Source organism: Mesorhizobium sp. CA14, from assembly GCF_020165195.1.
Taxonomy (GTDB): domain Bacteria; phylum Pseudomonadota; class Alphaproteobacteria; order Rhizobiales; family Rhizobiaceae; genus Mesorhizobium.
Map to the genome: position 1 here is coordinate 111,375 of NZ_JAIUHR010000007.1, position 94,726 is coordinate 206,100.

The following is a 94,726-nucleotide window of genomic DNA, read 5'->3' on the forward strand; positions in this document are numbered from 1 at the left end:
TGTATGCCGAAATTGTCGACCCACTTCAGCGAGCCCTGAAAACCTCCCGCCATCGATCCCGTCACCAGCGCAAGCACCAGCACGACGACGATCGGATAGAGCGCCAGCGCGCTGATGCCCAATGCCGAGAAGTGGGCGTGGATGAAGGCCCGGAAATAATACATTACCCAGGCGACGGCATAGATGATCGCGAGCGCCCGCACGAAGCGCGCGTACCCGGCAAGGTCGGGTCCGAGCAGCCCGTCAAGCGAGCCGGCCAGCACGAACAGCAAGGCTGCGATAACGACCGCGGCTATGAAAAAAGGCATCCTGAAGAAGCGTGCCGCCATGGTCTCGGGCAGCAGGCCTGTGTCGATGTCGGCGACCTTCAGACTCGCCAGGAAGGGCTGGCCATAGGCGACATACAGGAAGCGGCCGACGGCGGTGGCAATGACCACCAGGGCGAGCAAGCCCCAGCGCTGCACCAGGATCAGTTCGTTGCTGATGTTCTGGTCGGTCCTGAGACCGATGAACAGCACGAACAGGCCAAGCGAAATGGCACCGGCGTAAAGCGCCTCGCGGAAAGCACGTTGGAGGGGAGTAGCGACGGTGTCGCGCTCCGAAGACACGGTAGCGGCCATGAGGATCAGACCTTTTCGACTTCAGGCCGGCCGAGGATGCCGGAGGGCAGGAAGATCAGCACGATCGCCAGGATCGAGAAAGCGGCGACGTCCTTGTAGTCGATCGAGAAATAGGCCGACCACATGCTCTCGATGAAGCCGATGAGCAATCCTCCGAGCACCGCGCCAGGCAGCGAGCCGATGCCGCCAAGCACGGCTGCCGTGAAGGCCTTCACGCCCGGCACGAAGCCGTCCGAAAACACCACGACGCCGTAATACATCAGGAACAGGGTGCCCGCGACGGCGGCAAGGGCCGCGCCCATGATGAAGGTGATGGAGATGGTGCGGTCGACGTCGATGCCGAGCAGCGCCGCCATCTTGCGGTCCTGTTCGCAGGCGCGCTGCGCCCGGCCGAGCGCGGTCCGGTTGACGAGATACCAGAAGATCGCCAGCAGTATGATGGTGACGATCACGATGATGATCTGCTTCAGCGAGACGCTGATGCCGTCGATCGTGTAGACCTGGCTGACCAGCGGCGGGATCGGCTTGTTGCGCGGCCCTTGCGTGACCTGGACGAAGTTGGACAGCGCGATCGACATGCCGATGGCGGTGATCAGCGGCGCCAGGCGGAACGAGCCGCGCAGCGGCCGGTAGGCCACCTTCTCGATCGTCCAATTGTAGAGGCTGGTGAGAAGCATCGCCACGATCATCATGATCAGGAGCGCCACCACGACCGGCACCGAATAGAACAGCGCGCCAAGGATCAGGAAGACGATGAGGGCGGTGAAGGCGCCGACCATGAAGATGTCGCCATGGGCGAAATTGATCATGCCGATGATGCCGTAGACCATCGTGTAGCCGATCGCGATCAGGCCATAGATAGATCCCAGCGTCAGCCCATTGATAAGCTGCTGGACGAAATACTGCATATTTACGCGGCTCCCCTGGAATGTCGCCTTTCAGGACGCATTCCTTTTCGTATTTCCCCTAGTCGTAAAGTTTCGAGCCCGGATTGCAACGTGATTTTTCAATCGCTCCGCGTGGTTTGGAAGCACGCCGTCCGATTGCCCGTTTTTTCGCACCCGACCCCTGGACTATCGCGGACCCTATCATTGGCACAACGCAATGTCTTTGGCGATTCAACCCCATGATGAGCCTCCTGTCGAAGGAATCGGCGTCAAAATAAGTTGATGAGAAGAATCCTTGCATGAACCGAAGCGCTGGGTTTCGCGCCGCGGCACATTCCGTTGGGTCAAGATGGCCCTGTATGACGGCCGCGTGACGGCGCCGCGCCTTCGGCCGAGAGCTCGGCGCCACAATAGAAAAGCCTTGAAGCGAAGGCTCAGTAAGCAGAGCCTCCTTCTCCATTGAGACTATGCTTTTCGGTGCCTTCGAGCGGCGGATTGAAGACACTCACCAGCACCATGTCGCCGGCACTGTCGGCGCGCAGGAAATGGTCGTCATGGGCATCGAGCACGTAGACCGTGCCCGGCTCGACGCGATGGACGGTGCCAGTCATGTCCTCGACCTCGCCGCTGCCGGAGATGCAGTAGCAGGCCTCCAGGTGCCGCCGGTACTGCAGCCGCGATTCGCTGCCGGCGCGCACAACCGTGTGGCATATGGTGAAGCCCATGCCGTCTTGGCTTGTCAGCAGCCGATGGCTGGTGCCGTTGCCCCAATCGACGAAGAAGTCAGTTTTTTCTACATCAGCCAATTGTCTAGTGAACATGGTTGTCCTTCCTGAATCGGATTTGAGAAGCGCCGGCGCGCCTCGAATTCGGCGGCAGGCATCGACTTCTTGCTCTCGCCTGGTTAGATTTTTGCGCTGCCGGCCCAGGTCAATGACTCAGGTCGAATCAGGCTTCAAATGATGGATTTTGGTTTTTTCTGTTAGAGAATTTTACAGATGGACTATCTGCCGCTGAACGCGATCCGGGCCTTTGAAGCAACCGCTCGCCATCTCAGTTTCTCGGCTGCCGGTGAGGAGCTCCACGTCACCCACCCTGCCATCAGCCACCAGATAAGGCGCTTGGAGGAATGGCTCGGCGTCGCATTGTTTCATCGCGACGCCCGCAAAGTGCGCCTGACCGAGGCCGGGCTGATCCTGCAGGCATCGGCGAGCGCGGCGCTCGCAGAGCTCGGAGCCACCTGCCGCCGTATTCGCAGAAGCGCCGGCGGGCAATCGCTGTCGGTCGGCTGCATTCCTTCCATCGCCAGCCGCTGGTTGGTGCCGCGCCTGTCGGACTTTACGGTCCGTCATCCCGAGATCGCGATCCGCGTCGCCTATGCGAAGGCCGAGGACCGGCTGGACGACGACAACGACATCCTCATCACGCTGGGCGCCGATCCTTCGCCCCATGTCACCAGCCTCAAGCTGTTTTCCCGCATAAGCCGGCCTGCCTGCAGCCCGCACTATCTTGCGCGCAAGGGGCGGCTGGAAACGGCGGCGGCGATCGCGGCGGCAGACCTGTTGCATGACGAAACGCGCCAGGGCTGGCAGGAATGGTTTTCCAAGGCCGGGGTCAAAGGGCGCGATGTCGGAAGCGGCCCGGTTTTTGCCGATTTCAACATACTGGCGACGGCGGTCATTGCCGGGCACGGCGTGGCATTGTGCCCGGTCGAGGTTTTTCGCGAGGAGCTCAGGCGCGGCGACCTCGTCGTCCTCTCCGATGTTTCGACCGACGACGACAAGGGTTATTTCCTGACCATGTCGGCGCAGCCCTCGTCTGCCGAGGCCAAGTTCGCCGAATGGTTCCGCGATCAGGTTCGGTCAAAGCCGGGGCCTGACCGCAAGCCGGTTGGATATTCCGGCTGACGGTCACGTCACGATGAACCCGTGCGCGAACGGATCGCGGTCGTCGATGAAGATGGTGTTCAACCCGGTCATCCGTGCCCAGCCGCCGATCGAGGGGATGATCGCCGGTTTGCCGGCCACGCTGACCTCCTTTTCGACCCTGCCCTTGAACAGCGAGCCGATGATCGATTCATGGACAAAACTGTCGCCGGGCTTGAGCTTGCCCTTGGCATGGAGCTGCGCCATGCGGGCTGAGGTGCCCGTGCCGCAGGGCGAACGGTCGATCGCCTTGTCGCCATAGAAGACGGCGTTGCGCGCATCGGCCTCGGCATGTTTCGGCTTGCCCGTCCACAGCATATGCGACAGCCGGTCAATGCCGGGATTCTCCGGATGCACGAAGGAGTATTTCTCGTTGAGGCGCTGCCGCACAACCGGGCTCCAGGCGATGAGGTCGCCGGCCGAGTGATCGGCCATGTCCCGGTAATTCTTCTGCGGCTCGACGATGGCGTAGAAATTGCCGCCATAGGCGACGTCGACGCTGATCTCCCCGAGCACCGGGCAGTCGACGGTCAAGCCTTCGGCATAGAGGAAGGACGGCACGTTGGTAATGCGCACCTCCTCGACATCTTCGCCGACCTGTTTGTATTCGGCGATGACAAGGCCGGCTGGCGTGTCGAGCCTCAAGACGCCCGGCGTCTTCGGCTTCACCAGCCCATGCTCGATGGCCATCGTGACGGTGCCGATCGTGCCATGGCCGCACATCGGCAGGCAGCCCGAGGTCTCGATGAAAAGGATGGCGATGTCGCAGTCATCGCGCGTCGGCGGGTAGAGGATCGAGCCCGACATCACGTCATGGCCGCGCGGCTCGAACATCAGCCCGGTGCGGATCCAGTCATATTCGGCGAGGAAATGCGCCCGCCGCTCCATCATCGTGGAGCCTTGGAGCAGCGGACCGCCGCCGGTGACAAGGCGCACCGGATTGCCGCAGGTGTGGCCATCGATGCAGAAGAAGGATTTCTTGGCCATGGATTCTCCTGTCTGTCAGAACCGTTGCGGACGGAAAGGGGTGAGATCGAGCGGTGGAGTCTGCCCGAGAACGAGATCGCGGATCAAGCGGCCGGTCGCCGCCGACTGGGTGAGGCCAAGATGGCCGTGACCGAAGGCATAATAGACGTTCGGCGCGCGCGCCGTGCCGATGACCGGCAATGAATCCGGCAGCGACGGACGATAGCCCATCCACTCGCGGCCGCCCGACGGGTCGAGCCCGGGCAGGAAACGCTTCGCTTTCTCCAGCATCGCCTTGGAACGGGCGAAATTGGGTGGCCGCTCGATGCCGCCGAGTTCGACGGCGCCGCCGACGCGAAGGCCCGTTTGCAGCGGCGTGATAACGAAGCCATGCCCGGAAAAGATCAGCTGCCGCCTCACGTCGAAAGCCGACACAGGCAGCGTCGTGTTGTAGCCGCGCTCGGTTTCGAGCGGGATACGGTCGCCGAGATTCCTTGCCAGGAGATGCGACCAGGCGCCCGCGGCGATCAGGAGCTTCTTCGCCGTGCGCCTGCTGCCGTCGGCCAAAATGATCGTGGCGCCGTTTGCGTCGGCCTCTATGCGCTCCACCCGCGTATGCTCGAAACGGGCGCCGAGCCTTTCCGCATAGGCCCAGATCGCCTTGCCGAGCAGTTTCGGATCGGCGACCGTCTTCCAGCCCGGCACGAAGGTGGCCTTGACGAAGCGCGGCGAAAGACCCGGCTGCAGCGCGGCCATCTCTTCGCCCTCGACATGGCGGAAGCCGATGCCGAAACGCTGGCGCTCGGCCCAGCCGGGCAGCGAGGCGCGGAACTCCGCCTCGCTCTCATAGAACTCGAGCGAGCCATCCTCGCGCAGCATCGGCCGCGTGCCGGAGCGGTCGAGCAGCCCCATCCATTCGGCTTCGGCCAACCTCATCATGCCGGCCTGCGCGGCGAGGCTCGCCTCGTAGTGCTTCGGCGCACCGGCCCGCCAGAAGCGGATCAGCCAAGGCAGGAGTTTCGGCAGGTAGGCCGGCGGAATGGTCAAAGGCCCGAGCGGGTCGGCGAGCCATTTCGGCAATTGCCGGATCATCCCCTTATGCGCCAGCGGCAGCACGTCGGAGAAGGCGAAGGCGGCGGCATTGCCGGAGCTTGTCTCCTCACAGATGCCGGTGCGGTCGAAGACGGTGACGCTGCGCCCCGCTTCGGAGAGCAGGGTCGCAGCGCAGATGCCGATGATGCCGCCGCCGATGATGGCGATGTCTTCCCTCCCTTCTCCCCGTTGACGGGGAGAAGGTGCCCGAAGGGCGGATGAGGGGCGGCGCCCGTCCTCGGAATTTTCCTGCACGTCGCTGTCCCTTATTCGGCCGCCGCCAGACCGTCCGTCGACCGGGGCGACATCTGCAGCGGCAGCAGCTTCGGCCGCACCGCAAGCGCATCCCGGACGATCTTTTCGACCGCCTTGCGGCGTTCACCAGACAGCGGCTGGCGCGGCATGCGCACGCGGTCATTGGTACCGATCGCCAGCACTTCGGCAAGCTTGATGTTTTGGACCAGATAGGTCGAGACATCGAGGTCGAGCAAGGGCCGGAACCAGCGATAGATCGCCAGCGCCTCGTCGCGGCGGCCCTGCCGCATCAGCTGATAGATCGCGACCGTCTCGCGCGGGAAGGCGGTGACCAGGCCGGCGACCCAGCCGATGGCGCCGACCGACAGCGCCTCGAAGGCAAGGTTGTCGACGCCGGTGAAGAGGTCGTAGCGGTCGCCGAACCGATTGATGATCTCGGTCGAGCGGCGGATGTCGTCGGACGATTCCTTGATGGCGACGAAGCGTCTGTCCGACGCCAGCTCCTCCATCAGGTCGATGGTCACGTCGACACGGTATGCGAGCCGGTTGGAGTAGATCATCACCGGCAGGTCGCCGGCTTCGGCCACAGCGCGCAGGGCGGCGACCGTCTCTTGCGGATTGGTGTGGTAGATCGGGCTCGGCACCACCATCAGCCCGTCGGCGCCTTCCTTGGCGGCACGCCTGGCGATAACAGTCGCCTCACGCGTGCCGGGCTCGTTGACGGTCAAGAGCACCGGCTTCTTGCCGGCAGCCTTCTGCGCCGTCTTCAGCACCTCGATCTTTTCGTCAGGCGACAGCATCGGCCCCTCGCCAAGCGAGCCGCAGACGATGATGCCGTCGCAACCGTCCTCCATCTGCAGGGAATAGCAGCGCTCCATCTCGGCATGATCCAAGCGGTCGTCGGCGGTGAATTTGGTCGTGACGGCAGGGAAAACTCCGGTCCACATGGCTGCCTCTCCAATTGATATATCAGTCGTATATCTACCAAGAGCTGGCTCGTCAATGCTGAATCCGTTATTATATATGAAAAATATATCAGGAGCTGGCCTTTGATCTCCCCACTGATATCCGCTGAATCGAACGCGACCTTCGAACCGGCGGCGACCAAGGCCTATCGCGCGCTGGAGCACATGATCGTTACGCTCGAGCTGGCGCCGTCGAGCTTCGTCACCGAAGGCGCGCTGATCGAGCGGCTGGGCCTCGGACGCACCCCGGTGCGCGAGGCTATCCAGCGGCTGGCCTGGGAAGGGCTTCTCGACATCAGACCCCGCGCAGGCATCGCGGTCGCGCCGCTTCACGCCGGCGACTGGCTGCGGGTGCTGGATGCTAGGCGCGGCATCGAGATCGTGCTCGCCCGCTCGGCCGCCCGCTTCGTCACGCGCGAGGCCGCCGACCTGTTCCATGAGGCGGCCTTGGCGATGCAGAAGGCGGTGATCTCGGGCAACGTGCTTGCCTTCATCCAGGCCGACAAGGCGCTCGACGAGGCGCTGGCCATCGCCGCCGACAACCCCTTCGCGGCGCGCGTCGCCGCCCCCTTGCAGACCCACAGCCGCCGCTTCTGGTACCGCTATAAGGCCGACACCGGCCTCGCCGAATCGGCCGAGCACCATGTCGCGCTGATCCGTTCCATCCTCGACGGCGACGAGGAAGCCGCCGCCAAGGACGCCAAGAAGCTGATAGCGCTGCTGCGCAGTCATGCCGAAGTGGCTGCCACGCGCTGAGCAGGATCAGCGCCTGCTTGAGGCGTTTCAGCCGCCCGGCTGCCCGACCGCAGTGGCCAGCGTATCTTCCCACCCCTCGCCGGCGGCCAGGATGCAGCTCTGGCCTTTGACGTCGGTCATCAGGATGGTCCAGGTTCCGCCGGCCGAGACGAACACCTCGAAGATGGCGACGTGTCCGGCCACGCCATAGCCCAGCCGCTTCTCCTCGAATGCCTCCGCCAGCCTCGCGACCAGATAGTCATGGCCGCCGCAGATGACTTGCGCACGCGCCGGAACTGCCGGTAGCGCCATCATGGCGCCAACGGCCGCAAGCTTGACCCATCGAAACGAAAATTCGCGTGCCATGGGGGCACCTCCTTTGCCTTCGCATTCCGGCAAGGGAGGCACATTCGGCCGCCTCAGTGTGCCGGAAGGCTCCAGGCCGGATTGGACGTCTTCATCGCGTCACTCCTTCTGGCTTCCGGTCTGTCGTCGGGAGATCATGACTCCCTGGATTCGATATGGTGAAGCTCCGCTCCGTAAACAAGCGGCGCCGCGGAAAGCGCCTTTCGTGGCGCGACTTGAGCTCGACCGCAGGAGCCGTTGTGGCGCTCACCCCGGCTCCCTGGCGTTTTCAGGCGCCCGGCATCGCCGCGGTGATCGTCGGGCTATCCCAGCCCTCGCCGACGGAAAGCACGCAGCTCTGGCCCTTGGTGTCGGAGGCGAGCACTGTCCAGCTTCCCTGATCCGAGACGAATATCTCGAGCACGACATTCGGATTGATCAGTCCGCGCCCGGCCTCGGTTTCGTGGAACTTGTCGCCAAGCGCCTTGATGATGTCGGCGCGCGCCGCGCATTGCGCCGCCGCGCTCGCCGGCGCGGCTCCAACGGTCATTGCGGTCGCCGCCAATATTGCCGCCACAACAAATCGTGTCATCTGACACCTCCTCGCGCCAGACGAGAACCCCGGCTTGAACCGGCGCTGCTTGGTTGCCTGCACGCATGGCAGGAATACAGCCTAAGGCAGATGGTGGTCTGTTGGTTCCATCACACGGCGATTGAATTATTAGAATATGCGGATGCTCTCGACGTGCCGCGCGTCGAATCATGCGCCTGGAATTGTGCCGCCATGACACGGCGCCGAAAAGCGGGAGGTCGACGCGGCACAAAAAGAAAGCGCGGCTTGCACCGCGCTTCCTGAGGTCTGCTTGGACGACCGTCCGCTTAGTTCATCGTCGGGATGACGAATTCCGCGCCGTCCTTGATGCCTCGCCGCGCGCCCGCAGCCACGAAGTGGCGAGGACGCGCAAACGAGGAAACCGTCGGCTAGTTCATCGTCGGGATGACGAACTCGGCGCCGTCTTTGATGCCCGACGGCCAGCGCGAGGTGACCGTCTTGGTCTTGGTGTAGAAGCGGAACGCGTCCGGGCCGTGCTGGTTGAGGTCGCCGAAGGACGATGCCTTCCAGCCGCCGAAGGTGTAGTAGGCGATCGGAACCGGGATCGGCACGTTGATGCCGACCATGCCGACCTGGACTCTGGATGCGAAGTCACGCGCAGCGTCGCCGTCGCGGGTGAAGATGGCGACGCCATTGCCCATTTCGTGGTCGTTGGCGAGCTTGATGGCGTCCTCGTAGCGCGGCGCGCGCACCACCGAGAGCACCGGCCCGAAGATCTCTTCCTTGTAGATGCGCATGTCGGCGGTCACGTTGTCGAACAGGCAGCCGCCCATATAGTAGCCGTTCTCATAGCCTTGCATCTTGAAGCCGCGGCCGTCGACGACGAGCTTGGCGCCTTCCTTGACGCCGATATCGACATAGCCCTTCACGCGCTCCAGCGCCTGTGCCGTCACCAGCGGGCCGAAATCGGCGGAAGAGTCGGTCGACGGACCGACCTTCAGGCTTTCGACGCGCGGCACCAGCTTTTCCATCAGCCGGTTGGCGGTGTCGTTGCCGACCGGGACGGCCACCGAGATCGCCATGCAGCGCTCGCCGGCCGAGCCGTAGCCGGCGCCTATAAGCGCGTCGACCGTCTGGTCCATGTCGGCGTCGGGCATGATGATCATGTGGTTCTTGGCGCCGCCGAAGCACTGCACGCGCTTGCCCGAGGCGGTGCCGCGCGAATAGATGTAGTGGGCAATCGGCGTCGAGCCGACGAAGCCGATCGCCTTGATGTCCGGATCGTCGAGGATGGCGTCGACCACTTCCTTGTCGCCATTGACGACGTTGAGAATACCGGCGGGAAGACCGGCCTCGATGAAGAGTTCGGCGATGCGGATCGGCACTCCCGGGTCGCGTTCGGACGGCTTCAGGATGAAGGCGTTGCCGCAGGCGATGGCTGGCGCGATCTTCCACAGCGGGATCATCGCCGGGAAGTTGAACGGGGTGATGCCGGCGACGACGCCGAGCGGCTGGCGCATCGAATAAACGTCGATGCCTGGGCCGGCGCCGTCGGTGAACTCGCCCTTCATCATATGCGGCGCGCCGATGCAGACCTCGACCACTTCGAGGCCGCGCTGGATGTCGCCGCGCGCATCGGCGATGGTCTTGCCGTGCTCGCGCGCCAGGATATCGGCCAGCTCGTCATAGTCGCGCTGGACCAGCTCGAGAAACTTCATCAGCACGCGCACGCGGCGCTGCGGGTTGGTGGCCGCCCATTTCGGCTGTGCCGCCTTGGCGTTCTCGACCGCTGCACGCAGTTCCGCCTGCGAGGCTAAAGCCACCGTGCCGCGCACGGAGCCGTCCATCGGCTGCATCACATCCTGCTTGCGCCCGCTGGTGCCGGCGACACGCTCGCCGCCGATGAAATGACCGTATTCGATCATGCCTTCTCTCCCTTGTTTGGTGATGGTGCATTGTCCGCCTTTGCGGCGACGATGGCAACGCGAGCCAAAACGCAACCGTTGTGCGAAAAATAGACAACGATCCCGAGGCGTGCATTAATTGCCGCAATGCCCCCGCGAGGTTTCTCAGGTTGAGTTTTGTCACGCCCCCCTCTGTCCTGCCGGACATCTCCCCCTCTAGGGGGGAGATTGGCAGCTTCGCCGACAGCGCCTTCTCCTGTATCGGCGATTGGCGAAAACCGGCGCGACATCTGATCTCCCCCCCAGAGGGGGAGATGGCCGGCAGGCCAGAGGGGGACGCGAAGGAACGCAGCGTTGACAATCATCGTGCGGACCACTCCCATGAATTGGGATGACGTCCGCATCTTCCTCGCTGTGGCGCGCGCCGGCCAGATCCTCGGTGCGGCCAAGCGCCTGGGGCTCAACCACGCCACCGTCTCGCGCCGCATCGCCGCGCTCGAGGAGGCGCTTCGCACAAAACTCTTCCGCCGCCTGACCACCGGCAGCGAACTGACGCCGGCCGGCGAGCGCTTCCTCGACATTGCCGAGCGCATGGAAGGCGACATGATCGCCGCGCGCTCGGCCATTGCCGGCGAGGGCGACGACGTTTCGGGCACGGTGCGCATCGGCGCGCCTGACGGCTTTGGCGTCGCCTTCCTGGCAAAACGACTGGGCGAGCTGACTGCGCTGCACCGCGAGCTCACCATCCAACTGGTGCCCGTTCCGCGCTCATTCTCCCTGTCCAGGCGCGAGGCCGATATCGCGATTACCGTCGAGCGGCCGACCGAAGGGCGGCTGGTGGCGGGCAAGCTGGTCGACTACACGCTCGGCCTCTTCGCCTCCCGCATTTATGCCGAAGCCAACGGCCTGCCGAAAGCGCCGGCCGAGCTCGGCCGGCACACGCTGATCGGCTATGTGCCGGACCTCATAGTCAGCCCCTCGCTCGACTATGCCGCCGAGTTCAGCCCCGAATGGCGCACCAGCTTTGCCATCTCCTCGGCCCTCGGCCAGGCCGAAGCGGTGCGCTCCGGCGCCGGCATCGGCATCCTGCACACTTTCGTCGCCCGTTCGATGCCGGAACTGGTTTCGGTCGACATCGTCGCGCCCATTCGCCGCGCCTACTGGCTGGTCTATCATGAATCGGTCAGGCCACTGCGCCGCGTCCAGCTCGTCGCCAACTTCATCACCAAGGCGGTGGAGCGGGAGCGGGGCCTGTTCAGCTGATTCACAATCCTGCAAACGCAATCGTGCTTCAAGGCGAGTCAAGAATGAACGAATTCACCACTCGCTCAGCCTTGTCCGCCATCGGCGCCCACATCCGCGCGACTTGCTCGGCGCTCTCGCCCATCACGCTGCAGTTCACATAACCGTAGCGTGCTCCTCGGACGGAGAACGCGAACCTGGAATGGCCATAAAAGGTGGCATTCTCGCTCCGAACCGTGAAGTCCAAGTCGGCCAGGCGGACGGGGTAGCCGTCGGGAAACCTTGACAGCCTGTCATTGCTGAAATCGGCCGTACTGAACGAGGCGCCTATTGTTTTTTTCCAATTATTTATCGACCAGCCCTCCATGAATTTGCCCGTATCGGACGGCGAGCCAGGTACCGATTGATCGTAAGATGAAGCCGATACCATGCAGGTGAGATCGGCGGATTTCACGCTCAACAGTATCTGTTTGTCGGAGGGCGCCTCATTAAGCCATTCCTCTGGGAAGCTCAGCGAGAAACCGTTCTTCTGATCGTGGACGGTCGTGTCTGCGGCATTCGCCGCGGAGGCGCACAAGAACAGAAGTCCTAAAGTGGTGGTTAGAAAACAGAAACGCATCACGATCGTTAAAAACCTTTCCTGGAATTGCTCTAATCCGCGTCGAGCATGAACGAACCAACCACTTTTCCGGCCTCATCCGCAAGCGGCGCCCATTTCCGCTCTACCTCTTCGGAGTTGTCGCCCACGACCCCGCAATTGACGAAGCCGTAATGCGAGCTGCGCAGCGTCAGCGCGATGCGGGAATGGCCGTAGAAACTGACATTTTCGTCGGCATAGTGGAAATCCATCTCGGCTATGCGCACCGGATAGCCGTCCGGAAAATGCGCCAACCTGTCTTGGCGGAAGGCGGCCGACTGATAGGCGACACCGACAATGGTCTGCCAGTTGCTCACCTTCCAGTCTTCCTCCATGAACGCCCTGACATCGGGCGGATTGTCGGGAGCGGTCGGATCGTAGGGATTTTCCGACACGCGGCAGGTGAGCCCTCCTTCGCCGGATTTGATCTTGAGCCGAATGGTGTTGTCAAAGGCGGTTTCGCTCGCCCATTGCTCGGGATAGGTCAGCGAAAAGCCGTGCTCCTTGTCGTGAACGGTTTTGTCCGCGGCAAGCGCCGCCGAGACGCAGGTCAGATAGGCGGCCGCCGCAAAAAGAAAAAGACGCATCCAAAGTCCCCTCGCTGCGGCGATCCTATCACAGGCAGTTGGTCGTTGCCGCCTTGCCTGCGCCACAAATTCGGCGACTGTGGCACCAGCGCGCTTCACCATGCCATGATGGAGCGCTGGAGCAATTCCAAGAAAAGTGTGAGCGGTTAGGCTCGGCGCCTTTGCCGTAGCCTTCCGTCTGGAATTGCGCCAAAACAAAGAGATAGAGCGGTTTGCCGTTTCCATGAAACGGTGAAACGCTCTGGGGGACAATCTTCGGAACGCCGGCGGAGAAATGCGAGCCGTTCTTGCCATTCTGCCGCTGCTTTTCCTGTCGGGCTGCGCCAATCCCTGGGCGAAGGTTCCGGAAGCGGAGCTGCCGAAGCCGATCCGCTATGCCATGTCGCGCCCCTCGCCTTTCGTCATCGGCAATTATTGCGGCCCGGGCACACGCACCGGCGATCTGTCGGCAAAGCCGGTCGACCGTCTCGATGCCGCCTGCCGGGTCCACGACGCCTGCTACATTGCAAGGCGCAATCATTGCGACTGCGACGGCGCGCTCGTCGCCTCCGCCAGAAAGATACGCGACGACAGGACGGCGCCGCGCAAGATGCGCAGCGAGGCCGGATTGCTGATCGCCTCTTTCGCCTTTCCCCTCTGCAGGATCTTTCCACAAGGCTTCCTGCCGCCACGCGATCCTGCCGAGCTCAAGGCCATGAACGGGGCGGCCGGATGAGCCTCAGGTCGGCTGTCGCCAAGGCGTTGCTTGGATTGGCGCTGGCAGCATTTGCCGGTTGCGCTGGCATGCCCGGACATTCGGCCTGCGCCTTCTTTCCGGGCGACGACGCCTGCGGCCGCCTGCCTGTCTCCGCGGACAGCGGCGGCGAGGAGATAGCCGCGGCGCATTATTTCGCGAGCGACGGCAACAGCGCCTACGAGAAACAATTCCAGGCGCTGCTCGCCCAAAGCCGCCTCGATGCGCTCGACCGCGCCAACGGCACAGGCCGCTTCGGCCGCGACTGGCGCGATGTCCAGAACGGCGGCTTCCATGCGACCTATCCGGCGCTGCAGCGGTTGGCCAAATCGCTCGACGACACTGAGATTGCGCCGACGCAAGGCAAGCCGGGCGAAGGCCGGTTCACCGGCCGCTGGCGCATGTCGCGGCAGACGCTCTATCTCGATGCCGCCGCGCGGCCCTTGGCGCCCAAGACCTTTAGCTTCTCGGGCCTCGAGGCGCGTTCGGTCGAGATCGTGCTGCGCCAGGCAGGCCAACCGGCCATCGACATCGGCGGCACCTGCAACGGCCCGCTCGCGATCCGCGCATCGGGCCGATCCACCACGGTCGCCAAGGCCGCGCCATTCCATCTCAGCCTGCCGGCCGACGAAACCTCGGTCAGCCTGTTTCCGGACCAGGCGGTGACCCGCTGCGATCTTCGCGTCACCTCGACCCTGGCGCCGGCCGGCGCGCCGCTGACCCTGCTGCGGGAGGAGAGCGCCGATCCCTGGATCGCAGCGCTCGACAGCCGCTACGACCGCTGTCCGGTGCCGGATCCGGCAGGTATGGAGGAGCTCGACCGCGCCTTCTATGCCGGTCGCTGGCTCTCGCAGACCTGCGCGCTGCCATTGGGGTCGCCGACCCTGCTGCGCAAATCGCGCCACGGCTTCAACGCCAAGGTCGAAGCCCTGCTCGGCAAGACGCTGCCGGACAGCGCCTTCGACAAGGCGGACCCCGAACTGCCGCTCGATTTCTCCAACGCGCCGAAGCTCAGGCTGATCTATCTGTCGTCGCTGGAGTTCAAGGCGGACTTCTCCGGCCGTATGATGGAGCGGCTGATCCGCCATCACGCAGCACTTGGCACCAAGGTGCGCATCCTAGTCACCGATGTGCTGGAGCGGGAGAAGGACGACGCCATGCTGCACCGGCTGGCATCCGAGTTCCCCAATGTCGAGCTGCAGGAATATCGCTGGCAAGCCGATCACGGCGCGCCGTTCGACGAGCAGTTCTCCCAGCTGCACAAGACCCACCACATCAAGATGCTGGCGACGCTGGCCGAGCAGCCCGGACGCTCGCGCGTCATCATCGGCGGCCGCAACATCCATGACGGTTTTCTGTTCCACAAGCCCGTCGACCTGACCCGCTATCCGGAGCTGGAACAATACGGCAAGACCGACGGCTTCTCGCTGAACTACTATTCCAACTGGAGCGACTTCGACATCGAGATCGCCGACCCGGCGACCGTCGAGACGCTGGCAGCGCATCTGTCGACCGTCTGGCTGCGCGATGCCGACACCAATTTGTCGCGGCCGTTCTCCATTCCGGTCCGTTCCGGCGCGGCCCCGGGCGGCGTGGCGCGGCATTTCATTTCCGTGCCCTATGAGGACGGGCACGCGCTGGAGGCCTATTTCGTCGAACTGATCGACACCGCCGAGCATCGCATCGAGATTGTCAATCCCTACCTCAACCTGACGCCCGCTATCGCCCGTGCCTTCGACCGGGCGCTGGCCAGGGGCGTGAAGATCGATGTGGTCGGCCGCATCGACCTCAAGGGCGATATCGGCGGCCGGTTCCTCACCGCGCTCAACAAGCTGTTCGTCGAGAAATATGGCGACCGCATCAACATCCGCGAATTCAAGGCGCCGGATGTCGTCTTGCATTCCAAGATCATGATGATCGACGAGAGGCTGGTCGCCATCTCCTCGGTCAATCTCAACAACCGCAGCTTCTTCCATGACTCGGAGAACGGCATGGTCGTGCTCGATCCGGCCTTCTACCGCCGCATGAAACCGGTCTATGAGGATTACCTCGCCCATTCGCGCCCGGTCGCCAGCAATGTCACGATCGGCTGGGCCTACCGGCTGCTGTTCAGCGACAGCTGGGTCAGGGAGGCGTTTTGAGGCCTTGAAGCGCGCCGCCTCACCCCGATGCGACTCGGTTAGATAGGTTTCAGATACCGTTCCGGACTGAGGTCGCGCGCGTTGATCTCCGGAACCCGGTTGGACATGATGTCGGCCAGCACCTTGGCCGAGCCGCAGGCCATGGTCCAGCCGAGCGTGCCGTGGCCGGTGTTGAGGTAGAGATTGGCAACCTCGCTCAGTCCGACCAAGGGCGGTCCGTCCGGCGTCATCGGCCGCAAGCCGCACCAGAAGCTCGCCGCCTTGAGGTCGCCGCCGCCGGGAAAGAGGTCGCCGACCGAATGTTCCAGCGTGCGGCGGCGCGATTCATGCAGGCGAAGATCATAACCTGAAATCTCCGCCGTGCCGCCGACGCGGATGCGGTCGCCGAGCCGCGTGATCGCCACCTTGTAGGTCTCGTCCATGACGGTCGACACAGGCGCGGCGTCGGCATTGGTGATCGGCACGGTGATCGAATAGCCCTTCACCGGATAGACCGGAATCGGCCGCCCCAGCGAGCGCATGAATTGCGCCGAATAGCTGCCCATCGCCATCACGAAGGCGTCCGCCGTTCTCCATCCGCCGTCCGTAAGGACATTGGTGAGGCGGTTGCGGTTCCGGACGATGCGCCGGACGGTCGAGCCGTATTCGAAGGTTACGCCGCGCGCCACGCAGAGCTCGGCGAGCTTGTCGGTGAACATCTTGCAGTCGCCGGTCTCGTCGCCCGGAAGCCTGAGGCCGCCGACGAATTTGTCGCGCACCGCCGCAAGCGCCGGCTCGGCGGCGACACAGCCGTCGCGGTCGAGGATCTCGTACGGCACGCCATATTTCTTCAGCACCTCGACGTCGCCGCCGGTGCCGTCGAGCTGCTTCTGCTTGCGGAAGAGCTGCAGCGTGCCTTTGGTTCGTTCGTCGTAAGTGATGCCGGTCGCCTCGCGCAACGCCTTCAGCGTGTCGCGGCTGTATTCGGCAAGCGGCACCATGCGCGACTTGTTGAGCGCGTAGCGCTCGGCCGTGCAGTTGCGCAGCATCTTGAGGAGCCAGCTCCACATATTCGGGTCGAAGGCCGGCCGCACGACCAGCGGGCCGTACTTCATCAACAGCCATTTGACGGCCTTGACCGGGATACCGGGCCCGGCCCAGGGCGAGGCATAGCCCGGCGACACTTCGCCCGCATTGGCGAAGCTGGTTTCGAGCGCCGGCCCCGGCTGGCGATCATAGACGGTCACTTCGTGACCGGCCTCGGCGAGGAAGTAGGCGGTGGTGACCCCGATCACGCCGCCGCCCAGCACGATGACTTTCATTCTATGCTCCCTCAAAGCCCGATCATGCCGCCGAAGGGCCCGGATCGTCCCCGCCTGTCTGCCGGATTCTGCCGCGCCCGCCAAGGGCCAGCCAGCGGCGTGCGCGCTGTGGACCAGCTTGCAAAGGCGGCTGTCTCAGCCGCCGATATAATGACGGTGAAAGCGCGCGCCCAGGCTGGTCAATATCTCGTAGCCGATCGTGCCAGCATGGCCGGCCGCGCCGTCGACGCTTTGCGACGGGCCGATGAGCTCGACGAGGTCGCCTTCGCCGAGCCGGCCGGCGGGAAGCGCCGAGACGTCGAGAATGATCGAGTCCATCGACACGCGCCCGACGAAGGGCAACCGCATGCCCTCGAACCAGGCAGCCGAAGCGGCGCGCCGGGGCCAGCCGTCGCCATAGCCCAGCGAAATGGTCGCTAGCGTGAGCGGCCCGTCCGCATGATGGGTATGGCCATAGCCGATGCCGGCGCCGGCGCCCACCTGCCGCGTCTGCGCCACCTTGGCTTGCAGCCGTATGACCGGCAGCATCGGGTTGGGTGCGTTGGGCGTCGGGTTGACGCCGTAGAGCGCTGCCCCCGGGCGGGCAAGGTCGTAGTGATAGGCTGGCCCAAGAAAGATGCCGGACGAGTTGGCCAGGGAGGCGGGCGCCGCAGGCAGCATCTTGCGCAGCCGTTCGAATTCGCGCCGCTGCCTCTCGTTCGCCGCCTGTTGCGGCTCATCGGCGCGGGCGAGATGGCTCATCACATAGCGGAGGTCGATGCCGTCGAATGCGCCCGCTTCCCCCGAGACCGCCTCGACTTCCGCCGGCGCCATGCCAAGCCTGGCCATGCCGCTGTCGACCTGGACGGCGGCAGGCAGGCTTTGGCCCATGCCCCGCGCGGTCTCGCGCCAGGCCTTCAGTTGCATGGCGCTGTTGATGACCGGGCAAAGCCCAGCCGCCACGGCTTCCGGTTCCGAGCCGGGCGGCAGCCCGTTCAGCACGAAAATGTCCGGCCCTGGCCCGATCGCCTTGCGCAGCGCGATGCCCTCGCCGAGCAGCGCGACGAAGAAGATGTCGCAGCCCTCTTTCGCCAGCGCCGACGCCACTTGGGCGGCGCCAAGCCCATAGCCGTCGGCCTTGAGCACGCCGGCACAGCGGACGCCGCTCAGCCGCGCCGTCAGCCGGCGGTAGTTCTCGCGAATGGCCCCGAGGTCGATCGTCAGGATCGCGCCGGCCGCCGCCGCGCTGACCGTCGAACCGCTACTTGCATCACATGCCGGAAACCCACGTCCGGTGTCGTCGCTCATGGCGACCCCCGCTCATTGCATCGGCAATCAATACGGCGATGGCGCGGCCGCGACAACCTGGGCGGAAGGCCGCTCAGGGGACGAGATGCTGGAATGCCGCCACCACCTGCTCGTAGACCTTGCGCTTGAACGGCACGATGAGGTCGGGCAGCTCCCGCATCGGCCGCCAGGCCCATTCATCGAACTCGGCCGTGTGGCCACCGGGCGGCGGGTTGATCGCGATCTCGCTTTCACCGCCCTCGAAGCGGTAGGCGAACCATTTCTGCGTCTGGCCGCGATAGCGGCCCTTGAAGGCGACGCCGACCAGATGCTCCGGCAGGTCGTAATTGATCCAGTGCGGCGCCTCGGCCAGCAACGACACGCTGCGCATGCCGGTTTCCTCATAGAGCTCGCGCCCGGCGGCCTCGATCGGCTCTTCGCCCTTGTCGATGCCGCCCTGCGGCATCTGCCAAAGCTGCGTCGTGCCGGCGAACTCGCTGTCCGGTTCGGCGATGCGGTGCCCGACCCAGACCAGACCGGCCTTGTTGAGGATCATCAGCCCGACGCACGGACGGTAAGGCAGCGTTTCGGGATCGATCTTCTTGACCATCGGTCGGATTTTCCTGCTTCGCTTGAGGTCCGGCGCTTCGCGGCGCGAGGTCGGAATGGTGAATGGTGAATGGAAGTGACCGCCGGAAGCCGCGCACCACACTGAAACCTCGTACTATTCACCATTCACTCCCTCTCAGCGTCATGCCTGGGCGACGGCCCAACGACTAGCCTTTTTGCGGATCGATGGCCACCGCCGAGATCGGCACGATCTCGATGCCTCGCTTCTTCGCTTCGGCAATCCAGGACGTCACCGTGTCGACGGTGATGTCGAAGGCCGAACCGATGCCGACCGCGCTGCCCTTGGCCCGCGCCGTGGCTTCGAGGCTGTCCAGCTTCTTTAGGATTTCGCCGCGATCCTGCACGGCATCGATCGCCATGTCGCCGGCGACGAACGGCACGCCATCCTTCAACGCCAGGTCAGGCGCCACACTTCGCGAGGATGAGCCGTCATCGATATAGGCAAGCCCCCGCTTGCCGAGTTCGGCCATAAACGGTTCCATCGCCGCATCGTCGGCCGAGAAACGCGCGCCCATATAGTTCATGACCCCGGTATAGTTCGTGGTCCTGGATAGCGCCCAGTGCAGGCTCTTCAGGTTCTCGTCAGGGCTCGCCGACACCGTCAGCGTGTTGCGTCCCGGATTGACGTTGGGATAATCGAACGGCTCGAGCGGCACCTGCATGACGATCTCATGCCCGCTCTGCCTTGCCGCCTGCATCCAGCGGCCAATGCTGTTGCCTTGCGGCGCGAAGGCCAGCGTCACTTCGGCCGGCAGCTTGGCGATCGCGGCTTGCGTCCCGGTCTGCGAGACTGCGAGCCCTCCGATGACGATCGCCACGCGCGCGCCTCGCGCGCCGGACCATGGCCGCGCATAGACGTCGAACGGCCGCCGGCCGTCGGCGGAGCGCATCGGCAGCGGACCGGTGTCGCTGGCCTCGATCAGCGCCCTGTCCGGGATATGGGCGACCTTGAGTTTCTGGCCGAGCGTCGAGGGATCGCGGATGACGATCGCCGCCTTCGGCGGGCCGTCGCCCTCTTCCGTCTGGACGTGGATGATCTGCGGGCCGCCGCTCTTCATCGGCGTGCTGGCCTGTGTCGCAGCCGAAACCGGAGCCGGCGCAGGCACCGGCGTCGCTGCCGCCGCAGGAGCAGGCTCAGCCGTGACCTTCGGCGTCGACACGGCCACTTCTTCCGGCTTGCGGAACGGCCTTTCACGCAGCGCAATAGCGCCGGAAACACCGATCACGCCAAGTAGGGCCAGCACAGCGGCGAGCGAGCCTGAGCCGATGCCACGCGAAGCCTTGCGCTCAGGCCGGAGCGTTTGTCCGAGCGGGCGTTCGATTTCCTTGCCGATCTCAGCCAAGTCGTGTTTCCCCGGAAGCACGCCAGGGTCACTTTTTCGTGACATCTCGCGTAAGCTTCACAATCGCTGGCGCGATACCCCACGCGCGTGGCGCCCCACCGCAGTCCCCGAATCAAACTGCCGGAACCTCGCGGCCCCGGCAGCATTGCATTGCTTCGCGCAGCCGGCCAGAGCCGGACCGCATTACTGGTTCAGCACAGCCTTGTCCGGGTTCGGCGGGAACGACGGATCGGTCTTTTCGCCGCGCAGGAGCTGCTCGGCATAGATCAGCTGCAGGTCGTTCTTCGGATCCGGCGGCACATAGGCAGCCGAGCCCGAGCCGGTGGAACTCTCGTCGGCGCCCTTGATGTGACCCTTGAGGTCGGATTCGCCACGGGTCAGGTCGCGGCCCTGGAGATCCGGCGGCAGCGGCTGATCGACCTTGATGTTGGGCGTGATGCCCTTGCCCTGGATCGACTTGCCCGACGGCGTGTAATAGAGCGCCGTCGTCAGCCTGAGCGCGCCATTCTCGCCGAGCGGAATGATGGTCTGCACCGAGCCTTTGCCGAAGGACTGCGTGCCGACCACGGTGGCGCGGCGCAGATCCTGCAGCGCGCCGGCGACGATTTCCGAGGCGCTTGCCGAACCGCCATTGACCAGCACGATCAGCGGCTTGCCGTTGATGTCGTCGTTCTGCTTCGGCTTGGCGTCGAAGCGCGTGACGTCCTTCGGATCTCGGCCGCGAGTCGAGACGATCTCGCCGCGCTTGAGGAAGGCGTCCGACACGCTGACCGCCTGGTCGAGCAGGCCGCCCGGATTGAGGCGCAGGTCGAGCACATAGCCCTTCAGCTTGTCGTTCGGCACCTGCTTCTTGATGTTCTCGATGGCATTCTCGAGATCGTCATAGGTCTTCTCGGTGAAGGAGGTGATCTTCATGTAGCCGATGTCGTTCTCGACCCGGTACTTCACCGCCTTGACCTTGATGATGTCGCGCACCACCGTCAGCTCGATCGGCTTGTCGGCGCCCTGGCGCAGGATGGTGAGCTTGATCGGCGTGTTGACCGGCCCGCGCATCTTCTCGACCGCGTCGTTGAGGGTCAGGCCGCGCACCTCTTCGCCGTCGATCTTGGCGATGTAGTCGCCCGACAGCACACCCGCCTTGGCGGCCGGCGTGTCGTCGATCGGCGTGATTACCTTGACAAGGTCGTTCTCCATGGTGACCTCGATGCCGAGGCCGCCGAACTCGCCCTTGGTCTGCACGCGCATATCCTGCGCCTGCTCGGCGTTCATATAGGAGGAGTGCGGGTCGAGCGAGGACAGCATGCCGTTGATGGCATTCTCGACGAGCGACTTGTCGTCCGGCGGCGTTACATAATTGGCGCGCACGCGCTCGAAGATGTCGCCGAAGATCGCCAGCTGCTTGTAGGTTTCCGAACCCGCAGCGTTCGCCGCCGAACCCGGTGCGCCGTAGACCAGGCTCATTGCCGATGCGCCCATCAGCGCGCCGGCAAACAGAAGCGACAGTTTCCGCATCATTTCACGTCCTTCCAGAGAATCGGTCCGCCCACCATGGGGCCGGATCGACGGGTTTTCCATCCTTGCGGAACTCTACATAGAGTTCCGGTGTCGCATTTCCATTCCGCGAGGCCGAGGTGCTTGCCACCCGGGCCTCTCCCATCGCGCCGATCGGCTCTCCTGCGAGCACCGACTGTCCGGTCGCGACGCTGATTCTGCTCATCCCCGCCAGAACGACATGATACCCGTCGCCTGCATTGAGGATCAAGAGTTGACCATAGGAGCGAAACGGCCCCGCATAAAGCACGTTTCCATCCGCCGGCGCGGTGACGATGGCTCCCGATTGTGTCGCAACCATGTCGCCCTGCATCGCCGCGCCATTGCCGTCATCGGCGCCGAAACGCAGTTTGATCTTGCCGATGACCGGCAGCGCGATCTGGCCTTGCAATGCCGAAAACGGCGCCGATCCCGTGAGGCGGTTCGCCTCCGGCACCGGCAGGGCGGCGAGCTCGGTGGTCGAGGCCGTGGTGTCGGCGTCCGTCGATTTGCGCTCGCCCGCCTTGGCCTGGTCCTGCGCCTTGCGCGCCTTGTCGGCTTCCAGCGAGGCGATCAAGTCCTTGAGGCTGCTCGCCTTCGCCGCCAGCTGCTGCGAATGCTGCTGCTCTGCCGCCATCGCGGCCTGGGTGTCGGCCTGCAGCTTCTTCTTGGCCTCGAGCAGCATGGTGAGCCGCTTCTTCTCCGCCGTCTGGTCGGTGACGGCGGTGGTGAGCCTGGCCCGCTCGGCCTCGATCGAGGCCGTCACACGCGTCTGCTCCTTGAGATCGGCCATCAGCCGGTCGGTCTGCTGGCGCAATTCCGGCACCACCGCGCCGAGCAGGATGGCGCTGCGCACCGACGACAGCGCATCCTCGGGCTTGACCAGAATCGCCGGCGGCGGATTGAGCCCCATGCGCTGCAAGGCGCCGAGCACTTCGGCCAGCACGTCGCGCCGCGCCATGAGCGAGGCGCGCAGCTTCTTTTCCTCGTCCTTCAGCCCTTCGAGCTTAGCACCGATATCCTCGATATCCTGCCCGAGCTTTTGCTCCGTCATCGCCGACTGGATGAGCGCAGCGGTGATCGAAGCATAGTCCTTCCGCACCGAGGCGATGTCGGCGGCGAGCTTGCTCAGCCGTTCCGACGAGAGCGTGATCTCCTTGGAAACCTGCTCGTATTCGGCTCGGCTCTGATCCGGATCGGGCGCGAGGTCGAGCGCGTTCTCGGCCGCCCGGACCGGTCCGAGTGCGACCATGGCGGCGACAAGGGTCAAGCCGCAGCGGCTGCGCCAGGCGCGCGTAATCGGAGTCCAGCCTTCAGACATCAGGCCTCTAACCTATCCGCCGCTTCGTTAAGGAACCATCAACCATGTTGGAAGCGCCGCTCAGAGCAATTCCAGGAAAAGTGTGTAACGGTTTTCCGTCCGGAATTGCGTAAAACAGAATACCCCGTTGCCGCGCGATTGAGGCAGAAATCCTGGCGCGGGCCGGCAATCCCCAGCTTCTTGGCCGTCGAGCCATTCACGAACGATGATACGGGTGCCCCGCCAGGATCGTCGCGACCCGGTAGAGCTGCTCGCCCAGCATGACGCGTACCAGCTGGTGCGGCCATGTCAGCGCGCCGAAGGATAGCGTAAGATCAGCCTGCTCTCGCAAGGATTTGTCGTGGCCGTCGGCGCCGCCGATGGCGACGACGAGCGCCTTGCGGCCGCCGTCGCGCAACTGGCCGATCCGGGCGGCCAGGTCTTCCGACGAAAGCGACTTGCCGCGTTCGTCGAGCAGGATGAGAACGGTACCGGCCTGCAACTGCGCCTGCAGCTTCTGGGCTTCCTCGCGGCGGCGCTCGTCGGCGTTCTGTCCGCGGCTCTCGGGAACCTCGACAATGCCGGCAAATTCCAACCCGACCGCGGGCCCGCTCTTTGCGAAGCGCTCAAAATAGCGGTCGGCGAGTTCTCTCTCGGGGCCGGTCTTCATCCGGCCCACGGCATGAACGGTGATCTTCATCCTCGCCCCGGCGAGCTTGTCCTAATGCGTACCGTGACGGTTCACGGCAGGCGGATCAAGGCTCAGTGCAAGGTCTCTTCCTCCAGGTCCGGCGCCTGCCACATCTTTTCGAGATTGTAGAATTCGCGGACTTCGGGGCGGAAGACATGGACGATGATGTCGCCCGAATCGATCAGGACCCAGTCGGCGCTGGCCAGCCCCTCGACGCGCGCGTTGCCGAGGCCGGCATCCTTCAGCGCCTTGAGGAGATGATCGGCGACAGCCGAGACATGACGGTGCGATCGACCCGAGGCGATGACCATATAGTCGCCGAGGCTCGATTTTCCCTGGATATCGATTGAGACGATATTTTCGGCCTTGGAGTCTTCCAGACTGGCAAGGACTGTGTCGATGGCGAGGGACGCGGCATCGTTTCCGCTGATCCCGGCCGGCGAAGGCATGATGTCAGCCTTCTTCCGCAGTGCTGTTCTCAGTGTGTTTCCTTTCCCAACAAGAACAACCAAATCACCCATGCAAATCAGGTGATACCACTTAGATAGGCAGAGTTCCGTTGCAGTTTCAAGACGACCGCCCCGAAGCGTGATCTCCACGCGATGGTCCAGGAGGCCTTTCGCAACGCTGCAAAAGGCGGAACCGATCCCGAGCGCATGGGTTATCGGCGCACCGACCAATGGGATCCCCGCCATGCCAACCGACCCGCAAAGCGCATTGCTGACCATCCAGGCCGGCCTTGCGCAGCTCAGCACCTTGATCGTCTCCTATTCCTTCTCGGCCGTCGGCGCCGTCATCCTTCTGATCGTCGGCTATCTCGTCGCCGGGCTTGCCGAGCGCTCGATCTATGCCGGCCTCGGCCACATCCACGGCTTCGATGAGACGTTGCGGCATTTCTTCTCACAGGTCGTGCGCTACGCCATCCTGATCCTCGTCGTCATCATGGTGCTCGGCCAGTTCGGCGTGCAGACGGCCTCCATCATCGCCGCCATCGGCGCTGCCGGCCTGGCCATCGGGCTGGCGCTGCAGGGCACGCTGCAGAACATCGCCGCCGGCATCATGCTGCTGGCGCTAAGACCCTTTCGCATCGGCGAAAATGTCGAGGTCGGCTCGATTGCCGGCAAGGTCGAGGAGATCGGCCTGTTCGCCACCAAGCTGCGCACCGTCGAAGGCGTCTACATACTGGCGCCCAATTCGACGCTGTGGAACCAGCCGGTACGCAATTTCACCCGCAACGGGGTGCGCCGCACCGACGTGAGCTTGAGCATCGGCTCCTGGAACGACATCGACCGCGCGCAAAAGACGCTGCTTGCCATCGCCGGCGCCGAAAAACGCATCCGCCGCGAACCGGCGCCGATCGCCTTCGTGGCCAGTCTCGGCGACGCGACCGTTTCGCTTACCTTGCGCTACTGGACATCGGCGGCCGACTACTTCTCGACCCAGATCGACATGACCAAGCGCGCCAAGCAGGCTTTCGACAGCGAAGGCATCTCGATCCCGCTGCCGCCGCCGGCGGTGCCGGCGCCGGAAGCACGCAAGCAGTAGCCCGGCCAGCGCTTCCCCGATCAGCGCTTGGTTGACGTCTCGTCCGGCGCGAAGGCAAGCTCCACCGGCAAGGGCGTCTGCGCCGACATCGGCGCGAAAGTGCCGCTTGCGGGCGCGGGCGCCGGCCGGCCCGCCATCACGCGCCACAGCACGAACAGGCAGAAGACCGATGCGATGACGATGCCGACATAGATGAAGGTCGCGGTGCCGAAGACGGCGGAAAGCGCGGTCACGAGACCCGGCACGATGAAGCCCGCAAGCGACCACGCAAACAGCATCGAGCTCGACAGCGCCAGAAGCTCGTCCTTGGCGGCGCGGTCGGCGGCATGCGCGCTGGAGAGTGCATAGATCGATTCCGCCGCCCCGTCCCAGAGGAGATAAATCACCACCAGCACCGTCAGCGCGCCGCCGTCGAAGACAATGGCAAGCATGCTGGCGACGACCGCAAGCGCCGCCGCGCCCGCCAGCACGTGGCGCCTGTCGGTGCGGTCGGAAATCCAGCCGAGGGGGATCTGCAGGATCAGAGTGCCGACCGGCATCGCCGACAACAGCAGCGCCACATCGGCCTGGCTGTAGCCCTTGGCCGTGGCGTGGATCGGCGCGAAGCCGGAAACGATCATCGACAGGCCGCCGACGGCGAGCATGCCGGCGACGCCGACCGGCGAGATGCGCCAGGCGCGACGCAGCGCCACCGATGCGGCCTGCGGCGCCGGCGGCTGAGCGAGCCGCGTCATGCCGACCGGCAGGATGGAAAGCGCGGTGAAGGTGATGCCGATCAGCGCTGCCGCGGCTGTATGGATGTCGACCGCGGCGAGCGTCGCGTAACCCACGCCCAGCCCGGCGATATAGGCGACGTAGAACACCGCCATGACCCGGCCGCGGATCGAATTCGGCAAGGCGTCATTCAGCCAGCTCTGCGCGACAATGAACAGCCCGCAAATGGCGAAGCCGTAGAGCGCCCGCGCGGCGATCCACAGCAGCGGGATCGGCCCGGCGCCGATCGCGGCGTTGGAAAGCGCAATCAGCGCCGACAGCACCATGAAGGCGCGGGCGTGGCCGACGCGCCTGACCAGCGGCCCGGTCAGGATACAGCCAGCCAGCCCGCCGGCCGAAAGCCCGGTGACGATCAGCCCGGCCCAAGTCGGGTCGAACCCGTCGGCGCCGAGACGCACTGGGATATAGGCGAACATCAGTCCATTGCCGATCGCGATCAGCGCCATCGACACGATGACGCTGGCAATGGCGATCAGCGGCGCCGATTGCGCGGTGTGTGTCCGATCGGTTGTGGCTTGGTCCTGCTGCAGCATGCGCCAGCATCTCCTGCCGGCGGGCGAAAAGCCGCCCTAAAAGCGACATGGCGAGCCTTCTCCTTCTCCCCTTGTGGGAGAAGGTGGGCACCTACCCCTCCGCTGCCTTGCGGATCGCGGTGGAGGAGAGCGACGAACGCGGACCGTGGATGAAGGTCCAGGCCGGCGCCTGCATGCGGGCAAGCAGCGGCGCGTCGCCCTCGTCGATGCGGGCATAGTCGAATGTCTTGGCGACGACCGACGACAGGAAGGAGAGCGTCGCGCCCGGGCGATCGATGACCGCAATCGGGAAGGTCAGCACGATCTCGCGCCAGCGCTGCCAGTGGTGGAAGTCGCGCAAACTGTCCGCGCCCATGATCCAGACGAAATCGACGCCCGGATTGCGCGCCTTGACCAGAGCGAGCGTGTCGGCGGTGTAGCGCACATGCTGCGCCGCCTCGAAGGCGGTGACCTTGATCTTCGGATTCCTGGCGATCTTTTCGGACAGCTCGATACGCTCGGCGAGCGGCTTCAGTTCCCGCGCGTTTTTCAGCGGATTGCCGGGCGTCACCATCCACCACAGCTGGTCGAGCGCGAGCCTTCTCAGCGCGATCTCAGCAACCAGCGCATGGCCGGCATGCGGCGGATTGAACGAGCCCCCGAACAGCCCGACGGTCAGGCCCCTGGCTGCATGCGGCATGCGAATGTAGCGGGCCGGGACAGGCTGTTCAGGTTGGGAAAGCATTCGCCTTGGCCTCCCTCAGGCCTTCTGGGCGAAAAAGGTCAAGGCCTCACCTGTCCAGTCCCGCGCACGCGGTATTTGAACGAGGTGAGCTGCTCGACGCCGACCGGCCCGCGCGCATGCATCTTGCCGGTGGCGATGCCGATCTCGGCGCCCATGCCGAACTCGCCGCCATCAGCGAACTGCGTCGAGGCGTTGTGCAGCAGGATCGCCGAGTCGATATCGTTGAAGAATTTTTCGACCGCCTGCGCGTCCTCGGCGATGATCGCCTCGGTGTGGTGAGAGGAGAAGGTCTCGATATGCTCGATCGCACCGGCGACGCCGTCGACCAGCTTCACCGCGATGATGGCGTCGAGATATTCCGTCACCCAGTCGGCATCGGTGGCCAGGCTGGCGTCGGCGAAGGCTTTCATCACCTCGGCATCGGCGTGGATCTCGCAGCCGGCGGCGCGCAGCGCCTCCAGGATCGGCACCAGATGCGTGGGGGCCACCGCGCGGTCGACCAGCAAGGTCTCGGCGGCGCCGCAAACGCCTGTACGCCGCATCTTGGCGTTGACCGCGATCTTGATCGCCATGTCGAGATCGGCCGAGCGGTCGATATAGAGATGGCAGATGCCTTCCAGATGCGCGAAGACCGGCACCCGCGCCTCGGTCTGCACGCGCCCGACCAGGCTTTTGCCGCCGCGCGGGACGATGACGTCGAGATTGCCGCCGAGACCTTTCAGCATCTCGCCGACGGCGGCGCGGTCGGTGGTCGGCACCAGCTGGATGGCGTCTTGCGGCAGGCCGGCGGCCTTCAGTCCTTCGACCATGCAGGCATGGATCGCTGACGACGAGTTGATCGAATCCGAGCCGCCCCGCAGGATCACCGGATTGCCCGCCTTGAGGCAAAGCGCGCCGGCGTCCGCCGTCACATTCGGCCGGCTTTCATAAATGACGCCTATGACGCCGAGCGGCGTGCGCACGCGCTCGATATGGAGCCCGTTCGGTCGGTCCCATGCAGCAATGACGTCGCCGACCGGATCCTTGAGGGCGGCGATCTCGCGGATGCCGTCGGCCATCGCCTTGATGCGCGGGGCGTCAAGCTTCAGCCGGTCCATGAAGGAGCCGGACAAACCGGCCTCCTTGCCATTCGACATGTCGATGGCATTGGCCTCCAGGATCGCCCGCTCGTTGTGCAGGATAGCGTCCGCCATAGCGGCAAGTGCGGCATTCTTGGCTTCGGTGGAAGCGACGGCCAACGGTCGGGCGGCCGCGCGGGCGCGGCGACCGATATCGGCCATCAGCGCCACGGTGCCTTCGCCGGATTTTTCATGCAGCTTCAGCATGGATCATCCCTCCGCCCCAGCTCTCTATTCCCACGCAATCCCGGGCCGAAAACCGCTTCGCACTTTTCCCGGAATTGCTCTAGTCGTCGGCCAATACTTGGTCACCGGCAAGGCTTACCACAAGGTCGTCGCGATGGATCATCGCCGAACGCGCCTCGTAGCCGAGCACGTTTTCGATCTCGGCCGTCTTCAGACCCGCGATCCTTACGGCATCGGCCGCATCATAGGCAACCAGCCCGCGCGCGATCTCGCGGCCCTCCGGCGACAGGATCGCCACCGTGTCGCCGCGCGAGAAATTGCCGCTGACCAGCTTGACGCCGGCAGCCAGCAGCGACTTTCCGGACTTCAACGCCCCGACGGCGCCGGCATCCACCGTGAGCCGTCCGGCCGGCTCGAGCTGCCCGGCGATCCAGGTCTTGTAGCCCTTCACGGGGTTGGCGCTGGGCTTGAAGAAGGTCGCGCGCTCGCCGCGCTCGATCGCCATCAGCGGCGAAAGCCTGGTGCCCGACGTGATGATCATGGCGGTGCCGGCGGCATTGGCGATCTTGCCGGCATCGAGCTTCGTGCGCATGCCGCCGCGCGACAGCTCCGAAGCCGCCGCGCCCGCCATCGCCTCGATATCCGGCGTGATGCGGTCGACGACCGGGACGAACTTCGCCTGCGGATCCTTGGCCGGCGGCGCCGTATAAAGCCCGTCGATGTCGGAAAGCAGCACCAGCAGGTCGGCGCCCATCATCGTCGCAACGCGGGCCGCCAGCCGGTCATTGTCGCCGTAGCGGATTTCCGAGGTCGCCACCGTGTCGTTCTCGTTGATGACCGGCACCGCCTTCATCTTGAGCAGCGTCGAGATCGTCGCGCGCGCATTGAGGTAGCGCCGGCGCTCCTCCGTGTCGCCAAGAGTGAGAAGAATCTGGCCCGATTTCAGCCCGTCCTTGCCGAGCGCGTCCGACCACGCGCCGGCAAGCGCGATCTGGCCGACGGCGGCGGCGGCCTGGCTCTCCTCGAGCTTCAGCGCGCGCTTGCCGAGGCCGAGAATGGTGCGGCCGAGCGCGATCGCGCCCGAGGAGACGACGAGCACTTCCGCGCCGGCCTCAGCCAGCACCGCGATGTCGTCTGCAAGCGAGGTCAGCCAGTCGCGCTTCAGGCCTGTCGCGCGGTCGACAAGCAGCGCAGAGCCGATCTTCACGGTGATGCGCCGGTATGATTTCAGAGATTTCATGGGTTTACTGCCAGCGCGTGTCGACAGGAGCCGGAACGGCGTCGCGCGATTCGGCGACCACCGCCATCAGCGCGCGCAACACCTGCTCGACGCCTTCGCCGGTGACGGCCGACAAAAGTATCGGCGCGCGGCCGGCGGCGCGCTTCAGCGACGCGGCCTTCTTCTTGCGGGCGTCCGCGTCGAGGATATCGACCTGGCTGAGCGCCACGATCTCGACCTTGTCGGTCAGCCCATGGCCATAGGCTTCGAGCTCGGCGCGCACCGTCTTGTAGGCCTTGCCGGGATTTTCCTCCTGCGCGGAGACCAGATGAAGCAGCACGCGCGTGCGCTCGACATGGCCAAGGAAACGGTCGCCGATGCCCACCCCCTCATGCGCGCCCTCGATCAGGCCCGGAATGTCGGCCAGCACGAATTCGCGGCCGTCGATGCGGGCGACGCCGAGCCCGGGGTGAAGCGTCGTGAACGGATAGTCGGCGATCTTCGGCTTGGCCGCGGTGACGGCCGCAAGGAAGGTCGACTTGCCGGCATTGGGCATGCCGACCAGGCCGGCGTCGGCGATCAGCTTGAGCCGGAGCCAGATGCTCAATTCCTCGCCAGGCTGGCCGGGATTGGCGCGTCGCGGCGCCTGGTTGGTCGAGGTCTTGAAATGCTGGTTGCCGAAGCCGCCATTGCCGCCCTTGGCGAGCAGGAAGCGCTGGCCGACCACGGTCAGGTCGCAGATCAGCGTCTCATTGTCCTCGGCAAAGACCTGCGTGCCCGCCGGCACCTTCAGCGTCACGTCGGCGCCCTTGGCGCCCGTCATGTTGCGGCCCATGCCGTGCATGCCGGTCTTGGCCTTGAAATGCTGCTGGTAGCGATAGTCGATCAGCGTGTTCAGCCCGTCGACCACTTCCACCCAGACATCGCCGCCGCGGCCGCCGTCGCCGCCATCCGGGCCGCCGAACTCGATGAATTTTTCGCGCCTGAACGACACCGAACCGGCGCCGCCGTCGCCGGAACGGATGTAAACCTTGGCTTGATCGAGGAATTTCATTGGAGTTTCAAGTTTCTGCTGATCGTCATGAGCGATTGCTCTAAGGCATGTTGAGATTCAGGTCAGGCCGAGCCGAAAATGGCGGGTTCCGAGAACCGGAGCGGAGCGTACTAAAGTACGTGAGCACCGGAAGCGCAGGAAGCCGGCATTTGCAGGCCGGCATCACCTGAATCTCGACATGCCTTAAACCAAGGCAGGGCTGAGGGCGAGGCCGATTTGCGACTAAAGCGCCGGATGCCCTTTTGCCGGGGACGCGGTAGCACCGGTGCGGCATGACTGAAGGGGCGCGGGAATGAAGATCGTCACCTACAACATCCAGTACGGCATCGGCCTCGACGGCAAATACGACGTCGGCCGCATCGCCGATGCGGTGCGCGGCGCCGACATCATCGCGCTGCAAGAAGTGACCCGCAACAACCCGCGCAACGGCGACCGCGACATGGTGGCCGAGATCAGCGAGGCGCTGCCCGATTATTTTGCCGCCTATGGCAGCAATTTCGAGGTCAATATCGGCTCGCGCCTGGAGAACGGCCGCGCCATCTCGACCTCCTTCCAGCTCGGCAACATGGTGCTGTCGAAGACGCCCATTCATCTGTCGCGCAATCTCCTTCTGCCGCGCAGCCGCAGCCTCGAGACCATGAACTTCCAGCGCGGCGCGCTCGAAGCGCTGATCGAAACGCCGCTCGGCTTCATCCGCTTCTATTCCACCCATCTCGACCACCGCAGCCCGGTCGAACGCCAGAGCCAAATCCGTTTCCTGCGCCAGCGCCTCTTGAATTATGCGCTGGAAGGCGGCGGCCTGTCGGGCATTCCCGAGATCGGCCTGCCGGACCTGCCCTATCCGGAAGCCTTCATCGTCATGGGCGACTTCAACATGCTGCCGGGCTCGCCCGAATATGTCGAACTCGCCGGCCGCCCTGACCATGAGTTCGGCATGCCGCTGACGGCCGATCTCGCCGTCGACGTCGCCCAGCGTCTTGCCGTCGCCGACCTCGTCACCTGGGTCGACCTCGACCGCCCCGGCGACAAAAGCCGGTACAAATGCATCGACTACATCTTCACCAGCGCCTCGCTCGCCAGATCGCTGCAGCGCCTGTGGTCCGACCGAGACGCCGTCGGCTCCGACCACCTGCCGCTCTGGGCCGAGCTGGGCTGAGCTCTGGCCTCCCCCTCATCCGGCCGCTACGCGGCCACCTTCTCCCCGAGGGGAGAAGAGATTGGCGCCGGCGCTTACCTGCTCCTCTCCCCTTGGGGAGAGGTCGGATTGCCCCGAATTGCCCTTCGCAATTCGGTTGGCAATCCGGGTGAGGGGCGCTTGCTCAGCCCCGTGAAGCAACCATCAAAAGTGCACCCAATTCCTGAGACTGGTCCACGTCTTCCTGTCCAGCCGGTAACGCTCGACCGGCACCTGGCCGGCGACGATCGAGTTCAGCATGCCCTGGCCGGCATACTGGAAGCCGCATTTGTGGATGACCCGGCGCGAGGCCGGATTGATCACCCGGGTCGAGGCATGCAGCACCTGGATCGAGGTCCGCTGGAAGGCGAGATCGACCAGGGCGTGCGCGGCCTCGGTGGCATAGCCGCGCTTCCAATAGGGCTCGCCGATCCAGTAGCCCAGTTCCAGGCCGCGGTCGGTGGTGTTGAGCCCCGCGCAGCCGACGAAGGTGCCGGTATCCTTGAGCGTCAGGACATAGACGATGCCGGCGCGCCGCGAAGCCGCGATGGCAAGGAAGGTGCGGCCCTCGGCTTCGCCATAGGGATGCGGCATGCGGGCCAGCATTTCGGCGACATGCCGGTTGTCGGCAAGCGTTACGAGTTGTTCGAGATCGCTCTCGCACGGAGCGCGCATGACCAGCCGCTCGGTGGCAAGCGCCGGGCAATCGATCGCGTAACTTTCGTCTTCGGTGCCTTCCGCTTCGGCAACCATTTTAGTCCTCCAGGGCAAGAAAAATGAAAAAGGAGAGAGGGCAAGCCCATCTCTCCTGATCCTTTTCCTGGCCTGGCCAGACACCGGTTCCCGAGATGGGCGCCGGTGTTATGGTGCGGAACCGGCTACTCCGCTGCTTTGGTGATCGGGTTCACCGATACGTAGGTTCGGCCGTTGGCTTTCTTGTTGAAGGTGACTGCGCCGGCTTCGAGCGCAAAAAGGGTGTGGTCCGTGCCCATGCCAACATTGGTGCCCGGATGCCATTGCGTGCCGCGCTGACGAATGATGATGTTGCCGGCGATGACGGCTTCGCCGCCGAACTTCTTCACGCCCAGACGCTTGGAGTGCGAATCGCGACCATTGCGCGACGAACCGCCAGCTTTCTTGTGTGCCATTTGACTAACTCCGATGCGCCCAAAGGCGCTTGAATGGTCTTATGAACGCGTTCGCGTTCCGTTTCAAGTCCGTACCGGCGACGATCGTCGCCGGAAAATTACTTCTTCGCCAGTTCCTTGGCCTGCTCGCGCCAGTCCTTGATCTGGTCGGCGCTGAAGGGCATGTGCTCGTCGATCTTGGCGACGTCCTTGTCGGAGAGCTTGGCGAGCTGCGCGAAGGTGACGATGCCCTGCTCGGCGAGGTCCTTCGCCGCGACCGGGCCGATGCCCTTGATCACGGTCAGGTCATCCGGCTCGCCCTTCGGCGCCTTGAACAGCGGCGCGGCCTTTGCCTCGGCCTCTTCCTTCGGAGCGGCCTTGGGCTCCTTCTTGGCCTTGGCCTCTTTCGGAGCGGTCTCGGCCTTCGCCTCGGCGGCGACTTCCGCCTTGGCTTCGGGTGCCTTGGCCTCGGCCTTGGCGGCCTTCTTCGACGGTTTGGCGCCGCCCAGCAGGATCTCGGCGATCCGGACGGTAGTCAGAAGCTGGCGGTGGCCGATCTTGCGGCGCGAATTCTGGCGGCGGCGCTTCTTGAAAGCGATGACGGTGCGGTTCTTGCCCTGCTCGACGACTTCCGCCGTGACCATGGCGCCATCGACGAACGGCGCGCCGAAGGTGACATTCTCGCCCTCGCCATGCGCGAGCACATTGCCGATCTCGACGATGTCGCCGACCTTGGCTTCGAGTTTCTCGATCTTCAGGAGATCGTTGGCGGCGACGCGATACTGCTTGCCGCCCGTTTTGATGACTGCGAACATTTTTTGCCTTTCGCTGTTCGGTCGGCCTCGATGAACCGCGTCAGGCGGTTCGGCCGTCTTTTTGTCAGTCTGCGGGTTCAAAAAACAAGCGGCGCGGAAGAGCCTCCACGCCGAATGCGGGCTGTCCCTAACCGAAGGTTGCGCCGGAGTCAAGGCAAGCGACAGGTAAGCGTCCTTGTCCTTGGAGGCCGTAAGCGACGGTGCCGGCAAATATCGATCCGTGACGTCGCAATCGCTTTTTGCGGAAGCCGGAAATCGGTCGAATAGGGCCTTGTAACTCTAGCAGTCAGCCGTTATCTAGTGCGCCGCGCCGGCAACGGCCGACCATGACCTCGCGGAGAGGTGGCAGAGTGGTCGAATGCACCGCACTCGAAATGCGGCATACTCGCAAGGGTATCGGGGGTTCGAATCCCTCCCTCTCCGCCATCCTGCTTCGCGCTGCGCGCTTCGCAGGACAGGTCCAGGGAATTCCTTTCAGCGCGAAGCAGGATGTCCTCCGAAGTTTTAGCGAAGGAGGGTGGCTCGGAGCCCTAAATCCCCTCACCGCGCCATACCGGCCTGCGATGAAATCCCGCGGCTCTCGGGTGACAAAAACCCGACCGTGATCGATAATAATGTGATCTCAAGGGGGTCGTCGCGCAGAAGACCACATGCGCTCGGGGGCGAAATCTAAGAATGTCCGGTCGCGGCTTCACAATGGATGACAAGATGATCGGGCGAACTTTCGCCTTTGCCCTGGCAATTGCCTTTTTCCCTTCACCTTCGCACGCGCAACCGCAGCATCGTCTGCCAAGCGGCTACAAATGGGGCCGCTGCCTGCTCGTCGTTCACGGCGAGACCCGCATCTCCGGAAGATGCTCTTATCAAATCGAGAAGGGCGGCGATTTCAATATCCAGGGGCCCAAGCAGGTTTTCGCAGGCATCGACTATCCCGACACGCATAGCGGGGCCGGTGAGATGTCGAAGGATTACTGGGCCGTCGTGTACAAGGACGGTGATCTTTGGGCAGGCTACGGCAACGCGGATATTCGCGACACGCACGGCGAGGCAGGCGATTGGGGAGAGCTTCGCCGCGAAGGCGCCTGCTATGCCGGGAAGGACGTCCGGGTGTGCCTTTGGCGTTGAGCAATTCCAGGAAAAGCGGTTGGGCTCGGCGGTTTCGCCATAGCCTCCCGCCCGGAATTGCGTAAAAACAAAGGGATAGAGCGGCCGCCGTTTCCGTGAAAACGATGAACCGCTCCAGCCGCCCTTTGACCAGGCGGCTGGGGGATCGATAGCATGCCGCCGGGCCGGGGCTCCATCGACGCGACGGGACGCGATGAAAAAAGAAGATCTGGAAAAGCTGCTCTCCAACGACAGCGGCGACTTCGAGTTGTATCCGATAGACCGCTATCTCCATGCCGTGGCGACCGAACGGCAGGTGCCGAATCTCGCGATCGCTGCCTGCACGATCAGGATAGAAGAATCCGCGCCTGCGCTGCGCGCGGTCCTGGAACGAGCCGCCAACGGACAGCCTTTGTCGGACGATGAAGAGATGCTGCTCTTCAGGGGCGTGTATATCCTCGGCGGCGTCCGTGACACCCAGGCATGCCAAGCTTTGCTGCGTCTGCTGCGCCGCCCTGGGAAGGAAGCCGACCGGCTGCTTGGCGACGCCATAACCGAAACGCTGTCGCGCATCATCGTAGGCGTATTCGACGGCGACGCCGGCGTGCTGTTCGACATCATTGCCGACCGCTCCGCCGACGAATTCATCCGCGATGCAGCGTTTGGTGCGGTGACCTTTTTGACCTGGGAAGGCCGCATCGAGCGCGACCGGACAAGGGATTTCGTGGAACGGTTCTACAGGGAGAGGCTTGCCGACGACTGGGATTACGTGTGGGTCGGCTGGCTGCAAGCCATCGCGATGCTTGCCCTGCGAGACCTCGTTCCGCTTGTCTACAGCGCTTGGGATGAGGGCCGTATCCCGGAAGATGCGCTTGAACGCAGTGATTTCGAAAACGACCTGCGGGAAGCCGAGCAGCAACCCGGCGACATTGGCCGGTTCGACCGCGCCAGCCTGAGTTACATCGAGGATGTCCTTGTGGCGCTGGATTGGACCCGCGGCCTTGACGATGACGACGGCTTCGATTTTAGCGACGACGATTTCGATCTTGACGAGGATGGGCAAGCCTCACGGCTGGAGCTGGCCTTCTCCAGCGTGATACCGGCCACCAACCCTTGGCGCGATATCGGGCGCAACGATCCGTGCCCTTGTGGAAGCGGCAAGAAATTCAAGAAATGCTGCTTGGCAATCGCGGAATGACGAGGTGACGCGTCAAGCCCGTCCTTAGCTCGACCCACTCGCCTCATGCGCCGCGATCGCGCTCACGAAGATCTCGCCGAACTCCTTGAGCTTGGCTGCACCCACGCCGTTCACCTCGGCGAAATCGTCGAGGTCGCGCGGACGGCGCTCGGCCATGTCGATCAGCGTGCGGTCGGAGAACACCACATAGGCCGGCACCTGGCGTTCCTTGGCGAGCCGCAGCCGCAGCGTTTTAAGCGTCGCCAGAAGCGATGCGTCGACGCCCTCACCATCCGTGGCGGAGCCTTGCGCGGCCCGCTTCCTGCCGCGCGCGAGACGGTCCCGGCCCTCGACGCGATACTCGAACGCAACCTCGCCGCGGCCGAGCGCGCGGCCGCTTTCGGAGATGGCGAGGCCGCCATGGCCGTCGGGATCCGGCACCAGGAAGCCGCCGGCGACAAGTTGCCGGACGAGCGACAGCCAGACCGGCTTCCGGTGCATGATGCCGGTCTTGAAGCTGGCGATCTTCTGATGGCCTCTGGCCAGCACCTTTTCAGTCTCATGGCCGAGCAGGATATCGATGACATGGGCGGCGCCGAAGCGCTCGCCGCTTTGCGCGACTGCTGCGAGGATGATCCGCGCCTCGGCGCTGCCATCGGCGCGCGGCGCCTGGTCGAGGCAATTGTCGCAGTTGCCGCAGGCTTGCGCCTCCTCGCCGAAATAGCCGAGCAGCACCTGGCGCCGGCACTGCGCCGTCTCGCAATAGCCGATCAGCGTGTCGAGCCGGCGATGCGCCCGTCTTTTGTGCTCGGGCGAGGTATCCTCGTCGTCGATGAACATCCGGCGCGTGCGGATGTCGCCGGCGCCGTAGAGCATATGCGCTTCCGCCGCCCGGCCGTCGCGACCGGCGCGGCCGATCTCCTGGTAATAGGCCTCCAGGCTGCCGGGCAGATCGGTGTGGAAGACATAGGCGACGTCGGGCTTGTCGATGCCCATGCCGAAGGCGATGGTCGCCACCATGACGACGCCCGACAGGCTCATGAAGATGTTTTGGTTCGCCTCCCGCGCCTCCTTGCTCATGCCGGCGTGGTAGGCGAGCGCGCGCACGCCGTTCTTCTCCAGGAAAGCCGCCATCTCCTCCGTCGTGCGGCGCGACAGGCAATAGATGATGCCGCTCTTGCCCGGGTGACGCTCGATGAAGCGCAGCAGCTGGCGCTTGCTGTCCTGCTTGGGCTCTATCGCCAGCTTGATGTTGGGCCGGTCGAAGCCCAGCACTAGGGTTTCGGCGCGCCCGGCAAACAGCCGCGCTTCGATGTCGGCGCGCGTGGCCTCGTCTGCCGTCGCCGTCAGCGCGATGATGGGCACTTGCGGAAACACGCCGCGCAACTGCGACAGGTCCTCATATTCGCGCCGGAAGGCGGGTCCCCATTGCGAGATACAATGCGCCTCGTCGATGGCGATCAGGCCGACATCAAGCCGGGACAGCGCTTCGAGCATCCGCTCCGTCATCAGCCGCTCCGGCGCCAGATAGAGCAGCCGCGTCTGCCCGGACGCCACGCGCCGCCAGGCAGCGACATTGGCGTCGCGGTCGAACGAGGAGTTGATCGTGTCGGCGGCCACACCGGCAAGGCGCAAGGCGGCGACCTGATCCTGCATGAGCGCCACCAGCGGCGACACCACGATGGTGAGCCCGCCTTTGACCAGCGCCGGAACCTGATAGCAGAGCGACTTGCCGGCGCCTGTCGGCATCACCGCAAGCACATGCCGTCCGGAGAGCAGCGCCTCGATCACAGCGGCCTGTCCGGGGCGAAAATCGTCGAAGCCGAACACATCCTTCAGGACGCGCCGCTTGTGATCCTCGGCCCGGATGCTCGCTGCCTGCGCCGGCATTACCGCGCCGTTCCAGCGTTCAAGATGTCAGCCGGCATCTCGTAGCCGAATTCGCGGCAGAAGCCTTCCACGCGAGCGAGGAACGCCGTCGGCAGGCTATGCAGATAGGTCCGGAATTCTTCATTGCGCTCCCATTTTCTCAGCGACGTCGCCCGTATCGGATTGCCGGCATCACCGCTGTACAGGGTGACCGGTGAAAGATCGAATGATCGAGCGATCCTGCCCTGGACGATATCCGGTTCTGCGATCAGCTCTTCATAGCGCAAATAGAAAACGGCTCTTTCGGGCTGAGTCTGTCTGAGCCGCATCAATCCGTCGTACTCCGCCTCCCAGCGTTCCGTCGTTACATGAAAACGGCGCTCGTTCACAGTCTCCGGATGAGAGCTGGTGAGCACGTCGAAAGGATGCCTCACGCAATAGATCAACCCGACCGAGGCAGGCAGATGCTCGATGTCCCTATGGCTCTCATGAGTGCGTTTGACGACTAGATTGAATTGGGGGCGATCCAGTTCGAGCAGCGCTTGATACGGCGCTTCGTCCGCATGGACATAGGTATCGTCGAAACACCCCATCAAGCGACGGCTGAGCGTGGTTCCGCTGCGAGCACAGCCGGCAATGAAGATTCGTTTGCGAAACGTCATTGCCGAGGGCAGCCTGCGCGCGGCCTTGCGCAGGCGCCAGAAAAATCGTCTTGCGCCGCGGCGCAGAGCGGTCGCCGGCGTTAGGGCTGCTTTGGCAGGGACGTCCCTCGACGTGATCTCGGCCAAGGCGATGCCGCTCTCTCCCGCGACGGCGTAGAGAAGCCAGGTGCGGCCGTTCTCCTCGAAAATGGCGGGATCGCGCAACGCATTCTCCCTGCCTTCGGCCGCCCCGTCACGGCCGGGGCAGACCGGCAAATCCGCGCCTTCGAAGTCCGCCTGCGGCCGCAGCAGTTCGGTCTCGCCCCGCACCGTCCAATCCCACCAGTCGTCGGCGAGATCGATGGTGCCGTGAAGGATCCGTTCCGGCGCATCGCCCCTGCGCGTGTAAAAGACCCGCAGCCAGCGACCGGATTTCTGCAGCGCCAGATGCCGTGGGGTCGGACGGCGGTTCATGGGAGGCAGTACGACCGGGCCCCGTTCAAAATCAGAGATACCGGTTCCGGAACGGAAAACGGTGACGGTTCTCGTCCCGAGAAGACCGTACCACCAATTGTCGTGGTGGAAGAACCGCGCATAGGAAGGCCCGAGCGGCTGGGGAAGCGGATTGAAATGGAGACCGTCACCGGATGTCGCGGCAAAGGTCATCTGGCCTTCCCCGCCTTTTGCCGGCCCATGGAAATACAAGACGAAGCGATGATTCTGCTGATCGACATGAACGTCGGGAGACGCAATGTGCCCCTTGATGAACGGGCAATGATCGAGGGACAGAACCCCGCCAGGATGTATGTGCCACGGGCCTTCGATCGTATCGGCGTAAGCGAGGCGAATATAGGAGCCGCCATGATCGGCGAAGTAGAGATGGTAAGCGCCCAGCCGCGCCGGCGCCCAATCGGGCATGCAGATCAGCGACGGCCCGTTGATGTTGATCCCGTCGCCGGCAGGCAACATGTCCGGCGTGACGATAAGTCCACGCCGCGTTGCGGTGAGGATGGGTTGCGAGATCATGCGGCGGGCTGCCTCCGGCTAACAGCTCCGCCCCGGGGACAAGCCCGCCTGTTGTGGAGCCCGCACGTTCCGGCCCGGCTTTGCCGGATCTCACACCCCGCTTGCCCTTCCAAGCTAGCTCCTTCAAGGGTTGATCCCGCCGGCGCCGCCAGCGGCAGGCGCCTTGGCTCGATTGCCGGCCTGGCTTCATTCGGTCTTGTCGTTTCGATACAACGGCGTCCGTTGAAACGGAAGCTCGAGGGCCATACCGGGGTTTATCCCGAACAGACACCGCGCAGGCGAGATGTTGGACGCGTGACGAAATCATCGAAGTCTGGCAGGCTGTCACGGCATTCCGCTTCGAATCTCGGCGCCGCCGGTGAAAGTTCCACCGGCGCAATCTGCGGTGCTATAACGCCAGGCCGCCATCCGCTGCCGGCGGCCGATGCACAAGGAACGTTGCATGATCGATCCCGCCACGCTCATCACTTACGTCGCCGTCGTGTTCGGCTTCGTCTTCATTCCGGGACCGGCGACGCTGCTCACGGTCGCGCGGGCGACGAGCTCGGGCACCAAGGTCGGCATCGCCACCGGCGCCGGTGTCGCTGCGGGTGACGTGATCCACACCATCATGGCCATCGTCGGCATCTCGGCCATCATCGCCGCTTCGGCGATGCTGTTCAGCATCGTCAAATATATCGGCGCGGCCTACCTCGTTTATCTGGGCATCCGCGCCATTCTCGAAAAGACGCCGGCTGGCCTGGCGGGCAGGACGCTGCCCATTTCCGCGGGCCGGGCCTTTCGGCAGGCGATCCTGACCGAAGTGCTCAACCCGAAGACAGCGCTGTTCTTCCTGGCCTTCCTGCCGCAATTCGTGCACCCGCAAGCCGGTTTCGTGGTGCTGCAGCTGATGCTGCTTGGCATCATCTTTGTCCTGCTCGGGCTCTTCAGCACCGTCGTCTTCGCCGTCAGCGCGGGCGGCCTGGGCTCCTTCCTGCGCCGCAATCCGGCGGTGCTGAAATGGCAGGGCAAGGTGGTCGGCGGCATCTATTGCGCGCTCGGCATACGCCTGGCGCTGCAGCAGCGCTGAGATGTTTTATCCGGCGGCCGTTAAGCCTATATTCACCATGCTTCGGCACGTTTGCCCTCCTGCGGCATTGTTTGAGTACCGCAGCGGCGCCGTGAGCGCCAAGGCAACAAGAGCGTTTCACCGTTTCACGGAAACGGCGAAACGCTCTATCTCTTTGTTTTTACGCAATTCCGGACGGAAAACCGCTCACACTTTTCCTGGAATTGCTCTAGCCCGCGCCTGACGGCGCAGGCTTTCCTTTCGATACTCAGCCCAGGAAATCGGTCCGGCAAGGCGCAAAGCTGTCGACCAACCGCCCGGCCTCCAGCGCCTTGACGCCATGCACGAGATTGGACGGCACAATGAAGCTGCTCCCTGTCTCGAGGATCTCCGACCGTCCGTCGATGGTGACCTCGAAGCGCCCCTCGGCGACATAGCTTGCCTGGACATGCGGATGCAAATGCGGCGCCCCGACGCCGCCCTTGTCGAAGGCGAACTCGACCATCAATTCATCGGTGTGCACCAGCACGCGCCGTCTGTTGCCGTCCCGCGTCGGCTCCCAGGCCTTTTCGCCCGCATGGCAAAAGGTACCGCTCATCGCTCAGGCTCCGTTCGAAATTGGCAGAAGGTCACCGCGCCAGCCAGCCGCCATCGACCGGCACCAACGCGCCGTGCATATAGTCCGACGCCCGCGCCAGCAGGAACACGGCCGCGTCGCCGATATCGTCGGGCCGGCCCCAGCGCCCTGCCGGGATGCGCCCGAGGATGGCGGCACTGCGGTCCGGGTCGGCGCGCAGCGCCTCGGTGTTGTTGGTCTCGACATAGCCCGGCGCGATGCCGTTGACGTTGATGCCTTTGGCCGCCCATTCGCAGGCGAGCAGCCTTGTGAGGCCGAGCACGCCATGCTTCGAGGCCGTATAGGAGGCGACACGGATGCCGCCCTGGAAACTCAGCACCGAGGCGATGTTGACGATCTTGCCGCGCCGTCCGGGCTCCGCCAGCACACGCCTGGCAAAGCTCTGGCAGAGCCGGAAGACCGTCTTCAGATTGACCTCCATCACCTCGTCCCAGTCGGCTTCGCTCAGGTCGACCGCATCGGCGCGCCGGATGATGCCGGCATTGTTGACGAGGCCGTCGAGCGGGCCGCTCTCGCTCCAGACCCGGTCGAGCATGGCGGCCGCCTCGGCCGGATCGCCAAGATCCGCCTTCACCGCTTCGAAGCTGCCGCCCGCGGCGGCGACTTTCCCGGCGGTGTCATCCATCGCCGAACGGCCGACGCCGACGACCAGGCCGCCGGCGCGCGCGATCGACACGGCGATACCTTGCCCGATGCCGGTATTGGCACCGGTGACCAGGATGCGCTTGCCCGTGAGGCTGAAGGCGGAAAGATCGCTCAAGCTCGTCATGCCTTTCGCTTGCTGCCGATCGAAGGATCGGTCGTTCCGGGGCGGCGCGTCTTCACAGGCGATAGGCCTTCTTGGCAAGTGTATAGGCCAACTCCCCGGCCAGCTCATGCGCCTCGTCCTCGCGCAGTCGATGCTCGGCGACGAGCCGCGCCAGGAAGGCGCAGTCGACGCGGCGCGCGACGTCATGGCGCGCCGTGATCGACGGGAAGGCGCGCGTGTCGTCATTGAAGCCGACGGTGTTGTAGAAACCGGCCGTCTCCGTGGTCATCTCGCGAAAACGGCGCATGCCTTCCGGGCTGTCGTGGAACCACCAGGCCGGTCCGAGCTTCAGCGCCGGATAAACGCCGGCGAGCGGCGCCAGCTCGCGCGCGTAGCTGGTTTCGTCCAGCGTGAACAGGATGATCGTGAGGTCGCGCTCCAGCCCGACGCAGTCGAGCAGCGGCTTCAGCGCCGTCACATAATCGGTGCGGGTCGGGATATCGAAGCCCTTGTCGCGGCCGAATTTCTGGAAAACGGAAGGCGAATGATTGCGCCATGATCCGGGGTGAATCTGCATCACCAGGCCGTCGTCACGGCTCATCTTGGCCATTTCGGTCAGCATCTGGGCGCGGAACAGTTTTCGCTCGCGGCCGTCCTCCGAGCCGCGGCGAATGCGGTTGAACAGCTCCTGCGCCGCCGCATCGGAGAGATTGGCGGTCTCGGCGGTCGGGTGGCCGTGATCGGATGAGGTGGCGCCGAACTCCTTGAAATAGGCGCGGCGCTTTCGATGCGCGTCGAGATAGCCGGCCCATGTGCCGGTATCGCATCCGGTGATTTCGCCGAGGCGATCGAGATTGGCCGAGAACCCCTCGAAATCGGGATCGACGACGGCGTCCGGCCGGTAGGCGGTGACGACGCGGCCGCTCCAGCCGCTGTCGCGGATCATACGGTGCCATTTGAGGTCGTCGAGCGCGCCTTCGGTCGTCGCGATCACCTCGATGTTGAAGCGCTCGAACAGCGCGCGCGGCCGATAGTCGTCACGCTGCAGCAGCGTGGCAATCGTATCGTAAGTGCGGTCGGCGCTGGTCGCGGTGAGCGGCTCCTCGATGCCGAACAGATGTTCGAACACGTGGTCGAGCCAGAGCCGTGTCGGCGTGCCGCGGAAGAGATAATAATGCTCGGCGAAGCGCCGCCAGATCGCCCGGCCATCGGTCTCGACCGGCGAACCGTCGAGCGCCGGCACGCCGAGCTCTTCCAGCCGCACGCCCTGGCTGAACAGCATGCGAAAAATGTAATGGTCCGGCACGATGAGCAGCTGTGCGGGGTCCGGAAACGGCTCGTCGAGCGCATACCAGCGCGGGTCGGTATGACCATGCGGGCTGACGATGGGCAGGTCCCGAACCGAAGCGTAAATCGCGCGTGCGAGCGAAAGCAGGCGCCCTTCGGCGGCGAACAGCAGATCCGGATCGGTCAATGCGGCCACGTCGATCCCTCCTCCGGCGATCCACCGGTAGGGTCCGGGAGAAATGCTGTCAACACACGAAAGCTGCGCCCGTTACGCGTACGGCAGCCATTGTCGGCGGCAGCGGCGGATGCTACGCCGCCACCCATCTTTGCCGTCATCCGGGCGGCCTGGCCGTAAGCGATTGGAGACTTCACATTCGATGAAGAAGCGCCTGTCGAACACGACGATTGCGAATGTGCCGGCCGCCATCCCGCGCTATGACCGCCGCGCGGTCACGCCCGGCATCGTCCATCTTGGGGTCGGCGCTTTTCATCGTGCCCACCAGGCCGCCTATGTCGATGCCTGTCTGGCGGACGGCGAGAGCGATTGGGGCATCATCGGCGTCTCGCTGCGCAGCCCTGACACGCGCGATGCGCTCAAGCCGCAGGACGAGCTCTACACGCTGGCAATCCGGGACAGCGCCGGCGAACAGCTGCAGGTCATCGGCTCGATCCAATCCTTGCTCGTCGCCCCGGAGGACCCGGGCGCGGTGCTCGCCGCGCTGACCGACCCGCGCATCCGCATCGTCACGCTCACCATCACCGAAAAGGCTTATCTCAGGGCAGCCGACGGCGCGCTCGACAGCGCGCATCCCGATATTGTTCACGACCTCGCCAACCCGGGATCGGCGAAGACGGCGCATGGATTTCTCGCCGAATCGCTTGCGCGCCGCCGGGCCGCCGGCGCGCCTGCCTTCACCGTCCTCTGCTGCGACAACCTGCCAGCCAACGGCGCCACGCTGCACCGGTTGTTGATCGAGTTCGCGAAATTGCGCGATGCTGATCTTGCGCGCCATGTCGCCGACGAAGTCGCCTTCCCGTCTTCCATGGTCGACCGCATCGTGCCGGCGACCACCGATGCCGACCGGGCGCGCGTCGCGCAACAGCTCGGCGTCGAGGACGCCTGGCCGGTGATGACCGAGCCGTTCCGGCAATGGGTAATTGAGGACCGCTTTCCGGCCGGACGGCCGGCTTGGGAGAAATTCGGCGTCGCCATGGTCGAGGATGTCGGCCCCTTCGAGGACATGAAGCTCAGGCTGCTCAACGGCGCGCATTCGGGCATCGCCTATCTCGGCCTGCTCAGCGGCCACGCCACCGTCGACCGCGCCTTTGTCGATCCGTCGATCCGGCAATTCGTCGATGCGCTATGGCAGGAGGCCATCCCAACGCTGCCGCAGGATGCCGGGCTCGACACAAGCGCCTACACGGCCGAGCTCGCCGCGCGCTTTTCCAACACCGCGCTTGCCCACCGCACCGCACAGATCGCCAATGACGGCAGCCAGAAGCTGCCGCAGCGCATCGTCGCCTCCGCCCTCGCCCGGCTGGAGGCTGGCTTGCTGCCGGAACATCTGTCGCTGGTTGTCGCCGCCTGGATCGCCGCATGCGCCGCGCGCCGTGGCAGTTTGCCTGATGGTCACTTCACCGATCCGCTCGATGCGGCGCTCAGCGACCTGTTCGGCCGCAACCTGCCAACGGCAACGATGGCCAAGGCCGTGTTCGACCTCGCCGGCTTTGCCAAAGGCCATCCAGAACGACAGAAGTTGATCGAGTTTGTCGCCACCCACCTCGTCCATTTCAAGCAGGGCGGTCCGAAGCTGGCTCTTGCCGCGCTCGGCATCGGTAGCAAGAGTGGAACAGCCGGATAGCGTTTGTGCCCGGTATTGGCTCGACGGTGAGCCGGGACGACTTCACACTTGTTCGCCGGCCGACCCGTTCACCACCTGCCGCGCGGCATAGTCGACCCGGTTCGCATTCGGGACTCTTTGGCGAGCGAAAAGCGGCAACAAAAAAGGCGGGGACAAGCCCCACCTTTCTCAATCACTTATCGGCAGCCGAAATCAGGCCGGCAGCAGCGCGCCTTCCAGCGTGGTGAGCTGGCTGAGGAACTGCTCCGCCTTGCTGCGGCTCTCGTCGTCCTTGGCGTCGGCCGCATCTTCCTTGGCCTCCTGGATGCGGCGGGCGAGGTCGGCGCGGTCGATATCGTTCACATGCGTTGCCGATTCGGCAAGAAGCGTGCAGCCGGAAGGCAGGATGTCGGCGAAACCGCCGAACACGACGAAGCGCTCTTCCTTGCCGCCCGCGGTCTTTATCGTGACGACGCCGGGCTTGATGGTCGTCATGACCGGCGCGTGCTGCGCCATCACCGTCATCTCGCCTTCGGCACCGGGTATCACGACGGACTCGACCTGCTCGGAAACGAGCAGCTTTTCCGGCGAGACCAGTTCGAACTTGAAAGCTTCAGCCATATTCAATTTAGCGAGTAGGGAATAGCGAGTAGCGAGTAGTGAAGAAACTCGCCAAACCCGTTGCTCCCTATTCGCTACTCCCTATTCGCTATTCGCTTTCTTATGCCGCTTCAGCCGCCAGGCGCTGCGCCTTCTCGACCGCCTCGTCGATGCCGCCGACCATGTAGAAGGCGGCTTCCGGCAGGTGGTCGTAGTCGCCGGCGCAAAGGCCCTTGAAGCCCTTGATAGTATCGGCGAGGTCGACCAGCTTGCCCGGCGATCCGGTGAACACTTCGGCGACGAAGAAGGGCTGCGACAGGAAGCGCTCGATCTTGCGGGCGCGTGCAACCGTCTGCTTGTCCTCTTCCGAAAGCTCGTCCATGCCGAGGATCGCGATGATGTCCTGCAGCGACTTGTAGCGCTGGAGGATCGACTGCACCTGACGGGCGACCTGGTAGTGCTCCTCGCCGACGACCATCGGGTCGAGCATGCGCGAGGTGGAATCCAGCGGATCGACGGCCGGATAGATGCCCTTTTCGGAGATCGCGCGGTTGAGCACGGTCGTGGCGTCGAGGTGGGCGAAGGACGTCGCCGGCGCCGGGTCGGTCAAGTCGTCGGCCGGCACGTAGATGGCCTGCACCGAGGTGATCGAGCCCTTGGTCGTGGTCGTGATGCGCTCCTGCAGCGCGCCCATGTCGGTCGCCAGCGTCGGCTGGTAACCCACGGCGGAAGGAATACGGCCGAGCAGCGCCGACACTTCCGAGCCCGCCTGCGTGAAGCGGAAGATGTTGTCGACGAAGAACAGCACGTCCTGGCCCTGGTCGCGGAAATATTCGGCAACCGTAAGGCCTGTCAGGCCGACGCGGGCGCGCGCGCCCGGCGGTTCGTTCATCTGACCGTAGACGAGTGCTGCCTTCGAGCCCTGGCCACCGCCCTTCTTGTTGACGCCCGATTCGATGAACTCGTGATAGAGGTCGTTGCCTTCGCGGGTGCGCTCGCCGACGCCGGCGAACACCGAAAAGCCGCCATGCGCCTTGGCGACGTTGTTGATCAGCTCCTGGATGAGCACCGTCTTGCCGACGCCGGCGCCGCCGAACAGGCCGATCTTGCCGCCGCGGGCGTAAGGCGCGAGCAGGTCGAGAACCTTGATGCCGGTGACCAGGATTTGCGCTTCCGTCGACTGATCGACATAGGCCGGAGCGGGCTGGTGGATGGCGCGCATTTCGACGCCGTCGACCGGGCCTGCCTCGTCGACCGGCTCGCCGATGACGTTGATGATGCGGCCGAGCATGCCAGGCCCCACCGGAACCGAGATCGGCGCGCCGGTGTCAAAGACATCCTGGCCGCGGACCAGGCCTTCGGTCGAGTCCATGGCGATGCAGCGCACGGTGTTCTCGCCGAGATGCTGGGCGACCTCGAGCACCAGGCGGTTGCCGACATTGTCGGTTTCCAGCGCGTTCAGAATGGCCGGCAGGTGATCTTCGAACTGCACGTCGACGACGGCGCCGATGACCTGGCGGACCTTGCCGGCGGCGCCGATGCGCTTGGCGGCAACACTGGCTGCGGAAGCCGCGGCCTTGGCCGGAGCGGCCGCCTTCTTCGCCGGAGCGGCGGCCTTCGCGGCTGCTGCCGGGGCCTTTGCCGCCTTCGGGGCCGGTGCCTCCTTGGCCGCGGTCTTCGGGGTAGCTGCTTTCGCCATCGTCTTTGCCCTTTTCGTCTATCCGTTGCTCACGCCGCCCGCCGGGTATCCCGCGGCGCGTGATTAGAGCGCCTCGGCGCCCGAAATGATCTCGATCAGTTCCTTGGTGATCTGCGCCTGCCGCTGGCGATTGTAGGTGATCGACAGCTTGTTGATCATGTCGCCGGCATTGCGCGTCGCATTGTCCATCGCGCTCATCTTGGCGCCCATCTCGCCGGCTGCGTTTTCAAGCAACGCCCGGAAGATCTGCACCGCGATGTTGCGCGGGATGAGGTCGGAGAGGATCTCGCCCGGTTCCGGCTCGTATTCGTAGACGGCATTGCCGCCACTGGTCGCCTCGGGAGCGGTCGACCCGGCGGCCGCCGCCGGGATGATCTGCTGCGCCGTCGGGATCTGGCTGATCACCGACTTGAACTGCGAATAGAACAGCGTGCAGATGTCGAAGCCGCCCTCGTTGAAGAGGTGGATGACCTTGCGCGCGATCGCATCGGCATTGACGAAGCCCAGCGTCTTCACTTCGCGCAGGTCGACACGCTCCAGGATCATCGAAGCGTAATCTCGGCGCAGGATGTCATAGCCCTTCTTGCCGACGCAGATGATCTTCACCTGCTTGCCGTCGGCCAGCAGCCGGCGGATGTGGTCGCGGGCGAGACGCGCGATCTGCGAGTTGAAGCCGCCGCACAGGCCGCGCTCTGCGGTGCAGACGATGAGCAGGTGCACATCATCCCGGCCGGTGCCCGTCATCAGCGCCGGGGCATCGCCGCCGCCGCCGATCGCCTGGGTGATGTTGGCCAGAACCGCGCCCATGCGCTCGGAATAGGGTCTGGCTGCTTCCGCAGCTTCCTGCGCGCGACGCAGCTTCGCCGCGGCGACCATCTGCATCGCCTTGGTGATCTTCTGCGTCGCCTTGACCGAGGCGATACGGTTACGAAGGTCTTTTAACGAAGCCATGCTTCAAACCTGATCCCGTCCAGCTTCGTTCAAGCGAAGGTCTTGGCGAAGGCGTCGATCTCGGCCTTGAGCTTGGCGCGCAAATCGTCCGACAGCGCCTTCTCCTTGCGGATAGCATCGAGCACATCCTTGCCGGCTGAGCGCATGTGGCTGAGCAGCCCATGCTCGAATTTGCCGACCTGGTTCAGCGCCAGCTTGTCGAGATAGCCGTTGACGCCGGCGAAGATCACCGCGACCTGCTCCTCGACCTTGAGCGGCGCGAATTGCGGCTGCTTGAGCAGCTCCGTCAGGCGCGAACCGCGATTGAGCAGACGCTGCGTTGCCGCGTCGAGGTCGGAGCCGAACTGCGCGAAGGCAGCCATTTCGCGATACTGCGCGAGCTCGCCCTTGATGGAGCCGGCGACCTGCTTCATCGCCTTGATCTGCGCCGAGGAGCCGACGCGCGACACCGACAGGCCGACGTTCACTGCAGGGCGGATGCCCTGGAAGAACAGGTTGGTTTCGAGGAAGATCTGGCCGTCGGTGATCGAGATCACGTTGGTCGGGATATAGGCCGACACGTCGTTGGCCTGCGTCTCGATGATCGGCAGCGCGGTCAGCGACCCGTTGCCGTTGTCGTCATTGAGCTTGGCGGCGCGCTCGAGCAGGCGCGAGTGCAGGTAGAAGACGTCGCCCGGATAGGCTTCGCGGCCCGGCGGGCGGCGCAGCAGGAGCGACATCTGGCGATAGGCGACGGCCTGCTTCGACAGATCGTCATAGCTGATCAGCGCATGCATGCCGTTGTCGCGGAAATATTCGCCCATGGTGCAGGCGGTGAACGGCGCCAGGAACTGCATCGGCGCCGGATCGGACGCGGTGGCGGCGACGATGATGGAATAGTCGAGCGCGCCGCGCTCTTCCAGCACCTTGACGAACTGCGCGACGGTCGAGCGCTTCTGGCCGACGGCGACGTAGACGCAGTAGAGCTTTTCCTTCTCGGGGCCGTTGTCGTGCACCGACTTCTGGTTCAGCATCGTGTCGAGGATGATGGCGGTCTTGCCGGTCTGGCGGTCGCCGATGACCAGCTCGCGCTGGCCGCGGCCGACCGGGATCAGCGCGTCGATGGCCTTGAGACCGGTCGACATCGGCTCATGCACCGACTTGCGCGGGATGATGCCGGGCGCCTTGACGTCGACACGCTTGCGTTCGGTTGCCTTGATCGGGCCCTTGCCGTCGATCGGATTGCCCAGCGCGTCGACGACGCGGCCGAGCAGGCCCATGCCGACAGGCGCGTCGACGATGGCGCCGGTGCGCTTGACGGTGTCGCCTTCCTTGATGTCGCGGTCGTTGCCGAAGATGACGACGCCGACATTGTCGGCTTCGAGGTTCAGCGCCATGCCGCGGATGCCGCCCGGGAATTCGACCATCTCACCGGCCTGGACATTGTCGAGGCCGTAGACGCGGGCGATGCCGTCACCGACGGACAGAACCTGACCGACTTCGGAGACCTCGGCCTCCTTGCCGAAATTCTTGATCTGGTCTTTCAGAATTGCGGAAATTTCCGCGGCGCGGATGTCCATCAGCCGACCTCTTTCAGTGCAAGCTTGAGCGAATTGAGTTTGGTTTTGAGCGACGTATCGATCTGGCGCGAGCCCATCTTGACGACCAGGCCGCCGAGCAGCGACGGATCGACGGTCATGGCGATGGCCACATCCTTGCCGGCGATGCTCTTCAGCGTCGCCTTGAGTTCAGCCTGCTGCGCATCCGTCAGTGCATGCGCCGAGGTGACCTCGGCGGATGCCTCGCCGCGATGGTCGGCGGCGATCTGGCGGAACGCCTTGATCATGCCGGGCACCGCGAACAGGCGGCGGTTCTTGGCGACGACGCGCAGGAAATTGCCGACCAGGCCGGTGATGTTGGCGTTGTCGGCGATGGCCGCAATGGCCTTTGCCTGGTCCTCGCTGGAAAACACCGGGCTGTTGATCAGCCGCGCGAGATCGTCGCTGCCGTTGAGCATCGCCTCGAAGCTGCCGAGATCCGCCTCGACCTGGGCGATCGAATTGTCCTGCAGCGCGAGCTCGAACAGCGAGCCGGCATAGCGCTCTGCGACAGCTGAGATTGGCGATGACGATTGGGCCACGGACCGTCTTTTCTCTTGTCTGACAGGCCGCAGATTGTTGGCGCGAGCGAAAACTCTGGCTAAATCTTTGACCTTACTGCGATTTTTCCAAGCACGGAGGCGCGGCTTCCGCTATCCCCGGTCGAAAGTCGATTGCCGTCTAGCACAGGCTTTTTAAGACCGCAATGCATCGTCCGGCATGGTTTTCAGGCACTTTTGTCGCATCACGCGAATAAGGCCAAGCTCAATCGTTGGATTAGTCGCGGATTCACGGCACCAAGCCGAACGCAAAGGCCAGCGGCAGCGCCGCCAGCGCCAATTCAAGCACGATCGAAGTCCAGTTGAAAGGGGTGTTGGCGCCGTCCGACATCATCGACAAAAGCCGGCCGAAGGCGGTGAACAGCCAGGAGAAGCCCAGCGCCATGTAGAGCAGCGGCTGCGCCAGGAGAATGCAGCACAGGCTGACGCCGAGGTAGAAGCCCGACATGCGGCCGCGTCCCTCGGCGATCGCCGCCGCCTTCTCCGGCCTCGGCTGCAGGCGCAGCACGCGAAACGCAAGCCCCGGCGCCAGGAACAGGAACAGGCCGAGGGCCAGGGTCACGACGGCGCTCGACCAGGCCAGCCATTCGCCCTGGCTCGCCGGCCACGGAAACGCGAACTCCATAAATTCCCCCCTCTTATTTCTTGTTCTCAACACCGGCATTCTAGCGAGGGAACGAAAGCGCGCCAGAGGACGGCGGGCACATTAGAAGCGGCGCAATCAGGCGAGCGCGAAATCGACCGCGGCCGCGGCATGGATGCGCGTGGTGTCGAATACCGGAACGTCGAAATCGCCCTGGCCGATCAGCATGGTGATCTCGGTGCAGCCCATGATGACGCCATCTACCTGGTCGGTGCGCCGCATCCGGCCGATCTCGTCGAGATAGGCGGATTTCGATTCGGATTTGACGATGCCCTGGCAGAGCTCGTCATAGATCACCTTGTGCACCATGTCGCGGCCGGCCTGGTCCGGCACCACGGGTTCCAGGCCGTATTTGTCGGCGAGACGGCCCTTGTAGAAATCCTGCTCCATGGTGAAGCGCGTTGCCAGCAGCGCCGGCCGCTTCACGCCGGCATCGAGGACAGCCTGCGCGGTGGCGTCGGCGATATGGACGAGCGGGATCGATATGGCGGCCTGCACCGCGTCGGCGAGCTTGTGCATGGTGTTGGTGCAGATCACCAGGCCCTCTGCGCCTCCCGCTTCCAGCTTGCGCGCGGCTTCCACCAGAACAGTGCCGGCGCCTTCCCAGTCGCCCGCATGCTGGCGTTCGGCAATCTCGGCGAAATCGAACGACCACAACAACAGCTTGGCCGAACGCAGCCCGCCCAGCCGCTCGCGCACGATCTCGTTGAGCAGGCGGTAATAGATCGCCGTCGATTCCCAGCTCATGCCGCCGATGAGGCCGAGGGTTTTCATCCGGGGCTTGTTCCCTTGGTATGCAATCTCTATATTGTGACCACACGAGACTACAAGAGAGGCAACCTTGAAAACCGTCCAGCTTCGGGAGGCTAAGGCAGGGCTGTCGGCACTCGTCGAGGCCGCGGGAAATGGTGAGCCTACTACCATCACTAGGCATGGCAAGCCAGCAGCGGCCATCGTATCCGTCGAAGACTTGCAAAAGCTTTATCCGGTCAAGCGTCGAAATTTCGGAGAGTTCCTTCTGACTTATCCGGGGGGGATCGAGCTTGAAAGGAACGCGTCACCGTCGCGGGACGTCGACCTTTGAGCGGCTATCTTATCGATACGTCCATCTTATCGGCACTTGCGCCTGGAAAACCGCCTCTTGCAAAAGACATCGCCGACTGGATCGTGGCGCAGGGCGCAAAGCAAGCACTCTTCGTACCGGTTATAGCCATCACCGAGATCGAGAAAGGCATTTGCAAGCTGGCTCGCGCCGGAGCGACAAAACGCGCTGAGGGTCTCGCTGCCTGGCTCAACGAAACTATCGAAGACTTCGCGGATCAAATTCTGGAGGTCAATTCTGATATAGCGCGCAGGGCGGGTCAAATGGAGGAAGCGGCCTCCGCTCAAGGAAAGAATCCGGGGCTGGCGGACATATTGATCGCGGCCACCGCGGCAACCAACGAACTCACTGTGATAACAGCAAATATCAGGCACTTTGAGGCGCTGGGCGTTTGGTGCAGGAATATCCTGCAAGACCCACTAGTCCCCGACTAGTTACAAAAAGCTCTGCGGGTCGATGTCGACCTGCACCCTGACCGAGCCGCGCAGCTTCGGCCCTTCCGCCAGCATGGCCCGAATAAAGCCTTGCATGTCCGCGCGCCGTTCGCCTTGCACCAGCAGTCGAAAGCGGTGACGGCCGCCGATCAGCGACAAGGGCGCCTCGGCCGGGCCGAGCACGAAGAGGTCGGTAGCCTGCGGCGCCGCGCGCCTTAACCCCCGCGCATGGCTTTCGGCCTCGCCCCGTGTCGCGGCGCTGACGATGATGCCGGCGAGCCGGCCGAAGGGCGGCAGCGCCGCCCGTTCGCGCTCGGCGATCTCGCGCTCGTAAAACGCTTCCGAATCGCCCGAGACGATCGCCCGCATCACCGGATGATCCGGCTGGTAGGTCTGCAACAGGCCGAGGCTCTTCTTGCCGGTGCGGCCGGCGCGGCCCGTCACCTGGCTGAGCAGTTGGAAAGTGCGCTCGGCGGCGCGCGGATCGCCATTTGCCAATCCCAGATCCGCATCGACCACGCCGACCAGCGTCATGCCGGGAAAATTATGGCCCTTGGCGACCAGCTGCGTGCCGATGACGATATCGGCCTCGCCATTGGCGACGGCTTCGAGTTCAAGCCGAAGCCTGCGCACGCCGCCAAGAAGGTCGGACGACAGCACGATGGTGCGGGCATCGGGAAAATGCCCCACCACCTCCTCGGCAATGCGCTCGACCCCCGGCCCGCAGGCCACCAGATGGTAGAGCGTGCCGCATTCCGGGCAGGCTTCCGGCCGGCGCTCGTTGTGGCCGCAGTGATGGCAGACGAGCTGGCCGCGAAAGCGATGCTCGACCAGCCACGCCGAGCAGACCGGGCAGCCGAATCGATAGCCGCAGACGCGGCAGAGCGTCAGCGGCGCATAACCGCGCCGGTTGAGGAAAAGCAGCGACTGTTCGTTTTTCTCCAGCGTCCGCCGCATCTGCTCCAAAAGCACCGGCGACAGGAAACCGCCGCGGGCGGGCGGCGAACGCCGCATGTCGATCGACTTCAGGTCGGGCAACGCGGCTTCCGCGAACCGCGACGACAGCACGGCCCGGTCGTAGCGGCCCTGGCTGGCGTTGACCCGGCTTTCCACCGAGGGCGTCGCCGAGGCGAGCACGACAGGGAAGCCGCCGATATGGCCGCGCACCACCGCCATGTCGCGCGCATTGTAGAAGACGCGGTCTTCCTGCTTGTAGGCGGGATCGTGCTCCTCGTCGACGACGATCAGGCCGAGTTCCTTGAACGGCAGGAACAGCGCCGAGCGCGCGCCGGCGACGACGCGCACGCCGCCCTCTGCCACCTGCCGCCAGACGCGCTCGCGCATCCGGGGCGGCAGGTCGGAATGCCACTCCGCCGGCTTGGCGCCGAACCGGTCCTGGAAACGTTCCAGGAAAGCATGCGTCAGCGCAATTTCCGGCAACAGGATCAGCACCTGCCTGCCCTTGTCGAGCGCCGCCGCTATCGCCTCGAAATAGACTTCCGTCTTGCCGGATCCAGTGACGCCGTCGAGCAGCGTGACGTTGAAAGCATCGGCGGCGACAGCGGCGCGCAGCTTCTCCGCCGCCGCTTTCTGGTCAGGCATCAATTCCGGCACCGCATGAGAGGGATCAGGCGCCGCCACCACCGGCCGCGGCGGGATCATCACCGTCTCGAACACGCCCTGTGCCCGCAATCCGTCGATCACGGTCGAGGAGACGCCCGCCGCATGCGCCAGACCCGAGCGCGTCCAGGCAAGGCCGCCCTCCGCGGTTTCGAGCACGCGCCGCCGCGCGTCGGTCAGCCGATCCGGCTCGGCAAGCGTGCGCTGCAACCCTTCGATCCATGGCTCCGGGTCGAACGCCTCCGGCGCGCGCAGCAGCATGCGGGCCACCATACCGGGGGCAGAGAGCGTGTATTGCGCGATCCAGTCGACAAAGCGGCGCATCGCCTTGTCGATCGGCGGGCAGTCGAACACCTCCTCGATCGGCCGCAATTTCTTCGCATCGACGGTTTCGACCGCGCCGTCCCAGACGATGCCCGCGACCTGGCGCGGCCCGAGCGGCACGCGCACGATCGAGCCCGGCATCACGCGCATGCCGGGCGGCACGGCATAGGTGTAGGGCCGTTCGGCCGGCATCGGCACCAGCACGGGCGCGGCTGCGACAAAGGGCGAATCTTCGATCATCGGGCGTGACCTTGCCCTGACTTTGGTCTAGATCAAAGGGGACCCTCGCATCTGCCTGGCTGGCGCCCGGCAATCCCCAAGGAGACCGCCATGAAATTTTTTGTCGACACCGCTGACATCAAGGAAATCAAGGAGCTCAACGATCTGGGGCTGCTGGACGGCGTCACCACCAACCCGTCGCTGATCCTGAAATCGGGCGGCAAGATTTCCGAAGTCACCAAGCAGATCTGCGACATCGTCGAAGGCCCGGTCTCGGCCGAGGTCGTGGCGACCGAATACAAGGACATGATGGCCGAGGCCAAGGTGCTGGCCAAGATCGCGCCGAACGTGGCCATCAAGGTGCCGTTGACGCTGGACGGCCTCAAGGCCTGCAAGACGATCCGCACCGAGTTGAACCGCATGGTCAACGTGACGCTCTGCTTCTCGGCCAACCAGGCGCTGCTCGCCGCCAAGGCCGGCGCCTCCTTCATCTCGCCCTTTGTCGGCCGCATCGACGACACCGGCTCGGACGGCATGGAGCTGATCTCGGAAATCAAGCAGATCTACGAAAACTACGATTTCAAGACCGAGATCCTGACCGCTTCGGTGCGCACCGTGAACCACGTAAAGCAGGCCGCGCTGATCGGCGCCGACATCGTGACCGCGCCGCCGGCGACGCTGAAGGCGCTCGTCAATCACCCGCTGACCGACAAGGGCCTTGCCGCCTTCCTCGCCGATTGGGCCAAGACCGGCCAGAAGATCGGCTGACACCCTCCGATCTGAAAAAGAAAAAGGCCGGGCGACCGGCCTTTTTCGTAGGCGCAAGCGGCGCGCGGAGGCGTGTTGAGATTCAGGTCAGGGCGAGCCGAAAATGACGGTTTGCGAGAACCGGAGCGGAGCGTACTTAAAGTACGTGAGCACCGGAAGCGCAGGAAACTGGCATTTGCAGGCCGGCCTCACCTGAATATCAACATGCCTCAGGCTTTCTTGCCGTGCTTGGCCAAGTCCTGCGCGATCGACAGCCGCAGCAGGTCGGCCAATTCCCGCGCGGCGCGGTTCTCGGCGTCGATCTGTGCACGATAGGCCGCGAATTCCTGGCGCGGCCGGTCGAAGGACGAGGGGATCGAGCGCTTGCCGACGGCAATCACCGTATTGGTCGCGGTATCCCTGAGCACGTAGTTGGCGGTCAGCGTGACCGTGCCTGCCGTCGGCTCGTCTTCCTGGGTCTGCACCTGCACGATGGCCGCCGATTCGACCAGCTCGGTGACGCCGAGATCGAGCGTGTAGGCCGGCGAGGCCGGCTCGCCCGAGCCCTGCCCGAAGGCGAAGATCAGATTGTTGCGCACCTGCTGCGCGTAGCGGGTGTTGACCGGCTTGATCGAGATCGAGGCGAGCTCGGCGGATGCGCTGAGCTGCGATCCGGGCGACAGCGGCTGGCTGGAATAGAGCGGCCGCACGGTGCAGGCCGAAACCAGCGCAAGCGCGGCGGCCATGCCGCAGACCGCCAGGCGGCCGCGCAGGCGGGCCGGTTGTGACTTCACCGGTTCAGGCAACGACATTGACGATCCTCTGCGGGACGATGATCACCTTGCGCGGAGCCTTACCTTCCAGTGCTTTTTGCACGAAGTCGAGAGCCAGCACCGCTTTTTCGACGGCACCTTGATCCGCGTCGCGCGCAATTGTCAAATCCCCGCGCTTCTTGCCGTTGACCTGCACCGGCAGCACGATCTCGTTGTCGACGACCAGCGCTGGATCGTAGACCGGCCAGGGCCGCTCGGCGACCATCTCGGTGCCGCCCAGCGCCTGCCAGCACTCTTCCGCCAGATGCGGCATGACCGGCGCGATGATGTGCACCAAAATTTCCACCGCTTCGCGGCAGGCGCCCTTCAGCGCGTCGTCGGCCTTGCCTTCGGCAACGTCGGCGAGCGGCGCGGCCAGCACATTGGCGAGCTCGTAGATGCGGGCGATCGCACGGTTGAAGCCGAGCTTCTCGATGTCCTCGCCGACCGCCTTCAGGATCTTGTGCGCCGCCTTGGAAACGGCTCCCGCATCGCCATCCTTCGCCGCCGCCGGTTTCACGCCGGGCAGCTGCTCGTCCGCGATCTGCACCAGGCGCCAGATGCGCTGCACGAAGCGATGCGCGCCGGCCGCACCCTCGTCGGTCCATTCGACGTCGCGCTCCGGCGGTGAGTCCGACAGCATGAACCAGCGCGCCGTGTCGGCGCCGTAGCCGTCGGTGATCTCTTCCGGGCTCACCGTGTTCTTCTTCGACTTCGACATCTTCTCCAGCGCGCCGATCGTCGCCTCCTCGCCGGTGGCGATCTCGACGGCACGGCGCTTGCCGCCCACGTCCTCGAGCCTGACCTCGCCCGGCGACAGCCAGCGTCCGTTGTTGGACGGGCCGCCGACGCGGTAGGTCTCGTGCACCACCATGCCCTGCGTGAACAGCCCCTTGAACGGCTCGGCCAGATTGAGGTGACCGGTCTCGCGCATGGCGCGGGTGAAGAAGCGCGAATAGAGCAAATGCAGGATCGCGTGCTCGATGCCGCCGATATACTGGTCGACCGCCAGCCATTCGTCGGCCGCCTTCGGCTCGGTCGGCTCATTGGCCCAGGGCGCGGTGAAGCGCGCGAAATACCAGGACGAATCGACGAACGTATCCATCGTGTCGGTCTCGCGCCGCGCATCGCGGCCGCATTGCGGGCATTTCACATGCCGCCAGGTCGGATGACGGTCGAGCGGGTTACCCGGGCGGTCGAACTCGATGTCGTCGGGCAGCTTCACCGGCAGGTCGGCCTTCGGCACCGGCACGACGCCGCAGGCCTCGCAATGGATCATCGGGATCGGGCAGCCCCAGTAGCGCTGGCGCGAGATGCCCCAGTCGCGCAGGCGGAAATTCACCTTGCGCTCCGCCATCGGCCGGCCGCCGATGCTTTTCTGTTCCAGGAGCTTTGCCACTTCATCAAACGCCCTCTCGGGCTTCATGCCGTCGAGGAAGCGCGAATTGATCATCACGCCGTCGTCGACATAGGCTTCCTCGATGATCTGGAAGGTTTTCGCGTCGGCACCTTCCGGCATAACCACCGGGATCACCGGCAGGCCGTATTTGTTGGCGAAGTCGAGGTCGCGCTGGTCGCCCGAGGGGCAGCCGAAAATGGCGCCGGTGCCGTATTCCATCAGCACGAAGTTGGCAACATAGACCGGCAGCGTCCAATTCTCGTCGAACGGATGGACAACGCGGATGCCGGTGTCGAAGCCCTTCTTCTCGGCCGTCTCCAGCGCCGCCACCGAGGTGCCCATATGGCGGACCTCGTCGATGAACTTCGCCAGCTCGACATTGGTCTCGGCGGCTTTTCTCGCCAGCGGATGGTCGGAGGCGACCGCCATGAAGGAGGCGCCGAAGATGGTATCGGGCCTTGTCGTATAGACTTCCAGCTCATGCGCATCGCCGACCGGCTTTTCCAGCGGCCAGCGGATCAGCAGCCCTTCCGACCGGCCGATCCAGTTGTGCTGCATCAGCTTGACCTTTTCCGGCCACTCTTCGAGTCCGTTGAGCGAGTCCAGCAGATCCTGCGCGAAGTCGGTAATCTTGAAGAACCACTGCGTCAGCTCGCGCTGCTCGACCAGCGCGCCCGAGCGCCAGCCGCGGCCGTCGATGACCTGCTCGTTGGCGAGCACCGTCATGTCCTCCGGGTCCCAGTTGACCTTGGAGGATTTGCGCGTCACCAGCCCCTTCTCGACGAAGTCGAGGAACAGCATCTGCTGGCGGTGGTAATAGTCGACGTCGCAGGTCGCGAACTCGCGCGCCCAGTCGAGCGACAGGCCCATCATCTTGAGCTGCTCGCGCATGACCGCGATGTTCTCGTAGGTCCAGTCCTTGGGATGGACCTTGTTCTGCATGGCGGCGTTTTCGGCCGGCATGCCGAACGCGTCCCAGCCCATCGGGTGCAGCACGTTGAAGCCCTTGGCGCGCTTGTAGCGCGCCACCACGTCGCCCATCGTGTAGTTGCGGGTGTGGCCAATATGGATCTTGCCCGACGGATAGGGGAACATCTCGAGCACGTAGTATTTCGGCTTCGGGTCGTCGTTGCGCGCCTCGAACAGCTTCTTTTCGGCCCAGGCCTTCTGCCATTTGGGCTCTGACGTGCGCGGATTGTATCGTTCGGTTGCCATCGGATGTTTTTCACTTAAAAGCAGGTGCGCGGTGCTGGATTAAGGCGTGTTGATATTCAGGTCAGGCCGAGCCGAAAATGGCGGGTTCCGAGAACCGGAGCGGAGCGTACTTAAAGTACGTGAGCACCGGAAGCGCAGGAAACCGGCATTTGCAGGCCGGTATCACCTGAATATCAACACGCCTAGGCCGGCAGCCGAGACTATGTCGTCGCGGTGTTCACCATGGATTGCCGGACCCGTCAACTGCGGCGAGCCGGCCGGCCATGAAAACTATAGGCAGGATAGTGGCATGACGAACGCCGTAAAGCAGCTTCACGCGGTCAAGGCGAAGATCGCGAACGCCGAACGCGAGGCGAAGCAAGCGCCCGGCGCAGTCACGCTTGTGGCGGTGTCGAAGACCTTCGCGGCCGAGGACATCCGCCCGGTCATCGAGGCGGACCAGCGCGTCTTCGGCGAGAACCGGGTGCAGGAAGCGCAAGGCAAATGGCCGGCGCTGAAGGCGGCATTCGCCGACATCGAGCTGCACCTGATCGGCCCGCTGCAATCCAACAAGGCCAAGGAAGCGGTGGCGCTTTTCGATGTCATCGAGACCGTCGACCGCGAGAAGATCGCCGCTGAGCTTTCAAAAGAAATGGCCCGGCAGGGCCGTACGCCAAAACTCTATGTCCAGGTCAACACCGGCTCCGAGCCGCAAAAGGCCGGCATCGAGCCGCGCGAGGCGGTCGCTTTCGTCAAACGCTGCCGCGACGTGCATGGTCTGGCCATCGAAGGCCTGATGTGCATCCCGCCAGCCGATGAGAATCCCGGCCCGCATTTCGCGCTTCTGGAAAAGCTCGCCCGCGAGGCGGGCGTCGCGAAGCTCTCGATGGGCATGTCCGGCGACTACGAGACCGCGATCGCCTTCGGCGCGACCAGCGTCCGGGTAGGGTCGGCGATCTTCGGCAACCGGTGACGCCGTCACCTGCTACCTTTCGCTGGAGTTGATTGATAATCGGCTGCTACCGCGTTATATCTAGCCAAGCTAGCTAGGAGTAGGCGGCGTGAACTGGCATCTTCAGGACGCGAAGAACAATTTTTCAAAAGTGGTCCAGCGCGCGCGAACAGAGGGGCCGCAGACCGTGACGCTTCGTGGCGAACGGGCTGCAGTCGTGCTTTCCGCCGAGGACTACGACCGCCTGGCCGGGAAAAAGAAATCGCTCGCCGAATATCTTCTGACCGGCCCCGGCTGGGACGATGAGTTTGATAAGGAAATCACCCGCCGCCCGGATACGATGATCCGGGACGTCGACCTCTGATGTATCTGCTCGATACGAACGTTGTTTCAGACGTACAAAGGCGACTGCCGAAACCAACCTCCTGGCTGGCTTCGGTTGATCCGACCTCGATCAGTCTCAGTGTGATCACCATTGGTGAGATCGAACGTGGGATCGTCAAGCAGCGCAAGACCGATCCCGACAGGGCAGCCCGGCTTGACGTCTGGCTGCGGGAACTGCGCCGAGACAATGCGGACCGCATTCTGGCGATCACGGAAGAGGTCGCCCTCGTGTGGGGCCGCATCACGGCCGGACGTACGCGAGGGAACGCCGACACCCTCATTGCGGCAACCGCCCTCGTGCACGACCTGATCCTGGTCACCCGAAACGTCGCTGACTTCGAAGACGTGGGCGTGACGGTCGTCAATCCCTGGGAAGTCTGACGTTCAAGATCCGCTGATTGGCAACTTCACATCAAGTTGACCACCGCGCTTGCGCCAGAACTTGAAACGAAACGGTCCGTTCCTATGTGCTTAGTGCACATTCACTCCTTTCTCGGGGAATCTCACCATGCGTTATAATCAGCTCGGCAATACCGGCCTGTTCGTTTCCGAACTCTGCCTCGGCACCATGACCTTCGGCGCCGCAGGCGAGAATGCCCAATGGGGCCTGATCGCCAGCCTCGACCAGAAGGGCGTCAACGAGATCGTCGCCCGCTCGATCGCCGCCGGCGTCAATTTCTTCGATACCGCGGACGTCTATTCCTTCGGCCAGTCCGAGCAGCTGCTGGGACAGTCGCTCAAGGATCTCGGCGTGAAACGTTCGGACGTTATCATCGCCACCAAAGTGCATGGCGCCATGGGCAGCGGACCCAATGAGCGCGGCTCCTCGCGCGGTCACATCATGGATTCGGTGGACGGCAGCCTTAAGCGACTGCAGCTCGATCACATCGACCTCTACCAATTGCATGGTACCGACACGGTGACGCCGATCGACGAGACGCTGCGCGCGCTCGACGATCTCGTCGCCAGCGGCAAGGTCCGCTATGTCGGCGTCTCCAACTGGCAGGCCTGGCGCATCGCCAAGGCGCTGGGCATCGCCGAGCGCAAAGGTTTTGCCCGCTTCGAGACCATCCAGTCCTACTACTCGATCGCCGGCCGCGATCTCGAGCGCGAGATCGTTCCGCTGATCAACGAGGAAAAGCTGGGCCTGATGGTCTGGTCGCCAATGGCCGGCGGCCTGCTTTCCGGCAAATACGGCCCCGGCGCGCCTGGCAATGGCGAGGGTCGCCGCGCTTCCTTCAACTTCCCGCCGGTCAATGAGGACCGCGCCTGGGCGGCGGTTGCCGTCATGCGCGAGGTCGCCAGGAAGCACGATGTCAGCGTCGCCACGGTGGCATTGGGCTATGTGCTGGCAAAACCTTTTGTCATGAGCGTCCTCATCGGCGCCAGCCGCATGGACCAGCTCGAGCAGAACCTCGCCGCGACCGGCTTGAAGCTCGACGCCGACGACCTCGCCAGGCTCGACGAGGTGAGCGCGCTGCCTGCCGAGTATCCCGGCTGGATGCTGGAGCGGCAAGGCGCCGGCCGGCGTCCCGCGCCGTTCGTGCCGAAGGCGTAATTCCGTTCGAGCAGAGAGGTCAGAGCCGCGTGCCATTGGCGCGCGGCTCTTTCCTCATTCAGAGAAGAACGGTCTCCGCGAGGAAGTCGAGGAAGGCTCGGACGCGGGCAGGCAGATGCTTGCCATGACCGACATAGACGGCATGCGTCGGCTCCTCGTCGCCGGGATTGAACTCTTCCAGCAACGGCACAAGCAGCCCGGCGGCAATATCGGGCTCGACATGCCAGCGCGCCAGCCGCGCTATGCCGGCTCCTGCCAGCGTCGTTCGCCGCATCGCTTCTCCGTCGGTCAGCGACATGTTTCCGACAATCGGCATGATGATCGATTTTCCTGTCGCGTCGACAAAAGGCCAACCCTCGATATGCCTGGCGAAGCCGAAGGCCAGCATGTTGTGGCGAGCGAGGTCGGACAATGCGCGTGGCGTGCCGCGTGCTTCAAGATACGCAGGCGACGCGACCAGGACCATCCGGCTCTGGCCGAGTTTGCGCGCAACCAGGCGTGACTCGCGCAGCGGCCCGGCGCGGATAGCGACATCGGCGCGCTCTTCCAGAAGGTCGATGACACTGTCGGTCAGCACGGCTTCGACGAAAATCTCTGGATAATTTTCCAGGAAGCGCGGCAAGAGCGGCATCAGCCGGTGCTGGCCGAACGGCACATAGGAGTTGACCCTGAGCCTGCCGCGCGGCGCAGCGCCCGCCGCCGCTTCGCGCTCGGCCGCGTCGAGATCGGCGAGGATGCGCAGGCCGCTGTCGTGGAAGGCAGCCCCTTCCGGCGTCAGCTGGAGCTTGCGCGTCGAGCGGCTGATGAGCCGCGCGCCAAGCCGCGCCTCCAGCCGCGCGATCAGCTTGCTCACCGCCGACGGTGTCATGCGCAACGCCCGCGCCGCGGCCGAGAAGCTGCCCGCCGCGACGACGCGGACGAACACTTCGATCTCGCCGGAGCGGTTAATATCGGGTCTCGCCATTCGTGAATTTATTTCACAGAAAATGTGCCCGATGCAAGGCTGGTTCACAGCTTGGCGGATCACGATCTTCCGGTCCGGGCGCGGGACTTATGCGTCCTTCAGCACAAACGGACGATCGCCATGCCTCTTGCTCTTTATGCCCTCACCGCCGGCGCCTTCGGCATCGGCGTCACCGAATTCGTCATCATGGGGCTGCTGCTCGATGTCAGCGCCGATCTCGGCGTCTCGATCTCGGCCGCGGGCCTGCTCATCTCCGGCTATGCGCTGGGCGTCGTCGTCGGCGCGCCGCTGCTTGGCGCCTTGACCGGACGCCTGCCGCGCAAGACCTTGCTGCTTGTCCTGATGGTGGTCTTCACCCTCGGCAACCTCGCCTGCGCGCTGGCGCCGGACTACTGGACGCTGATGGCGGCGCGTGTGCTCACCGCCTTCGCCCATGCCTCCTTCTTCGGCGTCGGCTCCGTCGTCGCAACCGGCCTTGTCGCGCCCAACCGGAAGGCCTCGGCCATCGCGCTGATGTTCACCGGTCTCACCGTCGCCAACATCCTTGGCGTGCCCTTCGGCACATGGCTCGGCCAGGCCTATGGCTGGCGTTCAAGCTTCCTGGCGGTCACGCTGGTCGGCGTCATCGCCTTTGCCGTGATCGCGCTGCTGGTGCCGCGCGACGAGCCCGCCGCCACGGAGGAAGAGGAGACCTCCGAAGGCACGCTCGCCGTGCTCGGCCGCCGGCCGGTGCTGCTCGGCCTGTTGACCACCGTGCTGAGCTGGGTCGGCGTCTTTGCGGCCTTCACCTATCTGGCGCCCATCCTCACCCGCGTCACCGGCTTTTCCGAGGGCGCTGTCTCGCCGATTCTGCTGGTCTTCGGCGGTGGCCTGGTGGCTGGCAATCTGCTTGGCGGGCGCCTTGCCGACCGCCATCTGGTGTCGACGGTCGTCGGCACGCTGGTCGCGCTGTCGGCGGTGCTGTTCGTCATGACCGCCGCGATCCATCAGCCGGTCACCGCGATTATTGCCGTCGGCCTGCTGGGTGCTGCCGCCTTTGCCACCGTCGCGCCGCTGCAGATGTGGGTGCTGAAGAAGGCCGAGGGCGCCGGCCAGGGCCTGGCCTCCTCCTTCAACATCGCCGCCTTCAATCTCGGCAACGCAATCGGCGCCTGGCTCGGCGGCTTCGTTATCGACCATGGCCCCGGCCTCGGCGCCGTGCCCCTCGTTGCGGGCCTCGTGCCGCTCGCCGCGCTCGGTGTGGTGCTCACGGCGCTGCGCCTCGAACGCGGCCGGGCGATCGGCAAGCCGGTCACGGCGCAGTGCTGAGCGCTGATCCCTTCGACATCCAATCAGGAGAAAAAAGATGGACTATCGACCTCTCGGCGCCTCCGGCCTGAAAGTGCCCGCCCTTTCCTTCGGCGCCGGAACTTTTGGTGGCTCCGGCCCGCTGTTCGGCCATTGGGGCAACAGCGACGCGAAGGAAGCGCGCCGGCTGGTCGACATATGCCTGGAAGCAGGCGTCAATCTCTTCGACACCGCCGATGTTTATTCGAATGGTGCTTCGGAGGAGGTGCTGGGTGAGGCCATCAAGGGCCGCCGCGACGCGGTGCTGATCTCGACCAAGACGTCCCTGCCGATGGGCGACGGCCCGGCCGACTGGGGCTCGTCGCGCTCGCGCCTGATCCGCTCCGTCGACGCGGCGCTGAAGCGCCTCGGCACCGATTATATCGACTTGCTGCAGCTCCACGCCTTCGACGCCTCGACGCCGGTCGAGGAGGTGCTTTCGACGCTGGACGATCTCGTGCGCTCTGGCAAGCTGCGCTATGTCGGTGTCTCCAATTTCTCCGGCTGGCAGGTGATGAAGTCGCTCGGCCTGGCCGACAGGCACGGCTACCCGCGCTATATCGCGCATCAGGTCTATTATTCGCTGGTCGGGCGCGACTATGAATGGGAGCTGATGCCGCTCGGCCTCGACCAGGGCGTCGGCGCCTTGGTGTGGAGCCCGCTCGGCTGGGGCCGGCTCACCGGCAAGATCCGCCGCGGAAAACCCTTGCCGGAGAATAGCCGGCTGCACGGCACCGCCGATTTCGGCCCGCCGGTCGAGGATGAGCATCTCTTCAAGGTGGTCGACGCGCTGGAGGCGGCCGCCGCCGAGACCGGCAAGACCGTGCCGCAAATCGCCATCAACTGGCTCCTGCAGCGGCCGACCGTGTCATCGGTGATCATTGGCGCGCGCAACGAGGAGCAGCTCCGCCAGAACCTCGGCGCCGTCGGCTGGGCGCTGACGCCGGAGCAGATCAGGGCGCTCGATGAAGCCAGCGCGGTGACGGCGCCTTATCCGTACTTCCCCTATCGCCGCCAGGAAGGTTTCGCCCGGCTGAACCCGCCGGCGGTGTAAGCGCCCGCGCTGAAACTGCCAATCTCCCCCCTTGCGGGGGAGATGGCCGGCAGGCCAGAGGGGGGTGTGAAGAAATGCGACGATGACCTGAACCGCCAACTACGGGCGGCTTCGTGGACAATTGCTGACATGTTGGCGGGACAGCACCCCCTCTGCCCTGCCGGGCATCTCCCGCAAGGGGGGAGATCAGCTCTGCCGCCGCTCAATGCACTCGAAACTCCCCATCCACCTTCCGCCACTCGTTCGGCGCGATCAGCTTCTGGTGCGTGTAGGTCACCGAATGCAGCGGGCCGTCGAGCTTGGTCTTCCAGAACTCGATGAAGCGGATCAGCACCGGGAATTCCGGAGCTAGGTCATAGTCCTGCCAGACATAGCTTTGCAGCAGGTGCGGGTGATCCGGGTAGTGATAAAGGATCTTAGCCGTAGTCAGCCCGTATCCCCTGAGCATCAGGTCCATTTCGGAATTGTCGCGCATTGCGTTTCCTTGGTTGATTCTCCTTCCTCCCAACGCTGAATTGTGCGCACGGTTGCTTAACTGTCTATGGATTTCTTCGAGACTGTGCAAAATTTTTGTCGTTAAAACAGGCAGTTAGCAGCCGCGCAGCGAGAGTGCTAATAGCTGATCCAATTGCCCCTGCGTCATCCCGCCGCGCGAATCCAACGTCTAATATTGCCGTCACGGCGGAACTGTTAATAATGCCCGCGAATTCGCGGCCGCTTCGCCGCGATGCTGTCGGCGTTTCAAGCCGGCGGAACGGTCCTGGAGGAAAGCTGAAAAATGTCCGATGTCCATGTCCACCGCGTCCAGCCCGCGTGGAAGAAGAACGCGCTGATCGACAACGACACCTATCTCAAATGGTACGCCGACAGCGTGAAGAACCCGGACAAGTTCTGGGGCAAGCACGGCAAGCGGATCGACTGGTTCAAGCCCTTCACCAAGGTCAAGAACACCTCCTTCGACGGCAAGGTCTCGATCAAGTGGTTCGAGGACGGCCAGACCAACGTCTCCTACAATTGCATCGACCGGCATTTGAAGAAGCGCGGCGACCAGACCGCCATCATCTGGGAGGGCGACAACCCTTACGACGACCGCAAGATCACCTATAGCGAGCTCTATGCCCATGTCTGCCGCTTCGCCAATGTCTTGAAGAAGCATGGCGTCAAGAAGGGCGACCGCGTTACCCTCTACATGCCGATGATCCCGGAAGCGGCCTATGCGATGCTCGCCTGCACGCGTATCGGCGCGATCCACTCGGTCGTGTTCGGCGGCTTCTCGCCCGATGCGCTCGCCGGCCGCATCGACGACTGCAAATCGACCATCGTCGTCACCGCCGACGAAGGCCTGCGCGGGGGCAAGCCGATCCCGCTCAAGGACAACACCGACAAGGCAGTCGAGATCGCCGCCAGGGCCGGCACCAAGGTGGAAAAGGTCGTGGTGGTGCGCCGCACCGGCGGCAAGACCGGCTGGGTGCCGGGACGCGACGTCTGGTACCATGAAGAGGCGCAGACCGTTAAGGCCGACTGCAAGCCGGAGAAGATGAAGGCCGAAGACCCGCTGTTCATCCTCTACACCTCCGGTTCGACCGGCAAGCCGAAGGGCGTGCTGCACACCACTGCCGGCTATCTCGTCTATGTCTCGATGACGCACCAATATGTCTTCGATTACCATGACGGCGACATCTACTGGTGCACGGCCGATGTCGGCTGGGTCACCGGCCACAGCTATATCGTCTATGGCCCTCTGGCCAACGGCGCCACGACGCTGATGTTCGAAGGCGTGCCGAACTACCCCTCGCAATCGCGCTTCTGGGAAGTCATCGACAAGCACCAGGTCAACATCTTCTACACCGCGCCGACGGCGCTGCGCGCGCTGATGGGCGCCGGCGACAGCCATGTGAAGAAGACCTCGCGCAAGTCGCTGCGCGTGCTCGGCACGGTCGGCGAGCCGATCAATCCGGAAGCCTGGGAGTGGTATTACAACGTCGTCGGCAACGCCAAGGTGCCGATCGTCGACACCTGGTGGCAGACCGAGACCGGCGGCATCATGATCACGCCGCTGCCCGGCGCCACCGACCTCAAGGCCGGCTCCGCCACGCGGCCCTTTTTCGGCGTCCAGCCACAGCTGGTCGACGGCGACGGCAAGGTCCTGGAAGGCGCCGCCGACGGCAATCTCTGCATTACCGACTCCTGGCCCGGCCAGATGCGCACCGTCTATGGCGACCACGACCGTTTCGTGCAGACCTACTTCTCGACCTACAAGGGCAAATACTTCACCGGCGACGGCTGCCGCCGCGATGCCGACGGCTATTACTGGATCACCGGCCGCGTCGACGACGTCATCAACGTTTCCGGCCACCGCATGGGAACGGCCGAGGTGGAATCGGCGCTGGTCAGCCATGACAAAGTGTCGGAAGCCGCCGTCGTCGGCTACCCGCACGACATCAAGGGCCAGGGCATCTACTGCTATGTCACGCTGATGGCCGGCACCCAATCGAGCGAGGAATTGCGCAAGGAGCTGGTCGCGCATGTCCGCAAGGAGATCGGCGCCATCGCCACGCCCGACAAGATCCAGTTCGCGCCCGGCCTGCCGAAAACCCGTTCGGGCAAGATCATGCGCCGCATCCTGCGCAAGATCGCCGAGGACGATTTCGGCGCGCTCGGCGACACGTCGACGCTGGCCGATCCGGCCGTGGTCGACGATCTCGTTGCCAACCGGCAGAACAAGAAGGGCTGATGGCCGGCGAGGCAATCCTCGGCGCCGTCAGCCAGCTCTGGCGCTATCCGGCGAGCTCGCTCGCCGGCGAGCGGCTTGATGCCATCTCCGTCGGGCTGAAGACCGTCGATGGCGACCGGCTGTTCGGACTGGTCGATGCTTCCGACAGCGAGATCGCCAGGCCCGACCGCGAAGCCAGATGGCACAAGGTGCCGCTGATCCGCACCAGGCTGAGTGAGGCCCCGGTGAACAAGGAATGGCGGCTCGAAGTGGCGGTGCCCGGCGGCGAATGGCTGCCGGCACCGGATCCTGAAAGCGACCGCGCGGTATCGGCCTTTCTCGGCTTCGAAGCCTCGATCCGGCCGTTCGGCGCGCAGAACGCGGCGCCCGGCTACGCCGGCCCGCTGACCGAGGCCCGCTATGCCAAGGCGCCGATCCATCTGCTCACCACCGCCTCGCTGGCCAGGCTGAAGGCGCTGCATCCCGAGGGCGCGCCCGATCCGCGCCGCTTCCGGCCCAACATCGTGGTTGACATGGCGCCGGTCGAAGGCGCTTTTCCCGAAACGGAATGGATCGGCAAGAAACTCGCGGTCGGCGATCTGCTGCTCACCGTTTCCGAACCCTGCCGCCGCTGCGGCTTCACCATCATCGCCCAGGACGGCTTCGACACCGATCCCGGCATCCTGCGCAATTTGGTACGCTATAACGCTCACAATCTCGGCGTCTACTGCACGGTCGACCGGCCCGCACGGATCGAGATCGGCGCGCCGATGCGCTTGATGGACTGAAGCGGGTCGGGTCTACCTGTACAAATCCGCCCGTGTTGGCGGCAGGCCGCTCGGGCCGCGGGCGCGCTTGGTGGCGACAGTCTGGAAAATCTGCGCCGAGGCGCGCTCGAAGGTGATAGAGCAACCCGTCAGATAGAGCAGCCACAGCCGCGCCTTGGGCTCGCCGACCTCGGCGACCGCCTCGTCGAAGCGCGCATGCAGCCGCTCCGCCCACAGCCGGCAGGTTTGCGCATAATGCTCGCGCAGGTTCTCCACGTCATAGACCAGGAAGCCGTGCGCCTCGAGATTGCCGAGCGTCATGCCGATCGTGTCGAGCTCGCCGCCGGGAAAGATGTATTTGATCAGGGCCTTGTATTCCGGCCCCTTGCGCAACGTCTTGCGGATGTCGCCCTTGCTGCGCCTGGTGATGGCGTGGTGCAGATAGATCCCGCCGGGCTTGAGCAGACGATGGACGGTCGAGAAGTAGGCGTCGTGATTGGCGAGCCCCAGATGCTCGAACATGCCGATCGACGATATCTTGTCGAAGCTGCCTGAGAGTTCGGCATAGGATTTTATCTCGATGGTGATGCGATCCTCCAGCCCCTCGGCGCGAATGCGTTCGCGGGCAAGGTCGGTCTGGGCTTGCGACAGGGAGACGCCATGGCCGAAGACGCCGTAGTTCTTCGCCGCATGGATAAGCATCGCGCCCCAGCCGCAACCGATGTCGAGCAGCTTTTCGCCGGGCTTCAGCCTGAGCTTGCGGCAGATGTGGTCGAGCTTGTCGACTTGCGCCTGGTCGATGCCACTGGCGAAATCGTGGAAATAGCCGCAACTGTAGACCATGCGCTCGTCGAGGAAGAGCCGGTAGAAATCATTCGAAATGTCGTAATGGTGCTGGATCGCCTCCTTGTTCGATCCGCTGACGAAAGGCTTGCGGCCGGAAAGGTCACTGCGCGCCGTCATCTGCTTGCGCGAAAACAACACCATTGGCAGGTCGCGCAGGATCGCCAGCTTGGGCAGGGATTTGAGCTTCGTCTTGAGCTTGCCTTGCGAAGGCAGGGCATAGAAATCGAACAGCGTGCCTTCCTCGATATCGACCGTCTTGGAAATCCACATCTCCACCAGCGTCGAGAAAGTCGGCCGGCGAACCAGCTGCCAGACGATGTCCTGATCGTTGATGGCAAGCACCGGACCGCTGGCGGGTCCGATCCGCTCGCCGGTCCACAGCCGGTCCGCAAAACCCGGCTTCAGCGTTTCGACGACCTTGCGTACGATCCGCGCAGCTCTGTCGGCGGCGTCCATTCCCACCTCCCGATATGTCGCCCCCAAAGCCGCACTGTCGTCCACCGGCCTGCGGACCGCAATCCCGATCTGTTGCGCAAAAGCACCGCAAGAGGAGGTTTCCAGGCTAGCGGCATGACCATTCCGTCGCGTCATCTTGTCTTTTGCCGCGGCGCACCCCATCATCTGAGTGTGTTCAACGAACTGAAAGGAGGTGATCCGATGTCGAGTGATTTCGTTTTCCATAACGTGAGCTCTGCGGATTACACTTCCGGGAAGCAGTCTTCCCGTTAAGGCGCGAGACGCGCGGCAGGTAGCCCGGAGGGGCTGCCGCCAGGGGCCGCGTCATGGACGGAAACACGGAAGGCCGCCGGCTTCGTCAAGAAGCGGCGGCCTTTTCCGTTTGGGGTCGGCGCTTCAGGTCAGCGGCTGATTGTGAGTTTCTCGATATTGCGGCTGATTTCGCCGAAGGCATATGACAATTCGGCGCCGTTGGCGGCCTCGTAATAATGCTTGAGCAACGAGGTGTCGTCAGTCGCGCAGTCCTTCAACAGAGACTTGGCCTGATCGCGTTCGGTCGCGGACATCGCCGGGTCGTTGAGATCGAAGCCGATGGTGAAGATCTCGATGTCGTCGCGCTTCATGTTATCGCAGATGTTTTCGGCATTGGCGCGCGACTTCTGACCCTGATCCTGCGACCGCGACGCGCCGCGTCCGCCGGCAAAGGCGGTGTTGAACTGGCCATCCGTCATCAGGATGGCGATCTTGGCCACCCTGTTCCGATCGAAGTTGGCGGGGCCGGCACCCAGGCGGGCGCTCGAGATTGCGGTGCGCCAGGATGGCGAGAGCATGTAGTAGCCCCATTGTGCGGCAATGCCGCCTGCGGTTACCCCGCCAGCCTGGAAATGATCGATCGCCGTCAGCAGCTTATCCTCATCGGCGGTCAATGGAACCAGAGCGGCGGAAGGACATACGCGCATGCGGTAATCGCGATTGACCTTGGCCAGATAAATCTTGCCCCGGTTATCCCGACGTTGCGTGTAGGGTCCGTCAGACGAATAATCGGCGTAGCCATCCTTGTCCTTGCGCTCGGTTGCGCAATTGTCGGACACCGTAGCGGAAACCGACACCGCGGCATCGATCGGCGGCGGCACTTTCGGCCCCGTCTCGGTCTCGACGAAGACGGTGTCGGCGAGGCCGCCGGTGTTGACGGCTTCGGCGTAAGGGATGATCGATACCCGAATCCGGGGATCGTTAGGGTCCCGATTCTGATCCAGGAGATCCTTGACCGTCTGTGATGCGGCGGTCTTCAGTTCGCCGATCTTGTTGGTCTTGGCCCGCCTGTCGGGAGCCATCGAACCGGTAACGTCGAGCATCATCGCCACCTCGACGGTCTTGTCCGAATAAAGCGCCGTGGTCGAGGCGGTCACGCGGCGCATGTTGCTGGTGCTGAACAGCGGGAAAAAGAGGCCGACATCGACATGCGCATCCGCCTGTACGGTGTTGGCCGTCCTGTTGACCGTGAGCTTGTCAAGCACGATCTGGTTGGCCTGCAGTATGCCGGCCGTGCTGTTGGCGTCGAGAAACGCCTGCACCGTTTTATTGGCATCGGTTTCCGTAATGACGCCGAGGGTGAGATCGCGGGCCGTCGAGGTCACAGCGGCATCGACGACGCCCTGCAAGCTCGACCTCGCATTGTAGAGTTGCGAGACGTTGACCGCGAATCCCACCCCCAGCGCGAGGACAGATGCGGCAGCTCCGAACAGAACCGCCAAATTGCCTTCGCGATTCCGGGTAAAGCCGTCCACCCCACGAACGACACCTCTGAACTGCCGCATCCCTTCCGCCTCCATCGTCTGCGGCTTCTCGCCGCTCGGCAAAGGCGTTGCAGGAATTCGGCCAGACCCGGCCAGTAGCCGCCGCAAGGCGCTTAACAAGCAGTTAACCGATTGTTTTTGCTTGCTTTCGGCAAATTTGAAGGTGAACGCGAAGTAAATGAAAATGCGATGGCGAGGCGGCCTTCATGAAGCGCTCACCATGATCTTGAAGCCTGTCGCGGTCGTTCTCTCTTCGGCACAATCGAACTGTGCCGAAGCGGGCCAGCGGCTCCGGTGAAACATGGCGCGGCGCAGGGTCTGTTGAGATTCAGGTCAGGCCGAGTCGAGAAGGGCGGTTTCCGAGAACCGGAGCGGAGCGTACTTGAAGTACGTGAGCACCGGAAGCGCAGGAGGCCGTCCTTCGCAGGCCGGCCTCACCTGAATATCGACAGAGCCTAGGCCAGCATCTGCGCGCTGGCAGTCCTGTCGACGCCGTGATGCGGCGGATTGAAGAGATGGCCCTCCTGCTCATAGGTCCAGACCTTGAACAGGGTGAGCAGGTGCGGGCCGAAACTGTGCAGCAGCGGCACGTCGGTGGCGTCGCGGCCGCGCGCGATGACGACGCGGCCGATGCGGGGCCGGTTGTGGCGCGGATCGAACGTGTACCATTTGCCGTCGAGGAAGACTTCCATCCAGGCCGAGAAATCCATCGGCGCCGGGTCGGCCGGCACGCCGATATCGCCGAGATAGCCGTTCACATAGCGCGCCGGAATGTTCATGCATCGGCAAAGCGCGATCGCCAGATGCGCGAAATCGCGGCAGACCCCGACACGCTCCTCATGCGCCTGGGCCGCCGTGCGTGTGGCGCGCGCATAGCCGTAGCCGAAGGAAAGCCGGCTGTTGACATAACCGACGATCGCCTGGACGCGCGCCCAGCCCGGCGACAGCTGGCCGAAAAGCTGCCAGGCGGTGTTGCCGAGGTGGTCGGTCTCGCAATAGCGGCTGCCGAGCAGATAGACCAGCACATCGTCGGGCAGTTCCGCGACCGGCGTTTCGCGCGCCAGCGTGTTCACCTCGTCGCTCTCGCCGTTGTCCTCGACCGCCGCGTCGTAGAGGATGCGGAAGTTGCCTGCCGGCGCCGTGAAACGACGGCAGATATTGCCGTGGCGGTCGCGATAGGTCCGGGTCGGCACCGAGGGCGAGGTCAGAACCCGCGTCTGCCGCTTGATATGGGCATGGCGGTCGGGATGGATGTCGAGAAGCGAGATGATCGGCGTCACCGCCGCGCATTCGATGGCGATTTCATAGCCGAGCCGGATCAGCATCGTATGCCCCTTTGATGATTTTGGAAAGACCGCCTGTTCAACGCCGCGAACCGGAGCTTGTTCCAGGGTCGGGTCGAATTGACGGCGTCTCGCCTTCTCAGGCGGTGCCGGCCGGTCTAAACTGGGCTTTGCGTTTCCCCCCAAAAACGATTCTCCAGGACATCCGATGTTTGCAGGCTCAAAATTCGCCGCCTTCCTGTTCGACATGGACGGCACGGTGCTCAACTCGATCGCCGCGGCGGAACGGGTGTGGACGAAATGGGCGGAGCGTCACGGGCTCGATGTCACGGCTTTTCTGCCGACGATCCATGGCAGGCGCGCGCGCGAGACGATCGCCGCGCTGAAGCTTCCAGGCGTCGATCCGGTTGCCGAGGCGGATTTGCTGCTCAAGGCCGAAGCCGACGATCTCGAAGGCATTGTCCCTATCCCCGGCGCCGTCGCGTTCCTGGAATCGCTGCCACCGGAGCGCTGGGCGATCGTTACCTCCGCGCCGCGCGAACTGGCGCTGCTGCGCATCAAGGCGGCCGGCATTCCGGTTCCGGCCATGATGGTCACGGCCGAAGATGTCACCCATGGCAAGCCGGCGCCGGACTGCTTCCTGCTGGCGGCAAGCCTTCTCGGCGTGGAGGCGCGCGACTGCCTGGTCTTCGAGGATGCGCCGGCGGGCATCGCGGCGGGCGAGGCTTCCGGCGCGTCGGTGATGGTGATCAGCGCCACGCACGTCCACCCGCTCGTCACGCCGCATCCAACGATCCGTTCCTATGACGAACTCGGCATCGCGGTGGACGTCAGTGGCTGGATCGCGCTCGCGCCCGAGCGTGCGGTCGCTTAGAAATCGGTGGCGAGCCCCTTCACCTCCCAGTCGCCGTAGCGGCCAGGTTCCTTGCCGCCGCGCCCGCCGATTTCCTTTGGCAGCTGCGCCTCCGCCGCTCGGTAGTTCCGGCGACGCGCTTCGGCTTCGGCCAATGCGCGCTGCGCCGCTGGGGTCAGCCTTTCTTTCGGCTCTTTGGTCGTTGCAACTGCTTCGGTTTTGCTGGGATCTTCGGTCATGCGATACTCCCGCCGATTGAAACGAAGACCGGCGCCTCCCATCATATAGCCATGACGCCAGAAGGATCGACCCCCATTCGCCCCCACGCTAGACGGATGAAACGATGAACACGCTTCGCACCGCCATGCTTCTTGCCGCCATGACGGCGCTGTTCATGGGCGTCGGCTATCTGATCGGCGGCTCGGGCGGCATGGTTATCGCGCTTCTGATTGCCGCCGGCACCAATCTGTTCAGCTATTGGAACGCCGACAAGATGGTGCTGTCGATGAACCGCGCCGTCGAGGTCGACGAGAAGAATGCGCCTGAATATTATGGGATCGTCCAGGCGCTGGCCAAGCAGGCCGGCCTGCCGATGCCCAAGACCTATCTGATCGACAACCCGCAGCCCAATGCCTTCGCAACCGGCCGCAACCCGGAAAACGCTGCCGTTGCCGCGTCCACCGGCCTGCTCGAGCGGCTCTCGCATGAAGAGGTCGCGGCGGTGATGGCGCATGAGCTTGCCCATGTGCAGCATCGCGACACGCTGACCATGACGATCGTGGCGACGCTTGCCGGCGCCATCTCGATGCTCGGCAATTTCGCCTTCTTCTTCGGCGGCAGCCGGGAGACCAACAACCCGTTCGGCTTTGTCGGCGTGCTGGTGGCTATGCTGGTCGCGCCCCTTGCCGCCATGATCGTGCAGATGGCGGTGAGCCGCACGCGCGAATACGAGGCCGACCGGCGCGGCGCCGAGATCTGCGGCCACCCGCTATGGCTGGCCTCGGCGCTCAACAAGATCGCGCGCGGCGCCGAACAGATCCCCAATGAGGATGCCGAGCGCAATCCGGCGATGGCGCATCTTTTCATCATCAACCCTCTGCATGGCGAGCGCATGGACAATCTGTTCTCGACCCATCCGAGCACCGAGAACCGCATCGCCGCGCTGCAGGAGATGGCGCGCGCGATGGGCGGCGCCACGCCGGCCAGTCGGCGTGAGGCTTCTCCGCCACCCATCCAGCCCGAGGAGCCATCAGCGGGGCCATGGGGCAAGCCGGCAGACCAGACCCCGGAGGCCGAACCGCCGCCGCCAAAGCCCAGTCCCTGGGGCCGCAACCCGACCGGGCCGCGCAATGTCGGGTCGAGGGGTCCCTGGTCGTGACGCCGCCAAGGCGCGGACATTCAGGCAATCCGCAACGCGAGGCCGGTGACGAGATAGCCGGCCTTGCCGCGCGCAAGGCGGCGGCGCGGCTGCTTGCCGCCGTCATCGACGCCCGCACGCCGTTGGATGGCTTGACCGACAACGAGCACGGCCACCCGCAATACAAGGCGCTGGACAGCCGCGATCGCGCGCTGGTGCGCGCCATCCTGGTGACCGCGCTTCGTCACCGCATGACCATTGCCGGGCTTTTGTCCAAGCGCCTCGAAAAGCCGCTGCCGCCCAATGCCACGGCGCTCTCGCATATCCTCCATGTCGCCGCCGCGCAGATCCTGTTCCTCGATGTTCCCGACAGCGCCGCCGTCGACCTTGCCGTCACTCACGCCAAGTCCGATCCGCGAACGCTGCGCTTCTCCGGTCTCGTCAACGGTGTGCTGCGCTCGCTGGCGCGCGCCAAGGAGACCGAGCTTGCCCTGGCCCTTGCCGCGACCAGCGAGGCGCCGGAATGGTTCTCCGAGCGGCTGACTGACGCCTACGGAACCGACAAGGCGCGCGCCATCCTTGCCGCGCATCGCCACGAAGCGCCGGTCGATTTCACGGTCAAGGCCGATCCCACGCTCTGGGCCGAGCGGTTGGGCGGTGTCGTGCTGCCGACCGGCACGGTGCGTGTCGAAAAGCTTGCCGCCAACGTCACCGATTTGCCCGGCTTCGCCAATGGCGCCTGGTGGGTGCAGGATGCCGCCGCAAGCCTGCCGGCGCACCTGTTCGGCGACATCAGGGGCCAGCGCGTTGCCGATCTGTGCGCCGCGCCCGGCGGCAAGACGGCGCAGCTTATCCTGGCCGGCGCGCAGGTCACCGCTATCGACGCCTCGAGGAACCGGCTGGCGCGGCTCAAGCAGAATCTCGACCGTCTCGGCCTGACGGCCGATCTCGTCCAGACCGACCTACTGGATTACCGGCCGGCGCACTTGTTCGATGCCGTCCTGCTCGATGCGCCCTGCTCCTCGACCGGCACGGTGCGCCGCCACCCCGACGTGCCGTGGACCAAGACCATGGCGGATATCGAAAAGCTCGCCGACCTCCAGCGCCGGCTGCTTGCGCATGCCGTTGGCCTCGTCAAGCCCGGAGGACGGATCGTGTTTTCCAACTGCTCGCTCGACCCGATCGAGGGGGAGGAGCTTTATCGCGCCTTCCTCGCCGATAAGCCCGGCACCGCCGCCGATCCGATCCGGCCCGGCGAATTTGCCGGCGTCGATCCGTTCCTGACCCCGGATGGGACATTGCGCACCACGCCAGCCGACCTCGCGCTGGAATCGCCCGGGATCTCAGGCTTGGACGGCTTCTTTGCCGCGCGGATGAGACGGACCGATTGAAACGTTATCTCCTAAAACTTGCTGACTTTTTTAGGGATGGCACGGGCAAAGGCGGCGTGAATTGGTTCACTTCGGCGAAATCCGCCTTCGCATAAGTTCTTGAATCGCATAAGCTTGTGCTCGGGTTATGGGGACATCAGGAGGGCTATTGGCACTTGTTGCCGGCAGCACGACGCGTCTTTGGACGCTTGTCGCGAGGGAGTTCTGGCGCAAAACGCGCCGGCGCCTCCGCGCCGGGCCGGTCTATCGCTGGCGCTATTCCGGCCGCACGCCCGAACGCGTCCTGATCGCCCCGCCTGACCTGCGGCTTGCCGATCCGCAGATCGCGCTGGAGATCTATTACGGCCGCTACCCGCTGTCCGGCCATCTGGTCGAGACCGGCGGCAGATCGCCCTTCCAGGTCGACGTGCCCAATCGCGGCTGGCAGAAATCGTTGCATGGCTTCCGCTGGCTGCGCCACATGCGCGCCACCGGCACCGAGCTTGCCGCGGCCAATGCCAGGGCGCTCGTGACCGACTGGATCGCCATGCACGGCAACCAGATTTCGGGCATCGCCTGGGAGCCGGGAACGACGGCCAAGCGGGTGATCGCCTGGCTGCAGCATTCCTCGGTGGTGCTGCAAGGCGCCGAATTCCCCTTCTATCGCGCCTTCCTGAAATCGCTCGCCGTGCAGATCCGCTATCTCCGCTCGATGGTGCGCGAGATGCCCGATGGCGAGGCCAGGCTGCGCGCCCGCATCGCGCTCGCCTTCGCCGCGCTGTCCCTGCCGGCGCCGGCCTCGGCGCTGCGCGCGGCGACACGCAACCTTGCCGAGGAGCTCGAGCATCAGATCCTGCCCGATGGCGGCCATATCTCGCGCAAGCCGATGGCGGTGCTGGAGCTGCTGGCCGACCTTCTGCCGTTGCGCCAGACCTACGCCAACCAGGCCGAGGCGCCGCCGTCGGCCTTGATCGGCGCCATCGACCGGATGTTGCCGGCGCTGCGTTTCTTTCGCCATCAGGACGGCAGCCTTGCCCGCTTCAACGGCATGGGCGCCACCATCCACGACCGCATCGCCACCATCATGCGCCATGACGACACGGTGGGCGCGCCGCTGCTGCACGCGCCGCATTCCGGCTACGAGCGCCTGTCGATGGGCGGCGTGACGGTGATCGCCGACACCGGCCTGCCGCCGCCGGTCGACGTCTCCAACGCAGCACACGCCGGCTGCCTCGCCTTCGAGCTCTCCTCCGGGCGCCACCACTTCATCGTCAATGCCGGCATCGACACCTATGGCGCCCCGGAATTCCGGCCGCTGGCACGCGCCACCGCCGCGCATTCGACCGCCACGCTCAACGACACCTCGTCGGCGCGCTTCAGCCACTCGCTGCGCGTCAGCGACCTTTTGGGATCCCCGCTGATCGGCGGCCCGCAGCACGTGCCCTGTAAGCGCCTCGACCAGAAGGGCGTGCACGGCTTCGTCGCGCGCCACGATGGCTATGTCGCGCAATTCGGTTTCCTGCACGAGCGCGAGCTGAAGCTGACCAGCAACGGCAACGTGCTTGCCGGCCGCGACCGTTTCCTGCGCCCGGGCAATGCCGCGATCCGCAACAACGGCCGCGACTTCGTCACGGTGCGCTTCCACGTCCACCCCGATATCAGCCTGCTGCAGGACGACCACGACCGGCTCACTCTTGCCGCCGCCCAAGGCGACAGCTGGGTTTTCACCTGCGCCGAAGTGGCGCCGGAGGTCGAGGAATCGATCTACTTCGCCGGATTGGGCGGCCCACGCCGCAGCCGGCAAATCGTGCTCGCCTTCAAGGCCTCGGAAATTGCCGAGGTCCATTGGCAACTGACCCGCACCGATATCGCCGGCTATCCCGAAAACAATTGAGCTGCCGCTTCTCAGCCAGGAATCCCGAAGGCGTCATAGGTGGCGAGCGACAGCGGTTCAGCGAAGGCAAAACGGATCTTGTCGACCATTGCCGCGGCCTGGCCGCTTCGCTCGTAGCGTTCGGCGTCCGCGGCGGTTTCCCAGAGGGTGATGGCCATGAAGGCATCCCGCGCCTGATGTTGCTGCAGCAACAAGGCGCTGATGTTGCCTGGGGCGGCGCGGATGGCAGGGATCGCTTCGGCTTCATAGATGGTGCGCAATTCCTCAACCTTGGCCGCCAACGCCTTGAATTGGCCTACACGCACGAATGTCATGATTGTTTCCTCCGAATGACGAGCGAGCATAGTCCCGTAAACGACGCAGCGCCCTTGGACAAACTTCACCTTTTCGCGAAGCCGGCGCGCGGAGGACGCGGCACTTGATTTCCGGGACTCATATGCTAGGGCCGGCCAGCATCCCCTTCCAACAGCTCTGAAAGGCCGCCCGCCATGGCCGTGCCCACAAAAAACATTCCGGCGCCGGACCTCGTTCCGGTGCGCCGCGCGCTGCTTTCCGTCTTCGACAAGACCGGCCTGATCGACTTCGCCCGGGTACTCGCCGCTTCCGGCATCGAGCTGATCTCGACCGGCGGCACGGCAAAGGCCATCGCCGAGGCCGGCTTGGCGGTGCGCGACGTTTCCGACCTCACCGGCTTTCCCGAGATCATGGACGGGCGGGTGAAGACCTTGCATCCGTCGGTGCATGGCGCGCTGCTCGGCATCCGAGACGATCCCGACCATGCCAAGGCCATGCACGACCACAACATCGAGCCGATCGACCTCGTCGTCTGCAATCTCTATCCGTTTGAGGAGGTCCGCCGCTCCGGCGCAGGCTATGCCTCGATCGTCGAGAACATCGACATCGGCGGGCCGGCGATGATCCGCGCCTCGGCCAAGAATCATGCTTATGTCGCCATCGTCACCGACCCGGTCGACTATGCTTCCGTCGTCAACGCGCTGGAGATGAATCTCGGCTCGCTCTCGCTCGACTTCCGCAGGATGCTGGCGGCCAAGGCCTTCGCCCGCACCGCCACCTATGATGCGGCAATTTCCGGCTGGTTTGCCGAGGCGCTGGAGATCGAGCACCCGACATGGCGCGCATTCGGCGGCCGGCTCGACCAGGTGATGCGCTATGGCGAGAACCCGCATCAGGACGCAGGCTTCTACCTGTCGGGCGACAAGCGGCCGGGGGTCGCGACCGCCAGACAGCTGCAGGGCAAGCAGCTCTCCTACAACAACATCAACGACACCGACGCCGCCTTCGAGCTGGTTGGCGAGTTCGATCCCGCCCGCTCGGCGGCGATCGCCATCATCAAGCACGCCAACCCCTGCGGCGTTGCCGAAGGCTCATCGCTGAAGGCGGCCTACGCCAAGGCGCTGGCCTGCGATCCGGTCTCGGCCTTCGGCGGCATCGTCGCCATGAACCGCATACTCGATGCCGAGGCGGCGGAAGAGATCGTCAAAACCTTCACCGAGGTCATCATCGCGCCCGACGCCACTGACGAGGCCGCCGCCATTGTCGCTGCGAAGAAGAATTTGCGCCTGCTGGTCACCGGCGGCCTGCCCGACCCGCGCGCCGCCGGCACCACGATGAAATCCGTCGCCGGCGGGCTGCTTGTGCAAAGCCGCGACAATGCCGTGGTCGACGACCTCGAGCTGAAAGTGGTGACGAAGCGCGCGCCGACACCGGCCGAGATGGCCGACCTCAAATTCGCCTTCCGCGTCGCCAAGCACGTCAAGTCCAACGCCATCGTCTATGCCAGGGACGGCGCCACCGTCGGCATCGGCGCCGGCCAGATGAGCCGCGTCGATTCCTCGCGCATCGCCGCCCGCAAGGCGCTGGACGCAGCGGAGGCTGCGGGCCTCGCCGAGCCGCTGACCAAAGGTTCGGTCGTCGCCTCGGACGCCTTCTTCCCCTTCGCCGACGGGCTGTTGTCGGCGATCGAGGCCGGCGCCACCGCGGTGATTCAGCCCGGCGGCTCGATGCGCGACGAGGACGTCATCGCCGCCGCCGACGCGCACGGCATCGCCATGGTGTTCACCGGGGTGAGGCACTTCAGGCATTGAGCGCTTCTTCCTTCTCCCTTGTGGGAGAAGGGAAAGGCCGCGCTACCCCTTCGGCTTGTCCGCCGGATAGGGCGTCCCCGCCAGGATCGCCATGCCGATGCCCAGGAACAGAATGATCGCCGCCATGCCGAGCCGTGGTGAATCGCTCATGGTGGTGATGGTCGCCACCATGAATGGCGCCAGGAAGCTGGTTGCCCGGCCGGCCAGCGCATAGATGCCGAAATAGCGGCCGGACTCCGCGGCGGTCACGCTGCGCGCCATGTAGGATCGCGATGACGCCTGCACGGGACCGAAGGCAAGCCCGATCAGCAGGCCGTAGAGGATGTAGGCTTTCTCGGCCGCGGTACCGAACAGGCCACCGGAATCGACGGTGGAGAGCGGGATCAGGCCGAGCAGCGTGAAGCCCGGCCCGGTGGAGATGACGCCGATCGTGGCGACCGACAGCATCACCAGCGCGATCATCACCACGGCCTTGGAGCCGAGCGCCGTATCCAGCCGCGCCGCGATCCAGCAGCCGAAGATGGCGACGACGTTGAGGATGATGCCGAACATGCCGATCTCGGTGATCGACCAATGGAACATGCCGGCGGCGAACGTGCCGCCGAGCGCGAGCAGCGCGTTGACGCCATCCTGATAGACCATGCGAGCCAGGAGGAAGCGCAGGATGCCGCTGCGTTGGCGCACTTCGGCAAGCGTCGACTTCAACTCGGACAGGCCCTCGCGCACCGCCGGCCCGATCGGGATTCCCTTGATTGCGTCGGGCGTGAAGAAGAACATCGGCAGGATGAACAGGAAATACCAGCCGGCCGACATCGGCCCGGTGAAGCGCGCGTCTTCGCCGAGTTTCGGATCGAGCCCGAACAGCGGGTCGAGGCCGATGATCGTCTTGCCCGTTTCGAGATTGCCGGCCAGGAACAGCACCACGAAGATCAGCGCCACCATGCCGCCGAGATAGCCGAGCCCCCAGGCGACGTTGGAGATCCGGCCGATCTCTTCCTTCGGCACCAGCCGCGGCATCATGGAATCGTTGAACACGGTCGAGAATTCGGCCGCCACCGAGGCCAGCGAGAACAACAGCACGACCAGGAACAGGTTCGAGCCCGGTGCCGCGAACCACAACAGGCTGAGGCTGGCGATCTTGATCGTCGCGAAAAAGGCGATCCACGGCTTGCGCGGCCCGGTCTGGTCGGCGATCGAGCCGAGCACCGGCGACAGCACCGCGATGACCAGTCCGGCGGCGGCAATGCCGTAGCCCCAGGCGGCCTGCCCGGCGGTCGGATCGCTCGCCATGCGCGAGACGAAATAGGGCCCGAAGATGAAGGTGGTGACGACGGTGAAAAAAGGCTGCGCCGCCCAATCGAAGAACATCCAGCCCCAGATGCCGCGCCCCGATGCCCGCTGCACTGTCTCTACTGCCGCCATGCTGATTCCCCTGGCATCGCTCGCGTCGGGCGCATGTCTGCATGTTTTCAAGCAGCGATGCAAATGAACAAGCCGCGCCGTTCGGATTCCTCGCCCCACGAAGTGGGGAGAGGTGGCTCGGCGAAGCCGAGACGGAGAGGGGAATGCGGCGGCCGGGTTTAGGGTGATCGTTGGACAAAAGTCTCCGCCCTACGAAGCCCCCTCTCCGGCCGCTTCGCGGCCACCTCTCCCCCGCCTTTGGCGGGGGCGAGGAACCAGCCTTGCTCACATCCCCGTCAGGTCGCTCATCAGGCCAGACGCCACCGACAGCCGCGACACGGTGATTTCGCCGCCTTCGGTCAGCGCCTGCAGCCGTTCGCGGATGCACGCCACGCGTTCGCCGCCGGCCTCCAGCCACGCCGCGACCGGATCCGCCGCCGTGCCCTGACCGGTGAGCGCCGCCACCGCGATGCCGCGACGCGCCACGCCGATCGTATCGGTCGCGCGCGACAGCGCCAGCTGGTCGTAATAGTCCGGCGGCATGATCGAACGCGCCGCTTCCTCGACGCGCGGAATGCGGAAGGCGTCGCTGACGGCGAAGAACGCCTTGGCCGCGCTGACGATGTCGGCATTGGCGGTGCGCGCGGTGAGCGCGACATCCGGGATCAGTTCGGCCACTTCGGTCAGAGCGAGCTGCCCGGCGAGCTTTTCCGGCGCGCCGCCCTTGAACAGGCCATGCCGCCGCTCCTCGATGCGCTCGCGCGAGAAGGCCGGCAGCAGCGAGAGAAGCTTCGGTTCAAGCGCCTTGCGGGCCTCCTGCAATTCGGCGATGCGCTGCCCGAGCGGCGCGGAGCCCGCTTCGTTCTTCAGGGACCAGCCGCTGGTAATGAAGATGAGCCGGCTAACTGTCTGATAGAGGTCGAGCTGGATCTGGCCGTCGATCTGGTTGTCGAGCGCGTCGATCTCCTTATAGAGCGCGGGCAACGCGAAGCCGTCGCGGACGACGGCGAAGGTGCGCACGACATCGGCCGCCGTGCGGCCGGTCGATTCCTGCAGCCGGTTGACGAAGGACGGACCGCCGCGATTGACCAGGTCGTTGGTGACGACGCGCGCGATGATCTCGCGCCGCAGCCTGTGGTCGCGGATCTCGCCGGCGAATTTCTTGGCCATGCGCTCCGGGAAATAGCCCATCAGGTCGCGGTCGAAATGCTGATCGTCCGGCACGTCGCTGGCGACGATGTCGGAAAACAGCACGATCTTGGCATAGGCCAGCAGCACGCCGAGCTCGGCCCTGGTCAGCGGCTCGCCGCGCGCCTCGCGTTCGGCGAGCGCCGCCGGCGAAGGCAGCGTCTCGACCGCGCGGTCGAGCAGGCCGCGCGCTTCCAGCGCCGTCATGAAGCGCGCCTGGTGCGCGATGTCGGCGAGCCCGCGCTTGCGCGCGAGCGACAGCGCCAGCGTCTGCTGGTAGTTGTTGGCGAGCACCAGCGCGCTCACTTCGTCGGTCATTTCGGCGAGCAGCTTGTTGCGCGCCGGCCTGGTCAGCGAGCCTTTGCGCATGGCCGACGCCAGCGCGATCTTGATGTTGACCTCGACGTCGGAACAGTTGACGCCGCCCGAATTGTCGATAGCGTCGGAGTTGCAGCGGCCGCCATTCATGCCGAACTCGATGCGCGCTCGCTGCGTGACGCCGAGATTGGCGCCCTCGCCGATGACTTTCGCCCGGACATCGAGCGCGGTGACGCGGATGGCGTCATTGGCACGGTCGCCGACATCCTGATTGCTTTCGCCGGAGGCCCGCACATAGGTACCGATGCCGCCAAACCATAAAAGGTCGACAGGCGCCTTGAGGATGGCGTTCATGATCTCGACCGGCGTCGCCGTGGTCTTGGACAAGCCAATTGCAGCGGCCGCCGCCGGCGGCAGCGTGATCGATTTCTGGTTGCGCGAGACGATGACGCCGCCTTCCGACAGCTTCGACTTGTCATAGTCCTGCCAGGACGAGCGCGGCAGCGCGAACATGCGCTGCCGCTCGGCCATCGACGCCGTCATGTCCGGATCGGGATCGATGAGGATGTCGCGATGATCGAACGCGGCGATGAGCCTGGTGGCCGGCGACAACAGCATGCCGTTGCCGAACACGTCGCCCGACATGTCGCCGACGCCGACGACGGTGAAGGGCGAGGTCTGGATGTCGCGGTTCATCTCGCGGAAATGCCGCTTCACCGCCTCCCAGGCGCCCTTGGCGGTTATGCCCATCTTCTTATGGTCGTAGCCGGCCGAGCCGCCGCTGGCGAAGGCGTCGTCCAGCCAGAAGTGATGCTTCTCGGAAATCGCGTTGGCTGTATCGGAGAAGGTCGCCGTGCCCTTGTCGGCGGCGACGACGAAATAGGGATCGTCCTTGTCGCGCCGCATCACGCCCGCCGGCGGAATGACGCCATCGACGCCGATATTGTCGGTGATCGAAAGCAGGCTGGAGACGAAGTTCTTGTAGGCAGATGTGCCGGCTTCGAAAATGGCGTCGCGCCCAGCGCTCATTGGCAGCTTCTTCGGATAGAAGCCGCCCTTGGCGCCGACCGGCACGATGACCGCGTTCTTGACCTGCTGCGCCTTGACCAACCCCAGCACCTCGGTGCGATAGTCCTGTGCGCGGTCCGACCAGCGCAGGCCGCCGCGCGCCACCGGGCCGAAGCGCAGATGCACGCCTTCGACCTCGGAGCCGTAGACGAAGATCTCGCGCCATGGCCGCGGCGCCGGCAGGCCTTCGACTGCCTGCGAGTCGAGCTTGATCGCCAGCGACTGCCCTTTCGATTTCGTATCGGCTACGAAATGATTGGTGCGCAGCGAGGCTTCGATGAGATTGAGATAGCGGCGGATGATGGTATCGTCATCGATATTGGGCACCTCCTCCAGCGCATCCTTGATCTTGGCCTTGAGGTGCTTGGCCGCGACCACGCCGTCGCCCTCCGCCGTCGGCCCGAGCCGGGCCACGAACAGCGCGTGTAGGCCGCGCGCGATCTCCGGGTAGCGGTTGAGCGCGGCGGCGATGAAGTCCTGGCTCTGCGGAATGCCGGCCTGCTGCAGATAGCGGCCATAGGCGCGCAGGATGGTGATCTCGCCGGACCATAGGCCGGCCGTCTGCGCCAGGCCGTTATAGCCGTCATTGTCGACATCGCCGCGCCAGACCGACAGGAAGGCGTCCTCGAACAGCGCGCCGCCATCCGTAAGATCGATCGGCTTACCGTAGCTGTTCTCCAGTTCCATGTCGTGGATGAAGACCTTGCCGGAGCCGGTGTCGGCGACCTCGAAGGTGCGCTCGCTGATGACGCGGAAGCCGATATTTTCCAGCACCGGTACGCGCCGCGACAGCGCCACCGGGCTGCCGAAATGGTGGATCTTCAAAGCCGCCTGATGCGGCTTCTGGTCGGCATGGCGGTAGTAGTCGATGGCGATCGGATTGTCGGCGCCGATCTTCGCGATGCGTCCGGCATCGGCAAGCGCCACGGCGGCCGAGAAGCTATCGCGATAGCTTTCGGGGAAACGCGCCGCGATCGCCTTTAAGCCCGGATCGCTGCCGGCCGCCTCCGCGGCTTCGGACAGCGCGTCCTCCCAGGTCCGCACGATGTCGCGGATCGCCGCTTCGATGGTCGACTGCTCGACCTTTGGCGTCTTGCCGCCGGAACGGCCGATGATGAAATGCACGCGCGCCAGCCCGCCTTCCGGGAAGGCCGGGTAATAGGCCGACAGCCGGCCCTCGAACACGGTTTTCAGATAGGTGCCGACCTTCTCGCGCACGACGCTGTCATAGCGGTCGCGCGGCACGAAGACGATGATCGACACGAAACGGTCGAACTGGTCGGCGCGCACCAGCGCCCGCACCCGTGGCCGCTCGATCAGCCCAAGGATGGCGCTGGCATGCTTGCGCAGGATGGGAACGGGAACCTGGAACAGCTCGTCGCGCGGATAGCTTTCCAGGATGTTGATCAGCGCCTTGCCGGAATGATCGTGCGGATCGAATCCGGATTTCGAGATGACGGCCTCGGCCTTCGAGCGCAGATAGGGGATCTTCATCACCGAGCGCGTGTAGGCGGTCGAGGTGAACAGGCCGACGATGCGCAATTCGCCAGCCAGCACGCCTTTTGCCGTGTAGGTCTTGATGCCGATGTAGTCGAGATAGATGCGCCGATGCACCGACGACTTGGCATTTGCCTTAGTGACGATCAGCGGCTCCGGCCCGTGCAGGAAGGCGCGGATTTCGGGCGTCGTCGTCACCGCCTCGGTGCCGCGCCTCAGCACCAGCACGTCGGGATCGGACAGGATGCCGAGCCCGGGCTTCTCGGCGCGCTCGAGATTGCCGCTCTCCTCGCCGCCGACATATTTGAATTCGCGCATGCCGAGGAAGGTGAAATTGTCGTCGCGCAGCCATTCGAGAAAGGCGATCGCCTCGGCAACGCTCTTCTTGTCCAGCGGCACGGCCGAATAGCGGAATTCGGAAATCGCCTGGTCGAGGCGGGCGAGCATGCGCTTCCAGTCGACGACCGCGGCGCGGACCTGGGAAAGCACCTTGCGCAGCCGCTCGGTGAGGTTTTTCGCCTGCTCGGCGGTCAGCCGCGGGATATGCACATGGACGACGCTCAGCCGGTCGTCATCCTCCTTGCCGCCGTCGCCAAGCACCTCGACCACACCGGTCTTGCCGTGGCGGACGGTGACGATCGGATGGGCGACCAGGGTCGGCTCGCCGCTTGTCTCGGTGATTTCGCCGAGAATGGAATCGAACAGGAACGGCATGTTGTCGTTGACGACGGTGATGACCGTGACCGGCCGGCCGTCGCAGGCCACGCCTGAATCGGCTTCGACGGCGACGACGCTTTCGCCTTTCCTGTGGCTGGAGACCGCTTGGGCGGCGAGCTCGCCGGCGCGCTCGAGGTCGGCCGCGTCATAGGCCGCGATGTCCTCGGCGGGCGCCCGCGCCAGCAGATAGTCGGCAAGCCTTGCGGGTTTCTCCTCCGCTTTCGCGGCGGCTTTCTTCCTCGGCTTGGATTTCACGCTGGCCATGACGCTTAGTCCCTCCCGTTATATGCTTTTGCGACTATGGTAGCCAGATGAGCGCTGTTTGGCGACAAAGGTTTGACGGCGCTTTAAAAAAATCGAACCGACGCCATCGGCTCGCGAGGAGAAATCAGATGACCGGCAAAATCACCGCGCTTGATCTTATCCAGGCGGAACTCAGCGAGGCGACGAAAGCCTATTTCGACAAATGTCGGGAGAAGCTCGGCCTCGTGCCCAACGTGCTTCTCGCCTACGCCTTCGACGAGAAGAAGCTGCGCGCCTTCACCGACATGTATAACGACTTGATGCTGGGCGAGTCCGGCTTGTCGAAGCTGGAGCGCGAGATGATCGCCGTGGTCGTCTCCTCGATCAATCACTGCTTCTACTGCTTGACCGCGCATGGCGCGGCGGTGCGTCAGCTGTCGGGTGAGCCGGCGCTTGGCGAGATGATGGTGATGAATTTCCGCGCCGCCGATCTTTCAGACCGCCAGCGCGCCATGCTCGAATTCGCCGTGAAGCTGACCGAAGAGCCGGCCAGGATCGTCGAAGCCGACCGTGCCGCCTTGCGCCAGGCCGGCTTCTCCGACCGCGACATCTGGGATATCGCGTCGACTGCCGCCTTCTTCAACATGTCGAACCGGGTGGCCGCCGCGGTCGATATGCGGCCGAACTCCGAATATCACGCCATGGCAAGGTGAGCTCGTTACATTAGACTCAACTTAACATCGATTGCCTGTTTTTCGTTTTGGTCCGATGATCAGGATTGCGGCAAGGCCGCATATCGGATTGCAGCATCGCTGCATATCGCAAGCGGCGTGGCCGCATGCCGGTTCGACGCCGCCGAGGGAGGAGAACATGGCGAAATTTCTCTATGTCTATCACGGCTCCGGCAAGATGCCGACCGACGAAGCAGAACGGAAAGCGGCTATGGATGCCTGGACTGGCTGGTACGACAAGCTCGGCTCGGCCGTGGTCGACGGCGGCAATCCGGTCGGCATGTCGAAGACGGTGCTGCCGAGCGGCAAGATCGAGAACAATGGCGGCAGCAATCCGACTGCCGGCTACACAGTCGTTGAAGCCAAGAACATCGACGATGCCGTCGCCAAAGCCAAGGACTGCCCGATCCTGACGGACCCTGGCTTCAGCGTCGAGGTCGCGCCGATCATTGAGATGATGTGAAGCCGGCGCTTTATCGCGCGGCGATTGCCGCGGCCGCGCCCGCCATCGTCGTGGCGCTGATGCGGTTGGCGATCTTCATGGCGCGCTTGCTCTTCAAGAGCCGGCGCGCCTGCGAAGCGGCCAGCACCCAGGCAAGGTCGATGACCACCAGCACGGTAGCCATGGTCAGCGTCAGCTCGACCCAGCCGACAACGTTGACCGAGGCAAGATCGATGATGGTCGGCAGCAGCGCCAGATAGAACATCATGATCTTGGGGTTGCCGAGCGTCACCGCCATGCCGGCAAGGAACAGTTTCACGGGCGAGTCCTCGCGCGGCATCTCGCCTTCCTTGGCCTCGACCGGCGCCGTCCACATCTTGAACGCGAGATAAGCAAGGTAGGCGACACCCACCCATTTCACGACGAGGAAGGCGTAGTGGAAGGTCTGCGCCACGACGGCGAGCCCGAACACCGCCAGCGAAAGCCAGACGCCCTCGCCGATCCACATCGCCAGCAGGAAGGGGAAGACGTCGCGGAACCCTTTCGAGATCACCCGCGCCACCAAGGCTGCGATCGATGGGCCGGGCGAGCCGGCGGCGACGAACAAGGCGGCGGCGAAGATCAGCAGCGAGGCGAGATGCATGGGGTCGATTCCTATAAGATAGAAAAGAATGATAGCCGATCAGAGTAGATTTGGCACGCCCCGGCAAGGCGCGACCGTTCATCAAGGCGACAACAACTGCCAGCGCCGGACAATCGCATGTGGGTTTATCGGCGAACGCCGACACAATGCCGTCATCCTCGGGCTTGTCCCGAGGATCTGTTGTCGCACGCGGATATAGGGCAACCAGTTCAGGGAGGCCGGTAGATCCTCGGGACAAGCCCGAGGATGACGTCGTCAAGGCATGCCGGTTATCAGAAATGCCCGGCAGGGCAATGAGGGGCAGCGCCAACCTCGGCCCCCAAACCTTGTCCCTTCGTCAACCTCCCGCTAGAAGACCCATCCCGACACCCATTTTCGAGCATCGCTTTGCCTCAGTAACCGCCGGTCTCGCCAACTCCTCTGAATACATCGCAGGCCCAGTCATTGGCGCGCCTGCTCCATTTCACGTGTTCTTCAGGCGGCGGTTCGAGACCGGTTTGGCATTGCTGAGCCGCCGTCGCGTGCAATCCGCGCCGACGCCTGATTTTCAAACACGCAGTCTTCGCCACGCCGTGCCCCTTGGGCATCTCGAAAAGTGCCGGCCTGACGGACTTCCCGACGGGAAGGGCCTACCGGCATGTCTCGAACTTTGTGTGTCCGCTGGACGATCGCGCCCGCAATCGCGCCTCGACCTCTCATCAATTGCAATCGCTGCGGCGGCCTCAAGCCTTATCGATGCGGTGGAAAATTCCGCGTCAATGCCAATGGCAAGCGCCTCGACGTCTGGCTGATCTATCGCTGCGTCGACTGCGACAATTCCTGGAATTTCGCCATCCTGGAACGGCGAAACCGCCGCGACATCGAGCCGGCGCTGCTCGCCGCGCTTCAAAGCAACGATCCGGACCTTGTCCGGCGCCACGCCTTCGATGGTGCGATGCTGCGCGGCCGGGCTGGCCGGATCGAGGAATCTCCCGGCGTCACGGTCCGAAAGGAGCTTCTGGACGGCGAGCCGGGACGCGCGACTGCGCTCGCGCTCGAGCTTCGGCTTGAGGGCACGACGCCTTTGCGGCTGGATCGCCTGCTTGCCGGCGAGCTCGGCCTTTCGCGGTCAAGGCTTCAGGCCCTGGACGACCGGAAGCAATTGACTGTCGAGCCCGATGGCGGAAGGGCCTTGCGCAAGCCCGTGCGCGATGGCCTGGCGGTGCGCATTGACCTGGCCGGGGAGGCGGATTGCGGCACCACCCTGTCGGCTGCCTGCCGTTGAAACGAAAAGAGGGAGCGACCGCTCCCTCTTTTGAACCCTTGGCTGAAAACCTTACGCCGCGCCCATCACCTTGGCGGCCTTCTCAAAACGCTTGCGCTCGTTCGGGTCGAGATAGAGCTTGCGCAGGCGGATGGTCTTCGGCGTCACCTCGACCAGCTCGTCGTCCTGGATCCAGGCGAGCGCCCGCTCCAGCGTCATGCGGATCGGCGGCGTCAGCTTAACCGCCTCGTCCTTGCCGGCGGCGCGGATGTTGGTGAGCTTCTTGCCCTTGAGCACGTTCACTTCGAGGTCGTTGTCACGGCTGTGGATGCCGATGATCATGCCCTGATAGACCTTGACGCCCGGATCGATGATCATCGGGCCACGGTCTTCGAGGTTCCACATGGCGTAGGCGACCGACTCGCCCTGCTCGTTGGAGATCAGCACGCCATTGGTGCGGCCGGGCAGCTCGCCCTTATAGGGCTCATAGGCGAAGAACAGGCGGTTCATCACCGCGGTGCCGCGCGTGTCGGTCAACAGTTCCGACTGATAGCCGATCAGGCCGCGCGTCGGGGCGTGGAAGACCAGGCGCTGGCGGTTGCCGCCGGACGGGCGCAGCTCGACCATCTCGGCCTTGCGCTCCGACATCTTCTGCACGACGACGCCGGCATGCTCCTCGTCGACGTCGATGACGACTTCCTCGACGGGCTCGAGCAGCTGGCCGTCATCGCCCTTCTGCATGACGACGCGCGGACGCGACACGGCGAGCTCGAAACCCTCGCGGCGCATCGTCTCGATCAGCACCGCGAGCTGCAATTCGCCGCGGCCGGAGACGAAGAAGGAGTCCTTTTCGGCCGATTCCTCGATCTTCAGCGCGACATTGCCCTCGGCCTCGCGCAGCAGGCGGTCGCGGATGACTCGGCTGGTCACCTTGTCGCCCTCGGTGCCGGCAAGCGGGCTGTCGTTGACGAGGAAGGACATGGTCACGGTCGGCGGGTCGATCGGCTGCGCATGCAGCGGCTCGCTCACCGCCGGATCGCAGAAGGTGTCGGCGACGGTGCCTTTCGACAGGCCGGCGATGGCCACGATATCGCCCGCCTGGGCCTCCTCGATCGGCTGGCGCTCGAGGCCGCGGAAGGCGAGGATCTTCGAGATGCGGCCGGTCTCGATCTGCGTGCCGTCATGGTGCAGCACCTTGACAGCCTGATTGGCCTTCAGCGTGCCGGACTCGATGCGGCCTGTGATGATGCGTCCGAGGAACGGATTAGCCTCGAGGATGGTGCCGATCATGCGGAACGGGCCGGGATGCACCGTCGGCGCCGGCACATGCTTGACGACGAGATCGAACAGCGGGGCGAGACCCTGGTCTTTCGGGCCTTCCGGATTTTCCGACACCCAGCCGTCGCGGCCCGAACCGTAGAGGATCGGGAAATCGAGCTGCTCGTCGGTGGCGTCGAGCGCGGCGAAGAGGTCGAACACCTCGTTGACCACTTCGATATGGCGGGCGTCCGGACGGTCGATCTTGTTGATGACGACGATGGGGCGCAGCCCGACCTTGAGCGCCTTGCCCACGACGAATTTGGTCTGCGGCATCGGGCCTTCGGCGGCGTCGACGAGCACGATCGCCGAATCCACCATCGACAGGATGCGCTCGACCTCGCCGCCGAAATCGGCGTGTCCGGGCGTGTCGACGATGTTGATGCGGGTGCCGTGCCAGTCGACCGAGGTCGCCTTGGCCAGGATGGTGATGCCGCGCTCTTTTTCGAGGGCGTTGGAATCCATGGCGCGCTCGGCGACGCGCTGGTTGTCGCGGAAGGCGCCGGACTGTTTCAGGAGCTGGTCGACGAGCGTGGTTTTGCCATGGTCGACGTGCGCGATGATCGCGATATTGCGGAGGTTCATGTGTCTGGTCTCGGGAATGTTGCAGGCAGCAGGCCCAAAAGCGCCGCCTTTTTCGGTTGCGCGGCTCATACAAGGTTTTTCGCAATTGCGAAAGGGGAGGCCCGACCCCAAATACATGGTCACTGATTCTTAAACGTCTTGGTGTGAAATGATTCCGTTAACCAAGGCGGAACCTTTGAGGGGCCGGGCAGTTCGATGTTCATGACCGATCAGATGTCCAGATTGCGTCCGGTTTTCGCGTGGGCAGCGCTTGGCGTGCTCGTCGCGGCGGGCGCGGCGCAGTCGGCGGCAGCGCTCAGGGAAGCCGACCCGATCACGCCGCCCGACGCCAGGACCGCGCAGCAGATGTTCGCCGACGCTCCCGACGGCGTCGATCCGATCGTCACCGGCCCGGTCAGCGCCGCCTTCAAGCAGCGCCAGAAGGATGCCAACTGCGACACCGCAGTCTGGCCCAACGTTCCACGGGCTTGCTATCCGGATTGACGCTCTTCACGGCATTTCCGAGTTCAGTTCTGGACTGCTACGGCGTTTTAACGTCGCGGCATTAGATCGAGCGGCTGCTGGGCCCAGGGTGTGTTGAGATTCAGGCTAGGCCGAGCCGAGAACGGTGGTTTCCGAGAACCGGAGAGGAGCGTACTTAAAGTACGTGAGCACCGGAAGCGCAAGAAACCATTGTTCGCAGGCCGGCATCACCTGAATATCAACGCAGCCTAAGCCGACCGCACCGGATCGAGCGTCACCTTGTAAAGCTCGTTGTCGTCGCGATCCATCAAGCGCACCGTGAGCTGTTCGGTCGCGCCTGAAATATCCACCAGCCCGAAGAACTGCAGGCCGGCTGACGGCGGCAGGTTCTGGCCCTGTTCGGCGGTCGGCGCCTTGATGAACTTCAGCTCCGGCCCGAAGGTCATGTCGAGGTCGTTGGGGCCGAAGGTGCCGGCATGGATCGGGCCGGAGACGAATTCCCAGAACGGATTGAAGTCCTGGAACTGCGCCTTGTCGGGATTGTAGTAGTGTGCCGCGGTGTAGTGGACGTCGGCGGTCAGCCACACCGTATTGGTGATGCCGGCATTCTTGATGAAGCGCAGCACATCCGCGAATTCGAGCTCGCGGCCCTTCGGCGCGCCATTGTTGTTGTTGCTGACGGCCTCGAAGCCGACTTTCTTCGCCGCGTCGTCCCAGACGACGAGGCTGAGCGGCATGTCGGCGGCGATGACCTTCCACGTCGCCTTGGAATTCGCCAGCTCGCGCTTCAGCCACTTGGACTGCTCTTCGCCGATCATGCGTGATTTCGGCGTCAGCGTTTCCTGCAGATTGGAGCCGTTCGGGCCGCGATAGGAGCGCATGTCGAGGAAGAACACGTCGAGCAGCGGCCCATGCGAGATCTTGCGGTAGACGCGGCCCGGCTCCGACGGCTCGTAACGGATGGTGGTCATCTCGTGAAAGGCGCGCGCGGCCCTGGCCGCCAGCACATGGATGGATTTCTCCTTGTAGCGATCGTCCTTGCTGAGATCCTTCGAATCCGACCAGTTGTTCAGCACCTCGTGGTCATCCCACTGGTAGAAGGTCGGGCAGATGGCGCTAAGCGCGAGCACGTGCTTGTCCATCATGTTGTATTTCCACTGGTCGCGATACTCGTCCAGCGTCTCGGCGACCTTGCGCTTGCCGTCGAGCATGACGACGTTCTTCCACTTGCCGCCGCCGGGCAGGTCGACCTCATCCTTCATCGCGCCGTCGGCATAGATCGTGTCGCCGGAATGCAGGAAGAAATCCGGCGTGTGCTTGGCGATGGTCGAATAGGTCTTCATGCCTGTCTCGTCGATGCCCCAGCCCTGGCCGGCGGTGTCGCCCGACCAGGCGAAGCGCACATCGCGCTTCGAGGACGGCGCCGTGCGGAAGCGGCCGACGATCGGCTCGGAGACGGCATTGATGTCGGAAAGATCGACAGCAGTCATGCGGTAGAAGATGTCCTGGTCGGAGGCGAGATCGGTGAGCAGCCGCTTCGCCGTATAGTCGCTGGCCGGCGAGGTATCGAGCGCAGCCAGCCGCGTCGCGTTGGCGAAACTTTCGGTGGTCGACACTTCATACATCACGCGCGCCGGGCGGTCGGTGCGGGTCCACACCATGCCCGACGTGGCGTCGACATCGCCGGACTGGACGCCATGCGTGAAGGCCGGGCGCTGATTGGCGCGGGAATAATAAGGCAGCGCAAGTCCGGAGGCGCCGACAAGGCCAAAGGCGCTGGCCGAGGTGACGAAAGCGCGGCGGGTCAATGATATCTTGTTCATGGCTGTCTCCGGATGGGCTTTGAACGGGACCGCCAAGCTCTCGCCTGAATGTTTCAGGCGCATATCGAAACCATGAAGTTTTGATAACAGTGAACAGGCTTTCCCTTCTCCCACAGGGGGCCTGTTGCGCAGTTAGCGAGGACAGGCTCGCGGAGCGATTTGGTCGCGAGGTCTCGCTCCGTTTTGGCTTTGGG

General features: G+C 64.4%; 85 protein-coding genes and 1 tRNA gene (1 of these 86 running past the window's edge). 32 read left to right on the plus strand and 54 right to left on the minus strand.

Annotated elements, in window-relative coordinates; translation table 11 throughout:
* From livM to LB565_RS10905, 3 genes are all read right to left on the minus strand, one after another.
* A protein-coding gene (gene livM / locus LB565_RS10895; RefSeq protein WP_224583745.1) for a high-affinity branched-chain amino acid ABC transporter permease LivM crosses the window boundary here: on the minus strand, positions 1-620 show its 5' end (the start). It extends 976 nt beyond the left edge of the window; 620 of the gene's 1,596 nt are visible here — the first part of the coding sequence; it begins with the start codon at positions 618-620; the stop codon falls past the left edge of the window.
* A 5-nt stretch (positions 621-625) separates the two neighbouring features.
* Positions 626-1,528, minus strand: coding sequence for a branched-chain amino acid ABC transporter permease (locus tag LB565_RS10900; protein WP_224583748.1), 903 nt, complete (start codon positions 1,526-1,528; stop codon positions 626-628).
* A 413-nt stretch (positions 1,529-1,941) separates the two neighbouring features.
* Positions 1,942-2,328 (minus strand): ectoine synthase, encoded by a 387-nt coding sequence (locus tag LB565_RS10905; protein ID WP_041000990.1) that lies wholly within the window; start codon positions 2,326-2,328, stop codon positions 1,942-1,944.
* 177 nt (positions 2,329-2,505) lie between these two features.
* On the opposite strand from LB565_RS10905, the gene LB565_RS10910 reads away from it, so the two are divergent.
* Positions 2,506-3,414, plus strand: a complete 909-nt coding sequence (locus LB565_RS10910) for a LysR substrate-binding domain-containing protein (protein WP_224583750.1) — start codon at positions 2,506-2,508, stop codon at positions 3,412-3,414.
* Between the two features lie 3 nt (positions 3,415-3,417).
* Here LB565_RS10910 and LB565_RS10915 read toward each other — a convergent pair whose 3' ends face one another.
* Genes LB565_RS10915 through LB565_RS10925 form a run of 3 tightly spaced genes read right to left on the minus strand, consistent with a single transcriptional unit; the run spans position 3,418 to position 6,692 of the window.
* Complete coding sequence (locus LB565_RS10915) at positions 3,418-4,419, minus strand: 4-hydroxyproline epimerase (RefSeq protein ID WP_224583751.1); 1,002 nt, start codon at positions 4,417-4,419, stop codon at positions 3,418-3,420.
* A gap of 15 nt (positions 4,420-4,434) precedes the next feature.
* The gene (locus LB565_RS10920; protein WP_224583752.1) at positions 4,435-5,745 is read right to left on the minus strand and encodes an NAD(P)/FAD-dependent oxidoreductase; all 1,311 of its coding nucleotides are present in this window, start codon (positions 5,743-5,745) and stop codon (positions 4,435-4,437) included.
* An 11-nt stretch (positions 5,746-5,756) separates the two neighbouring features.
* Positions 5,757-6,692: a dihydrodipicolinate synthase family protein gene (locus LB565_RS10925; protein ID WP_224583754.1), complete on the minus strand. Its 936-nt coding sequence runs from the start codon at positions 6,690-6,692 to the stop codon at positions 5,757-5,759.
* A gap of 102 nt (positions 6,693-6,794) precedes the next feature.
* Here LB565_RS10925 and LB565_RS10930 point away from each other — a divergent pair, with 102 nt between their 5' ends.
* Entirely contained in the window at positions 6,795-7,466 is a 672-nt protein-coding gene (locus LB565_RS10930) for a GntR family transcriptional regulator (RefSeq protein WP_411970635.1), read from the plus strand.
* Positions 7,467-7,493: 27 nt separating this feature from the next.
* Here LB565_RS10930 and LB565_RS10935 read toward each other — a convergent pair whose 3' ends face one another.
* From LB565_RS10935 to LB565_RS10945, 3 genes are all read right to left on the minus strand, one after another.
* Positions 7,494-7,811: a hypothetical protein gene (locus tag LB565_RS10935; protein ID WP_224583756.1), complete on the minus strand. Its 318-nt coding sequence runs from the start codon at positions 7,809-7,811 to the stop codon at positions 7,494-7,496.
* Positions 7,812-8,079: 268 nt separating this feature from the next.
* On the minus strand, positions 8,080-8,382 hold the full coding sequence (locus tag LB565_RS10940; protein ID WP_140841768.1) for a hypothetical protein: 303 nt from the start codon (positions 8,380-8,382) through the stop codon (positions 8,080-8,082).
* Between the two features lie 389 nt (positions 8,383-8,771).
* Positions 8,772-10,268 (minus strand): CoA-acylating methylmalonate-semialdehyde dehydrogenase, encoded by a 1,497-nt coding sequence (locus LB565_RS10945; RefSeq protein WP_224583758.1) that lies wholly within the window; start codon positions 10,266-10,268, stop codon positions 8,772-8,774.
* Positions 10,269-10,628: 360 nt separating this feature from the next.
* Between LB565_RS10945 and LB565_RS10950 the strand changes: the two genes are divergently transcribed.
* Entirely contained in the window at positions 10,629-11,510 is an 882-nt protein-coding gene (locus LB565_RS10950; protein ID WP_224583759.1) for a LysR family transcriptional regulator, read from the plus strand.
* 28 nt (positions 11,511-11,538) lie between these two features.
* Here LB565_RS10950 and LB565_RS10955 read toward each other — a convergent pair whose 3' ends face one another.
* Positions 11,539-12,108 carry a hypothetical protein gene (locus LB565_RS10955; protein WP_224583874.1) on the minus strand — a complete coding sequence of 190 codons (570 nt, stop codon included), beginning with the start codon at positions 12,106-12,108 and terminating at the stop codon, positions 11,539-11,541.
* 32 nt (positions 12,109-12,140) lie between these two features.
* Entirely contained in the window at positions 12,141-12,713 is a 573-nt protein-coding gene (locus tag LB565_RS10960) for a hypothetical protein (RefSeq protein ID WP_224583761.1), read from the minus strand.
* Between the two features lie 274 nt (positions 12,714-12,987).
* Here LB565_RS10960 and LB565_RS10965 point away from each other — a divergent pair, with 274 nt between their 5' ends.
* Both LB565_RS10965 and LB565_RS10970 read left to right on the plus strand, forming a co-directional pair.
* Positions 12,988-13,428: a hypothetical protein gene (locus LB565_RS10965; protein WP_224583763.1), complete on the plus strand. Its 441-nt coding sequence runs from the start codon at positions 12,988-12,990 to the stop codon at positions 13,426-13,428.
* The gene (locus LB565_RS10970; RefSeq protein WP_224583765.1) at positions 13,425-15,587 is read left to right on the plus strand and encodes a phospholipase D-like domain-containing protein; all 2,163 of its coding nucleotides are present in this window, start codon (positions 13,425-13,427) and stop codon (positions 15,585-15,587) included. Before LB565_RS10965 ends, LB565_RS10970 begins: the two co-directional genes overlap by 4 nt.
* Positions 15,588-15,625: 38 nt before the next feature.
* On the opposite strand, the gene LB565_RS10975 is transcribed toward LB565_RS10970, so the two are convergent.
* The 8 genes from LB565_RS10975 to rsfS form a co-directional block, all read right to left on the minus strand.
* Positions 15,626-16,888 carry a D-amino acid dehydrogenase gene (locus tag LB565_RS10975; RefSeq protein WP_224583767.1) on the minus strand — a complete coding sequence of 421 codons (1,263 nt, stop codon included), beginning with the start codon at positions 16,886-16,888 and terminating at the stop codon, positions 15,626-15,628.
* Positions 16,889-17,023: 135 nt separating this feature from the next.
* Positions 17,024-18,175 carry an alanine racemase gene (gene alr, locus LB565_RS10980; RefSeq protein WP_224583768.1) on the minus strand — a complete coding sequence of 384 codons (1,152 nt, stop codon included), beginning with the start codon at positions 18,173-18,175 and terminating at the stop codon, positions 17,024-17,026.
* A 73-nt stretch (positions 18,176-18,248) separates the two neighbouring features.
* A complete protein-coding gene (locus tag LB565_RS10985; protein ID WP_224583769.1) occupies positions 18,249-18,764 on the minus strand; it encodes an RNA pyrophosphohydrolase in 516 nt (171 codons plus the stop codon).
* 166 nt (positions 18,765-18,930) lie between these two features.
* Positions 18,931-20,127, minus strand: coding sequence for a divergent polysaccharide deacetylase family protein (locus LB565_RS10990; protein ID WP_224583771.1), 1,197 nt, complete (start codon positions 20,125-20,127; stop codon positions 18,931-18,933).
* Positions 20,128-20,310: 183 nt separating this feature from the next.
* Positions 20,311-21,642 (minus strand): S41 family peptidase, encoded by a 1,332-nt coding sequence (locus tag LB565_RS10995; protein WP_224583773.1) that lies wholly within the window; start codon positions 21,640-21,642, stop codon positions 20,311-20,313.
* A gap of 1 nt (position 21,643) precedes the next feature.
* A complete protein-coding gene (locus tag LB565_RS11000; RefSeq protein WP_224583775.1) occupies positions 21,644-22,978 on the minus strand; it encodes a murein hydrolase activator EnvC family protein in 1,335 nt (444 codons plus the stop codon).
* A 196-nt stretch (positions 22,979-23,174) separates the two neighbouring features.
* Positions 23,175-23,657, minus strand: coding sequence for a 23S rRNA (pseudouridine(1915)-N(3))-methyltransferase RlmH (gene rlmH / locus LB565_RS11005; RefSeq protein WP_224583778.1), 483 nt, complete (start codon positions 23,655-23,657; stop codon positions 23,175-23,177).
* Between the two features lie 62 nt (positions 23,658-23,719).
* Positions 23,720-24,097, minus strand: coding sequence for a ribosome silencing factor (gene rsfS / locus LB565_RS11010; RefSeq protein ID WP_095767215.1), 378 nt, complete (start codon positions 24,095-24,097; stop codon positions 23,720-23,722).
* 244 nt (positions 24,098-24,341) lie between these two features.
* Between rsfS and LB565_RS11015 the strand changes: the two genes are divergently transcribed.
* The gene (locus tag LB565_RS11015) at positions 24,342-25,193 is read left to right on the plus strand and encodes a mechanosensitive ion channel family protein (protein WP_224583779.1); all 852 of its coding nucleotides are present in this window, start codon (positions 24,342-24,344) and stop codon (positions 25,191-25,193) included.
* Positions 25,194-25,213: 20 nt separating this feature from the next.
* On the opposite strand, the gene LB565_RS11020 is transcribed toward LB565_RS11015, so the two are convergent.
* From LB565_RS11020 to obgE, 5 genes are all read right to left on the minus strand, one after another.
* A complete protein-coding gene (locus LB565_RS11020) occupies positions 25,214-26,500 on the minus strand; it encodes an MFS transporter (protein WP_224583781.1) in 1,287 nt (428 codons plus the stop codon).
* A gap of 91 nt (positions 26,501-26,591) precedes the next feature.
* Positions 26,592-27,179 carry a nicotinate-nucleotide adenylyltransferase gene (locus LB565_RS11025; RefSeq protein WP_224583875.1) on the minus strand — a complete coding sequence of 196 codons (588 nt, stop codon included), beginning with the start codon at positions 27,177-27,179 and terminating at the stop codon, positions 26,592-26,594.
* A gap of 83 nt (positions 27,180-27,262) precedes the next feature.
* Positions 27,263-28,549, minus strand: coding sequence for a glutamate-5-semialdehyde dehydrogenase (locus tag LB565_RS11030; RefSeq protein ID WP_224583783.1), 1,287 nt, complete (start codon positions 28,547-28,549; stop codon positions 27,263-27,265).
* Between the two features lie 79 nt (positions 28,550-28,628).
* Positions 28,629-29,768, minus strand: coding sequence for a glutamate 5-kinase (proB, locus tag LB565_RS11035; protein WP_224583785.1), 1,140 nt, complete (start codon positions 29,766-29,768; stop codon positions 28,629-28,631).
* A 4-nt stretch (positions 29,769-29,772) separates the two neighbouring features.
* Positions 29,773-30,801: a GTPase ObgE gene (obgE, locus tag LB565_RS11040; RefSeq protein WP_224583786.1), complete on the minus strand. Its 1,029-nt coding sequence runs from the start codon at positions 30,799-30,801 to the stop codon at positions 29,773-29,775.
* A gap of 292 nt (positions 30,802-31,093) precedes the next feature.
* Here obgE and LB565_RS11045 point away from each other — a divergent pair, with 292 nt between their 5' ends.
* Positions 31,094-31,957 (plus strand): endonuclease/exonuclease/phosphatase family protein, encoded by an 864-nt coding sequence (locus LB565_RS11045; protein WP_224583787.1) that lies wholly within the window; start codon positions 31,094-31,096, stop codon positions 31,955-31,957.
* Positions 31,958-32,140: 183 nt separating this feature from the next.
* On the opposite strand, the gene LB565_RS11050 is transcribed toward LB565_RS11045, so the two are convergent.
* The 3 genes from LB565_RS11050 to LB565_RS11060 all read right to left on the minus strand — a co-directional run bounded on the left by LB565_RS11050 (position 32,141) and on the right by LB565_RS11060 (position 33,917).
* Complete coding sequence (locus tag LB565_RS11050; protein ID WP_224583790.1) at positions 32,141-32,728, minus strand: GNAT family N-acetyltransferase; 588 nt, start codon at positions 32,726-32,728, stop codon at positions 32,141-32,143.
* 125 nt (positions 32,729-32,853) lie between these two features.
* Entirely contained in the window at positions 32,854-33,123 is a 270-nt protein-coding gene (rpmA, locus tag LB565_RS11055; protein WP_095767205.1) for a 50S ribosomal protein L27, read from the minus strand.
* A gap of 98 nt (positions 33,124-33,221) precedes the next feature.
* Positions 33,222-33,917 (minus strand): 50S ribosomal protein L21, encoded by a 696-nt coding sequence (locus tag LB565_RS11060; protein ID WP_224583791.1) that lies wholly within the window; start codon positions 33,915-33,917, stop codon positions 33,222-33,224.
* Between the two features lie 336 nt (positions 33,918-34,253).
* Here LB565_RS11060 and LB565_RS11065 point away from each other — a divergent pair.
* The 3 genes from LB565_RS11065 to LB565_RS11075 all read left to right on the plus strand — a co-directional run bounded on the left by LB565_RS11065 (position 34,254) and on the right by LB565_RS11075 (position 36,219).
* Positions 34,254-34,343 (plus strand) — tRNA-Ser (locus LB565_RS11065).
* A gap of 270 nt (positions 34,344-34,613) precedes the next feature.
* Positions 34,614-35,042: a hypothetical protein gene (locus tag LB565_RS11070; protein WP_224583793.1), complete on the plus strand. Its 429-nt coding sequence runs from the start codon at positions 34,614-34,616 to the stop codon at positions 35,040-35,042.
* A gap of 193 nt (positions 35,043-35,235) precedes the next feature.
* The gene (locus tag LB565_RS11075; RefSeq protein ID WP_224583795.1) at positions 35,236-36,219 is read left to right on the plus strand and encodes a DUF1186 domain-containing protein; all 984 of its coding nucleotides are present in this window, start codon (positions 35,236-35,238) and stop codon (positions 36,217-36,219) included.
* A 24-nt stretch (positions 36,220-36,243) separates the two neighbouring features.
* On the opposite strand, the gene recQ is transcribed toward LB565_RS11075, so the two are convergent.
* Together recQ and LB565_RS11085 are read right to left on the minus strand one after the other, a co-directional pair.
* Positions 36,244-38,088 carry a DNA helicase RecQ gene (gene recQ / locus LB565_RS11080; RefSeq protein WP_224583797.1) on the minus strand — a complete coding sequence of 615 codons (1,845 nt, stop codon included), beginning with the start codon at positions 38,086-38,088 and terminating at the stop codon, positions 36,244-36,246.
* A complete protein-coding gene (locus LB565_RS11085; RefSeq protein WP_224583798.1) occupies positions 38,088-39,734 on the minus strand; it encodes a sulfotransferase in 1,647 nt (548 codons plus the stop codon). Before LB565_RS11085 ends, recQ begins: the two co-directional genes overlap by 1 nt.
* Positions 39,735-40,176: 442 nt before the next feature.
* Here LB565_RS11085 and LB565_RS11090 point away from each other — a divergent pair, with 442 nt between their 5' ends.
* Positions 40,177-40,803 (plus strand): LysE family translocator, encoded by a 627-nt coding sequence (locus LB565_RS11090; protein ID WP_224583800.1) that lies wholly within the window; start codon positions 40,177-40,179, stop codon positions 40,801-40,803.
* Positions 40,804-41,050: 247 nt separating this feature from the next.
* On the opposite strand, the gene LB565_RS11095 is transcribed toward LB565_RS11090, so the two are convergent.
* From LB565_RS11095 to uxaC, 3 genes are all read right to left on the minus strand, one after another.
* The gene (locus LB565_RS11095; RefSeq protein WP_224583802.1) at positions 41,051-41,380 is read right to left on the minus strand and encodes a cupin domain-containing protein; all 330 of its coding nucleotides are present in this window, start codon (positions 41,378-41,380) and stop codon (positions 41,051-41,053) included.
* A gap of 31 nt (positions 41,381-41,411) precedes the next feature.
* Positions 41,412-42,179: a 2-dehydro-3-deoxy-D-gluconate 5-dehydrogenase KduD gene (kduD, locus tag LB565_RS11100; RefSeq protein WP_224583876.1), complete on the minus strand. Its 768-nt coding sequence runs from the start codon at positions 42,177-42,179 to the stop codon at positions 41,412-41,414.
* A gap of 61 nt (positions 42,180-42,240) precedes the next feature.
* Positions 42,241-43,650, minus strand: coding sequence for a glucuronate isomerase (gene uxaC / locus LB565_RS11105; protein ID WP_224583805.1), 1,410 nt, complete (start codon positions 43,648-43,650; stop codon positions 42,241-42,243).
* A gap of 181 nt (positions 43,651-43,831) precedes the next feature.
* On the opposite strand from uxaC, the gene LB565_RS11110 reads away from it, so the two are divergent.
* On the plus strand, positions 43,832-45,316 hold the full coding sequence (locus tag LB565_RS11110) for a mannitol dehydrogenase family protein (protein WP_224583807.1): 1,485 nt from the start codon (positions 43,832-43,834) through the stop codon (positions 45,314-45,316).
* Between the two features lie 192 nt (positions 45,317-45,508).
* On the opposite strand, the gene LB565_RS11115 is transcribed toward LB565_RS11110, so the two are convergent.
* The 7 genes from LB565_RS11115 to LB565_RS11145 form a co-directional block, all read right to left on the minus strand.
* Entirely contained in the window at positions 45,509-45,916 is a 408-nt protein-coding gene (locus tag LB565_RS11115; RefSeq protein ID WP_140634255.1) for a F0F1 ATP synthase subunit epsilon, read from the minus strand.
* Between the two features lie 100 nt (positions 45,917-46,016).
* On the minus strand, positions 46,017-47,594 hold the full coding sequence (atpD, locus tag LB565_RS11120; protein ID WP_224583810.1) for a F0F1 ATP synthase subunit beta: 1,578 nt from the start codon (positions 47,592-47,594) through the stop codon (positions 46,017-46,019).
* 63 nt (positions 47,595-47,657) lie between these two features.
* Positions 47,658-48,545: a F0F1 ATP synthase subunit gamma gene (locus tag LB565_RS11125; protein WP_224583812.1), complete on the minus strand. Its 888-nt coding sequence runs from the start codon at positions 48,543-48,545 to the stop codon at positions 47,658-47,660.
* A 29-nt stretch (positions 48,546-48,574) separates the two neighbouring features.
* A complete protein-coding gene (atpA, locus tag LB565_RS11130) occupies positions 48,575-50,104 on the minus strand; it encodes a F0F1 ATP synthase subunit alpha (RefSeq protein ID WP_224583814.1) in 1,530 nt (509 codons plus the stop codon).
* Positions 50,104-50,664 (minus strand): F0F1 ATP synthase subunit delta, encoded by a 561-nt coding sequence (locus tag LB565_RS11135; RefSeq protein ID WP_224583816.1) that lies wholly within the window; start codon positions 50,662-50,664, stop codon positions 50,104-50,106. The genes atpA and LB565_RS11135 overlap by 1 nt, the downstream gene beginning before the upstream one ends.
* Before the next feature lie 247 nt (positions 50,665-50,911).
* On the minus strand, positions 50,912-51,307 hold the full coding sequence (locus LB565_RS11140; RefSeq protein ID WP_224583818.1) for a DUF4345 family protein: 396 nt from the start codon (positions 51,305-51,307) through the stop codon (positions 50,912-50,914).
* Between the two features lie 96 nt (positions 51,308-51,403).
* Entirely contained in the window at positions 51,404-52,099 is a 696-nt protein-coding gene (locus LB565_RS11145; protein WP_224583820.1) for an aspartate/glutamate racemase family protein, read from the minus strand.
* Positions 52,100-52,166: 67 nt separating this feature from the next.
* Here LB565_RS11145 and LB565_RS11150 point away from each other — a divergent pair, with 67 nt between their 5' ends.
* Positions 52,167-52,409, plus strand: a complete 243-nt coding sequence (locus LB565_RS11150) for a type II toxin-antitoxin system Phd/YefM family antitoxin (protein WP_224583822.1) — start codon at positions 52,167-52,169, stop codon at positions 52,407-52,409.
* Entirely contained in the window at positions 52,406-52,861 is a 456-nt protein-coding gene (locus tag LB565_RS11155; protein WP_224583823.1) for a type II toxin-antitoxin system VapC family toxin, read from the plus strand. The genes LB565_RS11150 and LB565_RS11155 overlap by 4 nt, the downstream gene beginning before the upstream one ends.
* Here LB565_RS11155 and LB565_RS11160 read toward each other — a convergent pair whose 3' ends face one another.
* Positions 52,862-55,045, minus strand: a complete 2,184-nt coding sequence (locus LB565_RS11160) for a primosomal protein N' (protein WP_224583825.1) — start codon at positions 55,043-55,045, stop codon at positions 52,862-52,864.
* A 90-nt stretch (positions 55,046-55,135) separates the two neighbouring features.
* On the opposite strand from LB565_RS11160, the gene fsa reads away from it, so the two are divergent.
* Positions 55,136-55,792, plus strand: coding sequence for a fructose-6-phosphate aldolase (gene fsa, locus LB565_RS11165; protein WP_224583829.1), 657 nt, complete (start codon positions 55,136-55,138; stop codon positions 55,790-55,792).
* 209 nt (positions 55,793-56,001) lie between these two features.
* Here fsa and lptE read toward each other — a convergent pair whose 3' ends face one another.
* On the minus strand, positions 56,002-56,583 hold the full coding sequence (lptE, locus tag LB565_RS11170) for an LPS assembly lipoprotein LptE (RefSeq protein WP_224583831.1): 582 nt from the start codon (positions 56,581-56,583) through the stop codon (positions 56,002-56,004).
* Positions 56,570-59,197, minus strand: a complete 2,628-nt coding sequence (gene leuS / locus LB565_RS11175) for a leucine--tRNA ligase (protein ID WP_224583833.1) — start codon at positions 59,195-59,197, stop codon at positions 56,570-56,572. Before leuS ends, lptE begins: the two co-directional genes overlap by 14 nt.
* 289 nt (positions 59,198-59,486) lie before the next feature.
* Here leuS and LB565_RS11180 point away from each other — a divergent pair, with 289 nt between their 5' ends.
* From LB565_RS11180 to LB565_RS11195, 4 genes are all read left to right on the plus strand, one after another.
* Complete coding sequence (locus LB565_RS11180; RefSeq protein ID WP_224583835.1) at positions 59,487-60,149, plus strand: YggS family pyridoxal phosphate-dependent enzyme; 663 nt, start codon at positions 59,487-59,489, stop codon at positions 60,147-60,149.
* An 88-nt stretch (positions 60,150-60,237) separates the two neighbouring features.
* The gene (locus tag LB565_RS11185; protein ID WP_224583837.1) at positions 60,238-60,492 is read left to right on the plus strand and encodes a type II toxin-antitoxin system Phd/YefM family antitoxin; all 255 of its coding nucleotides are present in this window, start codon (positions 60,238-60,240) and stop codon (positions 60,490-60,492) included.
* Entirely contained in the window at positions 60,492-60,893 is a 402-nt protein-coding gene (locus LB565_RS11190; protein WP_224583839.1) for a type II toxin-antitoxin system VapC family toxin, read from the plus strand. Before LB565_RS11185 ends, LB565_RS11190 begins: the two co-directional genes overlap by 1 nt.
* A gap of 127 nt (positions 60,894-61,020) precedes the next feature.
* A complete protein-coding gene (locus LB565_RS11195; protein WP_224583840.1) occupies positions 61,021-62,070 on the plus strand; it encodes an aldo/keto reductase in 1,050 nt (349 codons plus the stop codon).
* Between the two features lie 58 nt (positions 62,071-62,128).
* Here the strand turns inward: LB565_RS11195 and LB565_RS11200 are convergent, their stop codons facing one another.
* Positions 62,129-63,034, minus strand: a complete 906-nt coding sequence (locus tag LB565_RS11200) for a LysR family transcriptional regulator (protein ID WP_224583841.1) — start codon at positions 63,032-63,034, stop codon at positions 62,129-62,131.
* A 120-nt stretch (positions 63,035-63,154) separates the two neighbouring features.
* On the opposite strand from LB565_RS11200, the gene LB565_RS11205 reads away from it, so the two are divergent.
* Both LB565_RS11205 and LB565_RS11210 read left to right on the plus strand, forming a co-directional pair.
* Positions 63,155-64,342 carry an MFS transporter gene (locus LB565_RS11205; protein WP_224583842.1) on the plus strand — a complete coding sequence of 396 codons (1,188 nt, stop codon included), beginning with the start codon at positions 63,155-63,157 and terminating at the stop codon, positions 64,340-64,342.
* A gap of 37 nt (positions 64,343-64,379) precedes the next feature.
* Positions 64,380-65,414 (plus strand): aldo/keto reductase, encoded by a 1,035-nt coding sequence (locus LB565_RS11210; RefSeq protein ID WP_224583843.1) that lies wholly within the window; start codon positions 64,380-64,382, stop codon positions 65,412-65,414.
* Between the two features lie 202 nt (positions 65,415-65,616).
* Here the strand turns inward: LB565_RS11210 and LB565_RS11215 are convergent, their stop codons facing one another.
* Positions 65,617-65,889, minus strand: a complete 273-nt coding sequence (locus LB565_RS11215; RefSeq protein WP_095769745.1) for an usg protein — start codon at positions 65,887-65,889, stop codon at positions 65,617-65,619.
* A gap of 303 nt (positions 65,890-66,192) precedes the next feature.
* On the opposite strand from LB565_RS11215, the gene acs reads away from it, so the two are divergent.
* Together acs and LB565_RS11225 are read left to right on the plus strand one after the other, a co-directional pair.
* Entirely contained in the window at positions 66,193-68,148 is a 1,956-nt protein-coding gene (acs, locus tag LB565_RS11220) for an acetate--CoA ligase (protein ID WP_224583844.1), read from the plus strand.
* Positions 68,148-68,915, plus strand: coding sequence for an MOSC domain-containing protein (locus LB565_RS11225; protein WP_224583845.1), 768 nt, complete (start codon positions 68,148-68,150; stop codon positions 68,913-68,915). Before acs ends, LB565_RS11225 begins: the two co-directional genes overlap by 1 nt.
* A 12-nt stretch (positions 68,916-68,927) precedes the next feature.
* Here LB565_RS11225 and LB565_RS11230 read toward each other — a convergent pair whose 3' ends face one another.
* From LB565_RS11230 to LB565_RS11240, 3 genes are all read right to left on the minus strand, one after another.
* Positions 68,928-70,196 (minus strand): SAM-dependent methyltransferase, encoded by a 1,269-nt coding sequence (locus LB565_RS11230; protein ID WP_224583846.1) that lies wholly within the window; start codon positions 70,194-70,196, stop codon positions 68,928-68,930.
* 401 nt (positions 70,197-70,597) lie between these two features.
* Positions 70,598-72,013: a pilus assembly protein gene (locus LB565_RS11235; protein WP_224583847.1), complete on the minus strand. Its 1,416-nt coding sequence runs from the start codon at positions 72,011-72,013 to the stop codon at positions 70,598-70,600.
* A gap of 434 nt (positions 72,014-72,447) precedes the next feature.
* The gene (locus LB565_RS11240; RefSeq protein WP_224583848.1) at positions 72,448-73,317 is read right to left on the minus strand and encodes a transglutaminase-like domain-containing protein; all 870 of its coding nucleotides are present in this window, start codon (positions 73,315-73,317) and stop codon (positions 72,448-72,450) included.
* A 166-nt stretch (positions 73,318-73,483) separates the two neighbouring features.
* Between LB565_RS11240 and LB565_RS11245 the strand changes: the two genes are divergently transcribed.
* Entirely contained in the window at positions 73,484-74,149 is a 666-nt protein-coding gene (locus LB565_RS11245) for an HAD-IA family hydrolase (RefSeq protein WP_224583850.1), read from the plus strand.
* On the opposite strand, the gene LB565_RS11250 is transcribed toward LB565_RS11245, so the two are convergent.
* On the minus strand, positions 74,146-74,367 hold the full coding sequence (locus tag LB565_RS11250) for a DUF1674 domain-containing protein (RefSeq protein ID WP_224583852.1): 222 nt from the start codon (positions 74,365-74,367) through the stop codon (positions 74,146-74,148). The genes LB565_RS11245 and LB565_RS11250 overlap by 4 nt on opposite strands.
* 104 nt (positions 74,368-74,471) lie before the next feature.
* Here LB565_RS11250 and htpX point away from each other — a divergent pair, with 104 nt between their 5' ends.
* From htpX to LB565_RS11265, 3 genes are all read left to right on the plus strand, one after another.
* Positions 74,472-75,506 carry a zinc metalloprotease HtpX gene (gene htpX / locus LB565_RS11255; RefSeq protein WP_224583854.1) on the plus strand — a complete coding sequence of 345 codons (1,035 nt, stop codon included), beginning with the start codon at positions 74,472-74,474 and terminating at the stop codon, positions 75,504-75,506.
* Positions 75,497-76,876, plus strand: a complete 1,380-nt coding sequence (locus LB565_RS11260) for an RsmB/NOP family class I SAM-dependent RNA methyltransferase (protein WP_224583877.1) — start codon at positions 75,497-75,499, stop codon at positions 76,874-76,876. The genes htpX and LB565_RS11260 overlap by 10 nt, the downstream gene beginning before the upstream one ends.
* Positions 76,877-77,003: 127 nt before the next feature.
* On the plus strand, positions 77,004-78,749 hold the full coding sequence (locus LB565_RS11265) for a heparinase II/III family protein (protein WP_411970636.1): 1,746 nt from the start codon (positions 77,004-77,006) through the stop codon (positions 78,747-78,749).
* Between the two features lie 11 nt (positions 78,750-78,760).
* Here the strand turns inward: LB565_RS11265 and LB565_RS11270 are convergent, their stop codons facing one another.
* Positions 78,761-79,093 (minus strand): putative quinol monooxygenase, encoded by a 333-nt coding sequence (locus LB565_RS11270; RefSeq protein ID WP_411970637.1) that lies wholly within the window; start codon positions 79,091-79,093, stop codon positions 78,761-78,763.
* Between the two features lie 144 nt (positions 79,094-79,237).
* Between LB565_RS11270 and purH the strand changes: the two genes are divergently transcribed.
* On the plus strand, positions 79,238-80,854 hold the full coding sequence (gene purH / locus LB565_RS11275) for a bifunctional phosphoribosylaminoimidazolecarboxamide formyltransferase/IMP cyclohydrolase (RefSeq protein WP_224583860.1): 1,617 nt from the start codon (positions 79,238-79,240) through the stop codon (positions 80,852-80,854).
* Between the two features lie 42 nt (positions 80,855-80,896).
* Here purH and LB565_RS11280 read toward each other — a convergent pair whose 3' ends face one another.
* Together LB565_RS11280 and LB565_RS11285 are read right to left on the minus strand one after the other, a co-directional pair.
* Entirely contained in the window at positions 80,897-82,276 is a 1,380-nt protein-coding gene (locus tag LB565_RS11280) for an MFS transporter (protein WP_224583862.1), read from the minus strand.
* A gap of 264 nt (positions 82,277-82,540) precedes the next feature.
* Positions 82,541-87,307, minus strand: a complete 4,767-nt coding sequence (locus tag LB565_RS11285) for an NAD-glutamate dehydrogenase (protein ID WP_224583863.1) — start codon at positions 87,305-87,307, stop codon at positions 82,541-82,543.
* Positions 87,308-87,435: 128 nt separating this feature from the next.
* On the opposite strand from LB565_RS11285, the gene LB565_RS11290 reads away from it, so the two are divergent.
* Positions 87,436-87,999, plus strand: coding sequence for a peroxidase-related enzyme (locus LB565_RS11290; RefSeq protein WP_224583864.1), 564 nt, complete (start codon positions 87,436-87,438; stop codon positions 87,997-87,999).
* 157 nt (positions 88,000-88,156) lie between these two features.
* Complete coding sequence (locus LB565_RS11295; RefSeq protein WP_224583865.1) at positions 88,157-88,480, plus strand: hypothetical protein; 324 nt, start codon at positions 88,157-88,159, stop codon at positions 88,478-88,480.
* Between the two features lie 10 nt (positions 88,481-88,490).
* Here the strand turns inward: LB565_RS11295 and LB565_RS11300 are convergent, their stop codons facing one another.
* Positions 88,491-89,102 carry a LysE family translocator gene (locus LB565_RS11300; protein WP_224583866.1) on the minus strand — a complete coding sequence of 204 codons (612 nt, stop codon included), beginning with the start codon at positions 89,100-89,102 and terminating at the stop codon, positions 88,491-88,493.
* Between the two features lie 637 nt (positions 89,103-89,739).
* On the opposite strand from LB565_RS11300, the gene LB565_RS11305 reads away from it, so the two are divergent.
* Positions 89,740-90,366, plus strand: coding sequence for a DUF1062 domain-containing protein (locus tag LB565_RS11305; protein WP_224583867.1), 627 nt, complete (start codon positions 89,740-89,742; stop codon positions 90,364-90,366).
* Between the two features lie 51 nt (positions 90,367-90,417).
* Here the strand turns inward: LB565_RS11305 and typA are convergent, their stop codons facing one another.
* Positions 90,418-92,247, minus strand: a complete 1,830-nt coding sequence (gene typA, locus LB565_RS11310) for a translational GTPase TypA (protein WP_224583868.1) — start codon at positions 92,245-92,247, stop codon at positions 90,418-90,420.
* Positions 92,248-92,460: 213 nt separating this feature from the next.
* Here typA and LB565_RS11315 point away from each other — a divergent pair, with 213 nt between their 5' ends.
* Entirely contained in the window at positions 92,461-92,730 is a 270-nt protein-coding gene (locus tag LB565_RS11315; protein WP_224583869.1) for a hypothetical protein, read from the plus strand.
* Between the two features lie 227 nt (positions 92,731-92,957).
* On the opposite strand, the gene LB565_RS11320 is transcribed toward LB565_RS11315, so the two are convergent.
* Positions 92,958-94,532 (minus strand): alkaline phosphatase D family protein, encoded by a 1,575-nt coding sequence (locus LB565_RS11320; RefSeq protein ID WP_224583870.1) that lies wholly within the window; start codon positions 94,530-94,532, stop codon positions 92,958-92,960.
* Between the last annotated feature and the right edge of the window lie 194 nt (positions 94,533-94,726).

Coding starts and splice junctions, on each gene's coding strand:
- alr (WP_224583768.1), bottom strand. CDS start 18,175: ATGAGCGACGACACCGGACGTGGGTTTCCGGCATGTGATGCAAGTAGC.
- obgE (WP_224583786.1), bottom strand. CDS start 30,801: ATGAAATTCCTCGATCAAGCCAAGGTTTACATCCGTTCCGGCGACGGC.
- LB565_RS11125 (WP_224583812.1), bottom strand. CDS start 48,545: ATGGCTTCGTTAAAAGACCTTCGTAACCGTATCGCCTCGGTCAAGGCG.
- lptE (WP_224583831.1), bottom strand. CDS start 56,583: ATGTCGTTGCCTGAACCGGTGAAGTCACAACCGGCCCGCCTGCGCGGC.
- acs (WP_224583844.1), top strand. CDS start 66,193: ATGTCCGATGTCCATGTCCACCGCGTCCAGCCCGCGTGGAAGAAGAAC.
- LB565_RS11245 (WP_224583850.1), top strand. CDS start 73,484: ATGTTTGCAGGCTCAAAATTCGCCGCCTTCCTGTTCGACATGGACGGC.
- LB565_RS11315 (WP_224583869.1), top strand. CDS start 92,461: ATGTCCAGATTGCGTCCGGTTTTCGCGTGGGCAGCGCTTGGCGTGCTC.
- LB565_RS11305 (WP_224583867.1), top strand. CDS start 89,740: ATGTCTCGAACTTTGTGTGTCCGCTGGACGATCGCGCCCGCAATCGCG.
- LB565_RS10910 (WP_224583750.1), top strand. CDS start 2,506: ATGGACTATCTGCCGCTGAACGCGATCCGGGCCTTTGAAGCAACCGCT.
- LB565_RS11210 (WP_224583843.1), top strand. CDS start 64,380: ATGGACTATCGACCTCTCGGCGCCTCCGGCCTGAAAGTGCCCGCCCTT.
- LB565_RS10960 (WP_224583761.1), bottom strand. CDS start 12,713: ATGCGTCTTTTTCTTTTTGCGGCGGCCGCCTATCTGACCTGCGTCTCG.
- LB565_RS11250 (WP_224583852.1), bottom strand. CDS start 74,367: ATGACCGAAGATCCCAGCAAAACCGAAGCAGTTGCAACGACCAAAGAG.
- LB565_RS10970 (WP_224583765.1), top strand. CDS start 13,425: ATGAGCCTCAGGTCGGCTGTCGCCAAGGCGTTGCTTGGATTGGCGCTG.
- LB565_RS11085 (WP_224583798.1), bottom strand. CDS start 39,734: ATGATCTCGCAACCCATCCTCACCGCAACGCGGCGTGGACTTATCGTC.
- LB565_RS10940 (WP_140841768.1), bottom strand. CDS start 8,382: ATGACACGATTTGTTGTGGCGGCAATATTGGCGGCGACCGCAATGACC.
- LB565_RS11240 (WP_224583848.1), bottom strand. CDS start 73,317: ATGCTGATCCGGCTCGGCTATGAAATCGCCATCGAATGCGCGGCGGTG.
- LB565_RS10995 (WP_224583773.1), bottom strand. CDS start 21,642: ATGATGCGGAAACTGTCGCTTCTGTTTGCCGGCGCGCTGATGGGCGCA.
- LB565_RS10925 (WP_224583754.1), bottom strand. CDS start 6,692: ATGTGGACCGGAGTTTTCCCTGCCGTCACGACCAAATTCACCGCCGAC.
- LB565_RS11140 (WP_224583818.1), bottom strand. CDS start 51,307: ATGGAGTTCGCGTTTCCGTGGCCGGCGAGCCAGGGCGAATGGCTGGCC.
- atpA (WP_224583814.1), bottom strand. CDS start 50,104: ATGGACATCCGCGCCGCGGAAATTTCCGCAATTCTGAAAGACCAGATC.
- LB565_RS10915 (WP_224583751.1), bottom strand. CDS start 4,419: ATGGCCAAGAAATCCTTCTTCTGCATCGATGGCCACACCTGCGGCAAT.
- LB565_RS11025 (WP_224583875.1), bottom strand. CDS start 27,179: ATGCCGCATGCAGCCAGGGGCCTGACCGTCGGGCTGTTCGGGGGCTCG.
- LB565_RS11060 (WP_224583791.1), bottom strand. CDS start 33,917: ATGTTCGCAGTCATCAAAACGGGCGGCAAGCAGTATCGCGTCGCCGCC.
- LB565_RS11110 (WP_224583807.1), top strand. CDS start 43,832: ATGAAGAAGCGCCTGTCGAACACGACGATTGCGAATGTGCCGGCCGCC.
- LB565_RS11045 (WP_224583787.1), top strand. CDS start 31,094: ATGAAGATCGTCACCTACAACATCCAGTACGGCATCGGCCTCGACGGC.
- LB565_RS11015 (WP_224583779.1), top strand. CDS start 24,342: ATGCCAACCGACCCGCAAAGCGCATTGCTGACCATCCAGGCCGGCCTT.
- LB565_RS10985 (WP_224583769.1), bottom strand. CDS start 18,764: ATGGTCAAGAAGATCGATCCCGAAACGCTGCCTTACCGTCCGTGCGTC.
- LB565_RS10955 (WP_224583874.1), bottom strand. CDS start 12,108: ATGCGTTTCTGTTTTCTAACCACCACTTTAGGACTTCTGTTCTTGTGC.
- LB565_RS11230 (WP_224583846.1), bottom strand. CDS start 70,196: ATGGACGCCGCCGACAGAGCTGCGCGGATCGTACGCAAGGTCGTCGAA.
- purH (WP_224583860.1), top strand. CDS start 79,238: ATGGCCGTGCCCACAAAAAACATTCCGGCGCCGGACCTCGTTCCGGTG.
- LB565_RS11020 (WP_224583781.1), bottom strand. CDS start 26,500: ATGCTGCAGCAGGACCAAGCCACAACCGATCGGACACACACCGCGCAA.
- LB565_RS11145 (WP_224583820.1), bottom strand. CDS start 52,099: ATGAAAACCCTCGGCCTCATCGGCGGCATGAGCTGGGAATCGACGGCG.
- recQ (WP_224583797.1), bottom strand. CDS start 38,088: ATGCCGGCGCAGGCAGCGAGCATCCGGGCCGAGGATCACAAGCGGCGC.
- LB565_RS11270 (WP_411970637.1), bottom strand. CDS start 79,093: ATGCTCGCTCGTCATTCGGAGGAAACAATCATGACATTCGTGCGTGTA.
- rsfS (WP_095767215.1), bottom strand. CDS start 24,097: ATGCCTTCGCCGGCCGGGATCAGCGGAAACGATGCCGCGTCCCTCGCC.
- LB565_RS11050 (WP_224583790.1), bottom strand. CDS start 32,728: ATGGTTGCCGAAGCGGAAGGCACCGAAGACGAAAGTTACGCGATCGAT.
- LB565_RS11265 (WP_411970636.1), top strand. CDS start 77,004: ATGGGGACATCAGGAGGGCTATTGGCACTTGTTGCCGGCAGCACGACG.
- LB565_RS11285 (WP_224583863.1), bottom strand. CDS start 87,307: ATGGCCAGCGTGAAATCCAAGCCGAGGAAGAAAGCCGCCGCGAAAGCG.
- LB565_RS11295 (WP_224583865.1), top strand. CDS start 88,157: ATGGCGAAATTTCTCTATGTCTATCACGGCTCCGGCAAGATGCCGACC.
- LB565_RS11225 (WP_224583845.1), top strand. CDS start 68,148: ATGGCCGGCGAGGCAATCCTCGGCGCCGTCAGCCAGCTCTGGCGCTAT.
- LB565_RS10945 (WP_224583758.1), bottom strand. CDS start 10,268: ATGATCGAATACGGTCATTTCATCGGCGGCGAGCGTGTCGCCGGCACC.
- htpX (WP_224583854.1), top strand. CDS start 74,472: ATGAACACGCTTCGCACCGCCATGCTTCTTGCCGCCATGACGGCGCTG.
- LB565_RS10965 (WP_224583763.1), top strand. CDS start 12,988: ATGCGAGCCGTTCTTGCCATTCTGCCGCTGCTTTTCCTGTCGGGCTGC.
- LB565_RS11095 (WP_224583802.1), bottom strand. CDS start 41,380: ATGAGCGGTACCTTTTGCCATGCGGGCGAAAAGGCCTGGGAGCCGACG.
- LB565_RS11215 (WP_095769745.1), bottom strand. CDS start 65,889: ATGCGCGACAATTCCGAAATGGACCTGATGCTCAGGGGATACGGGCTG.
- LB565_RS10950 (WP_224583759.1), top strand. CDS start 10,629: ATGAATTGGGATGACGTCCGCATCTTCCTCGCTGTGGCGCGCGCCGGC.
- typA (WP_224583868.1), bottom strand. CDS start 92,247: ATGAACCTCCGCAATATCGCGATCATCGCGCACGTCGACCATGGCAAA.
- LB565_RS11320 (WP_224583870.1), bottom strand. CDS start 94,532: ATGAACAAGATATCATTGACCCGCCGCGCTTTCGTCACCTCGGCCAGC.
- LB565_RS11070 (WP_224583793.1), top strand. CDS start 34,614: ATGGATGACAAGATGATCGGGCGAACTTTCGCCTTTGCCCTGGCAATT.
- LB565_RS11280 (WP_224583862.1), bottom strand. CDS start 82,276: ATGGCGGCAGTAGAGACAGTGCAGCGGGCATCGGGGCGCGGCATCTGG.
- LB565_RS10905 (WP_041000990.1), bottom strand. CDS start 2,328: ATGTTCACTAGACAATTGGCTGATGTAGAAAAAACTGACTTCTTCGTC.
- LB565_RS10900 (WP_224583748.1), bottom strand. CDS start 1,528: ATGCAGTATTTCGTCCAGCAGCTTATCAATGGGCTGACGCTGGGATCT.
- LB565_RS10935 (WP_224583756.1), bottom strand. CDS start 7,811: ATGGCACGCGAATTTTCGTTTCGATGGGTCAAGCTTGCGGCCGTTGGC.
- LB565_RS11000 (WP_224583775.1), bottom strand. CDS start 22,978: ATGTCTGAAGGCTGGACTCCGATTACGCGCGCCTGGCGCAGCCGCTGC.
- LB565_RS11290 (WP_224583864.1), top strand. CDS start 87,436: ATGACCGGCAAAATCACCGCGCTTGATCTTATCCAGGCGGAACTCAGC.
- rpmA (WP_095767205.1), bottom strand. CDS start 33,123: ATGGCACACAAGAAAGCTGGCGGTTCGTCGCGCAATGGTCGCGATTCG.
- LB565_RS11115 (WP_140634255.1), bottom strand. CDS start 45,916: ATGGCTGAAGCTTTCAAGTTCGAACTGGTCTCGCCGGAAAAGCTGCTC.
- LB565_RS11090 (WP_224583800.1), top strand. CDS start 40,177: ATGATCGATCCCGCCACGCTCATCACTTACGTCGCCGTCGTGTTCGGC.
- LB565_RS11075 (WP_224583795.1), top strand. CDS start 35,236: ATGAAAAAAGAAGATCTGGAAAAGCTGCTCTCCAACGACAGCGGCGAC.
- LB565_RS11180 (WP_224583835.1), top strand. CDS start 59,487: ATGACGAACGCCGTAAAGCAGCTTCACGCGGTCAAGGCGAAGATCGCG.
- proB (WP_224583785.1), bottom strand. CDS start 29,768: ATGAAATCTCTGAAATCATACCGGCGCATCACCGTGAAGATCGGCTCT.
- LB565_RS11030 (WP_224583783.1), bottom strand. CDS start 28,549: ATGCTGAAGCTGCATGAAAAATCCGGCGAAGGCACCGTGGCGCTGATG.
- LB565_RS11205 (WP_224583842.1), top strand. CDS start 63,155: ATGCCTCTTGCTCTTTATGCCCTCACCGCCGGCGCCTTCGGCATCGGC.
- fsa (WP_224583829.1), top strand. CDS start 55,136: ATGAAATTTTTTGTCGACACCGCTGACATCAAGGAAATCAAGGAGCTC.
- LB565_RS11200 (WP_224583841.1), bottom strand. CDS start 63,034: ATGGCGAGACCCGATATTAACCGCTCCGGCGAGATCGAAGTGTTCGTC.
- LB565_RS11160 (WP_224583825.1), bottom strand. CDS start 55,045: ATGATCGAAGATTCGCCCTTTGTCGCAGCCGCGCCCGTGCTGGTGCCG.
- LB565_RS11235 (WP_224583847.1), bottom strand. CDS start 72,013: ATGCGGCAGTTCAGAGGTGTCGTTCGTGGGGTGGACGGCTTTACCCGG.
- atpD (WP_224583810.1), bottom strand. CDS start 47,594: ATGGCGAAAGCAGCTACCCCGAAGACCGCGGCCAAGGAGGCACCGGCC.
- LB565_RS11195 (WP_224583840.1), top strand. CDS start 61,021: ATGCGTTATAATCAGCTCGGCAATACCGGCCTGTTCGTTTCCGAACTC.
- leuS (WP_224583833.1), bottom strand. CDS start 59,197: ATGGCAACCGAACGATACAATCCGCGCACGTCAGAGCCCAAATGGCAG.
- LB565_RS11190 (WP_224583839.1), top strand. CDS start 60,492: ATGTATCTGCTCGATACGAACGTTGTTTCAGACGTACAAAGGCGACTG.
- rlmH (WP_224583778.1), bottom strand. CDS start 23,657: ATGAAGATCACCGTTCATGCCGTGGGCCGGATGAAGACCGGCCCCGAG.
- LB565_RS10975 (WP_224583767.1), bottom strand. CDS start 16,888: ATGAAAGTCATCGTGCTGGGCGGCGGCGTGATCGGGGTCACCACCGCC.
- LB565_RS11300 (WP_224583866.1), bottom strand. CDS start 89,102: ATGCATCTCGCCTCGCTGCTGATCTTCGCCGCCGCCTTGTTCGTCGCC.